Genomic DNA, 82,437 nt, shown 5'->3' with positions numbered 1-82,437 from the left:
CCGATGGTAGTGTGGGGTTTCCCCATGTGAGAGTAGGTCATCGTCAAGATTAAATTCCGAAACCCCAATTGCGAAAGCAGTTGGGGTTTTGTTTTGCCTGCGGGAAAGTTTTCAGCCTGCCACCGGGGAAATTCATTCTGAAGTGGACGGCCAGTTTTGATATGGTGCAGCTCGTTTTTTAACGGACTGATGTCCTGCCCACGGATCGGCACTCATTTATGTCAAAGAGTTGCTGTAGAAATGCCTGAACCAATCCCGATCAAGGATCATGAAAAAGAGACGCGGCTGGTCAACAAGCGATTGATCGCCTGCGCTCTGTTTGTCTTCGCCATCAGCTGCGCTCTGGTGGTGCGCCTGTACATCCTTCAGGTCGTGGAATTCGACTACCACTCGACCATCTCCGAAAACAATCGCGTCCATGTCCTCCCGATACCGCCAACGCGTGGATTGATCTACGACCGCAACGGTGTGTTGCTCGCCGACAATCGCCCCAGCTACAACCTGACCATCACCCGTGAGCGTGCCACCGACGTCAATCAAGAATTGGACGAAGTCATCAACTTGCTGCACTTGCCTGCTGAAGACCGCACGGTATTCGACAAGGCGATGAAGCAATCCCGGCATCCGTTCACACCGGTCACCCTGTTTTATGAGCTGACGGAAGAGCAGATTGCCGTCCTGGCGGTTAACGAGTTTCGCTTGCCGGGCATTGATGTCGAGCCGCAGTTTGTCCGCCACTATCCCCTCGGCGCCCATTTCGCCCATTCGATCGGTTATGTCGGTCGGATCAATGAAAAAGAATCGAAAACTCTCGACTCCGTGGAATACCGAGGTACGCAGTCCATCGGTAAAACCGGTATCGAGCGCTTTTATGAAGCGCAGTTGCACGGCCATGTCGGTTACGAAGAAGTCGAAACCAATGCTCAAGGCCGAGTGCTGCGCGTACTCAGGCACACCGATCCGGTGCCTGGTAAAAACATCGTACTCAGTCTCGATGTGAAGCTGCAGGAAGCCGCTGAAGCTGCTTTGGGCGACCGCCGTGGATCCGTGGTTGCCCTTGATCCGTCCACTGGAGAAGTGCTGGCCATGGTCAGCAACCCGAGCTTCGATCCGAATCTTTTCGTCACCGGGATCAGTTCAAAGGAATATTCAGCGCTGCGCGATTCCATCGACCGTCCGCTGTTCAACCGCGTATTGCGCGGCCTTTATGCCCCAGGCTCGACGATCAAGCCCGAAGTCGCCATCGCGGGTCTGGACGCCGGCGTCGTGACCCCACAGACCCGTGTATTCGATCCCGGCTATTACCAATTACCGGATTTCGACCACAAGTACCGCAACTGGAACCACAGCGGTGACGGCTGGGTGGATATGGACGCGGCGATCATGCGCTCCAACGACACCTACTTCTACGACCTAGCGCACAAGCTCGGCATTGATCGTCTGCACGATTACATGGCGATGTTCGGTCTTGGTGAAAAAGTCTCGCTGGACATGTTTGAAGAGTCGCCCGGCCTGATGCCGTCGCAAGCGTGGAAACGCGCTACTCGGCGACAGGCCTGGTATCCCGGCGAGACGGTTATTCTCGGCATCGGCCAAGGCTACATGCAGGTCACCCCGCTGCAATTGGCCCAGGCCACTGCCCTGATCGCCAATAAGGGTATATGGAATCGGCCGCACTTGGCCAAGTCGGTCGACGGCGTTGCGCCGGTTGACGAGCACCCGATGCCGAACATTCTGCTAAAGGATCCGCGTGATTGGGAGCAGGTCAACCACGGTATGCAGATGGTCATGCACGATGCTCGAGGCATCGCACGAGCGGCCGCTGCGGGTGCGCAATACCGTATCGCCGGCAAGAGTGGTACGGCGCAAGTGGTGGCGATCAAGCAGGGTGAGCGCTACAACCGTGAGAAAACCCTCGAGCGCCACCGTGACAACGCCCTGTTTGTAGGGTTTGCACCGGCCGAACATCCAAAGATCGCCATCTCGGTAATGATCGAGAACGGCGAGGCGGGTGGTCGTGTTGCCGGTCCAGTAGTGCGGCAGATCATGGACGCCTGGTTACTTGATCAGGATGGCCACCTCAAGCCGCAATACGCAGCGCCGAGCAAAGCACCGGGTGATCCGCACGTCTGAGGCATAACGGTTTCACAGCACAGGCTCCCGTAAGTGAGCCTGTGATTACGCACCAGGTACCGGGCAACTCATATCACCTTCCTCACATTTCAAATATTGCTTGAAGGCTTCTATCCGAGCCTTGGTGACGTCCGTGAGACAGCTACTGTAAACCAACGGATAAACGCTCCCGCCCGCCACCCCAGAAGCCGAAAACGTGCACTCGGCATCCCGAAAGCTGACCCACGCCCGCTGCGCGTTGACCAGCAGCTTCTTTCCGTCCGGGTTGTCCTTAAGGCGTCCGGTGATCTGCTGGTAGATCGTATTCAATTCCTTGTCCGCCGCTTTGAACGCTTGCCCAGCGCATTGATTCATCGTCGCCTGATCACTGGCGTTGGCGCAATCAACCGTGGCATGGGCGAAAGGGGCAAACAAAAAAGGCGCAAGGGCCAGAAGCAGACGCACTGACATAAGGTTCTCGCTGTATCGAGTGGAATGAGTGTAGCGATTGTTATGTACGTAGGCGGGAGGCCTCAAGCAAGCGATCCGCAGTGGCGGTGATTTCCTCGCCTTCATGCAACTGCTCCAGCCAGTGTTCGGGAATCGCCCGAGCGCCGTAGTAAGCACCTGCCAACTGACCGACGATAGCAGCCGTCGTATCCGCATCATCACCGAGATTGGCTGCTTTCAACACCGCTTCGGCGAATGTCTGCGTATGGTGAAAGCACCACAAAGCGGCTTCCAGCGATTGGACGCTATAGCCACTGCCTTTTATTTCAGTTTCCGCTTTATGGAGGTACTCACCCTGAGCAATCGCAATCACCTTGGGCTGGGAAAGCTGGAGCAGTGGCGACCGCCGAAGCTGTGTTTTCTCCGCACCCTCAAGCGCTCGTGCGATCAGGTCAGCCAGCAACTGACAGCACTCGATTGCCTCCGGCGCCGCATGGGTTGTGCGCGAACTGTCGGCGGCGTTGATCTGGATCTGTCCAGCGTCGGGAAAATAAAACAGCACGACAGGCGCCAATCGCATCAGCGACCCGTTACCAGCAGTCAATGGATCAGTCGACCCTGCGAAAGGCTCCCCGGTTCGCTGATACTGTTCCAGTGCATGGCTGACGGTCATGCCGATGTCGAAACATTCTCCGGTAGAGCTCAGGTATCCCCATTTCCACCAATTGAGATAGCGGCCCATCTGATCAGCCGCGTCGAAGCCGTTTTTACTCAGCAGGCTTTCGGCCAGGCACAGTGCCATTGAGGTGTCATCGGTCCATTGCCCAGGCTTGAGCTGGAACGGGCCGCCGCCAACCATATCGCTCAGCGGCTGGAATGATCCTCGCGGCTGGAACTCAACCGTTGTGCCGACCGCATCGCCGCAAGCCAGGCCGAGGAGGGCGCCGCGATACCGATCGGCAAGAGAGGGCTGCATGATTCGTCCTTGTTTCTGCGGATTCGCTGGAAAGATAACAGGTCAGGCGGCGCCGATCACAGAGCGCAAACTACCGCAGAATGTGTCCGCTCGAATGGGTGGCTGCAGCGCTTCGATACAACTTCGCATTGGACATGTGGTCATACAAGCCTAGTGTTCAGAACAGGAGGTGACGTATGAAACCAGTACCTAACAGTTTCGAACGCAAGATCACGCTCAAGGCGTCGCGTTCCCACGTCTGGCGTGCATTGGTCGATGCAGAGGCGTTTGGCCAGTGGTTCGGCGTGGCGCTCGAGGGACGGCGTTTCATTGCCGGCGAGTGGACGCAGGGCCAGGTCACGTACCCCGGTTATGAACACGTATTGTGGAATGTGCTGATCGAGCGGGTCGAGCCGCAGCAATTGTTTTCTTTCCGCTGGCACCCGTACGCGGTCAACCCGAAGATCGACTACTCGCAGGAGCCGACCACGCTGGTCAAGTTCGAATTGCAGGACTTCGAAGACGGCACTCTACTCAAGGTCTCGGAATCCGGCTTCGCGCACATCCCTGATATCCGCCAGAAAGAGGCGTATTACATGGACAGCCGCGGCTGGGAGGAGCAGTTGAGCAGGCTTGAACAGTTTCTCGCCGAAAGCGCCAGGGCTCGTGAAAGCGGCGGCGCCTGACACGTCTAAGGGTTTTCGGAAGTGTTTGTATGGCGAATGTCTTACACGCGTTGGTAGCTTTTACGACTATTGCTGATTGGATCCACTGGGTAATCTACACACATCAACTGAGACACAGGGAGTGTTTCAGGATCATGGATGATCGACCATTTGCAAGGATCGCTGCCGACAGGGAGTCGATAATGGTCTTGGGAAAAACCCGCTTCGGCGGGTTTTTTTTCGTCTGTACGTAGGAGCTGCCGAAGGCTGCGATCTTTTGATCTTGCTCTTGAAAACCCAAGTCAAAGAGATCGCAGCCTGCGCGAACGTGTCCCGTTACGAAGCAATCAACTGCCGCAATACATAATGCAGAATCCCCCCGGATTTGAAGTACTCGACCTCATTCAGCGTATCAATCCGGCACAAGACTTCGATTCTTTCCTGACGCCCATCCTCGCGAGTGATAACCAGCGGCAGGTTCATCCGTGGCCTCAGCTCGACGCCGGTCAATCCCAGAATCTCGAACGTCTCTTTGCCGGTCAGATTGAGGCTCTTGCGGTTTTGATCAAGCTTGAACTGCAACGGCAGCACACCCATGCCGACCAGATTCGAGCGGTGAATACGTTCGAAACTCTCCGCAATCACGGCTTTGACGCCCAGCAGATTGGTGCCTTTCGCCGCCCAGTCACGGCTCGACCCGGTGCCGTACTCCTGACCGGCAATCACCACCAGCGGCGTGTCCGACGCCTGATATTTCATCGCTGCATCGTAGATGGCCATTTTTTCCCCGGTGGGGATGTAAACGGTGTTGCCGCCTTCCTCGCCGCCAAGCATTTCGTTGCGAATACGGATGTTGGCAAACGTGCCGCGCATCATCACTTCATGATTGCCGCGACGGGAACCGTAGGAGTTGAAGTCGCGCGGTTCGACGCCTTTTTCCTGCAGATACCGCCCGGCCGGGCTGTCGATCTTGATGTTGCCGGCGGGGGAGATATGGTCGGTGGTCACTGAATCGCCGAGCAAAGCCAAGACTCGCGCACCTTTGACGTCTTTCACTTCCGGCAGAGGGCCGGAAATGTCGTCGAAGAAAGGTGGATGCTGAATGTAGGTCGAATCGTCCTGCCAGACGTAAGTGGCCGCTTGCGGCACCTCGATGGCTTGCCATTGTTCGTCGCCGGCAAACACTTCGGCGTATTCCTTGTGGAACATCGCCGTGTTGACCTGATTCACCGCCTCGGCGATTTCTCGGCTGCTCGGCCAGATATCGCGCAGGTACACCGGATTGCCCTGCTGATCCTCGCCCAGCGGTTCGCTGCTGATATCGGTGCGCACACTGCCAGCCAAAGCGTACGCGACGACCAGAGGAGGCGAGGCCAGCCAGTTGGTTTTCACCAGTGGGTGTACGCGACCTTCGAAGTTGCGGTTGCCGGACAGGACCGACGCGACTGTCAGATCGGCTTTCTGAATGGCTTTTTCGATTGGCTCCGGCAGTGGCCCGGAGTTGCCGATGCAGGTGGTGCAACCGTAGCCGACCAACGAAAACCCGAGCTGATCAAGGTACTGAGTCAGCCCGGCAGCCTTGTAGTAGTCGGTGACCACTTTCGAGCCGGGGGCGAGTGAGCTTTTCACCCAAGGCTTGCGTGTCAGGCCTTTTTCGACGGCTTTTTTCGCCAGTAGTCCAGCGGCCATCATCACGCTCGGGTTGGAAGTGTTGGTGCAGGAAGTGATCGCGGCGATGACCACGGCACCGTTTTTCAGGCGATAGGTCTTGCCCTCGTATTCGTAGTCCGCTTCACCGACCAGATCGGCGTTGCCCACGGCGACGCCGCCACCGCCCTCGCTTTCCAGGCGTCCTTCTTCCTTGCTGGTGGGTTTGAACTGCAGGTCGATGAAATCACTGAAGGCCTGCGCGACGTTCGGCAGCGAGACGCGATCCTGCGGGCGTTTCGGACCGGCCAGACTGGCTTCGACGCTGCCCATGTCCAGCGCCAGGCTGTCGGTGAACACCGGCTCCTGACCCGGCAGACGCCACAGGCCTTGAGCTTTGGTGTAGGCCTCGACCAGTTTCACCACTTCCGGCGGCCGGCCGGACAAGCGCAGGTATTCCAGGGTGACATCGTCGACCGGGAAGAAACCGCACGTCGCACCGTATTCCGGAGCCATGTTGGCGATGGTCGCGCGGTCGGCCAACGGCAGGTCGGCGAGACCGTCGCCATAGAATTCGACGAATTTGCCGACCACGCCTTTCTTGCGCAGCATCTGCGTCACGGTCAGCACCAGATCGGTAGCGGTAATGCCTTCCTTGAGCTTGCCGGTGAGTTTGAAGCCGATCACTTCTGGAATCAGCATCGACACCGGTTGCCCGAGCATCGCAGCTTCCGCTTCGATCCCGCCCACGCCCCAGCCGAGTACGCCGAGGCCGTTGATCATGGTGGTGTGGGAGTCGGTGCCGACCAGTGTGTCGGGGAAGGCGTAGGTGCGGCCATCCTCGTCTTTGGTCCATACGGTGCGGCCGAGGTACTCAAGGTTGACCTGATGGCAGATGCCGGTGCCCGGCGGGACCACGCTGAAGTTGTCGAACGCACTCTGGCCCCAGCGCAGGAAGGCATAGCGCTCGCCGTTGCGTTGCATTTCAATGTCGACGTTCTGTTCGAAGGCACTGGCGCTGGCAAACTTGTCGACCATTACCGAGTGGTCGATGACCAGATCCACCGGCGACAACGGATTGATCCGCTGCGGATCGCCGCCGGCCTTGGCCATTGCCGCGCGCATGGCGGCGAGGTCGACTACGGCGGGGACGCCGGTAAAATCCTGCATCAATACACGGGCAGGGCGGTACTGGATTTCGCGATCGGAGCGGCGCTCCTTAAGCCAGGCGGCAATGGCCTTGAGGTCAGCGCCGGTGACGGTTTTTTCGTCTTCCCAGCGCAGCAGATTTTCCAGCAGGACCTTCAATGACATCGGCAGCTTGTCGAGATCGCCCAGGCTTTTGGCGGCTTCCGGCAGGCTGAAATAGTGGTAGGTCGTGGCGTCGATTTGTAGGGTTTTCAGTGACTTCAGACTATCGAGGGACGGCATTACGATCACTCCTTTGAGTCCGCACGGCTACGGACTGAGGGGACGGGCAGAGCATTAAACCTAGCCCTGTTTTGAGTAGCTGGCTAATAACTGGACTCTATCGGCGTAACCATGGTTCCGACTTCAGCTATCATGCGCCGGTTTTCGTGACAGGCATTGCGGCAACGCAAGGCTTGAGCATCGCGCAGAGGCCGAATGATCGACCGCTGCCCAGGAGTAAAAATGAACACCCTATTCATGCATTGCCGGCCCGGCTTCGAAGGCGAAGTCTGTTCGGAGATTTCCGATCTCGCCGCCCGTCTCAATGTGGCCGGTTACGCCAAAGCCAAAACAGCCGCGGCCTGCGCCGAGTTTGTCTGCACCGAAGCGGACGGTGCCGAACGTCTGATGCGCGGTCAGCGTTTCGCCGAATTGATCTTCCCCCGGCAGTGGGCGCGGGGCTTTTTCATCGATCTGCCGGAAAACGATCGCATCAGCGTAATCCTCGCGCACATGGCCGATTTCCCGGTGTTTGGCAGTCTGTGGCTGGAAGTGGTCGATACCAATGACGGCAAGGAACTGTCGAACTTCTGCAAGAAGTTCGAAGGCCCGCTGCGCAAGGCGCTGACCGCCGCTGGCAAACTGGTAGACGACGCCAGTAAGCCGCGTTTGTTGCTGACCTTCAAAAGCGGACGTGAGGTGTTTCTTGGCATGGCCGATGCCGGCAATTCGGCGATGTGGCCGATGGGCATTCCGCGCCTGAAGTTTCCCCGCGAAGCGCCCAGCCGTTCGACCTTGAAGCTGGAGGAGGCGTGGCACCACTTCATTCCGCGCGACCAGTGGGAAGATCGCCTGCACAGCGACATGACCGGCGTTGACCTCGGCGCCGCACCGGGCGGCTGGACCTGGCAACTGGTCAACCGTGGCATGCTGGTCACCGCCATCGACAACGGCCCGATGGCTGAAAGCCTGATGGAAACCGGACTGGTCCAGCATCTGATGGCGGACGGTTTTACCTTCAAGCCGAAGCAGCCGGTGGACTGGATGGTTTGCGACATCGTCGAGAAACCGGCGCGTAACGCGGCGATGCTGGAAGAGTGGATCGGCGAAGGACATTGCCGCGAAGCAGTGGTCAACCTGAAGCTGCCAATGAAGCAGCGTTATGCCGAAGTGAAACGTCTGCTCGAGCGCATTGCCGACGGTTTCAAGGCGCGTGGGATCAAGGTTGATATCGGTTGCAAGCAGCTGTATCACGACCGCGAGGAAGTGACTTGTCATCTGCGCCGGCACGACACCAGAAAACCCAAATCGCGCTGACACAACACTGAACCTATGGGAGCGAGCCTGCTCGCGAAAGCGGTGGGGCTGACGGATTGCCTTCGCGAGCAGGCTCGCTCCCACATGGGTTGGACGATATCCCAAGCAATGCGCGACAATGCCGACCAGTTTCTGGAGTGAACCATGAGTGAAATGATCGATACCGCGGTCGACGGCACCCTCGACGCCACCGGCCTGAATTGCCCGGAACCGGTGATGATGTTGCACCAGCACATTCGCGATCTGGTACCCGGCGGCCTGCTCAAGGTGATCGCCACCGATCCCTCGACCAAGCGTGATATCCCCAAGTTCTGCGTGTTTCTTGACCATGAACTGGTCAGCCAGCACGAAGAGGCCGGCACCTATCTGTACTGGATTCGCAAGAAAGACGCTTAACAGCGGCTACACATAGAACAACTGTGGGAGCGAGCCTGCTCGCGAAAACGGTATCTCAGTCACTATTGATGGCGACTGATTCACCGCATTCGCGAGCAGGCTCGCTCCCACATTTTTTTGTCTTGCGTAAAGGCTCAACCCGCCGAACGACTGATCCGAATCCGCTTGCGCGCGCTGCGTGTCAGCCGGATCGACAGCATCAGTGCAGCGCAGCTCAAGCCGACGATCAAACCCTGCCACAAGCCGCTCGGCCCACGTGGCTCGCCGAGCCAATCGGTCAGGCCCAGCGCGTAACCCACCGGCAAACCAATCCCCCAGTAGGCGAACAGAGTCAGGATCATCGTCACCCGAGTGTCCTGATAGCCACGCAGTGCGCCGGCGGCAGTCACCTGGATCGCATCGGAAAACTGGAACAGCGCCGAGTAGACAATCAGCATCGCGGCAATGTGAATCACCGTTGGATCAGCGGTATAGATCGCCGCAATCGGCTCGCGCAGCGCCAGCATCAGGCTCGCCGACAGGCAGGCGTAGGCCAGCGCCGTGCCCATGCCGACTCCAGCGGCAAAACGTGCCTCACGCGGTTCCTCTCGGCCCAGCGCCTGGCCGACACGCACGGTGACCGCCATGCCCAGCGAATAGGGAATCATGAACACCAGCGAGCTGACGTTCAGCGCGATCTGATGCCCGGCCACCACCGTCGCGCCGAGGCTGCCGATCAGCAGGGCGATCACGGCGAAGATGCTCGACTCGGCAAACACCGCGATGCCGATCGGCAAACCAATCGACAGCAGACGTTTGATCACCGCCCACTGCGGCAAGTCGAAACGGCTGAACAGTTCGCTTGAGCGATAGGCCGGTGCCCAGCGTTCGTAGACGGCCAGGCCCAGCGCCATCACCCACATCACGATCGCCGTGGCCCAGCCGCAGCCGACGCCGCCCATGGCCGGCACGCCGAAGTGGCCATAAATGAAGATGTAGTTCAGCGGGATGTTCAGCGCCAGACCACAGAGGCCCAGCACCATGGCCGGGCGGGTCCGGCCGATGCCATCACTGGTGCAACGCAGCACGTGATAGAAGGCCACCGCTGGCAAGCCGCTGGCGATGCCGTGCAGATATTGCATGCACGGGCCGATCAGCTCGGGATCGACCTTCATCAGATGCAGGACCGGCTCGGCGGCGACCAGCATCGAGGTGGCGATCAATCCGACTACCAATGCCAGCCATAACGCCTGACGCACGATCGGGCCAATTTCGCTGTGCTTGCCGGCGCCGAAACGCTGCGCGACCTTTGGCGTGGTGGCCAGCAGGGTGCCGGTCATCAACAGAAATACCGGAACCCAGATCGAGTTGCCCAGCGCCACCGCCGCCAGATCCTTGGGCCCGACGCGCCCGGCCATCACCGCATCGACGAAGCCCATGGCCGTGGTCGCCAGTTGCGCGATGATGATCGGCAGGGCCAGGGCGAGCAGGTTTTTCAACTCCAGGCGAATCCGCGCAGGGCGGTTCAGCGAGACGGCGACAGGTTGGTCAGTTACAGGGTTCACAGGCAAAGCGTCCAGAAAGTATTGATGCGCAGAGCGGCGCATTCTACGCCGCTGACGCCTCGGTCAGGAAAAATCCTCTGTTGCGCATTTGTAAGCGCAAACCCTGCTGGCTGATCGACGCGTCAGCACCTAAACTGCCGATCCGCCCAAGGAGCCCGCCATGCTGATTGTTGCCGACGAAAATATCCCGCTGCTCGATGCCTTTTTTGCCGGTTTCGGTGACATCCGCCGAGTGCCGGGCCGCTCCATTGACCGCGCGACGGTCGAGCAGGCCGATGTGTTGCTGGTGCGTTCGGTGACCAACGTCAATCGTGCGCTGCTTGAAGGCAGTAAGGTGCGCTTTGTCGGCACTTGCACCATCGGCACCGATCATCTGGATCTTGACTACTTCAACGAGGCCGGGATCTGCTGGTCGAGCGCGCCGGGTTGCAATGCTCGTGGTGTTGTCGACTACGTGCTGGGCAGTCTGATGACACTGGCCGAGATCGAAGGCGCAGATCTGACTCAGCGCACTTACGGCGTCGTCGGCGCCGGTGAAGTGGGGGGGCGCTTGATCAAGGTCCTGAAGGGCCTGGGCTGGAACGTCAAGGTCTGCGATCCGCCGCGGCAGGCTGCCGAGGGTGGTGATTATGTCAGCCTTGAGCAGATCATCGAGCAGTGCGACGTGATCAGCCTGCATACGCCATTGACCCGCAGCGGCGACTCTGCAACCTGGCACCTGTTCGATCAACAGCGTTTGCAGCAACTCAAGCAGGGTGCCTGGCTGATCAACGCGGCGCGCGGTCCAGTGGTGGACAATGCAGCGCTGCGTGAGGTGCTGCTGGAGCGCGAAGACCTGCAAGCTGTGCTCGATGTCTGGGAAAAGGAGCCGGAAGTCGACCCTGCGCTGGCCGAGCTCTGCGTATTGGCCACGCCCCATATTGCCGGTTACAGCCTCGACGGCAAGCAACGCGGGACCGCGCAGATTTATCAGGCCTACTGCGCTTTCATTGGTCAGCCTGCAACTATCCAGCTTGGTGATCTGTTGCCAGCACCATGGCTGTCGGAAGTTTCCCTGCACGGCGATAGTGATCCGGCGTGGGCGCTGGCGATGTTGTGCCGGGGCGTGTATGACCCGCGCCGCGATGATGCGGATTTCCGCCGCAGTCTCGTGGGAAATGTCGCCGAGCAGCGAGCGGCGTTTGACGTGTTGCGCAAGCAGTATCCGGTGCGCCGCGAGATTGAAGGGCTGAAGGTGCGAATCGAAGGTGATGCGCCGGGGTTGCGGCAGATTGTTGAGGCGCTGGGGGCAACCCGTGTCCTGTAGGAGCTGTCGAGTGAAACGAGGCTGCGATCTCTTGATCTTGCTTTTTGGAGATCAAAAGATCGCAGCCTTCGGCAGCTCCTACACGATTCGCAGCTAAATTACAGATATAAAAAACCCGGCCAATCAGGGCCGGGTCAGGAAGGCGTTGGCTGTATCACTCTTGTTCGACAGGCTTGACCAATCGCTTCTCCAGTTCGCGGCAAGCGTCCTGGATCATGTCTTCAGTGATCGGTACTTCGCGGCCCTGCTCATCGATAATCGAGCAACCCAGAGACTGGTCGGGTTTGGTGCGGATCACTTCAATCTTGTCTTCGCTGCTGTGTTGCAAGGACATGGCCTGTCTCCTCATCAGGTTGTGTGCCTAAGTTAAAACCGCCACGTGACCAGGCTGTGACAACTCCCTGCGGTCTGTCGGCGGGCGGCATCTCTACTCAAACAGAAATGACCGCTCGTCTCAACCGCAACCTTAGACCAATCGTTTCTAGCATCCGGACATCCCGGGCATATTTAACCTGACTCATTGTGATTTACAGAGTTCCACCCCATCTGAGTCTGTAGGCTGGCCCGATCCATCTGCACAGACGTGAACTCCATGATCTCCATGCTTTCTGCCCGACACCGGCGCGCCCTGCGCCTGACCAGTCATTTTCTCCTGCCGTACCGCTGGCATGCCTTCGGCGCATTGCTCGCGCTGATCGTCACCGCTGGCATCACCTTGTCGATGGGGCAGGGCATCAAACTGTTGGTCGATCAGGGCTTCATGACCCGATCGCCGCATCTGCTCAATCAGTCCATCGGCATTTTCATGCTGCTGGTGCTCGGGCTGGCCCTTGGCACCGTTGCCCGTTTTTATCTGGTGTCGTGGATCGGCGAGCGCGTGGTCGCCGACATTCGCCGCCAGGTGTTCAATCACTTGGTGTATCTGCATCCGGGCTTTTATGAGGACAACCGCAGCTCGGAAATCCAGTCGCGCCTGACCGCTGACACGACCTTGCTGCAATCGGTGATCGGTTCGTCGCTCTCGCTGTTCCTGCGCAATCTGCTGATGGTGATCGGTGGTGTAGTGCTGCTGTTCATTACCAATCCGAAGTTGACCAGCATTGTCGTGATTGCACTGCCGCTGGTGATCGCGCCGATCCTGATTTTCGGCCGCCGCGTGCGCAATCTGTCGCGCCAGAGCCAGGATCGCATCGCCGATATCGGCAGTTACGTGTCGGAAACCCTCGGCCAGATCAAAACCGTGCAGGCCTACAACCACCAGGTGCAGGACGAGCAGCGTTTCGCCTCGACCGTCGAGCAGGCGTTCGAAACCGCGCGCAAACGGATCTTCCAACGGGCGTGGCTGATCACGCTGGTGATCGTGCTGGTGCTTGGCGCGGTGGCGGTGATGTTGTGGGTCGGCGGCATGGACGTTATGGCCGGGCGTATCTCGGCCGGGGAATTGGCGGCATTCGTTTTCTACAGCCTGATTGTCGGCAGTGCGTTCGGTACGCTGAGCGAAGTGATCGGAGAGCTGCAACGCGCTGCGGGTGCTGCTGAACGCATCGCGGAATTGCTGCGCTCGGAAAACATCATCCAGCCACCGTCGACCGGACTGGTCACTTTGCCAGCGCGAGTCAAAGGAGAACTTGAACTGCGCGACGTGCGTTTTTCCTACCCGTCGCGTCCGCAAAGCTACGCCGTCGATGGCTTGAATCTGACGGTGAGGGCAGGCGAAACACTGGCATTGGTGGGGCCGTCCGGCGCCGGCAAGTCCACGGTTTACGACTTGTTGCTGCGCTTCTACGATCCACGCGAGGGGCAGGTTCTCCTCGATGGCGTGCCGCTGACCAGCCTTGACCCGCTGGATCTGCGCCGCTGTTTCGCCCTGGTCTCGCAAACCCCTGCTTTGTTCTTCGGCAGTGTGGAGGACAACATCCGCTACGGCTGCCCGACGGCCACGCTTGAACAGGTCAAGGAAGCTGCGCGAATTGCCCACGCCCACGACTTCATCGAACAAATGCCGGACGGCTATCAGACTCATCTCGGCGACGGCGGCCTCGGGTTGTCCGGCGGTCAGCGCCAACGTCTGGCCATCGTCCGCGCCTTGCTGGTAGACGCGCCGATCCTGCTCCTGGACGAAGCCACCAGCGCCCTCGATGCACAGAGCGAGCATCTGATCCAGCAGGCCCTGCCAACGCTGATGGAAAACCGCACCACGTTGGTCATAGCGCACCGACTGGCCACGGTGAAGAACGCTGACCGGATTGCAGTGATGGATCAAGGCAAGCTGGTAGCGGTGGGGACGCATCAGCAATTGATCGCCAGCAATCCGCTGTACGCACGGCTGGCGGCGTTGCAGTTTAATGATGGTTATGAGGCGACTAAACAGAACTGATGCATGGCGCCAACATCGGGCATCATTACGAACTGCATGATTCCAGGATGAGGATATGAGTCGTTATCAGCCGCCGCTGACCCTGACTGCACGAATGATTACGCTGATCGCCGAAATCAGCGAACAAATAGGTCAACTCCTGGCTGTGGACGATAGTAGGCAGACGCCTCAGCTGCGTCGAAGCAATCGAATCCGTACGATTCAGGCTTCGCTGGCTATCGAAAACAATACATTGAGTGTTGAACAGGTCACTGCGGTCATTGCCGGGCGGCGTGTCTTGGGGCTGCCCAAAGAGATACAGGAAGTCCATAACGCTTTCGAGGCTTATGAGTCAATGGCCGCTTGGGATCCGGCCAGCAAGGCTGATCTTTTGCGGGCCCACGAGCTATTGATGAAAGGTTTGATCGAGGATTGCGGGCAACTGCGCCGTACGGGCGTTGGCATCTATCGAGGCGATCAGTTGGTGCATATGGCGCCGCCGCCGAGTCGGATTGCGCATTTGATCGATGACCTCTTGGCATGGCTTGGCTCATCCGATTGGCATCCGCTGATCATCAGCTGTGTCTTCCATTACGAATTCGAGTTCATTCATCCTTTCGCGGATGGAAATGGGAGGATGGGGCGTCTCTGGCAAACGCTGATTCTAAGTCAGTGGCGACCGGTGCTTGCCTACTTGCCAGTTGAGGCGGTTATCCGGGATCAGCAGGATGCCTATTACGCTGCGCTCTCGACAGCGGAGCGGATGGCAGAATCGACGCCGTTTGTTGAATACATGCTCCATGCGTTGAGCCTTGCACTGCGCGAGGCCGTTGAAAGTGAGCAAGCGGCCGACCCAGTAACCGACCCAGTAACCGACCCAGTAAGGAGGCTGTTGCAAACGTTGGATAACCGGGCGCTGAAAACCAGCGAGTTAATGGGCGAGTTGGGCCTTAGACATAAAGCGACATTCAGGTCCAACTACCTTAAACCCGCGCTGGCAGCGGGATTTGTACAAATGACGGACCCTCAGAGTCCGAACAGTCCTGTTCAGAAATACCTGCTCACCGAGGCAGGCAAGCTCAAGGTCGCGCAGGAGAAGAGATAGATCTGCTGCACTTAAAAAATGCCCGCATTCCAGTGCGGGCATTTTTGTTAAGCCAGATCAAAAGATCGCAGCCTTCGGCAGCTCCTACGTAACCGGCATTACCGGTTACTGATCATCAAAATATCGCTCATGCCAATCCACCAGCGGCTGCGGCGAGTTGAGCTTCTGGCCGTAGATTACCGAGTACGACAGCACGTTCTGCACGTATTGCCGGGTTTCGTCGAAGGGGATGCTTTCCACCCAGACGTCGAAACTCAGGTGATCAGCGCCGCGCAGCCACTGGCGCACGCGGCCGGGGCCGGCGTTGTAGGCGGCGGAGGCGAGCACGCGGTTGCCGTTGAACTGGCTGTGTACCTGGCTGAGGTAAGCGGCGCCGAGCTGGATGTTCTTGTCCGGATCGAGTACTTGCTGGGGCGAGGCCAGTGGGATGCTGAACTTGCGCGCGGTTTCCTTGGCCGTGCCGGGCATCAATTGCATCAGACCGCTGGCGCCGACGCCGGAGCGGGCGTCGTCCATGAAGGCGCTTTCCTGCCGGGTGATGGCGAACACCCAGCTCGAATGCAGGCCGCGAACCTTGGCTTCACGCACGAGGGTATCGCGGTGCGCCATCGGGAAGCGGATGTCCAGATCGTCCCAGTACTGTGCCTGACTGATGGTGCGAATCGCCGGAAAGTACCATTTCAGGTCGTAGGCCAGTTTGGCTTGGGCGACCATTTCATCGCGGTTGAAATGCCGGCTGACGTGATACCACTCGCGGCGCCCGTCGACGATCTGCCCGCGTGCATGGAACTCCAGCGCGCGGCGAACCCCGGGGGTATTTCGCACTTTGTTGATCAGCGCCTGGCTGAGCACCAGCGGTTTGTTGTTCAGCGAGTAAGGCGATTGTGAACGGTCTGCGGCGAGGAAGCCGTAGAAGTCGCGTTCCCGCGCCAGATTCTTGTACAAGGTCAGCGCTTGCGGGTTTTGTGGCTCGGCCAGTTCCAGGCTGCGCGCCTGCCAGTAGCGCCAACGGTTGGTGGTGGCCAGGTCTTGCGGCAGACGTTTGGTCAGCTCGTAGGCATCGTTCCAGCGTGCCAGACGCAAGAGCAGGCGCAGGCGCCATTCCGAGACGGTGTTGTCGCGCAGCTCCGGATCGTATTTGGTCATGACGTCCAGCGCGCGGCTGTCGAAGCGGCGCGCCAGGGTCAGGCCGATCTCGCGGGCGATCGCGACCTTTTCATCGCGTGAGAAATGCATGCTGCTGGCGTAACCGTCGAGGAGGGCCATGGCCTTGTCCGGATCCTGCCGAGCGAGGCGGCGCAGGCCGAGGCTGACGACGTCGGACATCGGCTCGTCGGCCGGGGTGAAGCGCGACGGCTGGTTGAGCAGTTCGGGTTTCTGCGCCACGTCGACCAGCAAGCGACCGCGCGGGGCGAGGGTGGTCAGGCCGTTGATCAGGCTGTTGGCCAGCGGATAGTTGCGCGCCTGCGCGGCAAGTTTGGTGCGCTCCCAGCGTTTCTGCTCGGTGAGCTGGCCATCGGCGGCCCAGATGCCGAACAACGCGTCACACGCAGCCGGTTGCGATTTGCCGGTCAGCCAGAGTTTTTCCGCGTTGGCATAGCCTTCGGCTTTCTTGTCGTGGCTGATCTGGTACTGCGCGTTGAGGCAGTCGAGTTCAGTGAAATTCAGTTTCGGGTCGTAATACTTGACGAAGATCGCCCAGTCGCCACGGTCGGCCAGCCAGCGCAACCAGCGCAGTTTCATCCAGTTAGCTTGCGGCAGGTCACCGTGTTCGGCGAGGAATTTCTCGATTTCTGCGTTGCTCGCCGTCTTCAGGCGCGCGGTCAGTTCGTCGTAGGCCAGATACGGTTCCAGCGGATAATCGGCCAGCGCCTGGCTGTAACGGAAATACGGGCCGGTATCACCCTTGGCCAAGGCGCGCTTGGCTTCATCGTAATACTGGCGTTGGGTGGACAAGTCCACCGCCTGGACGGATTGAGCGGCAGCGGCGGTAAGAAACAAGCAGGACAAAACACTGAAAAGGCGACTGCGCATGAGACATCCGGGCAGAGAAATCATGACAAGTGCAGACCGAAATCCGCACTGAATTGCCTGTAGCTTAGCCTTTTGCCAGCAAGCGGCGAAAGCTTTGCGCGCCTCGCTGCACAAGTTCGCAACAAATGTTGTGCAGAGTGCTTCGACAGACAAATTGCCGGCCTGCTGAAGCCTCAAGTCAGGTAGAATGCGCCCCCGGTTTTTGGAGAAGCTCATGACCCTGCTCAAATTCAGCGATGTGTCCCTTGCGTTCGGCGCTATGCCGTTGTTGGACAAGGTGTCCTGGCAGATCGCCCGTGGTGAGCGGGTGTGCATCATCGGCCGCAATGGCACTGGCAAGTCCAGCATGATGAAACTGGTCAAGGGCGACCAGAAGCCCGATGACGGCTCGGTGTGGCGTGCCCCCGGTCTGAAAATCGGCGAATTGCCGCAAGAATTGCCGGTTGCCGACGACCGGACGGTATTCGACGTGGTGGCTGAAGGCCTCGACGGTGTTGGCGCCTTGCTCGCCGAATACCATCACCTGAGCCAGAACATCGTCACCGATGCCGATCTGGACAAGCTGATGCATGTTCAGCACGACCTCGAAGCCCGTGACGGCTGGCGCTTGCAGACGCTGGTCGACAGCACCCTGAGCCGCCTGCAACTGCCGGCCGACAAGACCCTCGCCGAGCTGTCCGGCGGCTGGCGTCGCCGCGTGCTGCTGGCGCAGGCGCTGGTCTCCGAACCGGACCTGCTGCTGCTCGACGAACCGACCAACCACCTGGACATCGGTGCGATTGCCTGGCTCGAAGAGGCGCTGAAAGATTTCCAGGGCGCCGTGCTGTTCATCACGCACGACCGTTCCTTCCTGCAAAACCTCGCCACGCGCATTCTCGAACTGGATCGCGGCGGCCTGATTGACTGGAACGGCGACTACGCCAGTTTCCTCGTGCACAAAGAAGCTGCGCTGGCTGCTGAAGAAACCGCCAACGCGCTGTTCGACAAGCGACTTGCTCAGGAAGAAGTGTGGATCCGTCAGGGTATCAAGGCCCGGCGTACCCGTAACGAAGGTCGCGTGCGCGCGCTGAAAGCCCTGCGCGTTGAGCGCAGTGAGCGTCGCGAGCGTACCGGCAAGGCCAACATCCAGCTGGAAACCGCCGACAAATCCGGCAAACAGGTGATGGTCCTCGAGAACGTGAGCTTCGCGCATCCGGGCGGGCCGTTCCTGATCAAGGATTTCTCCATGGTCCTGCAGCGCGGCGACCGTATCGGTCTGCTCGGCGCCAACGGTACCGGCAAGACCACACTATTGAAACTGATGCTCAGCGGCCTGCAACCGACCAGCGGTAAAGTGGAAGAGGGCACGCGCATCGACGTGGCGTACTTCGACCAGTTGCGCCATCAGCTGGATCTGGAAAAAACCGTGATCGACAACGTCGCCGAAGGTCGCGACTTTATCGATATCGACGGTCAGAGCCGCCATGTGCTGAGCTATCTCGGTGATTTCCTGTTCAGCCCGCAGCGTGCGCGTACGCCGGTCAAGGCGTTGTCCGGTGGCGAGCGTGCGCGTCTGTTGCTGGCGAAGCTGTTCAGCAAGCCGGCCAACCTGCTGGTACTCGACGAACCGACCAACGACCTCGATGTGGAAACCCTCGAGCTGCTCGAAGAAGTGCTGCTGACTTTCAACGGCACCGTGTTGATGGTCAGCCACGACCGGGCATTCCTCGATAACGTGGTGACCAGCACCCTGGTCTTCGAAGGCGAAGGCAAGGTTCGTGAATATGTCGGCGGCTATCAGGACTGGATCCGTCAGGGCGGCTCGCCGCGTCTGTTGGGTGTGACTGAAAGCAAGTCGGGCAAGGCTGACCTGAATTCGGCGGTGGTTACCGCTGAGCCGGCTCCGGTGGCTGCGCCTGCCGCTGCCGCTCCGGTTGCCAAGAAGAAACTGAGCTACAAGCTGCAGCGTGAGCTGGAAGCCTTGCCGGGCGACATTGACGCCAAGGAGCAGCAGATCGCCGCGGTTGAGGCGGAAATGGCTGAAGCCGGTTTCTACCAGCGTCCGCCGGCGGAAACGGCCAAAGTGATTGCTTCGCTGGAGCAATTGCAGGCCGAGCTGGATGCGTTGGTGGAGCGTTGGGCCGAGCTGGATGCCTGATTGATCCTGATGTGAAAAAGCCCGGCGCTCAGTAATGAGCGCCGGGCTTTTCATATGTAACGCGATCTACAGGCTGGAACAGGTAACTGTGTGAGCGAGCCTGCTCGCGAAAGCGGTGTGTCAGGCAGCACTCATATTGAATGTGCCGACGTATTCGCGAGCAGGCTCGCTCCCACAAAGAGCAAGGCAGATCAACGTTTGACCAGGTGCACCGCCAGTACATCGCATGGCGCACCGTGCAGCACGTCATTCGCGGTCGAGCCGAGCAGCAGTGCCAGGCCATGACGGCCATGACTTCCGACCACGATCAGATCGCACGCTTGTTCCTTGGCGAAATGATGGATTTCCTGGCGTGGCTGGCCGTAGGTGAGATGGCAATTGGCGCCTTCGAGCTCGGGGTATTTCGATTTGAGTTTTTCAAGACGCTCCTTGGCCTGATCAAACTGTTGTTGTTGCAGTTGTGACAGGTCCATTGGCACGTCGCCACCGAAGGCCATGGCCATAGGTTCAACGATATGCACCAGCGACAACTTGGCAGCGTTGCTCACCGACAGCTCGCGGGCGCGGTGGATCACAGGGTCGCACTCTTCGGTCAGATCTACGGCGACCAGTATGTGGTGGTAGGGCATGAGGTGCTCCTCCTGAGGGTTCGATATTGGTAAGTATGGCTGGTTTCAAGCGCATTGGTTCGCTAGTGACACAATGGGCTCATCAAAAATCGGGAGTACAGATATGACGGTCTGGCTGGTGGTGTCAATCCTGCTGGTAGTTTTAAGTCCACTGGCATGGTTGCGCCCATCGCGCACGCAGAGCGGGCGCATGGCACTGCGCATGGAGGCGCGACGCATCGGCCTGGCCATGCAGCTGGCGCCGCAGGAATGGCCGCACTGGCTGTTGCCGGAGCCGCCAAATCCCTGCGCCCAGTACCACCGGCCCCGGCGGGGCAGTCAGCCGGCGTGTTGGACTTACTGGCAGAAAACTCCGGGTGTCTGGGTCAATCAATGGCAGGAAGTCTGCGATGACCGGAGGTTGCTCGATTATTTCGAAAAATTGCCGGGCAATGTTTTCAAGATCGAAGCGGACAAGCAGATGATCGCCTTGTACTGGAGCGAGAAGGGCGAGGCGACGGTTTTGCAGGATATCGATGCGACGCTGAAAGCGCTGGCGTAATGCGCGGACTTTTCTCACTGCAACGGTGGGGAACGTCCGGCAGACGCGCAATAAAAAGCCCGACATGATTCGTCGGGCGGGTTGGCCAGGCAGGCCGGTAATCTTTTTTGCGGCAGGCGCTGTGATCGCCCCGGCAAATTTCCTTGCAGCCTCCCCAGCGTAGCCTTCTGTACAGGGCTCGGCGGAAATTAGGGCGACTTTTCTAACTATTGATTCTATGAATGGCTCAACATCGAGACGGGTGTTGCTGCTCATCATGGTGCAGAAATGACTGCAAAGTCGCATTTCAGCCCGAATTTAGGGCGATTGACAATTGTCAGAAATTCCGTGAAGGTGACGTACCCGAATCAAACGGGCGTATGAATTGAGCGTTTGTCTTACAGACTGCTCCTACAGAATCCCGACTATCGCGTTGGCGGGTGTGCCAGGCAGACGGTGTCAGTATCGACGAGCAAAGCGTCCTTCTGAGCCATATGCCTGCGTCCGACGTGTACTGTTCAGCTTCCATATCGTGGAGATCAGTTGATGATTTACGAAGGTAAAGCCATCACGGTTAAAGCTCTTGAAAGTGGCATCGTCGAATTGAAATTCGACCTCAAGGGTGAGTCCGTCAACAAGTTCAACCGTCTAACCCTGAACGAACTGCGTCAGGCCGTAGACACCATCAAGGCAGATGCTTCGATCAAGGGCGTGATCGTCAGCAGCGGCAAGGACGTATTCATCGTCGGCGCCGACATCACCGAATTTGTCGACAACTTCAAGCTGCCGGATGCCGAGCTGGTTGCTGGCAATCTCGAAGCCAACAAGATCTTCAGCGATTTCGAAGACCTCAACGTGCCAACCGTCGCAGCCATCAACGGCATCGCCCTCGGTGGCGGTCTGGAAATGTGCCTGGCGGCTGACTATCGCGTCATGTCCACCAAGGCCAAGATCGGTCTGCCGGAAGTCAAACTGGGCATCTACCCAGGCTTCGGCGGCACTGTGCGTCTGCCACGCCTGATCGGTGTCGACAACGCCATCGAGTGGATTGCCGCTGGCAAGGAAAACCGCCCTGAAGACGCCCTGAAAGTCAGCGCCGTCGACGCCGTGGTTGCTCCAGAGAAGCTGCAGGAAGCTGCCCTTGAACTGATCAAGCGCGCCATCTCCGGCGAGTTCGATTACAAGGCCAAGCGTCAGCCAAAACTTGAAAAACTCAAGTTGAACGCCATTGAGCAAATGATGGCTTTCGAAACCGCCAAAGGTTTCGTGGCGGGCCAGGCCGGCCCGAACTACCCTGCGCCGGTTGAAGCGATCAAGACCATCCAGAAAGCCGCGAACTTCGGTCGCGACAAAGCGCTGGAAGTGGAAGCTGCAGGCTTCGTCAAACTGGCGAAAACCTCTGCCGCACAGAGCCTGATCGGCCTGTTCCTGAACGATCAGGAGCTGAAGAAAAAGGCCAAGGCCTACGACGAAATCGCCAAAGACGTGAAGCAGGCTGCCGTACTGGGCGCCGGCATCATGGGTGGCGGTATCGCCTATCAGTCGGCCTCCAAAGGCACGCCGATCCTGATGAAGGACATTAACGAGCACGGTATCGAGCAGGGTCTGGCCGAAGCCGCCAAGCTGCTGGTCGGCCGCGTTGACAAGGGTCGCATGACCGCTGCGAAGATGGCTGAAGTGCTCAACGGCATTCGTCCGACGCTGTCGTATGGTGACTTCGGTCACGTCGATCTGGTTGTCGAAGCTGTGGTCGAGAACCCGAAGGTCAAGCAAGCGGTGCTGGCTGAAGTCGAAGACAAGGTCAAAGAGGACACCATCCTCGCCTCCAACACCTCGACCATTTCCATCAGCCTGCTGGCCAAGGCCCTCAAGCGTCCGGAAAACTTCGTCGGCATGCACTTCTTCAACCCGGTGCACATGATGCCGCTGGTGGAAGTGATCCGTGGCGAGAAGTCCAGCGAACTGGCCATCGCCACCACCGTTGCCTACGCGAAGAAAATGGGCAAGAACCCGATCGTGGTCAATGACTGCCCGGGCTTCTTGGTCAACCGCGTATTGTTCCCGTATTTCGGCGGTTTCGCCAAGCTGGTCAGCGCCGGTGTCGACTTCGTCCGCATCGACAAGGTCATGGAAAAATTCGGCTGGCCGATGGGCCCGGCATACCTGATGGACGTAGTTGGCATCGACACCGGTCACCACGGTCGTGACGTGATGGCTGAAGGTTTCCCGGACCGCATGAAGGATGACCGTCGTTCGGCCATCGACGTACTGTACGAAGCCAAACGCCTGGGCCAGAAGAACGGCAAGGGCTTCTACGCCTACGAGGCCGACAAGAAAGGCAAGCAGAAGAAAGTCGCCGATCCGTCGGTACTCGAAGTGCTCAAGCCGATCGTTTACGAGCAGCGCGAAGTCACCGACGAAGACATCATCAACTGGATGATGATCCCGCTGTGCCTGGAAACCGTGCGTTGCCTGGAAGACGGCATCGTTGAAACCGCCGCCGAAGCCGACATGGGTCTGGTTTACGGTATCGGTTTCCCTCCATTCCGTGGCGGTGCGCTGCGCTACATCGATTCGATCGGTGTCGCCGAGTTCGTTGCCCTGGCTGACCAGTACGCTGATTTGGGCGCGCTGTACCACCCGACCGCGAAGCTGCGCGAAATGGCCAAAAACGGCCAGAGCTTCTTCGGTTAAGCGCCCCCAACTAGAGTGAGAGTGAACTTATGAGCTTGAATCCTAGAGACGTCGTGATTGTCGACTTCGGTCGTACTCCGATGGGCCGCTCCAAGGGCGGCATGCACCGCAACACCCGCGCTGAAGACATGTCGGCGCACCTAATCAGCAAACTGCTGGAACGCAACAGCAAGGTCGACCCGGCGGAAGTCGAGGACGTGATCTGGGGCTGCGTCAACCAGACCCTGGAGCAGGGCTGGAACATCGCGCGCATGGCGTCGCTGATGACCCAGATTCCGCACACCTCGGCCGGCCAGACCGTCAGCCGTCTGTGCGGTTCGTCGATGAGTGCACTGCACACTGCTGCGCAAGCGATCATGACCGGCAACGGTGACGTGTTCGTGGTCGGCGGCGTCGAGCACATGGGCCATGTGAGCATGATGCACGGTGTCGATCCGAACCCGCACATGTCGCTGTACGCGGCGAAAGCCTCGGGCATGATGGGCCTGACCGCTGAAATGCTTGGCAAGATGCACGGCATCACTCGTGAGCAGCAGGATGCCTTTGGCGTGCGTTCCCACCAGTTGGCCCACAAGGCAACCGTGGAAGGCAAGTTCAAGGACGAAATCATCCCGATGCAGGGTTACGACGAGAACGGTTTCCTGAAGCTGTACGACTACGACGAAACCATTCGTCCGGAAACCACCCTGGAAAGTCTGGCGGCGCTCAAGCCGGCATTCAATCCGAAGGGCGGCACCGTGACTGCCGGTACTTCGTCGCAGATCACTGACGGTGCTTCGTGCATGATCGTGATGTCGGCGCAGCGTGCCCAGGACCTGGGTATCCAGCCGATGGCGGTGATCCGTTCGATGGCAGTAGCGGGTGTGGACCCGGCGATCATGGGCTATGGTCCAGTGCCGGCGACACAAAAAGCCCTGAAGCGTGCGGGCCTTGGCATCAACGATATCGACTTCTTCGAGCTCAACGAAGCTTTCGCCGCACAGGCCTTGCCAGTGCTGAAAGATCTGAAAGTGCTCGACAAGATGAACGAGAAGGTTAACCTGCACGGCGGCGCTATCGCCCTGGGTCACCCGTTCGGTTGCTCCGGTGCACGTATTTCCGGCACCCTGTTGAACGTGATGAAGCAGAATAGCGGCACCTTCGGGGTGGCCACTATGTGCATTGGTCTCGGCCAAGGCATCTCCACCGTCTTCGAACGCGTTTAAGCGTCTCGTCGATGGAAGCCGGGGCCCAGTGCCCCGGTTTTTGTTTTTGGGTTTTTTATTTATTTTTGAAAAGATTTCAGTGAGGGCCGAAGCATGCCGATACAACCTGGGCTCTACCAACATTACAAAGGTCCGCAATACCGTGTATTCAGTGTTGCGCGGCATTCCGAAACCGAAGAAGAAGTGGTCTTCTACCAAGCCCTGTATGGCGATTACGGCTTTTGGGTGCGCCCGTTGAGCATGTTCGTCGAGTCGGTCGAGGTTGACGGCGAGCAGGTGCCGCGCTTTGCTTTGGTGCAAGCCGAACCGAGCCTTTTTGACAAGGTTTGAGGCGACTGCGCAGACAACCCTGCGCTTGACCTCACCTTGTATCAACTATATATAGCGGTGCCGCGTCAGGCGCCAACCGCCTTTCACTTCTAGAATTCAGGAATTTTCTGATCCATGGGCAAATCGCTGGTCATTGTGGAATCCCCGGCTAAGGCCAAGACCATCAACAAGTATCTGGGTAACCAATACGTGGTGAAGTCGAGTATCGGCCATATCCGAGACCTGCCCACCAGCGGTTCGGCTAGCGCCAGCAAAGAGCCAGCCGCCAAGCGCGGCAAGGCGGCTGCGGGCGAAGGTCCGGTGCTCTCGCCGAAAGAGAAAGCGCGCAAGCAGCTGGTCTCGCGCATGGGCGTTGATCCCGAGCACGGCTGGAAAGCCCAGTACGAGATCCTTCCCGGCAAAGAGAAGGTCATCGAAGAGCTGCGACGGCTCGCCAAGGATGCTGACACCATCTATCTCGCAACCGACTTGGATCGCGAGGGGGAAGCCATTGCCTGGCACCTGCGCGAAGCCATCGGTGGTGACGACAGCCGCTACAAGCGCGTGGTGTTCAACGAGATCACCAAGAAGGCGATTCAGGAAGCCTTCTCCGAGCCGGGCGAGCTGGACATTGATCGTGTCAACGCCCAGCAGGCGCGTCGTTTCCTCGACCGCGTCGTCGGCTACATGGTCTCGCCGCTGCTGTGGGCCAAGATCGCCCGTGGCCTGTCCGCCGGTCGCGTGCAATCGGTTGCCGTGAAACTGGTGGTCGAGCGTGAGCGCGAAATCCGTGCGTTCAATCCCGAAGAATACTGGGAAGTGCATGCTGATCTCGGCACTGCCAAAGGCTCGACCGTGCGTTTCGAAGTGGCTCGCGAAAAAGGCGAAGCCTTCAAGCCGCTGAACGAAGCCCAGGCCATGGCTGCGCTGGAGAAGCTCAAGTCCTCCAGCTACAGCATCGTCAAGCGCGAAGACAAACCGACCAGCAGCAAGCCATCGGCGCCGTTCATCACGTCGACCTTGCAGCAGGCTGCGAGCAACCGCCTCGGTTTCGGCGTGAAGAAAACCATGATGATGGCCCAGCGTCTGTACGAAGCCGGCTACATCACTTACATGCGTACCGACTCGACCAATCTCTCGGCCGACGCCGTGGCGATGGCGCGCACTTACATCGAAGACGAGTTCGGCAAGAAGTACCTGCCGGAAACGCCGAACGTCTACAGCAGCAAGGAAGGCGCGCAAGAGGCTCACGAAGCGATTCGTCCGTCCGACGCCAACACTACGCCAAGCAAGCTGGCGGGCATGGAGCGTGATGCCGAGCGTCTGTACGAACTGATCTGGCGCCAGTTCCTCGCCTGCCAGATGCTGCCGGCGCAGTACCTGTCGACCACCGTCAGCGTCGGCGCTGGCGACTTCGAGCTGCGCGCCAAGGGCCGTATCCTCAAGTTCGACGGTTACACCCGGGTGATGCCGCAGATTGCCAAGCCTGGCGATGATGACGTGCTGCCGGACATGGCCCAGGGCGATGTGATGAAGCTGATCAAGCTCGATCCGTCGCAGCATTTCACCAAGCCACCGGCGCGTTACTCCGAGGCCAGTCTGGTCAAGGAAATGGAAAAGCGCGGCATCGGTCGTCCTTCGACTTACGCTGCGATCATTTCGACCATTCAGGATCGCGGTTATGTGACCCTGCACAACCGTCGTTTCTACTCGGAAAAGATGGGCGACATCGTCACCGAGCGTCTGTCCGAGAGCTTCTCCAATCTCATGGACTACGGCTTCACCGCCGGCATGGAAGAGAACCTCGATGACGTGGCGCAGGGCGAGCGCGACTGGAAAAATGTGCTGGACGAGTTTTACGGCGACTTCAAGAAGAAACTCGAAGTAGCGGAAAACCCGGAAAGCGGCATGCGTGCCAACCAGCCGGTGATGACCGATATTCCGTGCACCACGTGCGGTCGTCCGATGCAGATTCGTACTGCCTCGACTGGCGTGTTCCTCGGCTGCTCGGGCTACAGCCTGCCGCCGAAAGAGCGCTGCAAGGCTACCGTCAACCTGGTGCCGGGCGATGAAATCGCAGCGGACGACGAGGGCGAATCGGAATCGCTGGTATTGCGTGGCAAGCATCGCTGCCCGATCTGCAGCACGGCGATGGACGCCTATCTGCTGGACGAAAAGCGCAAGTTGCACATCTGCGGCAACAACCCGGATTGCGCCGGTTACGAAATCGAAGAAGGCAGCTATCGCATCAAGGGCTATGAAGGTCCGAGTCTGGAATGCGATAAGTGCGGCAGCGAGATGCAGCTCAAGACCGGCCGTTTTGGCAAGTTCTTCGGTTGCACCAACCCGGAGTGCAAGAACACCCGCAAACTGCTGAAGAGCGGTGATGCGGCGCCGCCGAAGATGGATCCGGTGAAGATGCCTGAGCTGAAATGCGAAAAGGTCAACGACACCTACATCCTGCGCGATGGTGCGTCCGGTCTGTTCCTGGCCGCCAGTCAGTTCCCGAAAAACCGCGAGACTCGCGCTCCGCTGGTGATCGAGATTCTGCCGCACAAGGACGAGATCGATCCGAAGTACCACTTCCTGTGCGAGGCTCCGCAAAAGGATCCTGACGGTCTGCCAGCGGTCATTCGCTACAGCCGCAAGACCAAGGAGCAATACGTACAGACCGAAGTCGATGGCAAACCGACAGGCTGGAAGGCGTATTACGACGGTGGCAAGTGGACTGTTGAAGACAAGCGCAGCGCAAAGGCCAAGGCTGAGTAAGCGTTAGTCTGAACGGCGAAAAGGCCGCATGAAACCTTGAGGGTTTCATGCGGCCTTTTTGTTTTGTGCTTGCGGTGGCATCGGCTGATCCACGACACTGTCCGACCTGTGTGAAGCAATTATTTCGTTGTGGAGGCTGCCGTCATGGCCCACGAACTCTATACCCGCACCAACCAGAAGATCTATTTCGCCGGCCTGTCACTCGAGGCTCTGGCTCGTGCTGAAGAGGGGCGGGCGATGAATTCCCTGGCGCTGATCCAGGCCGGGCGCGAGTCGGCGCTGTTTCACCTCTACGGCGCACTGCTGGGTTTGTGTCATGAGATCGCCGGCTTTTATCGTCTGCCGCAGGCCAATTCGCCGAGGGCGGAGGAGTTGCTTAAGCGCGAAGTGCTGGAGTCCATCGCGATCCCGGAGCTGGCGGAAATGGTCGAGCTGGCCGGTAATCCGGAAACCTGGCTGGCGAAACTGCTGGCGGCGCACGCAGCACTGTTTCAGCCACCGAGGGCGCCACGCAAACCGAAAGGCGACGTGACGCAGCCGCTGATTCAAGCGGTAAATCTTGATGAAGAAGAGGCGCCAGAAGAGTTGAGTCGAGATGAGCTGGAGAGCTGGCGGCAGCACCTGAAAGGTCTGGCCCTGCGTTTCCGCGAAGGCTTGAACGAGTGCTGAGGTAGTTTGGCGCAGTGGCAATCTGAAACATGCTGCTGGTCAAGATCCTGAGCGAAGCTCGAATGATGTCTATATAATCGCTGCCTTTCGTGGAGAACAGACCTATATGCCAACGTCCTTTCTAGAAATTGTCGAGTTACCAGACGGCCGAATCGAACTGCGCAGGGCTGAGGACGAAGGTTCTCTGGTGACGCTGGATTTCTCCGAGGATGCCAAGGCGTTCCTGCAAGGCCAGCACGTTGAAATCGCCAAAGCGATGTTGAGCGTTGGCGTGCAGATGGCGGGTCGTATGGTTGAAGGCGAGTTTGATAAGGAAGAGGGGCCGCGGGTTCTTCATTGATTCACGCTTTGGCCTTTTCTCGGTCGCTTGCGCTTCAGATCGGCTTCTCTGTCCCTGGAGAAGCCCTGCGCTTCACACAACGCGCATTACCATCAATCAACCCAAACGAATGTTCAGACTCTGAGCTTCGCCCGTACGCGCGGCGCTGATCAGTTGTTGCCGCGAATTGGCATTCAACGGGTTTAGCCATGTCACCACGGTGTGGCTGCGACCCAGTCGCAACGCTTCGTACGCCAGTTGCTGAGCACTTTGAGTGCCGCGCGGTTGCAGCAGTAGAATGCGTTCGCGATTCAGGCCGGCATCGCGCAGCCAGGTTTGCGTCAGGCTGGCGGGTGGGGCGATCAGCGTCAGCCAGCGAGCATCCTGATTTTCGCTGAGCTCACGCAGGATCGGGGCGAGCAGGTTCAGGCAGTTCCCGGCCGCACCGCGCAGTGATAGCTCACTGAAGGCGTCAGGTTTGGCATTCCAGTCACGCTCGACCACGTCTTTGAGGATCGGCGCTATCGGCTGCGCCAGAAACGCTTCAAACAAAGGCAGTTGTGTTTGCTGAGGTGTGTGTGGGAACTGCATGGAGCCTCCTTTAGCGGCGAATGACGCCGACACTCAAGCCTTCGATCACCAGTTCCTGATCTTTCAGGTCGACTTCGATAGGGGCGAACTCGGGGTTTTCGGCGATCAGCCAGACTTTGCTGCCTTCACGCTTGAAGCGTTTGACCGTCACCTCGTCGCCGATACGGGCAACCACAACCTGACCGTTACGCGCTTCGCGGGTGGTGTGCACTGCCAGCAGGTCACCGTCGAAGATGCCGATGTCCTTCATGCTCATGCCGTGCACACGCAACAGGTAGTCGGCGCGAGGATGGAAGAAGGTCGGGTTGATGTTGCAGGATTCTTCGATGTGCTGCTGGGCGAGGATCGGCGCGCCGGCAGCCACTCGGCCGATGATCGGCAGGGTGGAATCGTCGGCCTTGGCTTCGAAGCCGGGAATGCGGATGCCGCGAGAAGCGCCGGGCGTCATTTCGATCGCGCCCTTGCGGGCCAGGGCTTTAAGATGCTCTTCCGCCGCATTCGGCGATTTGAAACCCAGTTCCTGAGCGATTTCCGCGCGGGTGGGCGGATAGCCGTTGTCTTCGAGGCAACGTTTGATAAAGGCCAGTATCTCGGCTTGGCGTGGCGTCAGCTTTAGCATATTGATCGCTCTGTCTTTTTATACAGTGACTGGGATTATATACAGTGAAGCGGTCTTGGCAATGGGCGTTTTTTTGCCGCCCGCCGAGCGGTCGCGAAGGGCGCTTATTAATGCTGGCGCCTTGTGTGGTTAAATAGCTGACCGACCATTCCCAAAACGAACCGGCAGGCTTGACAAGGCACAGGCTGAAACGTATGTTTCAAACAAGTGTTTGTCAGGCGGAGTAGCCATGGCCCAGTCGGAAACCGTTGAACGCATTCTTGATGCTGCCGAGCAGTTGTTCGCGGAGAAAGGATTCGCTGAAACCTCATTGCGTTTGATCACCAGCAAGGCTGGCGTCAATCTGGCTGCGGTGAATTATCACTTCGGCTCGAAAAAGGCGCTGATCCAGGCGGTGTTCTCGCGCTTCCTCGGTCCGTTCTGCGCCAGTCTCGATAAAGAGCTGGAGCGCCGGCAGGCCAAGCCGGACAACAAGCCGACCCTCGAGGAGCTGCTGGAGATTCTCGTCGAGCAAGCGCTCGTCGTGCAGCCTCGCAGCGGTAATGACCTGTCGATCTTCATGCGCTTGCTCGGCCTCGCGTTCAGTCAAAGCCAGGGCCACTTGCGGCGTTATCTGGAAGACATGTACGGCAAGGTGTTCCGCCGCTACATGCTGCTGGTCAATGAAGCGGCGCCACGCATTCCACCGATCGAACTGTTCTGGCGCGTGCACTTCATGCTTGGCGCCGCTGCGTTCAGCATGTCCGGGATCAAGGCCTTGCGCGCGATCGCCGAGACCGATTTCGGCGTCAATACCTCCATCGAACAAGTGATGCGCTTGATGGTGCCGTTTCTCGCTGCCGGCATGCGCGCCGAAACCGGCGTCACCGATACAGCCATGGCCAGTGCGCAATTGCGTCCGCGCAGCAAATCCATGCCGGTCGCCGCCAAGGTTTGACCGCGCACGGGTGGGCGCGGCAGCTGGTATCCGCTAAGCTAGCCGGCCATGCCGACTCTCGTACTGAACCCGATCTGCATGAATTGTGCTGACCGTCCGGGCAATGCCCACGGTAGCGAATGCAAGCAGATCGGGTTTTTCGTTTTCAAGGAATCTCTATGACTGCTGGCCTGCAAGGCTCGTTGATGGTGGACGTCGCCGGTACCTGGCTGACGGCCGAAGATCGCCAATTGTTGCGTCAGCCCGAAGTGGGCGGCCTGATCATTTTCGCCCGCAATATCGAGCATCCACGCCAGGTGCGCGAACTCAGCGCCGCGATCCGCGCGATTCGTCCGGATCTGCTGCTGGCGGTGGATCAGGAAGGTGGGCGCGTGCAGCGCCTGCGTCAGGGATTCGTCCGTCTGCCAGCGATGCGCGCCATCGCTGATAACCCGAATGCAGAGTATCTCGCCAAGCAATGCGGCTGGATCATGGCCACCGAAGTGCTGGCGGTCGGGCTCGATCTGAGTTTCGCCCCTGTATTGGACTTGGACTATCAGCGCAGCGCTGTGGTCGGTACCCGTTCATTCGAAGGCGATCCCGAGCGCGCAGCCTTGCTCGCCGGTGCATTCATTCGCGGCATGAACAGCGCCGGCATGGCCGCCACTGGCAAACATTTCCCGGGCCACGGCTGGGCCGAAGCAGACTCCCACGTGGCGATTCCGAACGACGAGCGCAGTCTCGACGAAATCCGCGCCAATGATCTGGTGCCCTTCGCCCGTTTGAGCAAGCAGTTGGCCGCCGTCATGCCGGCCCACGTCATCTATCCGCAAATCGACTCGCAGCCCGCCGGTTTCTCCCGACGCTGGCTGCAGGAGATCCTGCGCGGCGAGTTGCAGTTCGACGGCGTGATCTTCAGCGATGATCTGTCGATGGCCGGCGCCCACGTGGTCGGCGACGCTGCCAGCCGCATCGAAGCCGCGCTGAGTGCCGGTTGCGACATGGGTCTGGTATGCAACGACCGCGCGGCAGCCGAGCTGGCGTTGAGTGCCGCCCAGCGCATGAAGGTCAAGCCTTCCGCGCGCATCGCGAAGATGCGCGGGCAGGCCTTCGCCAGCACCGATTATCGTCAGGACCCGCGTTGGCTCACCGCCCTCGGCGCGCTCAAAGACGCTCAACTGATCGATTAAGGATTTTTCGTTATGACCGTTTACGCAATCATCGGTGGCACTGGCCTGACTCAGCTCGAAGGCCTGATCATTCGCCAGTCGCTGGCAGTCGACACCCCGTACGGCGCGCCTTCGGCCGAGGTGCAGATTGGTGAATACGCTGGCAAGGAAGTGCTGTTCCTCGCCCGTCACGGTCACCCGCATCGCTTCCCTCCGCACAAGGTTAACTACCGCGCCAACCTCTGGGCGCTGAAGCAGGCCGGTGCCGAAGCGATCATCGCCGTCAATGCGGTGGGCGGGATTCATCCGGCCATGGGCACCGGGCATTTCTGTGTGCCGCACCAGATCGTCGACTACACCAGCGGGCGCGAGCACACCTATTTCGCTGATGATCTGGAGCACGTCACCCACATCGATTTCAGCTTTCCCTACAGCGAGCCGTTGCGTCAGCAATTGATTGCCGCAGTCGCCGCCGAAGGCTGCGAATACAGCGATCAAGGTGTGTACGCCTGCACCCAGGGTCCGCGTCTGGAAACGGTTGCCGAGATCGTGCGACTGGAACGTGACGGCTGCGACATCGTCGGCATGACCGGCATGCCGGAAGCTGCGCTGGCCCGTGAGCTGGATCTGGATTACGCCTGTCTGGCGCTGGTGGTGAATCCGGCAGCCGGCAAGACCACCGAAGTCATCACCATGGCCGAAATCGAGCAGGCCCTGCACGACGGCATGGGCAAGGTGAAATCAACGTTGGCCCGGGTGCTGGCCAGCTAAGGACTGTCCATGAGCATTTTCATCGAGCGGCTCAAAGGGCTGACATGGACCCATCCATTCAGTAGCAAGGCGTTGGCCAAGGCCCGGGCTTATGCCGCCGATGACCGGGTCGAGATCCTCGAGATCGATGACAGGAAGATAGAGGCGTTCTGCGTCGGCTCGCAACTTCAGGCGTATGAGCAAAGCATTTACCTGTCCGAAGATCGGCTGGGGTCGGTAAACCTGCGTTGCCTGTGCAGCTGTCCTGTTGCAATCGACTGCAAGCACAGCGCAGCGGTGCTCTATCACCTGCTGGGCACTGGCGAGGATGCGTCTGGAAGTGACGCGCAGACCCCGTTGGGACGAGCGCTGGAGCATTGGCTTTCGACAATTCCCGTGCCGGCCAAGCCCGCTGAAGAAAATGCGCAAACCGCAGGCACGCGTCTGTTTTACAAGCTCAAGCCGACGTCTGCGAACGGCAAGTGGCTGCTGGATATTTTCAAGGTCTACCAGCTCAAGAGCGGCGAGTTACGCGAAGTCAAACCGATGTACTCGCTCGCGGAAATGCTCATGCGCCAGCCCGGCTACCTGTCCGAGCTGGATCTGCGCATCGCCCGGCTGTTGGTCGCCATGCATTCCCATCACGCCTATTACAGCGGCTATCCGCTGGAAGGCAGCAGTGGCGCCGAACTGCTGGAAATGCTCCTGCGCACTTCGCGGCTGTTCCTCGACTTCGAAGACCTGCGAGCGCTGACACCGGGGGCGAAACGCGTGGGTCAGTTCTCTTGGGCCGAGCAGGCTGACGGCGGATTCCGCGCGCAATGGAGCAGTGCCGAAGCCGCGCAAGAAGCCGTGCTGGCGCTGGAGCCGCTTTATTATCTTGATCGCGAGCAGCGCCAGGTTGGCCCGCTGTTCACTGAGCTGGAAGAAAAGCTCGCCTGCCATTTGACCCTGGCGCCAGACGTTCCGGCGCGTCAGGCCATGCAGTTCAGCCATCGCATGAGCGCGGCGACCCAAATTGCGCCACCACACAAGCTCACCGAACGGATCATCGATGACGTGCTGCCGCAGCCGCAACTGACCCTGGTCAGCGGTCGAGAGCGCTCGCGCTGGGAATATGTGCTGGAACACCGCGCCGCTCTGCTGTTTACCTACAACGGTCATCCAGCGGTGGACCGCAACCCGGAAGTGATGATCCTCAACGGCAGCGAAACCCAGCGCATTCAGCGTCAACCTGCGCTGGAAAAGAAGCTGCGCCAGAACCTGCAAAAACATGGCTTCAAGAAAGCCACGCGCAAGAGTGCAATGGATCGTCCTGGCGAGATGTTTACCCTGCCGGATGATTCCGCCTGGCTCGGGTTCATGCACGAAGGGCTGGCCACGCTGCGCGCTGCAGATTGGAAAATCGAGATCAGTCCCGGTTTCCATTTCGATGTACAACCGGTTGAACAGTGGTACGCCGAGGTCGAAGAAGAGGCCACGCATCAGTGGTTTGATCTGCAGTTGGGTATCGTCGTCAACGGCGAGCGCTACAGCTTGCTGCCGATCCTTCTGCACCTGTTGCGAACCCAGCCGCGCTTGCTCGACCCGGTCAATCTGGCGCAGCGCAGCGATGATGAAAAACTCCTGATCGAGCTCAAGCCCAGCGCTTTTGGCGAGCCGGCGGGCGCCAAAGTCGCGTTGCCGCTGAGTCGGGTCAAACCGCTGATGGCGACGCTGGGCGAGCTGTACCTGGGCGGCCATCAGGGTGATGCGCTGCGCTTGACCGCTCCAGACGCCGCGCGTCTGAGTATGCTCGATGGCGTGCCGCTGGATTGGCAGGGCGGCGAACGTCTGCGCACTTTTGCCAAGCGTCTGCAGAATTCCAGTCACGCCCAGGTTGCTGCGCCGGCCGGCCTCAATGCGCAACTGCGCCCGTATCAGCTCGAAGGCCTGAACTGGATGCAGACCCTGCGCGAGCTGGAGGTCGGCGGCATTCTGGGCGATGACATGGGCCTGGGCAAAACCTTGCAGACCCTGGCGCATCTGCTCACGGAAAAACACGCCGGGCGTCTGGACTGTCCGGCACTGGCGGTGATGCCGACCAGCCTGATTCCCAACTGGCTCGACGAAGCCGAGCGCTTCACGCCGCAGTTGAAAGTGCTGGCGCTGCACGGTACCGGGCGGCAAAAGGACTTTGCCAATCTGGGCGAATACGACTTGGTGCTGACCACTTATGCATTGCTGCCCAGGGATCTGGAAATCTTGCAGCCGCAGTCGTGGAGCGTGCTGATTCTCGACGAAGCGCAGAACATCAAGACCCCCCTGAGCAAAGCTGCGCAGGCGGCCCGTGACCTGCAGGCTCGCCAGCGCTTGTGTCTGAGCGGAACGCCACTGGAAAACCACCTCGGCGAGCTGTGGTCGCAGTTCCATTTCCTCATGCCCGGCTGGCTCGGCGACAGCAAATCCTTTAACCGCGATTACCGCACGCCGATCGAGAAGCACGGCAATGTGCAGCGCATGCAGCACCTGACCGCACGCATCAAGCCGTTTTTGCTGCGGCGCAAGAAAGATCAGGTCGCTACCGAGTTGCCACCGAAAACCGAGATCATTCATTGGGTCGAACTCAGCGATGGTCAGCGCGACGTCTATGAGACGGTGCGTGTGGCGATGGACAAAAAGGTCCGCGACGAAATCGCCCGCAGCGGTGTGGCGCGCAGTCAGATCATCATCCTCGATGCGCTGCTCAAGCTGCGCCAGGTCTGCTGCGATCTACGCCTGGTCAATATGCCGCTCACGGCGAAAGCGTTGCGCTCGGGCAGCGGCAAGCTGATCAGCCTGATGGAGATGCTTGAAGAATTGCTCGGCGAAGGGCGGCGCATTCTGCTGTTCTCGCAGTTCACCTCGATGCTCGCGCTGATCGAGCAGGAGTTGCAGCAGCGCGGGCTCGGCTATTCGCTGCTGACCGGCGACACCACCGACCGGCGCACGCCGGTCAAGAACTTCCAGGGCGGCAAGGTGCCGTTGTTCCTGATCAGCCTCAAGGCTGGCGGTACCGGTCTGAACCTGACGGCGGCGGACACGGTGATTCACTTCGATCCTTGGTGGAACCCGGCGGTGGAGAATCAGGCGACTGATCGGGCGTATCGCATCGGCCAGAACAATCCGGTGTTCGTCTACAAGTTGATTGCCAAAGGCACCGTCGAAGAAAAGATCCAGGCGTTGCAGCAGGAGAAAGCGGCGCTGGCCGGGGCGGTGCTTGAGGGTGGCACGACGGGTGGATTCAAACTGGAGCAGAGTGATATCGAGGCGTTGTTTGCGCCTTTGCCGGTTACCAGGGATTGAGGGGTTTGAATCGCAGTGGGGCCATTCGCGAGCGGGCTCGCTCCCACATTTGATCTTCAGTGAATCTGGATCGTGTGGGAGCGAGCCTGCTCGCGAAAAGCTATCTGGCCAGCGACGCCGCTTTCAGCGCTTGTCGATCTTGTCCGGCAACGGCGCAAACAGCGCTTCGATATCATCGCTCTGCAACTTCCAGTCCCCGGCCTTGCGCCCATCGAGCACGCCCGCGGCCAGGTCAGACTTTTCCTTCTGCAGGTGCTGAATCTTCTCTTCCACCGTGCCCCGGGCAATCATCTTGTAGACGAACACCGGTTTTTCCTGGCCGATTCGATAGGCCCGGTCAGTCGCCTGATTCTCGGTTGCCGGGTTCCACCACGGGTCGTAGTGAATCACCGTATCGGCTTCGGTGAGGTTCAAACCTACGCCACCGGCCTTCAGGCTGATCAGAAAAATCTGACGCGTGCCGCTCTGGAATTCCTTCACCGGTGTACGCCGGTCACGGGTCTGGCCAGTGAGAAGCGCGTAAGCGATCTTGCGTTTTTTCAATTCCTCTTCGATCAATGTCAGCATCGAAGTGAATTGCGAGAACAGCAGAATCCGCCGACCTTCCTCGAACAATTCTTCAAGCATTTCCATCAGGCTGTCGAGCTTGCCCGAAGTGCTGCCGCGCGCGGGCAGGGTGGCGTCGTTGACCAGGCGCAGATCGCAGCAGACCTGGCGCAGCTTGAGCAATGCTTCGAGAATGATGATCTGGCTGCGTGCCACGCCTTTGCGAGTGATCTCGTCACGGACTTTCTTGTCCATCGCCAGGCGCATGGTCTCGTACACGTCGCGCTGCGCTTCGTTGAGTTCGACCCAATGGATGATTTCGGTTTTCGGCGGCAGCTCCGTGGCGACCTGCTCTTTGGTGCGGCGCAGCAGAAACGGTTTTATCCGACCGTTAAGGTGTTGCAGTCTGACTTCACTGCCGCGCTTTTCGATCGGCACACGGTAATCGGCATTGAAGCTTTTCACGTCGCCGAGCCAGCCCGGCAACAGGAAGTGGAATAGCGACCAGAGTTCGCCCAAGTGGTTCTCCAGCGGCGTGCCGCTGAGGCACAGGCGCTGGCGCGCATTCAGCTCGCGCGCGGCCTGGGCGGCTTTGCTGTTGGGGTTCTTGATGTATTGCGCTTCGTCCAGCACCAAAACATGCAGCGGCTGTTTGGCGAGACGCTCAGCGTCCTTGGGCAGCAGGGCGTAAGTGGTGAGGATCAGGTCGAAGTCGGCCAGATTGTCGAAGTGCTTTTTTCGCGTCGCGCCGTACAGTGCGAGGACTTTCAGTTGCGGGGTGAAGTGCGCCGCCTCATCGAGCCAGTTCGGAATCAGGCTGGTCGGCATTACCACCATGCACGGACGATCAAGGCGTCCGGCGTTCTTCTCGCTGAGAATATGCGCCAGGGTCTGTAGGGTTTTGCCCAGGCCCATGTCATCCGCAAGAATCCCGCCGACTTCCAGTTGCCGCAGCGATTGCATCCAGCTCAAGCCTTCAAGCTGATACGGGCGCAGCGTCGCGTTCAAGCCTTGCGGCGCTTCGGCGCTGAAATCGCGGATGTCGCGCAGGCGCTGGGCGAAGGTGCGCATTTGCTCGCCGCCTTCCCACAACAGCGGCAGGCCTTCCAGCGAATTGAGCCTGGTCGCGTCAGCCTTGCTCAGGCGCAGGGTGGTTTCGCCCGGCTCCTGCAAATAGAACTCGCCCAGCGTCATCAATACCGGCTTCAAGCGACCGAGCGGCAGCGCCACTTGCAACGGCCCATGCTCGCTGGTGCGTTGCGGAATGTTGACCAGAATCAGCTCGTCATCGCGACGACGGGCGAGGCGTTCCGGGTTGAGGATCTCGGTGTGCGAGCGCATCAGATTCAGCAGAATCGGCAGCAGGCTCAGGCGCTCGCCGTTGACGATGATGCCCAGTTCCAGATCGAACCAGTCGCGCTCCGGCGCCTGTTCGACGGTGGCGTACCAGTCGTCGACGGCGGTCAGGTCGAAGCCGAATTCCTCATCGATCTGCAACTCCCAGCCTTGGCTGCGCAATTTCGGCAAGTCATTCAGCGTGAAGGTCAGCCAGGCGCTGTCGTTGACCATCTCGTAGAGTTCGCCGGCGCTTTCCGGCAGCGCTTTGCTCTGCCTTGTGGCGATGCGGAAACCGAGGATGCGTAACTGTTCGCGGTAGGACTGTTCGACGTCCGGGTGACGTTTTATTCGCAGGGTCTGGGCTTCCTGACGGATCAGGATATCGCTGTGTTTTTGCCCGCTGACGTATTCGTCCAGATAGCTGAACGACAGTGCCGCGCGATGCTGAATGTAGCGCTGCATCTTGCCGTTGCGCGGCTCGAAGGCGCTGAACTCGACACTGGCCAGCCACAGGCGTGGCACCGGTTGCACGTTGTCCACCAGCACTTGCGGCGGCGCTTTCGGGCTACGGTTTTCCAGCACGGCCTGGAGCTTCTCCAGCAGCTCGGCATCTTTAGCGGCGGCGGGGTAGTCGAGGGTTTCCTGGATTTTCAGCAGCACCGCCGCGCAATGTTTGCAATTGCTGCGCACCGGGCAGGTGCAGGTGGCGTCGACCAGCAACAGCGTCGCTTTGGCTGACTCACGCAGATGGATGGTTTGCCGGTAAACACTGCCGCCGGAGCCTTCGCAACTGGCGGTGATGGTCGCATCGCCGACCTGGGCGATGCGCACTCGATTCTCCAAAGCGTAGCGGCGGCCGCGCTCCAGACTCTGTTCTTTGAATCGGCTGACCCACGACGGGGCCAGCGGTTTGCTCAGGGGCGGCGGCATAAGGACTTCGATCAGTCCGGCACGACTTCAGGCGCTTCGCGAGGCGCTGGCGCGGTCAGGGAAGTGATCTTGATCAGCAGGGCCAGATGACCGTTGTCGAGGTAATTGAGCTGGCCGTTCTTGGTGTGGCTGTCCTGACGCAGGCGCTCACTGGCAGTGACCAAGCCATTGGCGTCGATCTGATTGACCCAGAAATCGGCGGTCACGTCGGTGAAGCGGCCGAGTTTCATTTCCAGCGTGCCCTCGATGGGGAACTGGCCGAACTGCTCCTGACCTTCGCTGACTGCGACTTTCGCCGGCGCTTCGCCGAGGCTCTGCTGCCAGGCTTTGTGCATCAGCACGGTGTACTCGCCGCTGGCGGTGAGTTTGCTCACTACATCATTCAACGCCGGGGTGCGCTGGCTGTCGCTACCCAGACGCTGGGCGCCTGCGGCCCAGTCTTCCGGGGCGGCGCGGCTGACGATGGCCGGGACGGCATTCTGGCGCACCAGGATCATTTCGACCTGATACGTGTCATCGGCAAACGCCGTCGGTGCTGCAAGTGCAAGCAACAAAGTCAGAGAGCGGAACAGGCGCATCGGGCGTCCTTCAAGCGGATTTCGGGATGAGACGCTCAAACAGCGCCTCGACAGTATTGAAACGTTCTTCCGGGCGCTCCATCGGCACCTGGAATTTAAACATCGTCGCGCCTTCGAACTTGTAGCGCTTGGGCTGCGTCTGGATCAGCTTGATCAGGGTCATCGGGTCAACCGGTGTCTGCGCTTCGAACTCGATGCGTCCGCCTTGCGGCCCGCCGTCGACTTTCTTGATGCCGAGCTTTTCCGCCTGCAATTTCAAAGCGGTGATCCGCACCAGGTTCTTGGTCGGCTCCGGCAACAGGCCGAAGCGGTCGATCATCTCCACCTGCAGATCCTTGAGGCCTTCCTCGTCGGTGGCCGAGGCGATGCGTTTATACAGAATCAACCGCGCATGCACATCCGGCAGATAATCTTCCGGAATCAGCGCCGGCACCCGCAGATTGACTTCCGGGCCGCCGCCCAGCGGTTGATCGAGGTTTGGCTGCTCGCCCTTGCGGATCGACTTCACTGCGCGCTCGAGCATTTCCATGTACAGGGTGAAGCCGACGGCCTGTATCTGCCCGCTCTGACCATCGCCGAGCAGTTCGCCGGCGCCACGGATTTCCAGGTCGTTGGTCGCCAGCACGAAACCGGCGCCGAGGTCCTGGGTATTGGCGATCGCTTCCAGACGTTTTTCCGCGTCGGAAGTGATCTGCTGGCGCGGCGGCGTCAGCAGGTAGGCGTAAGCCTGGTGGTGACTGCGGCCGACACGACCGCGCAACTGGTGCAGTTGGGCCAGGCCGAACTTGTCAGCGCGTTCGATGATGATGGTGTTGGCGCTCGGCACGTCGATGCCGGTCTCGATGATGGTCGAGGCGATCAGCACGTTGAAGCGCTTGTGGTAGAAGTCGCTCATCACCTGTTCGAGTTCACGTTCGCGCATCTGCCCGTGGCCGATACCGATGCGCGCTTCCGGCACCAGTTCGGCGAGGTCGGCGGCGCATTTCTCGATGGTCTTCACATCGTTGTGCAGGTAGTAAACCTGACCGCCACGCAGCAGTTCACGCAGCAGGGCCTCTTTGACCGTGCTCTTGTTCTGTTCCATGACGAAGGTGCGCACCGACAGGCGTCGCGCTGGTGGCGTGGCGATGATCGACAGGTCGCGCATGCCCGACACCGCCATGTTCAGCGTGCGCGGAATCGGCGTCGCAGTCAGGGTGAGGATGTCGACTTCGCTGCGCAGGGCCTTGAGCTGTTCTTTCTGGCGCACGCCAAAGCGGTGCTCTTCGTCGATGATCACTAGCCCGAGGTTTTTGATCTTCACATCGTCGGACAGCAGCTTGTGCGTGCCGATGACGATGTCGATCTTGCCTTCCGCCAGATCGGCGATCGCCGCGTTGACTTCCTTGGCCGACTTGAAACGGCTCATCACTTCGACGGTCACCGGCCAGTCGGCGAAGCGGTCGCGGAAACTGTTGTAGTGCTGCTGGGCGAGCAGGGTGGTCGGCACCAGAATCGCTACCTGCCGACCGCCGTGCACGGCGATGAACGCTGCGCGCATGGCCACTTCGGTCTTGCCGAAGCCAACGTCGCCGCAGACCAGACGATCCATCGGTTTCGGCGCGAGCATGTCTTCGCGTACCGCCTCGATGGTCGCTTGCTGATCGGGTGTTTCTTCGAACGGGAAACCGGCACTGAAGGTGGCGTAATCGGCCTTCGGGTCGGCGAAGGCGTAACCTTCGCGGGCGGCGCGACGGGCGTAAATGTCGAGCAATTCGGCGGCGACGTCACGCACCTGCTCGGCGGCCTTGCGCTTGGCTTTCTGCCAGGTCTCCGAACCGAGGCGATGCAGCGGCGCGAGCGAATCGTCGCTGCCGGTGTAACGTGCGATCAGATGCAGGTTGGCCACCGGCACGTAGAGCTTGGCGTTCTCGGCGTATTCGAGGGTGAGGAATTCGGCGGCCTGATTGTCGATTTCCAGAATCGTCAGGCCCAGATAGCGGCCGACACCGTGGTCGATATGTACCACCGGCGCGCCTTCACGCAGTTCGGTGAGGTTCTTGATCACCGCATCGTTGCTGACGTCGCTGCGCTTCTCGCGGCGGCGACGTTGCATGACTCGTTGGCCGAACAGCGGACTTTCCGCTACCAGCGCCAGCGCCGGGTCGTCGAGCAGCAGACCTTCGTCGAGCGGGGCGATGGTGATCGCCAGACGATCCTTGCTGGCGACGAAGTCCGGCCAGCTGTCGACGGTTTTCGGCCGCAGCTTCAGACGTTCCAGCAGCTCCAGCAGGACTTCGCGACGACCCGCCGATTCGGCGGTGAACAGCACGCGACCGGGGAATTCTTCGAGGAAGCCGGCCAGCGCCGCCAGCGGTTGCGTGGCCTTGGCTTCGATGGCCAGATCCGGCAGCGCATGGGCCGGGAAGCGTTCACGGCCGACACCGCTTTCGACGTCCTGCTGACTGGCGACGACGCGTGGCCAGTTCTTCAGGCGCGCGAAGCAGTCTTCCACCGGCAGGAACAGTTCGGCCGGTGGCAATAAAGGACGCGAAGGATCGACACGGCGTTCTTCGTAACGATTGCGCACGTCGTTCCAGAAGTTTTCCGCCGCTTGCTCGATGCCCGGCAGCGAGAACACTTGGGTGTCCTGAGGCAGGTAGTCGAACAGCGTCGAGGTTTCGTCGAAGAACAGCGGCAGGTAGTACTCAATGCCGGCCGGGGTGATACCACTGCTCAAATCCTGAAAGATCGGGCAGCGGCGGAAGTCGACGTCGAAGCGCTCACGGAAACGCGCCTTGAAGCGGGTGACTGCGTCTTTCTGCAACGGAAACTCGCGGGCCGGCAGCAGCTTGACCGACTCGACCTTGTCGATCGAGCGCTGGGTTTCCGGATCGAACGTGCGCAGGGTTTCGATTTCGTCATCGAACAGGTCGATGCGATACGGCAGTTTGCTTCCCATCGGGAACAGGTCGATCAGCGCGCCGCGTACGGTGAACTCGCCGTGCTCGTACACCGTGTCGACATAGCGATAGCCGCTGGCTTCGAGTCGCGCGCGCATCTGTTCGACGTCGAGCTTCTGGCCGATGTCCAGCACCAGGCTGCTGCCGAGCAAGAACTTGGTCGGCGCCAAGCGATGCAAAGCGGTGGTGATCGGTACCACCAGCACGCCGTGGGCCAGTTCCGGGAGGCGATACAGACTGGCGATGCGCTGGGAGATGATGTCCTGGTGCGGCGAGAACAGGTCGTAGGGCAGGGTTTCCCAGTCTGGGAAATGCAGTACGGGCAAATCCGGGGCGAAGAAACTCAGCTCCTGTTCCAGCCGTTCGGCACTTTGGCTGTCGGCGGTCAGCAGCAGGGTAAAGCGCTTGGCAGCGCTGGCAGCCTCGGCAATCGCCAGGCTGAGGGCGGCACCGGGCAGATTGCCCCAGTGCTGTTTACCTGCTTCGGCAGGGAGTAGCGGTAGACGCAGAACAGGCACGGAAGGTTGAGCTCCAGGCGTTGCGACAAAGTCGGTAATTGTAGCGGCCTCCGGTGCCGCCTGTCAGTTGCAGACTGCGTCTATCTTCATGGTTTGGACGAAATGTAGTGGTAACCATAAAAACGAGCACTTTTTTCATGGTTATGTAGTGCCGAAACCGGGTGGTGTTACGGAGGGTTACAGACATCGTCTAACAGTCGTCGAAAAATTGACTGCGCTGAAAGCCCCGGTTTTATTGGGCTGGAGAAGGGCGTAAATTTTTTGAACGGGAATTTGTTACCGATTGCGCGACAAGCGCGCATTGCTGAAAGGGCTTGTCGGCGGCATAATGTAGCCCCTTTTTTCTGCCCCTACATGTGGAAGGTTACCGTGACTCAGAAGCCCGACCAGTGTCTTGGTGAATGGATCGACCGTGAAGCACTCGCAGAAGCGATGATCCCGCTTATCGGTCAGCTCTACCGCAATAACAACGTGGTTAGCTCGATCTATGGCCGCAGCCTGATCAACCAGTCTGTCATCGCGATTCTCAAAGCTCACCGCTTTGCTCGCCACCGTTCTTCGGACGACAGCGAACTCTCCGTCCACGAAACATTCCCACTGCTCAAGGCCATGAGCGAGCTCAAGCTCGGCGCGGCGTCGGTGGATCTGGGCAAGCTGGCGTTCAAATTCCGCAATGAAGGCAACGGCCGCAGCGCCGAGCAGTTCGTGCGTGAAGAGATGGCTGATGTGGTTGGCCAGCAGAACGCCTCGGCCCGCAAAGGCACCGACGTTGTTCTTTACGGCTTCGGTCGTATCGGCCGTCTGCTGGCGCGCATCCTGATCGAGAAAACCGGTGGTGGCGACGGCCTGCGTCTGCGGGCCATCGTCGTGCGCAAAGGCGCCGAGAACGACCTGACCAAACGCGCCAGCCTGCTGCGTCGCGATTCGGTACACGGTTCGTTCAACGGCACCATTACCATCGATGAAGAAAACAACACCATCACCGCCAACGGTAACCTGATCCAGGTGATCTACGCGAAGAACCCGACCGAGGTGGATTACACCCAGTACGGCATCAAAGACGCGCTGCTGGTGGACAACACCGGTGTCTGGCGTGACGCCGATGGCCTGGGTCAGCACCTGGCCTGCCCGGGTATCGACCGCGTTGTTCTGACCGCGCCTGGCAAGGGCAAGCTGAAGAACATCGTTCACGGCATCAACCACGGTGAAATCACCGCTGACGACAAGATCGTCTCGGCTGCTTCCTGCACCACCAACGCCATCGTGCCGGTGCTCAAAGCGGTCAACGACAAGTTTGGCATCATCAACGGTCACGTCGAAACCGTTCACTCGTACACCAACGACCAGAACCTGATCGACAACTTCCACAAGGGCGATCGCCGTGGCCGCAGCGCCGCACTGAACATGGTGATCACCGAGACCGGCGCCGCCACCGCTGCTGCCAAGGCTCTGCCTGAGCTGGCCGGCAAGCTGACCGGCAACGCGATTCGTGTTCCGACGCCTAACGTGTCGATGGCCATTCTCAACCTCAACCTTGAGAAAGCCGCCACCCGTGAAGAGATGAACGAGTACCTGCGCTACATGGCGCTGCACTCCGAGCTGCACAAGCAGATCGACTTCGTCAATTCGCAGGAAGTCGTGTCGACCGACTTCGTTGGCTCGCGTCACGCTGGTGTGGTCGACGCTGAAGCGACCATCGTGCAGGACAACCGCGTCGTTCTGTACGTTTGGTACGACAACGAGTTCGGCTACAGCTGCCAGGTGGTTCGCGTGATGGAAGACATGGCTGATGTGAATCCGCCAGCGTTCCCGCGCTAAGCCTCAGGCTTGAATGAAAACGCCCCGGCATTTTGTCGGGGCGTTTTTGTTTATGGGCCTGTTGGATCTTCTGTGTCCTTGCCGGCCTCTTCGCGAGCAGGCTCGCTCCCACACTGGATCAGTGTCGTTCACAATCTTCTGTGGGAGCGAGCCTGCTCGCGAAAGCATTCTGTCAGGCGCCGCTGGCTACCGAAGCCTGCGCCGTGCGCAACTCATGCCGGTTGCCACGGAACAGCACCAACGTCGCAATCAACCCCAACACCGCCGCGCCGCTGAGCCATATCCCCGGTGCTGCCTTGTTGTCCAGCACATGAATCAGGTAAGTGCACGCCGCCGGCGTAAACCCGCCGAACGTCGCCGTCGCCAGGCTGTACGCCAGCGAGAACCCGGTCGTGCGCACTTCCACCGGCATGATTTCGGTCAGCGCCACCACCATCGCGCCGTTGTACGAGCCATAAAGGAACGACAGCCACAGTTCGACAATCAGCAAATGGCTGAAGCTCGGGTTCGCCACCAGCCACGACAGCGCCGGATATGCGGTGAGGATCGCCAGAATCGTCGCCGCCAGCAGCAGGGGTTTTCGGCCGATCTTGTCGGACACAGCGCCCATCACCGGTAGCCAAAAGAAATTCGACAAGCCGATGCATACGGTCACCAATAGCGCATCGAGATCAGACAGGTGCAGCTCGGCCTTGCCGAACGTCGGGGTGTACGCGGTGATCAGGTAGAACGACACCGTGGTCATCACCACCAGCGCCATGCCGGCAATGACGATGCCGAAGTTCTGCCCGATCGAGCGGACGATTTCGCCGAGGGTAGGGCGGTGGGTTCGCGCTTGGAATTCCGGAGTTTCTTCCAGCGAGCGACGGATGAAGAAAATCACCGGCACGATCATGCAGCCAATCAGAAACGGCACGCGCCAGCCCCATTCGCCCATTTGCTCCGGACTCAGCCAGTGGTTGAGGCCAACGCCGAGCAGACCGGCGAACACCACGGCTGCCTGTTGGCTGGCCGACTGCCAACTGACGAAGAAGCCTTTGCGCCCCGGCGTTGAAATTTCCGCCAAATACACCGACACACCGCCCAGTTCCACGCCCGCTGAGAAGCCTTGCAGCAGGCGGCCGAACAACACCAGCAGCGGCGCGGCGACGCCGAGCGTCGCGTAACCGGGCACGCAGGCAATCAGCACCGTACCGGCGGCCATCATCGCCAAGGTGATGATCAGCCCTTTGCGCCGTCCGTGACGGTCGATATAGGCGCCGAGGAAAATGGCCCCCAGCGGGCGCATCAGGAAGCCGGCGCCGAAGGTCGCCAGCGACAGCATCAGCGAAGCGAACGCGCTGTCGGTGGGGAAGAAGGTTTTGGCGATGGCCGTGGCATAGAAGCCGTAGACCATGAAGTCGAACATTTCGAGGAAGTTGCCGCTGACAACGCGAAAGATCGCTTTGCCTTTGCCCGTGGTGGAGGACATGGGAGGTACTCACTGTTCAATTTGTATAAAGGCGTTGCAGCCATGGGGAAGCGAGCGGGCGCTTGTAGTTCATAATGGCCGCCGTGGTTTTGCGGGGAGATGAAGAATTGTTAACTGGACGCTGGTTGGGGCCTGTGGTGTTGGCGGTGGCAATCGGCGGCTGCGGCAGCGGCGATTCCCTGGAACAGGTTGGCGGTTCGACCATGGGCAGCACCTGGTCGGTCAAGTACGTGCGCCACGCCGGGGTCGCCGATCCTTCAATGGTGCGCGGCGAAGTGCAGGCCATCCTCGGTGAAGTCGATCAACAGCTGTCGACTTACCGAAGTGACTCCGCCATCGAACGTTTCAACGCCTTGCCCGCCGATAGCTGCCAAGCCATGCCGGCAGCAGTGCTCGAATTGGTCCGCATCGGCGAACAGCTTTCAACGCAAAGCGAAGGCTCCTACGACCTGACCGTGGAACCGCTGCTGGACCTCTGGGGATTCGGCCCGCAAGGACGCGAAGAAAAGGTCCCTGATGCGGCCGCTGTGGCCGAGGTCATGCAGCGGGTCGGTCATCAGCATCTGCGCATCGACGGCGAGCGGTTGTGCAAGGACGCCGCCGTCGAAGTCGACTTCAACAGTATTGCCGCCGGTTACGCCGTGGATGCCATCTCCGCCAGATTGCTGGGCATGGGCATTGACAATTATCTGGTCGAAGCCACGGGCGAACTCAAAGCCCGGGGCAAGAAGCCGGATGGTTCCGCGTGGCGCATCGCTCTCGTAGAGCCTCGCGATGACCAGCAAGTGGCCGAGCGGATTATCGATGTTGATGGCTACGGCGTGTCCACCTCCGGCGACTACCGCCACTATTTTCTGCAGGACGGTCGGCGTTATTCCCACACCTTCGATGCCCGCAGCGGGCGACCGGTCCTACACGACCTGGCGTCAGTCACGGTGATTCATCCTTCAGCGCTGATGGCCGATGGACTATCGACGCTGTTGCTGATTCTCGGGCCGGAAAGGGCGCAGGACTATGCCCAAAAGCATGACATTGCTGCATTCTTTGTCCTGCGTGCCGATACAGGTTTCGTCAGCCGCAGCAGTCAGGCATTTACGCAGCTTGTCGGTGAAAAAAACTGACCGAAGACAAGACGAAAGCTGGCGTTGTAGTGCAGGCAAAAGTAGCCTACGACGCGACCAAGGGTTAATGTGCGCGGCGTTGACGCTTCTATAGACTGTGTCCGGGTTCTTCACTGGCCCCCAATTGTTCCTTCGCGCCGCCGTTCGGCGTGATTTAGCCGCCGGTGCTGCTGGCACTGCGGCCTGTTCTGAGGAGTACGCATGGCTGTCTACAACTACGACGTGGTGGTACTGGGTTCCGGCCCGGCGGGAGAAGGCGCGGCAATGAACGCCGCCAAAGCGGGGCGCAAGGTCGCGATGGTCGACAGCCGTCGCCAGGTCGGCGGCAACTGCACCCACCTCGGCACCATTCCGTCCAAGGCACTGCGTCACTCGGTGCGGCAGATCATGCAGTTCAACACCAACCCGATGTTCCGCGCGATCGGCGAGCCACGCTGGTTCTCCTTCCCGGACGTGTTGAAAAGCGCCGAAAAAGTCATTTCCAAACAAGTCGCATCGCGCACCGGCTACTACGCCCGTAACCGTGTCGACGTGTTCTTCGGCACCGGCAGCTTCGCCGACGAGCAAACCATAGAAGTGGTCTGCGGCAACGGCGTGGTCGAGAAGCTGGTGGCCAAGCACATCATCATCGCCACCGGTTCGCGTCCGTATCGCCCGGCGGACATCGATTTCCACCACCCGCGCATCTACGATAGCGACACCATCCTCAGCCTCGGCCACACCCCGCGCAAACTGATCGTTTACGGCGCCGGCGTGATCGGCTGCGAATACGCGTCGATCTTCAGTGGTCTGGGTGTGCTGGTCGAGCTGGTCGACAACCGTGGCCAGTTGCTGAGCTTCCTCGACTCGGAAATTTCCCAGGCGCTGAGCTACCACTTCAGCAACAACAACATCACCGTGCGTCACAACGAAGAGTACGACCGCGTCGAAGGCGTGGACAACGGCGTGATCCTGCACCTGAAATCCGGCAAGAAGATCAAGGCCGACGCCTTGCTCTGGTGCAACGGCCGTACCGGCAACACCGACACCCTGGGTCTGGAAAACATCGGCGTCAAGGTCAACAGCCGTGGCCAGATCGAAGTCGACCAGAACTACCGCACCTGCATAGAAAACATCTACGGCGCCGGTGACGTGATCGGCTGGCCAAGCCTGGCCAGTGCCGCCCACGACCAGGGGCGTTCGGCTGCTGGCAGCATCGTCGACAATGGCAGCTGGCGTTTCGTCAATGACGTGCCGACCGGCATCTACACCATTCCGGAGATCAGCTCGATCGGCAAGAACGAGCAGGAGCTGACCCAGGCGAAAGTGCCGTACGAAGTCGGCAAGGCATTTTTCAAGAGCATGGCGCGGGCGCAGATTGCCGGTGAGCCGCAGGGCATGCTGAAGATCCTCTTCCACCGCGAAACGCTGGAAGTGCTTGGCGTGCACTGCTTCGGTTATCAGGCGTCGGAGATCGTCCACATCGGTCAGGCGATCATGAACCAGCCGGGCGAGCTGAATACGCTGAAGTATTTCGTCAACACCACGTTCAACTACCCGACCATGGCCGAAGCCTATCGGGTCGCGGCGTACGACGGCCTCAACCGGCTTTTTTGACGGGCTCCGGCCGGTGGCCTGAGCCGGCCGGGGAGACCGATTTCAGCAATTCTCAAGGGTGGCAGTGGCCAAACCGGGAAAGTCTGTAATCAGGCTGTCAACGCCGAAGTCGGCGAGTCTGCGCATCAGTGCAGGCTCGTTGACGGTCCACACCGACACATGCAGGCCCTGACGCTGCGCCTTCTGCAGGCGTTCCGGCGTACACAGCGTCCAGTTCAGCGCGAGAATTTCGCAGCCGTAGCTGGCCGCCACCTTCAACGGATCGAGCCAGGCGTATTCGGCCACCAGGCCACGGGATACGTCCGGTACCAGATCCAGCGCTGCCTTCAAGACTTCCCGCGAACTCGAGGTGATCGTCACCTTGTCGAGCAGGCCGTGGCGCTGAGCCATTTCCCGAATCGCCAGCACGGTAGTCGCCGCGCGGGTGCGTGAAGCGCTTTTGACTTCCAGCTGCCAGTGCTCGAAATCACATTGCTCGAACAGCTCTTCCAGCGTCGGAATCGGGCACGGCTTGATCCAGCCCGGGCCGCCCTTGCGTGCGTCGTAGGTCACCAGTTCGGCGGCGGTGTGCTCGACGACTTTGCCGCGGCGGTCGGTGGTGCGCTTGAGGGTCGGGTCATGAATGACCATCAGCTCGCCGTCCTTGGACAGGTGCAGATCCAGTTCGCAGCGGCGTACGCCGTGCTTGAGGCATTCCTGAAAGCTGCTCAGGGTGTTTTCCGGTGCTTCGCCCTTGGCGCCGCGGTGGCCGTAGATGAGGGTCACGGTGCTTCCTTAAGTTAAATGCCAGATTCGTTCTGTTCGCGGGCCAGACGGCGTTCCTGAGCCTGCTTTTGCAAGATGTAGCGCGCGAGCAATTGGCGTTGGGCATCGGTCGGGCGCTCGAACTCGGTGCCGACGTCATAGCCATCACCCTTGGGATCGCAATGGGTGACCCGGGCGCGCAGCAGCAGGCCAAGCGCCTGCGGCATCAGTACCAGTTTCACCGACAGGTGCGCGCCGGTGGCAATCGGGGTCGGGTACTGAAAGTCGATCCCGCCCTCGGAGATGATCACCGGCTGCGGCTCGCCGATGTGGCCGAGCACGGTCAGGGCGATGACCTGGCTGAGCAGGTCGATGCGTTTGTTCTGCGATTTGAGGAAAGCGGCGATGGCGCGGTCGCGCTCGCTGATCTGCCGCAACAGGTGCTGCGACTCGAATTCGCTCAGGTGCAGTTCGCTGAGCAGGTTGAAGAGTGGGGAAGCATCCTGCAACACTTCCTGGCCTGCGGCTTCGGGAGCGGACAGGGGCCGAATTTCCAGTGCGATCGTGTCCTCGATACGGTAGTATTCGCGGCGATCTTCTTCATCTAATGTCGACATGGCGAACCCATGGTAGCGGCGGTGGTCTGAGTGTAAAGCTGGTTTTCGACCCCCGCCACAAGGACGTTCCTTTTCCCTCCGAACAAGCCCCGACATGTTCAGACCTCTCTTCGTATTTATCGGCACGCGTTATACCCGTGCAAAGCGTCGCAATCATTTTGTGTCATTCATTTCCCTGACTTCGATGATCGGGCTCGCCCTTGGCGTGGTCGTGATGATCGTCGTGCTGTCGGTGATGAATGGCTTCGACCATGAGATGCGCACCCGCGTGCTGGGCATGGTGCCCCACGCCACTCTCGAGACCGGCGAGCCGATCAACGACTGGCAAAGCCTGGCCGACAAGGTCAAGCAGAACCGGCAGGTGACGGCGGTGGCGCCGTTCACCCAGATGCAGGGCCTGCTGACCAACAACGGTCAGGTTTCCAAGGTGTTGCTCAATGCCATTGATCCTGCGCTCGAGCGCAATGTGTCGATCATCGACAACTTCATGAAGCAGGGCAGACTCGACGACCTGACACCGGGCAGCTTCGGCATCGTCATCGGCGACAAGGCGGCGACCAAGCTCGGCGTCGGCATCGGCGACAAGGTCACTTTTGTTGCGCCCGAGGTCAGCGTGACCCCGGCCGGCATGTTCCCGCGTATGAAGCGCTTCACCGTAGTCGGGATTTTCCATGTCGGCGCCGGTGAGCTCGACGGTTACCTCGGCGTGACCAACCTGCAGGATCTGGCGAAAATGCACCGCTGGAAAGCCGATCAGGTGCAGGGCCTGCGACTGAAGTTCGACGACCTGTTCCAGGCCCCGCGCGAGGCGTGGAACATCGCCCAGCAGCTCGGCGAAGACCGTTACTACGCCCGCGACTGGACCCGTACCCACGGCAACCTGTATCAGGCGATCCGCATGGAAAAAGCCATGATCGGGCTGCTGTTGCTGCTGATCGTCGCCGTCGCCGCGTTCAATATTATTTCCACGCTGGTGATGGTGGTGAACGACAAGAAGGGCGACATCGCCATTCTGCGTACCCTAGGCGCCACTCCGGGAACGATCATGCGCACGTTCATGGTTCAGGGCACGGTGATCGGCGTGGTCGGCACGGCCATCGGCGCGATGGTCGGGATCCTTGCGGCGCTGAATGTCAGTGCGGCCATTTCGGCGCTTGAAGGGCTGATCGGCCACAAGTTCCTTAATGCTGACGTGTATTTCATTGATTATCTTCCTTCGCAGGTCCAGAGCCAGGACGTCGTCATGGTCTGCGCCGCTGCGTTGGTCCTGAGTTTCCTCGCCACCCTGTATCCCGCCTGGCGTGCCGCGCGCACCCAGCCGGCGGAGGCGTTACGTTATGAGTGAGTCGGGCATGAGTGAACAAGCAATTCTGAGCTGCCGTAACCTGGGCAAATCCTACGAGGAGGGTCCGGAGTCGGTACAAGTGCTGGCCGGCCTGCAACTGGAGCTGCACCCGGGCGAACGTGTAGCGATCGTGGGCAAATCCGGTTCCGGCAAGAGTACCTTGCTCAACCTGCTCGGCGGCCTCGATACGCCGAGCAAGGGCAGTGTCTGGCTCGACGGCGAAGAGCTGTCGGCCTTGAGCGAGAAAAAGCGGGGCCTGCTGCGCAATCGCGCGCTTGGTTTCGTTTACCAGTTTCACCACCTGCTGCCTGAATTCACCGCGCTGGAAAACGTCTGCATGCCGCTGCTGATCGGCAAGACCGCCATCCCGGAGGCGCGCCAGCGTGCCACGGCATTGCTGGAGCGCGTCGGTCTCGGCCATCGTCTGGAACACAAGCCGGCGGAATTGTCCGGCGGCGAACGTCAGCGCGTGGCCATCGCTCGTGCCCTGGTCAACAACCCGGGGCTGGTGATGCTCGATGAGCCAACCGGCAACCTTGACCTGCACACCGCCGAAGGCATCCAGGACCTGATGCTGGAGCTGAGCACTTCGATGCGCACGGCGTTCCTGGTGGTGACGCACGACATGAACCTGGCTCGCCAGATGGACCGCGTCCTGCAGTTGCAGGAAGGTTGCCTCACTCCCATCTGACTGGCTGAAACCCGGCGCCCGTAACGGCGCCGGGTCTTTTATTTCTATACGGTGCCCCAGCGAATGTTCAGACCGTTATCGATCTTTATCGGCACGCGCTATACCCGCGCCAAGCGCCGCAATCGCTTTGTTTCGTTCATTTCGATGACCTCGATGATCGGCCTCGCCCTCGGCGTGCTGGCGATGATCGTGGTGCTGTCGGTGATGAACGGCTTTCAGCGCGAGATGAGCTCGCGCATCCTCGGCATGGTGCCCCATGCCACCATCGTTGGCGTCAAGCCGATCGATGACTGGCAGCCGGTGGCCGCCGCCGCGATGAAAAATCCTGAAGTGACTGCCGCCGTGCCGTTCACCGAGATGGAAGGCATGCTGTCCTACAAGGGTTCGATGCAGCCGATCCAGATCAGCGGCGTTGATCCGGCCCAGGAAGGCAAGGTGTCGATCGTTGCCCAGCACATCGTCCAGGGGCGTCTTGATGCATTGAAGCCGGGCGAATTCGGTGTGGTGATCGGTGAGATCACCGCGCGGCGTTTCCGCCTCAATGTCGGCGACAAGATCACCCTGATCGTCCCGGAAGTCAGCACCGCGCCGGGCGGTATCACCCCGCGCATGCAGCGCCTGAATGTGGTGGGCGTGTTCAAGGTCGGCGCCGAGCTGGACGGCTCGATGGGCCTGATCCACGTCGCCGATGCCGCGACCATGCAGCACTGGCAACCGAATCAGGTGCAGAGCGTGCGTCTGGCGGTCAAGGATCTGTACGCGGCGCCGAAGGTGTCTGCGGACATCGCCGGTGGCCTCGGCGCTGACTTCAAGGCTGACGACTGGACCCACACCCAGGGCAGCCTGTTCAGCGCGATGAAGATGGAAAAAACCATGATCGGCCTGCTGTTGCTGATGATCGTCGCGGTGGCGGCGTTCAACATCATCGCGACGCTGATCATGGTGGTGAACGACAAGGGCGCCGACATCGCCATCCTGCGCACGATCGGCGCTACGCCCCGGCAGATCATGGCGATCTTCATGGTCCAGGGCACGGTGATCGGTATTGTCGGCACCATCATTGGCGGCGTGCTGGGCGTGATTGCGGCGCTCAATGTCAGCGAACTGGTCGGCTGGGTCGAGCGCGTGACCGGCCAGCATATCTTCAGTTCGGACGTGTATTTCGTCAGCAACCTGCCTTCGGAACTGCAGGGCGGCGATGTGCTGTTGATCTGCTCGGCGGGGTTCATTCTGAGCTTCCTGGCCACGGTGTATCCGGCGTGGCGGGCGGCGAAGATCGAACCGGCGCATGCCTTGAGATATTCGTAACCTTTAGACCGCCTTCGCGAGCAGGCTCGCTCCCACGGTTGGAATGCATTTCCCTGTGGGAGCGAGCCTGCTCGCGAAGGGGCCGGACCTGCTGGCCTCAGTTCTGCTTCGGTAACTGGATCACAAACCGCGTAAACCCCACCTCCGATTCGCAATGAATCGTCCCGCCATGTGCCCGCACGATCGACTGGGTAATCGCCAGCCCCAACCCCGCATGCTCACTGCTGCCTTCCTGCCGCGCCGGATCCGCTCGATAGAAGCGGTCGAACAGACGTGGCAGTAATTGCGCGGAAATACCCTCGCCACTGTTCTCGACGCAGACGCGCACGATCTCCCCCTCGTCGACGATGCTCAAGCGCACATAACCCTCGGCCGGGGTAAACCGCAGTGCGTTATCCAGCAGGTTCGACAAGGCCCGGCGCAACATGCCGCGATCACCTTCGATTTGCGCCTCACCTTCACGGCTCAAACTCACGCCAGCGTCTTCCGCCAATGGCGCAAAAAACTCGAGCAACATGTCAGCTTCATCCGCCAGCTCCAGCGGTTCGCGCTTGGGCATCAGCAAGCCGTGGTCAGCCTTGGCCAGATAGAGCATGTCGTTGACCAGTTGCGCCATCCATTGCAGTTCTTCGAGGTTGCTGTGCAGCGCTTCGCGGTAGTCCTCCAGTGCGCGAGGGCGGGTGAGGGTGACCTGGGTGTGGGTCAGCAGATTCGACAAGGGTGTGCGCAGCTCATGGGCGATGTCGGCGGAGAATGCTGAGAGGCGCTGAAACGAATCGTCGAGGCGTGCGAGCATGGCGTTGAAGTTGTAGGCCATTTCTGCAAGCTCTGGTGGCATCTTCTCTTCAGGCAGGCGGGCATTCAGCGATTGCGCGGAAATCCCACGGGCCACCGCGCTCATGCGGCGCAACGGGCGCAGACCGCTGCGCGCGGCCCAGGCCCCGAGCAGGGCAGTGGCCAACGCCGACAGGCCGACGGTCAGCCAGATCAGATGCTGCATGCGCGTAAGAAAATGCTGGTGATGGGTGATGTCCAGCAGCAGCGTCAGTTGTGGCGAATCCGCTGCGTCCGGGTAGAGCGGGGCGCGCAGCACACGGTAATCGGTGCCGTCATGACTGATGGTCGACAGGCCGGTTTGCAGTGGCAGATTCTTCGGAATTTGCACCGAGCTGTCATACCAGTGCTGGCCATCGCCACTGGTGATGCGCAGCGACAGATCGGCCTGACGGCTGAGTTCATCGGCCAGCCGCGCTTCACGCTGGGCAGGTTGGAGATCCTGCAAGGCGCGGCGCAGGCCGATCAGTTTCGTCTCCAGTTGTTGCTGGTCAAGCTCGATGAAGTGCGCCTCGCTGGCACGGTCGAACAGCACCCCGGCGAACAGCGAGACGACCGCAGTGCAAGCGGCAAACAACAGCGCCAGGCGCGTGCTCAAGGACCAACGACGCATCACAGCGAACGCTCTTCGAGCACGTAACCCATGCCGCGCACGGTGTGGATCAACTTGTTGGGAAAGTCATCGTCGATCTTCAGGCGCAATCGGCGGATCGCCACTTCGATGACGTTGGTGTCGCTGTCGAAATTCATGTCCCAGACCTGCGAGGCGATCAGCGATTTGGGCAAGACTTCACCCTGACGGCGCAGGAGCATTTCCAGCAGGGCGAATTCCTTGGCGGTCAGGTCGATGCGCTGGCCGCTGCGTTCGACCCGACGGCGGATCAGATCCAGGCGCAGATCGGCCAGTTGCAGACTGGTTTCCTGGGCGATCGCGCTGCCACGCCGCAACAGGCTGCGCACCCGCGCGAGCAGCTCGGAAAAGGCGAACGGCTTGACCAGATAATCGTCGGCGCCCAGTTCGAGGCCGTGAACCCTGTCCTCCACGGCGTCTTTGGCGGTGAGAAAAAGTACCGGCGTGTCGAGGCCGGCGCTACGCACCGCTTGGAGAATCTGCCAGCCACTGCGCCCGGGCAGCATTACATCGAGGATCAACAGCGCGTAGTCGCCGCTCAAGGCCAATTGCTGGCCGCTGATGCCGTCAGCCACCAGCTCGGTATTGAATCCGGCCTCGGTCAGGCCCTGACGCAGGTATTGGCCGGTTTTCGCTTGGTCTTCGACGATCAACAGTTTCATGGGCGACTCGGGCGGGGTTGGTATTTGGAAGGGCGAAGGCGTTATACCGTGAGATCCGGCGATGAGCGCCAAGCTGACAAAGTTGTAATGTGCCTGTCAGGTCGATGCCAGTCCTGGGTGGTTAGAGTTTCCCACAGGCTGAACCTTCTCTTGTTGGAGTACGACCATGTTTTTGCGCACCTCGCTGAAAATAGCCGCCTGTCTGCTGGGATTGAGTACGCCAGCCTGGGCGACACCGGTGCACACCTTCGCCTTCGGCCAGCCGGCAGCGGCGAGCCAGGCCACGCGGACTATCGAAGTCGTCATGGGCGACATGAACTTCGACCCGAAAGCCATACAGGTCAAGGCCGGTGAGACGATTCGCTTTGTGCTGGTGAATAAAGGCCAGTTGCTGCACGAATTCAACCTCGGTGATGCGGCGATGCATGCCAGTCACCAGCAGGAAATGTTGCAGATGCAGCAAAGCGGCATGCTCACGCCTACCGGCATGAAAGAAATGTCCCACGACATGGCAGGCATGGATCACGCGGCGATGGGCCATGGCATGCAGCATGACGACCTCAACAGCGTGCTGGTCGAGCCGGGCAAAACCGCCGAGTTGACCTGGACTTTCAGCAAGGCCACGGCGCTCGAGTTTGCCTGCAATATCCCCGGGCATTATCAGGCCGGCATGGTTGGCAAACTGACAGTCAGTCAGTAAGCACTCAAAGGCGCGGGCAAAGGCTGGTAGAATCCGCTGATTCTTCAGTCAGGTTTCCGCCATGCATCCCGCAGCCGAACATTCGCCGCTGGGCAAATCCAGCGAATACATCGCCACTTACACCCCGTCCCTGCTGTTCCCGATTCCGCGCAGCGCGAAATGGGCCGAGCTGGGCCTGACCGCCGAAACCCTGCCGTATAGAGGCGTGGATTTCTGGAACTGCTTCGAGCTGTCGTGGCTGCTGCCCTCGGGCAAGCCGGTGGTGGCGATCGCTGAATTCAGCATCCCGGCGGATTCGCCGAACATCATCGAATCGAAGTCGTTCAAGCTCTACCTCAACTCGCTGAACCAGACGCCGTTCGCCGACGTTGCCACATTGCAAGCGACACTGGTCAAGGATCTGTCCGCCGCTGCCGGCAAACCGGTGGGCGTGCGGGTGCGCAGTCTGAAAGACGTGGAAGCTGAAGGCGTGGTGGCGTTGCCGGGCGTGTGCATCGATGATCTGGATATCAGCGTGAGCAATTATGAGCATCCGCGTCCGGAGCTGCTGCGTTGCGATAATTCGCGCGTGGTCGAGGAGAGCGTGCACAGCCATCTGCTCAAATCCAACTGCCCGGTGACCAGCCAGCCGGACTGGGGCAGCGTCGTGGTGGAATATCGCGGCGCGGCGCTGGATCACGCCAGCCTGCTGGAGTACATCGTCAGCTTCCGCCAGCATTCGGACTTCCATGAGCAATGCGTTGAGCGGATTTTTCTTGATCTGCAGCGGTTGTTGAAGCCGGAGAAACTCACGGTGTTTGCGCGCTATGTGCGCCGGGGTGGGCTGGATATCAACCCGTATCGCAGCACTGAAGAGGTGCAGCTGCCGAATCATCGGCTCGTACGTCAATAAAAATCCTGAATGTGCGATATCCCTTGTGGGAGCGAGCCTGCTCGCGAATGCGGTGTTTCATTCAACGATGATGTCGACTGACACGACGCCTTCGCGAGCAGGCTCGCTCCCACAGGGGCTTGCATGCACATTTTGCAAATGAAAAAGCCCTGCCATCGCTGGCAGGGCTTTTTTGTGCGGCGGGGCGTCAGATGCCCATGCTGCCCAGCGTATTCATGATATTGCGCAGGGTGCCGGCGATCGCCGGGTGTTCGACTTCGAAGCGCTCGACCGCCAGGTTCACGCCGTCGGCGATGCTCGCGTCCTGGGTGGCAGTTTCCAGCTGGATTTCCGATTCGATCTGCGCCATCAGCGCATGCAGATCCTCACGCTCGGCTTCCGACAGCGGTGGATTGTGTTCCAGCTGCTCGCGCAGGGTATCGAGCTGTTTTTGCAGTTCTTGGGCGGGCATGGTGGTTTCCTTTTATCAATAGGCACTGGCATTGACCGCAGCCACGCGCCAAAGGTCTGTGGCTGACCTTTAGATTAATCCACTCTCGGTAAACCTGCATGACGCCGATCAGGGCTTTTCGCCTTTGGCGCGGCGCAAGCTGATGTCGGCGAGGCAGGCGTCCAGTTCGCCGAGATGATCGATCACCGAATGCACACCCAGGCCGAACAACTGTACGGTCGCCTTGCCGCGCAACTTTTCGCGTTCCTTTTGTGACAAAGCCTGCCACTCGCTCGGGCTCAGGCCGCATAGCGAGCCGCAGGACGCCAGGCCAATCGTCCAGAGTCCGGCATTCAGGCCGGCCTGTAACAGGCGCGGCTCACCACTGACCAGCACGCAGCCGTCGAGGCGGTCGATGTTCAGAGCCATCAACGCTTGCCAGCAGGCATTGGGGGCGGGCCACGGATTCATTGTTGCTGAATGTTGCGTCGGTTTGATCCAGTCTGGCAGCGAGGCGGCCAGTGGCTGAGCGAGGGCAGGGGGCAATTCGTCGAGCCACGCGCAGGGAATTCCCTTGCGCTGCAAACTTTTCAGGCTATCGAGTGCGCCGGGTGTAGTTTTGGCATGTTCCGGCTGGGCGTTGAGCTGTTGCGCGGCACGGGCACCGAAATCCACCAGGCAACCGCTAAGGCCGAACAGCACGGCAGTCAGGCCGGGCGCGGCGACGGGCAAGGTTTCGGCGTGAGTCATGGCAACGTCCCTGAAATAACGCTCAAGACTAGGGCGCTGGGGTGACAGTTGCATGACAGGCGGGTGAAAGCCTGCGTAGGAAACTTCCTGCATATCCTTGCAGCGGCGCACTGCCCAAATCGCCGTTTACGCTTATACTAGCGGCCTTAATGCTTGGGCCGAGAGGTCCGCGCCAGTATCAAATCCAAGGAGTTTTTCTATGCGCTGGAGCCCTTCGCTCACTCAGCTAAGTGTATGTGCCAGCCTGTTGCTGGCGCCGTTCGCCACCCAGGCGGCCACCGAAGAAGACCCTTGGGAAAGCGTCAACCGGCCGATTTTCCAGTTCAACGACTTCGTTGACACCTACGCGCTGAAGCCACTGGCGCAGGGTTATGAGTTCATCACCCCGCAGTTCGTTGAAGACGGCATTCACAATATGTTCCGCAACGTCGGTGACGTCACCAACCTGGCGAACAACATCCTCCAGGCCAAACCCGCTGCAGCGGGCGTTGATACCGCCCGACTGATTTTCAACACCACCTTCGGTCTGCTCGGCTTCTTTGATGTCGGCACTAAGATGGGCTTGAACCGCAGCGACGAAGACTTCGGTCAGACCCTCGGTTACTGGGGCGTAGGCAGCGGCCCGTACGTGATGCTGCCGCTGATGGGCCCGAGCACCCTGCGTGACGCACCGTCGAAATACGTCGACAGCTTCACCGGCGCGTACCGCTACATCGACCACGTGCCGACGCGTAACTCGATCTTCGGCCTGAACATCGTCGACACCCGCGCCAGCCTGCTGTCGAGCGAGAAGCTGATCAGCGGCGACAAATACACCTTCATCCGCAACGCTTACCTGCAGAACCGCGAGTTCAAGGTGAAGGACGGTCAGGTCGAAGACGATTTCTGATTTCGACCGGCGACAGGAAGGCGACCCTCGGGTCGCCTTTTTTGTCCGCGCCAGAGCGTCGCCTGCGACTGCCGCTACCTTCCATCGGGTTACCGTGGGAGCCGTTCTTATAACTCCCGGTGATTTGACAAACAAAGTCGTCAAGCGACAATCGGCGCATGCTTGAAACGCTCTGCGGATGGGAGTACCGTCTGCGCCTTAGAAGGGCACCTCTGTTTAAAACCGCGCGCCAGGCGAATGCTTGAAAGCGCTGCAACAGAGAGGCTAGAAAGCGAATCCAGTAGTCTGCGCAGGGCCGTTGCCCCGCTCACTACGCCAACCTAATTCTGGCGCCGTTTGCCCACATGCCAAAAACCAGTGCCACGCTGCTGATAATCGATGATGACGAGGTAGTGCGCGCGAGCCTCGCGGCCTATCTGGAAGACAGTGGTTTCAGCGTCCTGCAGGCCGGCAACGGTCAACAGGGTCTTCAGGTATTCGAGCAAGACGAGCCCGATCTGGTCATCTGCGATCTGCGCATGCCGCAGATGGGCGGTCTCGAACTGATCCGTCAGGTCACCGAGCGCTCACCCGATACGCCGGTGATCGTGGTCTCGGGTGCCGGGGTGATGAATGACGCGGTCGAGGCCCTGCGCCTGGGCGCGGCGGATTACCTGATCAAGCCTCTCGAAGATCTGGCTGTGCTCGAGCACTCCGTGCGCCGGGCCCTGGATCGTGCGCGGCTGCTGCTGGAAAACCAGCGCTACAGCGAGAAGCTGGAAAAGGCCAACCGCGAGCTCGAAGCCAGCCTGAACCTGCTCCAGGAAGACCAGAACGCCGGTCGTCAGGTGCAGATGAACATGCTGCCGGAAAGCCCGTGGAGCATCGACGAATTCAATTTTGCCCACCAGATCATCCCGTCGCTGTACCTGTCGGGTGATTTTGTCGACTATTTCCGCGTTGACGAACGCCGGGTCGCGTTTTATCTGGCGGATGTTTCCGGGCATGGCGCGTCATCGGCCTTCGTCACCGTGCTGTTGAAGTTCATGACCACGCGTTTGCTCTTCGAGTCGAAACGCAGCGGTACCTTGCCGGAGTTCAAGCCTTCGGAAGTGCTCGGTCATATCAACCGGGGGCTGATCAGTTGTAAGCTGGGTAAACACGTCACAATGGTCGGTGGAGTCATCGACGAGGAGACCGGTTTGTTGACCTATAGCATCGGCGGCCATCTGCCTTTGCCTGTGTTGTACACGCCTGACAGTGTTCGTTATCTCGAAGGCCGTGGCCTGCCGGTGGGGCTTTTCAATGAAGCCACCTACGAAGACCACGTGCTTGAGCTGCCGCCGACGTTCAGCCTGACGCTGATGTCTGATGGCATTCTGGACCTTTTGCCGGAAGCAACGCTCAAAGAAAAAGAGGCTGCTTTGCCCGAACGGGTGAAGTCAGCGGGCGGCAGCCTGGATGGCCTGCGGCAAGTGTTTGGTTTGGCCACGCTGGGGGAGATGCCGGATGATATCGCCCTGTTGGTGTTGAGCAGGAATCTTCAATGAGTACCGGTAGAATCCAGTTCGCCGAGCAGGACGGCACCTTCGTCCTGAAGTTCGTCGGTGAAGTTCGCCTGACCCTGTGTTCGGCGTTGGATGCGACTATTGAGAAAATCTTCACCGCGCTGAATTTCAACGCGATCGTGATCGATTTGACCGAAACCCGCAGCATCGACAGCACGACGTTGGGCCTGCTGGCCAAACTGTCGATCCTGTCGCGGCAGAAGGTCGGCCTGTTGCCGACGGTTGTCACCACCCACGAAGACATCACTCGGCTTTTGCAGTCGATGGGCTTCGAGCAGGTGTTCAACATCGTCAACCACCCGGTGCCGTGCCCGGAGTGCCTGGACGACCTGCCGGATCAGGACCAATCCGAAGAAGTTGTGCGAATCAAGGTGCTGGAAGCGCACAAGATTCTCATGGGCCTGAACGATTCCAATCGTGAAGCGTTTCATGATCTGGTGAATGCGCTGGAGCGGCATTGATTCAGTGAATTGAGGATGCTTAGGCCAGCCTCTTCGCGAGCAGGCTCGCTCCCACAGAATCTTTATTCGACACACAATCGAGATCACTCACAAATCCCTTGTGGGAGCGAGCCTGCTCGCGAAGGCGGGCACTACCGATTTCCAACAGCCACAAAAAAGGGCGAACCCTCACAGGTTCGCCCTTTTTGCATTCTACAAACTCAAATCACAGCTTGGCCTGGAGCAATGCTTCCAGTTTTTCCTGGTCGCGGGCGAACTGACGGATGCCTTCAGCCAGTTTCTCGGTGGCCATCGCGTCCTCGTTGGACAACCAGCGGAATTGCGCTTCGTTGAGGCTCAGACGCGCTTCACCGGCATTGCCCGGCGCCAGTTTGCGTTCCAGCTTGCCGGTGTCGGCGGCGAGCTTCTCCAGCAGTTCCGGGCTGATGGTCAGGCGATCACAGCCGGCCAGTTGCTCGATCTGGTTGATGTTACGGAAGCTGGCACCCATGACCACGGTCTTGTAGTCATTGGCCTTGTAGTAGTTGTAGATGCGCGTCACCGACTGCACGCCAGGATCATCGGCGCCGGTGTAGTCGTTGCCGTTGGCCTTCTTGTACCAGTCGTAGATACGGCCCACGAACGGCGAAATCAGGAACACCCCGGCGTCAGCGCAGGCGGCGGCCTGGGCGAAAGAGAACAGCAGGGTCAGGTTGGTCTGGATGCCTTCCTTTTCGAGGATTTCGGCAGCGCGGATGCCTTCCCAGGTCGAGGCGATCTTGATCAGCACGCGGTCGCGGCCCACGCCGGCCTTGTCGTACAGCTCGATCAGGCGATGCGCACGCTTGAGGATCGCATCCTGGTCAAAGGACAGACGCGCATCCACTTCGGTGGAAATGCGGCCCGGAACCACGTTGAGGATTTCCTTGCCCACTGCGACGCCGAAACGGTCGCTGGCCAGGCCGACGTCGCCCTTGCAGTCGCGAACGCAATCGTTCAGCAGTTCGGCGTAACCGTGAATGGCCGAAGCCTTGAGCAGCAGGGAAGGGTTGGTGGTGGCATCGGTCGGTTTGACTCGGGCGATCGCTTCGAAGTCGCCGGTGTCGGCAACCACGGTGGTGAACTGTTTGAGTTGTTCCAGCTTGGAAGTCATGGGCGTGCTCTATCCTATGGGTCTGAAGACATTACCCGAGCGCTGACGGGCACTCAAGGGTGCATTCGTGGATCGATGGCCCCTGTGGCAACAACCTGAAAACGATTGTTTGAAAGGCGGGGCGCGGTGTCGCTGAATACGATGCCAAAACAGCCCACAGGTTCAAAGCAACCGACCTGTGAACAGGCCGGTTGCCCGAGTCCTACCCAGCGTTCAACACACCTTCCACGGACAACCGTGCCGGTTTTGGCTGACCGTCAGAGGTGAGAAAGCCGAAGTTCTTCTCGCGATCGTTGCTGCCCGAATCACTGTTCCGCCATTCATAGATAGAGGTCAGGGGAATATTCAGGCGTTTAACGTCGGTAATAAACGCGTTGATCTTGGTTGCTTGCCCCTCAGGACCACCGTTGGAGGCGAGGGCCGAAACCCCCCATTCACTGATGACCCCCGGCAGATTGAAGTTCTGTTGGATGAAGGTCTGTGCGTTGCTGATCTGCGTCGCGGTCATCCCATAAGGATGATAGGAAACCGCGTTGAGGCATTTCGGGTAATCGCTGACGATACTTTTCATCGCCACCGTCGACGCCGAGCCCGCGCTTGGCGGCCGGGCGAAGCCGAAGCCGACCCGTGGCGTCGTCTGCGGCTGAGCTTCGAAGGCCTTGCACATGCCGGCCATGAACGGCACGAAGGTGGTATCGAAATTGCGCGTCGGCCAATAGGTTTCCAGGTCCGGCTCGTTCCAGATTTCGATCGCCACCAATTGCGAACTCCAGGTTTTTTCCAGCCCGGTCACGGTGTTGGCGAACTTAGCGCCGGCGGCGTTCAGCTCCTCGGGCGAAGTGGCCGGCAGTGCCTTGATTGCGCGCACCGTCAGCAGCACCGGCAGGCCGGCGGAAGCGGCGGCGGCGAAGGCGTCGCTGACCTGTTTCTGATACGTCTTGGCGGTGAGGCTGTCGCTCCACACACCGAAGCGCACAAAGCTGAAGCCTGCTGCCTTGATTTGCGCGGCATCGGCGGCGGTGAAGCTCTGGATTTTCACCTGCACGCCGATGGTTTTTGCTGGAAGGTTGGGGAACAGCTCACTGGCGTGAACCTGGCTGGTGGCACCGAGCGCCATCAGGGCGAGGGCGGCGAGTGTATTGCGCTGTGCTGTTTTCATGTCTGCTCTCCTGAAGAGAATGACAACTACGAATGTTTATCCCGTTACTCAATTTCCGATAACGGTGATGGCACTAAGTGCGCGAATGTTATTTTTTGTCAGGAAAACAGCAACTGAAAATCACAGTTATTTTTAGTCCGCTAATTGTGGTTGGGGCGGCTTAAAACGCTGTGGTACTTAATGTTCCTGTACTAACAGGGCGAAGCTATTTCTGAGTGCAGGAAAGTCGTGAGGGTTCATTAACTTTCACGGCATGTTGGCTGTTTGATATTACACAGGAAAGCAAGACTTGTTCAAAAAGATCCTCGTTGTCTGCGTGGGCAATATATGCCGAAGTCCGACGGCTGAACTGCTGCTGCGCAACGCGCTGGGCCCGTCCGCCATCACTGTGTCCTCTGCCGGCTTGTCTGCCCGCGTGGGCGAGGGCGTGGAAGCCTCGGCGCGGCAGGTTCTCGAAGAGCACGGGCATTGCGCCGAGGCCTTCAAGGCGCGGCAACTGACTTCGGACATCGTCAATGACTCGGACCTGATCCTGGTCATGGAAAAAGCCCACGTCAATCAAGTGCTGAAGATTGCCTCGCACGCCAGAGGCAAAGTGTTTCTGCTCGGTAAATGGCAGAGCGAGCGCGAAATACATGATCCGTATCGTCAAGGCAAAGCCGCGTTTATTCATGCCCACGCATTGATTGAAGATGCTGTTAGTTCATGGGCGAAGCGTCTCGGGCATTGATGAATATTCTTCAGAACAGTAAATGGTAAGAACAGACTTATGCAGTTACCGTCCGTAATCGGCACCCGCGACAATGATCAAGACAGTATTGATCTGCTCGGCATCTTCGGCAGCCTGATCGACCAGAAGTGGCTGATCGGCGCGCTGACCGGTGCCTTCATGGTCACCGGCGTCGCCAATGCGGTGCTGGCAACGCCGGTGTACCTGGCGAACGCGCTGGTGCAGGTCGAACCGAAAAAGAACGACATGCTCGGTTTCTCCGACCTCAACAGCATGCTCGGCGGGCAATCGCCGTCGGTGACCGAAATCGGCATCATCAAATCCCGCGCGGTGATCGGCAAAACCGTTGACGACCTGCGCCTGGATATCGACGTCACCCCCAACACGTTCCCGTTGATCGGCGGCTTCCTTTCGCGGCGCTATCGCGGTGACAGCGAGACCAGCGTCGCGCCGCCGCGTTTCGGTTTGAACAGTTATGCCTGGGGCGGCGAACGTCTGGAATTCACTCGGCTGCAATTGCCGAAAGACCTGCTCGGCAAGAAACTCACCCTGGTCGCCGGCGAACAGCAGCGTTTTCAACTGTTCGATGAAAACGACAATCTGCTCGCCGAAGGCGTGGCCGGCGAAGCGTTTGCCAACGACGGCGTGGAAGGGCAGATCGCGCAACTGGCGGCCAACCCCGGCACGCGCTTTCAGGTGGTGCGCAATCCACGCATCGTGACCATCCAGGGCTATCAGGACGCGCTGGATATCTCCGAACAAGGCAAGGAGTCGGGGATCATTCGTCTGGCGCTGGCCAGCTCCGACGCGGCCGAGGCGGTGAAGATCCTCAACAAGATCGCCTCGCTCTACGTCGAGCAAAACGTACGGCGCACTTCGGCGGAAGCCGCGCAGAGCCTCGCTTTTCTGCAAAGCCAGTTGCCCCAGGTCAAGCGTGATCTGGCCAAGGCCAGCGACGCCTTGAATGCCTACCAGACCCACGGCAAGACCGTGAACATCTCGCTGGAAACCCAGTCGGTGCTGGGCCAGTCGGTGGCGCTGGAAACGCGCATCTCCGAGCTGAAAATGCAGCAGGCCGAACTCGATCGCAAGTTCACCAAACAGCACCCGGCCTACCGCGCCTTGATGACGCAGATCGGCGAGCTGACCCAGCAGCAGAAATCTCTCGAGGGCAAGGTTCAGGACTTGCCGGCCACTCAGCAGGAATTGCTCAACCTGACCCGCGACGTCGAGGTGGCTTCGCAGATCTACACGCAGTTGCTGAACAAATCCCAGGAGCTCGACATCGTCCGCGCCGGGGCCGTCGGCAACGTGCGCTTGATCGACACTGCCGATGTCGACCTGACCAATCCGATCAAACCGAAGAAACCACTGATCGTGCTGATCGCGACATTGCTCGGCGCGTTTGTCGGCGTGGCGCTGGTGCTGCTGCGCAAATCCCTTAGCCGAGGCCTTGAAGGTCCAGAAGGCATCGAGCAGTTGGGCCTGCCGGTTTACGCGTCGATTCCCTACAGCGCCTTGCAGGAAGAAGAGGACAACAAAAAGGGCCGCGCCCGCGATGGCGTCGACAAGCCTGCGTACCTGCTGGCGCTGCGCAACCCGACTGATCTGTCGATCGAATCGATCCGCAGCCTGCGCACCTGCCTGCACTTTGCCGGGCTCGATTCGACCAACAACCGCATCATGATTTCCGGGCCGAGCCCGCAGGTCGGCAAGACCTTCGTTTCGTCCAACCTTGCGGCGGTCATGGCCCTGAGCGGCCAGCGCGTGGTGCTGATCGATGCCGACATGCGCAAAGGGCACCTGCACAAAACCCTCAACACGCCGATCAGCAACGGTCTGTCCGACCTGCTGGTCAAGCGCTGCACCCTCGAACAGGCGATCAACAAGGTCGAAGTCGACAACCTGCATTTCATCAGCCGGGGGCAAGTGCCGCCCAATCCTTCCGAATTGCTTATGCACGCCAACTTCCGCGAACTGCTGGCAGAACTCAGCGAGCGCTACGACCTGGTGATCATCGACACGCCGCCACTGCTGGCAGTGACCGATGCCGCCATCGTCGGTCGCGAGGCCGGCATCAGCCTGATCGTCACCCGCTTCGGGGTGAACCCGGCCAAAGAGATCGAACTGACCATTCGCCGCTTCGCCCAGAACGGCATCGAGTTGAAAGGCGCGGTGTTCAACGGCGTCGAGAAGCGTGCGGCCAGCTATTACGGCGGCACTGGCTATTACAACTACGAATACGCGTCCGACAAATCCTGATGGTTGCCGATTGTTCTTTCCTGTTTGAAGTGGGTGAGTTGTGAAAAAAATACTGCACGTGGCAGAGACGATCAAAGGTGGCGTGGCGACGGTGATCCGCACGATCTCGGCATCGCCCGAAGACGACGCAGCGGATTATCAACTGGTCTATCTGGTGCCCGAGGATCAGGCCAAGGAGCTGCACGGCATCGCCCCGCAGCAGGTGCGCACCTTCCCGCGCAGTGGCCGCAACGTGCCGTCGCTGCTGCGTTTCGCCTGGCGTCTGAGCCAGGTGCTGCTCAAGGAAAAGCCCGACGTGGTGCATTTGCACAGCACCTTTTCCGGGGTGATCGGCCGTGTTGTGTGCGTGCTGTTGCGACCATGGCGCAAGCCGAAAATCGTCTACTGCCCGCACGCGTTTTCGTTCCTGATGGAAAGCTCGCCGACCAAGCAGAAAGTCTATGCGTGGATCGAGCGCGTGCTGCAGAAAGTCTCCGACGTGATCATCTGCGTCAGCCAGTACGAGCTGGATAAAGCCGCGCGTTTCGGCATCGAGCGCAAGCGCATGAAGCTGATCTACAACGGCATTCACCACAAGGACGACGCACCGAAGAGCGTTGGCGCCGAGCCGATTCATCTGCTTTTCGTCGGGCGCCTGGATTACCAGAAAGGCTTCGACGTGCTGCTCAAGGCCTACGCCAAGGTCAATCGCAACGACCTCAAACTGACGGTGGTTGGTAGTGCGGTCAACGAAGACTCGGTCGAGTGCCCGCCGATGGATTCGGTCGAGTACCTGCCGTGGGTGACGCCGAGTGAAGTGCAGGCGCTGTATCAGAAAGCCGATGCGCTGATCGTGCCGAGTCGCTGGGAAGGCTTTGCCATGGTGCCGCTGGAAGGCATGGCCATGGGGCTGCCGGTGATTGCCAGCAACTGCACCTCACTGCCGGAACTGGTCACCAACGAAGTGTCTGGCTACGTCTTCCCGTCCGGTGATCACCAGGCGCTGGCCGACGTGTTGACGATCATCCAGAAGCCGCGCCTGCTCGACCTCGGCAACGAAGGTCGGAGCATTGTCCGCGAACGTTTCAGCGCCGCGTTGATGATCCGCCAGACCTACGACCTGTATCACGCTCCCACTTATTAAGTAGAACTCAAGCTTATGAACGTAACGATTTTGCATGGCTACAGTGCGTCCAACTCCGGTGACGGTCTGCTCGTCGATCTGGCCATTGCTCTGGTGCAGCGTAACTTCGGTGACGACACCGCGATCAGTGTCGTGGCGTCCGACCCTGAGTCGTTCAATTACTTGCCGCACCCACGTTTCGATGCGCCGGTAATGGCGGCCAAGGGGCTGGGCCGGGTCAAGCAAGCGGTGTTTCTCAATCAGTCCTACGCCGGGCTCGCCGATCTGCTGAAGAAAACCGATCTGATCGTCGGTGTCGGCGGCGGCTACATGCGTTCGAAAAGCGCCTTCGAGCACATCAAGCTGAAGCTCGGACATGCCAAGCAACTGGAAACCGCGATTCTCAGCAAAGTGCCGTCGGTGTACCTGCCACAGAGCATCGGCCCGTTCCACGGCGAGAGCAGCAAGATCGTTGAACACTACGCCAGCGCTGATGCGGTGTTCGTGCGTGACAACCGTTCCTCGGCGATTTTTGATGCTTGCGAAAACGTCTACCGCGCGCCGGATCTGGCGGTGCAGTCGCTGGCGAGCAAGATTCTTCAGCAACCGAAATTCACTCGCTGCGCCGCTTCGCCGGCGACGGTGTGCGTGGTGCTGCGCAAGCCACCGGAGTGGAGCAAGGAGAAGAAGGTCGCTTACGTGGCCAATCTGAAACTGCTGCTGCAGCGTCTGAAGAACAAAAGCAAAGTGGTCTGCGCTGTGCAAAGCGCCGTACGTGGCAACGATGACGGCGCGTTCTACCGCGAGCTGGGCATCAACGAAGATCTGCTGTCGCTGAAGGCAACCATCGCCAAATACCAACCGGACCTGGTGATCTCGGTGCGTCTGCACGGCGCCATCGAATCGCTGCTCTCCGGCGTGCCGGCGTATCACATCAGCTACGAGCGCAAAGGCTTTGGCGCCTATCAGGACATGGGCGTCGAGGACTGGGTGATCAACGGCGGCGATATCGACGTCGACACCATCATCAACACCGTTTACGCGCCCAATGCCTTGGCGGATTTCGGCAAGCGCCTGACCGACACTTGCCGCGAGATCGAGGCGAAAACCGTGGCCATGGACGAAATCATCAAGGGTGTCGTTCGATGATATTTCGGCTGTTGCTTCGCGGCGGAGCCTTGGGCGCGAAGTTCTTGCTGGTGTTGGTCATCACCCATTACCTCGGTTACGAGGCGCTGGGTTTTTACGGTGTGGTGGTCGCGGCTTCGCTGATCGCATCGAAGTTCTACAGCGTCGGCTTCAGTTCCGAAATCAACCGGCTGATCAGCGTCGGCGGCAGTTCGCGGCGGGTGGTCGACAAGGTTCTGCTGCTGTATCTGGCGGTGGGGCTGTTGTTGTCGGTGCTGACGGTACTGATCTATTCGCTGTTCCAGTCGGTGGAAGCGACCGCCACGTTGATCCTTTGCGTAACCTTGGTGCTGCTCACCGAACACCTGTCGTTCGAAATCAATTCCTTCGTGTTTTCTGCGCAGAAAGCCACCGCCGGTGCTCTGCTGTTCTTCATCAAGACCGGCCTGTGGGCGGTGTTGGCGGTGGGCGGCATGGTGCTCGGCTGGGTCGCGGGCATCGCCAGTGTGTTGTGGCTGTGGGTCGTCGCCAACGTGCTGGTAATCATCGCCGGTTATTTGATCGTGGTGAACGTGCACAAGGGCCGCGAAGCCGCGCCGCTGGACACCGCGACGGTGTGGAAGGCCGGGTTGCCGTTCTATCTCGGCACCGGTCTGATCGCCCTGAGTCAGTACGCCGAGCGCTTTCTGATCATCGACCTCGAGCCCTACGCCAGCCTCGGTAAATATGTGTACGCGTGGTCCGCGGCCAACACTTTGCAGGCGTTGTCGTATGCGGTGGTGGCAGTGGTCGGCATTCCGGTGTTGGCCAAGCGTTTCCAGGCCGATCAACAGGCGTTCACGGTCAGGCAACTGTTCGTCAACAAATGGGTGGTGCGCTCGCTGGTGGTCTCCGCCGTTGTAGCCGTGGCGATCTATGTGTTTTTCAATGTGCTGCTCGATTACGTCGCCGCCAGCGTGCCGCGTCCGGATAACGCGCTACTCGCGGTGCTGATTTTTTCCTTCGCCTTGCGGGCGATTGGCGACATTGTCTGGGGCGGTTTGATTGCTTCGAAAAACAGCCGGGTGTCGCTGGCCAGCGCGGCGCTCTGCCTGCTGATTTCAGTGCCGGTCAGCTATGTGCTGATCAAGCATTACTCGATCTACGGCGCGGCGTGGGGCAACGTTTTCGCCATCGTCGTGCAGCTCAGTGTGATTGCAGTGTTGACCCGTGTCACCGGCGCGAAAAAGGTTGCGCTGTCATGGGCCTGAAATTGCCGCGCATCGAGTTTCGTGGGCGCAAATTCGATTCGTCGATTTCCTTTCTGATCCTGTTCACCGGGCTGTTTCTGTCAGTGGCGATGCCGCTGTTGGTGCCGCGTGATCCGGGGCCGGATGCGATGACCTTGTGGTCGTCGTATGCGCGTGCCGACAACTGCAATTTCTGGAACCCGTTCTCGCCGGATCGCTCGTCCTACGAGTGTTCGGCGTTCCTGCTGCGGCCCACCGGGATCAACCTGACCAATGCCTGGGCCTACGGCATGTTCTGCAATTTCTTCCTCACCGCAATTCCGGTAGTGGTGTTCCGGCGCATGCCGTTGACCATTTTCGGCACCCTGTGCCTATGGGGCATCGTGCGTTCGTTTTTCCTTGAGAACCTGACCAAGGAAATCATCGTGTCGGTGGCGGTGTTGAGCATTCTGCTCAGCGCATTGACGCGCAAATATCGCGGCGGTTTTTTCCTCTCGGCGGTGATTTACGGCGTTTTGATCCGGCCGTACTGGATCCTGTTTTCGCTGTCGTGGGTCGGCGTCTGCGTGATGAAAAAGTACGTCTCGCGCTTCACCTTCTTTCTGATGCTGTTCCTGTTTTATCTGGCGGTGGCCATGGCCATTCAGCTGGCGCTGGGCTTTCCGGTGTCGTCGATCCGCGCGAGCAACAACGAGCTGCGCACGGCGGGCGAGGAGGGCTCGAAGTCGCTGATCGTTTCGTGGCTCAGCGGCAGTGACTTCGTCTCCCAGGCACTGGATTCGATGATCATTTTCTTCCGCCTGTCGTTCCCGGTTGAGCTGATTCTGCTGTCCGGGCCGGGGCAGGTGATCTTCGTTGCGCTGATGATCATGACTGCACTGCTGCTGTTCAAAGTCATCACTTCGACCGACTACAAGGGCGCGCCGATCCAGACCAAACCCAAGGAACTGATCGCGATTCCGCTGGCGTTTCTGTTGGTGCAAGGCTTGTTCGAGCCGGACTTCGGCTCCTTCGCCCGCCATTTCTCGATGGTGGTGCCGGTGTTGTTCGTCGGCCTGGGCTTGATGCTGCGCGCGAACAAACCGGCGCAGGTCGAATCAAGAATTCTCACTTAAGGCAGGTGCTCTATGTCGAGCAAGAAAAAATCCCTGGAAATCGAAACCCTGCGCGGCCTGGCGTGCCTGCTGCTGGTGCTCTATCACGTCATCGGCCCGCTGGGCGGCGGCTTGAAGATCGACATCGGCTCGCCGTTCCGGATCATCGCCGACTCGATGGTGTACGTGCGCATGCCGCTGTTCACGTTCATCTCCGGCTACATCTATTCGATCTACAAGATTCGCGGCAATGACTTTTCCGCGTTCTTTGCCGGCAAGGTGCGCCGGCTGATCGTGCCGCTGTTCTGCGTTGGTGTGCCGTTCTCGGTGCTGCAAGCGGTGGGGCCGGGGGTGAACAAGGACGTCGGCGTGATCGATGCGTTGTTGTCGTTCTGGGTACCGATCAACCACTTCTGGTTTCTGCAGGCGGTGTTCAGCATTTTCATCTTCGTCGGCTTGCTGGAATGGCGCGGCCTGCTGCGTTCGGCGACGCGGCTGTATGGCTTGTTTGCGTTTGCGGCGGTGTTGTTCCTGCTGCCGCCGTTGCCGCTGGATGCGTTCGGTATCAACGGTGCGATTTACCTGCTGCCGTTTTTTGTTGCAGGGATGATCGGTCAGGAAAATGTCGATGTTTTGAAGCAGCGTTTCAAAGTGATCGGACCGCTGTTGTTTGTGCTGATCTCGCTGACGCTGTTGTATGTCGCGGCGATTGATCGTGAGCTGATTGTCGATCGCCGCAGCCTGATTGGTTTGACCGTGGGTTGCGTGTCTTGTATCGCATTGCTGTCGAGTGACATGCGCTCGAAAGCGCTGACCTGGCTCGGTGGATATTCCTATGCGATTTTCTTGTTTCATGTGCTGTTCGCAGCGACCTCGCGGGTGGTGCTGGGGCGCTTGGGTGTGAAGGATGAGAGCTTGCTGGTGCTCGGTGGTCTGAGTTGTGGATTGCTCGGGCCGGTGCTGTTGGCGATGGTGTTCAGCCGGTTCAATTTCACCTCGGTGTTGTTCCTTGGCGAGCGCGCGGCGAAGAAGAAAGCGCCGGTGATTGTCGCTCCGGTGGTGCAGACGCAATCATCCCTGTAGGAGCTGACGAGTAAAACGAGGCTGCGATCTTTTGATCTTTTGTCGTGGCTTGCGAAGATCAAAAGATCGCAGCCTCGTTTTACTCGTCAGCTCCTACAGTGGATTCGTGCAAGTCACACCATCCTTGTGGGAGCGAGCCTGCTCGCGAAGGGGCCATCCCGGACAAAGGAAATATTCAATGATGCCAGTAGACGCCCCTCAACCAGTCGCCCCCTCGGCCATCACGATAGACGATGCCCGCCAGCGCTTTACGCAGTGGCGCGAGGGCAAGGCCGGCAAGGTGCTGGCGGTTTCGGTGATCGGCGATAGCTACACCGCCGGGCAGGATTTCTACCTGAACAAACTGGTGCAGCGAGTGGCCGCCGAGGTGGGTTTCGCTGGCCCCGGTTACGTCGGTTTCAACCACGGCGCGGCGCTGGGCGGCACGCATTTCAAATACACCCGCAGCGGCGACAAATACTTCGGCGGCGGCTGGAAGGTTTCCGAACTGGGCCAGGCCAGCCCGGACAGTCGCACGATCAGCGGCAACCCCGGCGCCTGGTTGCAAGTCGATGCCGGCCCTTCGCCGCGCATCGATACCACGGTCACTCAGGCGAAACTGTTGTATCTGGGCAGCGGCGAAGCCGACGAGCTGCGCTATCGCTGGTCGCCCGCGCAAGCCTGGCAACCGTTGAAACTCGCAGGCTCAGGCGTTCAGGAAGTCGCGCTAGCGGGCGTTCCATCAGCCGCAGACTGGTCATTCAGACTGGAAGTGGTGAAGGGCGCGCCCACGTTGTTCGGCCTTTGGATGACGAATGATGAGAAGGGCATTCGGGTGTCGAAACTGGCGGCCTCCGGCGCGGCCTCGGCGGATTTCTATCACGCCGATCCTCAGTGGCAGACGCAGTGGAAAGCCGTGGTGTCGAAGATCCCGACCGACGTTTACCTGATCATGCTCGGCGGCAACGATCAGGGCTTCGGCGTCAAACCTGCGCAGTACCTGCAAAACGTTCAGGGCCTGGTGAGCATGCTGCGCGAGATTCAGCCGGCGGCGAGCATCAACCTGATCATGCGTCAGGACACCACGCGCTCCAGCGCTTATCCGATGTCGGCCTATGCGCAGGTGCTCGAACCGTGGGCGCGGGAGCAGCAGCTCGGTTTTGCCAACCTGCAATGCGCATTCGGCCCCGACGTCAAACGCTACGCCAGCGCGATGATCGGCTCGGACAAGATTCATCCGTTGCCGGCCACGGGCGGGAAGGTGATTGCCGATTATTTTTATGGCTGGATCATGGGGCACGAGACTGGGTGCGGCAGCGCTGCAAAAATTTGAATGTGGGAGCGAGCCTGCTCGCGAAGGCGCCGTGTCAGATACCGAAATGCTGACTGTGCCGCCGCTTTCGCGAGCAGGCTCGCTCCCACAATGGATCGGCGTGACGCCCGGGTGATCAGGCGTCGTGCTTGAAGGCGTCGATGAGCCCCAGCAGTTCGTCAAGCTTGCGCGGCATCAACCGCGCATCACAACGGGTTTCCACGTTGATGATGATCGCCGGGTCGTTGCAACAGATGCGCACGCGAAAACGCCAGTCGCTGAAGATCACCTTCAGGCCATCGCGGTCATCCATTTCCAGCGCCTGTTCGCCATACAACGCCTTCAGGTGCGCGAGCAGCGGATAAGGATCGCGCATCGGCCGGCGAATATCGCCGGACGCAGGAAACACACCGATTCGCTCCACCAGCAGAATCGTGCCCAGCCAGGTTTCGTTGGCGCTGGGCAGCGGTTGATGGCGCGACAACCAGCTCATCACCCCGAGGTTGCCCACCTCACGTTCAATCTCTGTCGAATGTTGTGCAATGTTCATGGTTGCCTGCCTCTGGTGGTGGGGAGCCGTCTCAGCGGCCCTTGAGGTACACGTTGTCGTAGCAGAAATTGGTCGCCTGCAGATAACCCTCGGCATCGCCGCAATCGAAGCGCAGGCCTTTGAATTTGTAGGCCAGCACGCAGCCGTTCTGCGCCTGTTTCATCAGTGCGTCGGTGATCTGGATTTCGCCGCCCTTGCCTGGTTCGGTGTCGGCGATCAGGTCGAAGATGTCCGGGGTGAGGATGTAGCGCCCGATGATCGCCAGGTTCGACGGCGCGTCCTGCGGCGCCGGTTTTTCCACCATGTTGTTGACTCGGTAGATGCCCTCGGAAATCAGCTCACCGGCAATCACCCCGTACTTGTGGGTCTGGTCGGCCGGGACTTCCTGGATGGCGACGATCGAGCAGCGAAATTTCCTGTACAGCTGGATCATCTGCGACAGCACGCCGTCGCCTTCGAGGTTCAGGCACAGGTCGTCGGCCAGCACCACGGCAAACGGCTCGTCGCCGATCAATGGGCGGCCGCTGAGAATGGCGTGGCCCAGGCCTTTCATTTCCACCTGACGGGTGTAGGAGAAGGTGCAGGTGTCGATCAGCTCGCGGGTGCCGGCGAGGAATTTCTCTTTCTCGGTGCCACGGATCTGGTGCTCGAGTTCGTAGCTGATGTCGAAGTGGTCTTCCAGCGCGCGCTTGCCCCGGCCGGTGACGATGGCCATGTGTTGCAGGCCAGCGTCCCGTGCTTCTTCAACGGCATATTCGATCAACGGCTTGTTGACGATCGGCAGCATCTCCTTCGGCATGGCTTTGGTCGCCGGCAAGAAACGCGTGCCGTAGCCGGCAGCGGGGAACAAACATTTACGAATCATAAAAGTATCCTGGACAGTCATGGAACACAGGCGACGGTTGCGCACCACAAAGTGGCGGCAAGTTTCAATGATTATTGAAGGCTTACTTTAATACCCGAGTCAGGTTGTTGCTGGCAATTAGTTGCGCTGTTAAAAAGCGCTAATGTTATGAGATGTCGACTACTTGGTTATTAGTTATTTTTAGTCGGTATCTGTCGATAGTGATAAGTGTCCAGGGAGTGCTAATAAGTATCCGTCAAACAGTTTGACCGGCAAAAATAATTATTGCCAGTGGTTGAACTGAATTTGTTTGAGGTTGTTGTCGCCCTGTTTGTGTGAATTGCTCCGCATATCCACCAGGCATGGCTTGACACGCTACCGGGTATTTATTCAATGACGGACCGCGCTATGAAGATTCTGGTAACGGGTGGTGCCGGCTATATCGGCTCGCATACCACACTTGCATTGCTTGAGGCAGGTTATGAAGTTGTCGTTCTGGATAATCTTTGTAACAGCAGCGATGCAGCACTCAACGCTGTTGAAGCCATTTGCGGCAAAAGTGCATGGATGGTTCGCGGCGATGTCTGCGATCGGCCGCTGCTCGACCGGATTTTCCGCGAGCATCAGATCGACGCCGTGCTGCATTTCGCCGGGCTCAAAGCCGTGGGCGAGAGTGTGCGCAAGCCGCTCGAATACTACGAAACCAACGTCGGCGGCAGCATCACCCTGTGTCAGGCGATGGCAGCGGCGGGGGTGTTCCGGCTGGTGTTCAGTTCCTCGGCGACGGTGTACGGCGAGCCTGAAGAAATGCCGATTCGCGAGGATTTTCCGACGGGCAATCCGACCAATCCCTACGGCCAGTCCAAGCTGATCGTCGAGAACGTGCTGCGCGACCTGAGCCTCGCCGAGCCGCGCTGGAGCATTGCGCTGCTGCGCTATTTCAACCCGATCGGCGCTCACGCCAGCGGGCACATGGGCGAAGACCCCAACGGCATCCCGAACAATCTGGTGCCGTATATCAGCCAGGTCGCGGTCGGCAGCCTGCGCGAGCTGTCGATCTTCGGTAACGATTACCCGACCGCCGATGGCACCGGCGTGCGCGATTACATTCATGTCGTCGATCTGGCGGATGGGCATTTGAAAGCGTTGCAGTCGATCAGCGAGCGCACCGGCATTCACACCTGGAACCTCGGCACCGGCGATGGCTACAGCGTGCTGCAAGTGCTGCATGCCTTCGAACAGGCCTGCGGGCGGCCAGTGCCGTACCGGATGATGCCGCGCCGCGCCGGTGATATCGCCGAGAGTTTTGCCGACGCGTCGAAAGCGGCGAAAGAACTCGGCTGGAAGGCCACGCGCAACTTGCAGGACATGGTCGCCGACACTTGGCGCTGGCAATCGAATCATCCCAACGGTTATTCGCGATGATGGCCATTTAGTCCGATGTTAGTTTCAGTCAGCTTGTTAGATAACGTCGGGAAATTACACTGGCAATGCCTTTTGCAAATCCGTAGATATAAACCTGCCGTTCGACTTTTAGCAGTTGCACAGGACTGTGGAAGAACAACGGATCTTGTTCGCGCTCTTTGCGGACTTGAAAGCTACCAGCTCTGACACAGATCTGTTTTTTAACAGTTCGAATGTTAGAAAGGAGTTGTTATGAAAAAAGTGATGGCAGTTGCCCTGTTGACGATGTTGAGCAACTGGGCTGCCGCAGCTGAAGCGCCGTTGACAGCGGTAACCAATGTAGGTGGCAGTGTGGCGGCTTCGCAAGCGCCAGCGGCCAGTACTGCAATGGTTGCCAGTGCTGTAGCGGCGTCCAACAGCGGCGGTAGTGCCAACGGTGGTACCACCGGTACGACGGGTACCACCGGTACAACCGGCACGCATAACTAACAGGAACATTTGTTAGTGCAGTACAGAGTCGCCCGACGCAAGTCGGGTGACTTTGTTTTTTGGATTCGCCCTTGAATAGCGTAGTGCCATTATGACTCGTAGTGTTTATCTTTTAATGTTGGCAAGTTTCGCTTTGCAAGGTTGCATGTTTTCCCCCGGCCAGTACCTGAGCACCAGCGATATCACCCGCCAGGGCGCCAGCGAAAGCAGTCGGGTCGAGCTGATTCCGATCACCCCCAAGCTGATCGCCATGAACCGCGCCATCCAGAAGCGTGAGTCGCTGCCGGCGGAGCTGCTGGTGACGCCAGCGGAATATCGCATCGGCAACAACGACGTGCTGTACATCACCGTCTGGGATCACCCGGAGCTGACTGCCCCCTCCGGCGCGCAACAACAGATCGATGCCAACGGCCGTCTGGTGCGCTCCGATGGCACGCTGTATTACCCGTTCATCAAGGAAGTCCAGGCCGCCGGCCGGACCATCCAGCAACTGCGCGCCGACATCGAACAACGCTTGTCGGCATTCATCGCCGAGCCGCAGGTCGACGTCGCGGTGTTGCGCTTCGCCAGCCAGAAAGTCGTGGTCACCGGCGCCGTCACGAAGGCCGGCCCGCAAGCGATTTCGACCAATCCGCTGAGCGTGGTCGAGGCCCTCGGTTCCGCCGGCATCGACACCAACAATGCTGACTTGTCCGGGCTGTTGCTGACGCGCAACGGGCGGGTGTATCCGCTCAATCTCGACTCGCTCAATCAGCAGGATTCCGAACTGCAGAACGTCTACCTCAAGGGCGGCGATCAGCTGTATCTGCCGTACAACGACAACAAGCGCATCTACGTCATGGGCGAAGTCAACCAGCCGCGCGCGCTGAGCTTCAAGACCGCAACCATGAACCTGTCCGACGTGCTCGGTTCGGTCGGTGGCCTGAGTCAGACCAGTTCCAACGGCAATGCGGTGTACGTGATTCGCGGCGTGGAAAATCTCGACGTCGAGCCGGCCAAGATCTATCAGCTCGAAGCCGAATCGCCGACCGCCATGGCGCTGGCCTCGCACTTTCAGGTGCGGCCGCAGGATGTCGTCTACGTCGGCCCGGCCAACGTTACGCGCTGGAACCGTTTCATCAGCCAGTTGGTGCCGTCGGCGTCGATTGTCGGCACCGGGGCTTCGGCAGCGAAGAACTGGAGCGAATACAGCAACAACAGCAAATAAGGCCGCCCGACTGTGAACCTATTGAAAGTGGGCGTCTGCCTGATGGCGGCCTCGTTGCTGTGCGGCTGTAACCCGCTGATGAGCGCATCGCTGAACAACCTCAAGGCCGCCGTCGTCGGCCCCGACGAGGTTGATGTGACAGCGGCCGAGGTCGCCGGGGTCAACTACCCGCAACTGAAACTGACCACGCCATCCGGCTCAGGTGTACTGGCGCTGGTGCGCGAGCGCGAAGACCTGCAATTCTGGGTCGCTTCCGGCAAGCAGGTGTTGCTGCTGCGCGATGGCCTCGCCGTGCGCAGTATCGGCCTCGGCCTGCAAGGCGACCTGGATGGCACGCGGCTGGCCGATGACTCGCCGTTCAAGCACGGTCTGCATCACGTCGCCGACGGTTTCACCACACGGCGCTGGATCGATCTGTACAAAGGCCAGGAAGTCGGCGTGATCGTCAACAGCCGCTTCTCGCGCCGCGCCACCGAAACCCTGGAAATTCTCGACAAGCCTTACTCGGTGCTGCGCGTCGATGAACAGATTGACGCGCCAGCCATCGGCCTCAGTGCGACCAACCGTTACTGGGTCGACCCGCGGGACGGTTTCATTCTGCAGAGCGAGCAGCAACTGACCTCGCAATTGCGCGTGAAGCTGGTGCAATTGACTCCTGACCGCAGGCATCTGCCGTGAGGCGCTTAAGCCTAATCGCGGCGGGCCTTTTGCTGATCGCTGGGGCGAGTCAGGCCGCCGTCACTGTGTCCGGCGACGTCGCCAATCCCGGTCCGATCGCATTGCCGCCGGGTGGACGCCTGTTCGATGTGATCAGCGAAGCCGTGCCCAATGCCGAAGGCTATTGGCTGGCGGGCGGCTTGTTGCGCCAGTCGCTGGTCGAGGAACAGACGCGGCTCAAGGTTGGTGTGCTGTTCGATCTCGAGGTGCTGCAGCGCATGGCGACGCTGTTTGATCGGCCAAGCCGCGCGGCACTGGCACAGCGCGTTGCTGAAGAAGTTCGACAGATGCCAGTGACCGGGCGGCAGATCGCTGACCTCGATCCGGTGGCGGTGGAAGTCGGCTTCGCGCGCAACATTCGTCTGGATGACGGCGATCGGCTGATCTATCCGAAACGGGTTGATGAAGTGCAGGTGTTGGGCGCGGTCACCGAGCCATGTCACTTGCCCTATCAGCCGCTGCAGGAGGCTCGTGAATACCTGGAAGGCTGCTCGATTCTCGACGATGCCGAGGCCGATTACCTGTGGCTGATCCAGCCCAACGGCGTGTCGCGGCGCGTCGGCATCGCGCACTGGAATCGCGAGAGCGGGCAGTTTCCGGTGGCCGGCAGCAGGATTCTGGTGCCGATAAAAAATGATGATCTAGATCCGCCTCTTCCTGAATTGAATCAGCAGTTGGCCGAATTCATTGCCACGCAGCTGGCCGAGGTGGTTCGTTGAAGTTACGTTTTGCAGCTGTGTTGTTATTGCCCTGCGGTCTGGCTCACGCCGAGCCGCGCATCACCCAGAGTGACTTCGGTGGCGCCGGTCTGTTGCAGACGCCGACGGCGCGCATGGCCCCGGCCGGCGAGCTGAGCGTCAATGCCAACCGCACCGATCCCTACAGCCGCTACAGCGTGTCGTTGCAACCGCTGGACTGGCTCGAAGGTTCGTTTCGCTACACCGCGATCACCAACCGGCCGTACGGCTCGGAGGCCCTCAGCGGCAGTCAAAGCTACAAGGACAAGGCGGTCGACGCCAAGGTACGCCTGTGGCAGGAAAGCCACTGGGCGCCGGAAGTGGCGCTGGGCTTTCGAGATATCGGTGGTACCGGTTTGTTCTCCAGCGAATTCTTCGTCGCCAACAAGCGCTTCGACAATTTCGACTTCAGCGCCGGCATTGCCTGGGGCTACATCGGTAATCGCGGCGACTTCGACAACCCGCTGGGCTACGTCAGCAGTCGTTTCGATACGCGCCCGGCGCTGGAAGGCACCGGTGACGTCAACTCCGGCTCGTACTTTCGCGGCAAGCCTTCGCTGTTTGGTGGCGTGAGCTACCAGACGCCCTGGGATCGGCTGAGTCTGAAGCTGGAGTTCGAAGGCAACGATTACAAGAACGAGCCGAAGGACAACGAGATCAAACAGGACTCGCCGATCAACCTTGGCGCGGTGTTCAAGGTGACCGATTCGATCGACCTGAGCGCCGCGTGGGAGCGGGGCAATACGGCGATGTTCGGCGTGACGTTTCACACCAATTTCGTCAGCCGCAAGGCGCCGGCCAAGACCTACGATCCGACCCCCGAACCGCTGCCGGCGAAGGCGCCGACGACCTCGATGGAACAGGTCAACTGGGCCGATGTGTCGCGGCGTTTGCAGCAGAATGCCGGGTACAAGGTCGAGCGCATCAGCCAGCGCGATTCCGAACTGATCGTCTATGGCGAGCAGCAGCGTTATTTCCATTCGTCCAAAGCCGTTGGCCGCGCGAGTCGGATTCTCGACAACAGCGTCAACGACGACATCGACTGGTTCACCGTGGTCAACAAGCGCTATGACTTGCCGCTCGAAGAAACCAGCCTGCCGCGCCAGACCTTTCGCGAAGTGATCAACAATGAAGAACCGTTGGAGTCGCTGCACCGTACTACCGAAATCAACCCGGCGATGCCGCACAACGAGAAAACCCTCTACACCGAAGCGCCGCAGCATTTCAGCTATGGCGCGGGGCTGGGCTTCAAGCAGAACGTCGGCGGCCCGGACGGTTTGCTCTATCAATTCAGTGCTGATGCGGACGCTGAATATCGCTTCAACCGCAACACCTGGTGGAGCGGTTTGCTCAGCGCCAACCTGGTCAACAACTTCGACAAATTCGTCTACGACGCGCCGAGCGGATTGCCCCGCGTGCGTACGGATCTGCGCCAGTACCTGACCACGTCAAACACGACCATGCCGTTGTTCCAGGTCAGTCATGCCGAGCAGTTGGACAAGGATTTGTACGGCATGGTGTACGGCGGCTATCTGGAGTCGATGTTTGCCGGCGTCGGCGCGGAAGTGTTGTTCCGCCCGACCGGCGAGCGCTGGTCGCTGGGCGCGGACCTGAACTGGGTGCGCCAGCGTGATTTCGATCAGGGCTTTGCCTTGCGCGATTACTCGGTCGTGACCGGGCATATCACCGGCTATACCGACCTGCCATTCGATACGCTGGCGGCGGTCAGTGTCGGTCGTTATCTGGCCGGGGATTGGGGCACCACCGTGGATATCTCCCGTGAGTTCTTCAACGGCGTGCGCGTCGGTGCCTGGGCAACCATCACCACGGCCAGCAGCGCGGAATATGGCGAAGGTAGTTTCGACAAGGGGCTGTACCTGTCGATCCCGTTCGACGAAATGATGAGCATGTCGACCATGCGCCGCGCCAACCTGGTCTGGGCGCCACTGACCCGAGATGGCGGCGCCAGACTGAGCCGCAGCTATCAACTGCACTCGATGACGGATAGCCGGGAAGGTGACATGTTCTACCGCAACTTCGAGAAGATTACCGAGTAAGCGCTGGTCTCTGGGAGCGAGCCTGCTCGCGAATGGTCCGGCACATCCAACATCTGCATCGCCTGACACAACGCTTTCGCGAGCAGGCTCACTCCCACAGGGGGTTGTGTTACAGCACAGTTTTCGACCCGAACCCTGATCCCTGTGGGAGCGAGCCTGCTCGCGAAGGCGCCGACACATTCAACATCGCCATCGCCTGACACACCGCTTTCGCGAGCAGGCTCACTCCCACAATTGGACGGCGTCACGCCACACATCCCGGCCATAACCCAAACCCCTGTGGGAGCGAGCCTGCTCGCGAAGGCGCCGGCACATCCACCATCTTCATCATCTGACCCAGCGCTTTCGCGAGCAGGCTCGCTCCCACAATTGGACGGCATCACGCCACACATCCTGGTCATCACCCAAACCCCTGTGGGAGCGAGCCTGCTCGCGATAGCGTCGTGTCAGCCGACATCATCATTGACTGACCCACCGCCATCGCGAGCAGGCTCGCTCCCACAGAGGCGCACCTGTAGTTGATACGAGTTACCCAAATCCCGGCCACAAAAAAGGGGACTTTCGTCCCCTTGCGATCTGAAGCGCTGAACCTCAGTAAATATCCTTCGACAACAACGTAAACGGCGTTTTCACCAGGATCTTCAGATCCAGCCACAACGACCAACTGTTGATGTACTGCAGGTCAATCTCGACACGCTTTTGCATCTTGTCGATGGTGTCGGTCTCGCCGCGGCAGCCGCTTATCTGTGCCAGGCCAGTGATTCCCGGTTTGATTCGGTGACGCGCCATGTAAGCGAGAATCTTGCCCGAGTAATAGTTGTTGTGCGCCACCGCATGCGGCCGCGGCCCCACCAGCGCCATATGCCCCTGCAACACGTTGAACAGTTGCGGCAACTCATCCAGCGAAGTGCGGCGGATAAAACGACCTACTGCGGTAATGCGCGAG

At 59.7% G+C, this 82,437-nt stretch carries 68 protein-coding genes and 2 pseudogenes (1 of these 70 only partly in view); 45 read left to right on the top strand and 25 right to left on the bottom strand.

Translation table 11 applies throughout. From position 1 onward, the window contains the following. Positions 1-240: 240 nt before the first annotated feature. Positions 241-2,133, top strand: coding sequence for a penicillin-binding protein 2 (mrdA, locus tag PS14A_RS16830; RefSeq protein WP_212616794.1), 1,893 nt, complete (start codon positions 241-243; stop codon positions 2,131-2,133). A 45-nt stretch (positions 2,134-2,178) separates the two neighbouring features. Here the strand turns inward: mrdA and PS14A_RS16825 are convergent, their stop codons facing one another. Then, positions 2,179-2,583 carry a lysozyme inhibitor LprI family protein gene (locus PS14A_RS16825; RefSeq protein ID WP_130909904.1) on the bottom strand — a complete coding sequence of 135 codons (405 nt, stop codon included), beginning with the start codon at positions 2,581-2,583 and terminating at the stop codon, positions 2,179-2,181. Positions 2,584-2,623: 40 nt separating this feature from the next. Next, entirely contained in the window at positions 2,624-3,538 is a 915-nt protein-coding gene (locus PS14A_RS16820; RefSeq protein WP_212616793.1) for an ADP-ribosylglycohydrolase family protein, read from the bottom strand. Positions 3,539-3,714: 176 nt separating this feature from the next. Here PS14A_RS16820 and PS14A_RS16815 point away from each other — a divergent pair, with 176 nt between their 5' ends. Then, positions 3,715-4,203 (top strand): SRPBCC family protein, encoded by a 489-nt coding sequence (locus PS14A_RS16815; RefSeq protein ID WP_016775506.1) that lies wholly within the window; start codon positions 3,715-3,717, stop codon positions 4,201-4,203. 315 nt (positions 4,204-4,518) lie between these two features. Here the strand turns inward: PS14A_RS16815 and acnA are convergent, their stop codons facing one another. After that, positions 4,519-7,260 (bottom strand): aconitate hydratase AcnA, encoded by a 2,742-nt coding sequence (gene acnA, locus PS14A_RS16810; protein ID WP_212616792.1) that lies wholly within the window; start codon positions 7,258-7,260, stop codon positions 4,519-4,521. A gap of 222 nt (positions 7,261-7,482) precedes the next feature. Between acnA and rlmM the strand changes: the two genes are divergently transcribed. Together rlmM and tusA are read left to right on the top strand one after the other, a co-directional pair. Continuing rightward, on the top strand, positions 7,483-8,556 hold the full coding sequence (gene rlmM / locus PS14A_RS16805) for a 23S rRNA (cytidine(2498)-2'-O)-methyltransferase RlmM (protein ID WP_212616791.1): 1,074 nt from the start codon (positions 7,483-7,485) through the stop codon (positions 8,554-8,556). 156 nt (positions 8,557-8,712) lie between these two features. After that, the gene (gene tusA / locus PS14A_RS16800; RefSeq protein ID WP_178083627.1) at positions 8,713-8,952 is read left to right on the top strand and encodes a sulfurtransferase TusA; all 240 of its coding nucleotides are present in this window, start codon (positions 8,713-8,715) and stop codon (positions 8,950-8,952) included. 134 nt (positions 8,953-9,086) lie between these two features. Here the strand turns inward: tusA and PS14A_RS16795 are convergent, their stop codons facing one another. Continuing rightward, complete coding sequence (locus PS14A_RS16795) at positions 9,087-10,496, bottom strand: MATE family efflux transporter (protein WP_349251721.1); 1,410 nt, start codon at positions 10,494-10,496, stop codon at positions 9,087-9,089. 160 nt (positions 10,497-10,656) lie between these two features. Between PS14A_RS16795 and pdxB the strand changes: the two genes are divergently transcribed. Beyond that, a complete protein-coding gene (gene pdxB / locus PS14A_RS16790) occupies positions 10,657-11,802 on the top strand; it encodes a 4-phosphoerythronate dehydrogenase PdxB (RefSeq protein WP_212616789.1) in 1,146 nt (381 codons plus the stop codon). 154 nt (positions 11,803-11,956) lie between these two features. Here the strand turns inward: pdxB and PS14A_RS16785 are convergent, their stop codons facing one another. Beyond that, positions 11,957-12,136: a PA1571 family protein gene (locus PS14A_RS16785; protein ID WP_130909900.1), complete on the bottom strand. Its 180-nt coding sequence runs from the start codon at positions 12,134-12,136 to the stop codon at positions 11,957-11,959. A gap of 267 nt (positions 12,137-12,403) precedes the next feature. Between PS14A_RS16785 and PS14A_RS16780 the strand changes: the two genes are divergently transcribed. Both PS14A_RS16780 and PS14A_RS16775 read left to right on the top strand, forming a co-directional pair. Beyond that, positions 12,404-14,179 carry an ABC transporter transmembrane domain-containing protein gene (locus PS14A_RS16780; protein WP_212616788.1) on the top strand — a complete coding sequence of 592 codons (1,776 nt, stop codon included), beginning with the start codon at positions 12,404-12,406 and terminating at the stop codon, positions 14,177-14,179. 55 nt (positions 14,180-14,234) lie between these two features. Then, positions 14,235-15,263 (top strand): Fic family protein, encoded by a 1,029-nt coding sequence (locus PS14A_RS16775; protein WP_212616787.1) that lies wholly within the window; start codon positions 14,235-14,237, stop codon positions 15,261-15,263. A 105-nt stretch (positions 15,264-15,368) separates the two neighbouring features. Here the strand turns inward: PS14A_RS16775 and PS14A_RS16770 are convergent, their stop codons facing one another. Continuing rightward, complete coding sequence (locus PS14A_RS16770; RefSeq protein WP_212616786.1) at positions 15,369-17,297, bottom strand: transglycosylase SLT domain-containing protein; 1,929 nt, start codon at positions 17,295-17,297, stop codon at positions 15,369-15,371. A gap of 214 nt (positions 17,298-17,511) precedes the next feature. On the opposite strand from PS14A_RS16770, the gene PS14A_RS16765 reads away from it, so the two are divergent. Next, the gene (locus tag PS14A_RS16765) at positions 17,512-19,434 is read left to right on the top strand and encodes an ATP-binding cassette domain-containing protein (protein WP_039760799.1); all 1,923 of its coding nucleotides are present in this window, start codon (positions 17,512-17,514) and stop codon (positions 19,432-19,434) included. Between the two features lie 191 nt (positions 19,435-19,625). Here PS14A_RS16765 and PS14A_RS16760 read toward each other — a convergent pair whose 3' ends face one another. Beyond that, positions 19,626-20,063, bottom strand: coding sequence for a universal stress protein (locus tag PS14A_RS16760; RefSeq protein ID WP_016775498.1), 438 nt, complete (start codon positions 20,061-20,063; stop codon positions 19,626-19,628). A 103-nt stretch (positions 20,064-20,166) separates the two neighbouring features. Here PS14A_RS16760 and PS14A_RS16755 point away from each other — a divergent pair, with 103 nt between their 5' ends. From PS14A_RS16755 to PS14A_RS16725, 7 genes are all read left to right on the top strand, one after another. Further along, entirely contained in the window at positions 20,167-20,604 is a 438-nt protein-coding gene (locus PS14A_RS16755; protein WP_212616785.1) for a hypothetical protein, read from the top strand. Between the two features lie 525 nt (positions 20,605-21,129). Next, the gene (fadB, locus tag PS14A_RS16750) at positions 21,130-23,277 is read left to right on the top strand and encodes a fatty acid oxidation complex subunit alpha FadB (protein ID WP_024013640.1); all 2,148 of its coding nucleotides are present in this window, start codon (positions 21,130-21,132) and stop codon (positions 23,275-23,277) included. 29 nt (positions 23,278-23,306) lie between these two features. Next, positions 23,307-24,482, top strand: coding sequence for an acetyl-CoA C-acyltransferase FadA (gene fadA / locus PS14A_RS16745; RefSeq protein ID WP_016775495.1), 1,176 nt, complete (start codon positions 23,307-23,309; stop codon positions 24,480-24,482). A 93-nt stretch (positions 24,483-24,575) separates the two neighbouring features. Then, positions 24,576-24,812, top strand: a complete 237-nt coding sequence (locus PS14A_RS16740; protein ID WP_024013639.1) for a DUF1653 domain-containing protein — start codon at positions 24,576-24,578, stop codon at positions 24,810-24,812. A gap of 114 nt (positions 24,813-24,926) precedes the next feature. Then, positions 24,927-27,560, top strand: coding sequence for a type I DNA topoisomerase (gene topA, locus PS14A_RS16735; RefSeq protein ID WP_137214647.1), 2,634 nt, complete (start codon positions 24,927-24,929; stop codon positions 27,558-27,560). A gap of 144 nt (positions 27,561-27,704) precedes the next feature. Continuing rightward, positions 27,705-28,229: a DUF6586 family protein gene (locus PS14A_RS16730; protein ID WP_137214649.1), complete on the top strand. Its 525-nt coding sequence runs from the start codon at positions 27,705-27,707 to the stop codon at positions 28,227-28,229. A 106-nt stretch (positions 28,230-28,335) separates the two neighbouring features. Continuing rightward, a complete protein-coding gene (locus tag PS14A_RS16725) occupies positions 28,336-28,569 on the top strand; it encodes a hypothetical protein (RefSeq protein WP_003226592.1) in 234 nt (77 codons plus the stop codon). Positions 28,570-28,665: 96 nt separating this feature from the next. Here the strand turns inward: PS14A_RS16725 and sulA are convergent, their stop codons facing one another. Both sulA and lexA read right to left on the bottom strand, forming a co-directional pair. Next, positions 28,666-29,139, bottom strand: coding sequence for an SOS-induced cell division inhibitor SulA (gene sulA, locus PS14A_RS16720; RefSeq protein ID WP_212616784.1), 474 nt, complete (start codon positions 29,137-29,139; stop codon positions 28,666-28,668). A 10-nt stretch (positions 29,140-29,149) separates the two neighbouring features. Further along, entirely contained in the window at positions 29,150-29,758 is a 609-nt protein-coding gene (gene lexA, locus PS14A_RS16715) for a transcriptional repressor LexA (RefSeq protein WP_016775490.1), read from the bottom strand. A 229-nt stretch (positions 29,759-29,987) separates the two neighbouring features. On the opposite strand from lexA, the gene PS14A_RS16710 reads away from it, so the two are divergent. From PS14A_RS16710 to PS14A_RS16695, 4 genes are all read left to right on the top strand, one after another. Next, the gene (locus PS14A_RS16710) at positions 29,988-30,695 is read left to right on the top strand and encodes a TetR/AcrR family transcriptional regulator (RefSeq protein ID WP_130909895.1); all 708 of its coding nucleotides are present in this window, start codon (positions 29,988-29,990) and stop codon (positions 30,693-30,695) included. A gap of 158 nt (positions 30,696-30,853) precedes the next feature. Continuing rightward, the gene (nagZ, locus tag PS14A_RS16705) at positions 30,854-31,864 is read left to right on the top strand and encodes a beta-N-acetylhexosaminidase (RefSeq protein WP_249121317.1); all 1,011 of its coding nucleotides are present in this window, start codon (positions 30,854-30,856) and stop codon (positions 31,862-31,864) included. A 12-nt stretch (positions 31,865-31,876) separates the two neighbouring features. Next, positions 31,877-32,614 carry an S-methyl-5'-thioinosine phosphorylase gene (locus tag PS14A_RS16700; protein WP_056791517.1) on the top strand — a complete coding sequence of 246 codons (738 nt, stop codon included), beginning with the start codon at positions 31,877-31,879 and terminating at the stop codon, positions 32,612-32,614. Between the two features lie 9 nt (positions 32,615-32,623). Continuing rightward, positions 32,624-35,917, top strand: a complete 3,294-nt coding sequence (locus tag PS14A_RS16695) for a DEAD/DEAH box helicase (protein ID WP_212616783.1) — start codon at positions 32,624-32,626, stop codon at positions 35,915-35,917. 123 nt (positions 35,918-36,040) lie between these two features. Here the strand turns inward: PS14A_RS16695 and PS14A_RS16690 are convergent, their stop codons facing one another. Genes PS14A_RS16690 through mfd form a run of 3 tightly spaced genes read right to left on the bottom strand, consistent with a single transcriptional unit; the run spans position 36,041 to position 42,769 of the window. Next, complete coding sequence (locus tag PS14A_RS16690) at positions 36,041-38,731, bottom strand: DEAD/DEAH box helicase (protein ID WP_212616782.1); 2,691 nt, start codon at positions 38,729-38,731, stop codon at positions 36,041-36,043. A gap of 11 nt (positions 38,732-38,742) precedes the next feature. Further along, a complete protein-coding gene (locus PS14A_RS16685; RefSeq protein WP_071173055.1) occupies positions 38,743-39,309 on the bottom strand; it encodes a CsiV family protein in 567 nt (188 codons plus the stop codon). A gap of 10 nt (positions 39,310-39,319) precedes the next feature. Next, the gene (gene mfd / locus PS14A_RS16680; RefSeq protein ID WP_024013632.1) at positions 39,320-42,769 is read right to left on the bottom strand and encodes a transcription-repair coupling factor; all 3,450 of its coding nucleotides are present in this window, start codon (positions 42,767-42,769) and stop codon (positions 39,320-39,322) included. A gap of 354 nt (positions 42,770-43,123) precedes the next feature. On the opposite strand from mfd, the gene PS14A_RS16675 reads away from it, so the two are divergent. Continuing rightward, a complete protein-coding gene (locus PS14A_RS16675; protein ID WP_016775482.1) occupies positions 43,124-44,587 on the top strand; it encodes a glyceraldehyde-3-phosphate dehydrogenase in 1,464 nt (487 codons plus the stop codon). 172 nt (positions 44,588-44,759) lie between these two features. Here PS14A_RS16675 and PS14A_RS16670 read toward each other — a convergent pair whose 3' ends face one another. Next, positions 44,760-46,058, bottom strand: a complete 1,299-nt coding sequence (locus PS14A_RS16670; RefSeq protein ID WP_041477332.1) for an MFS transporter — start codon at positions 46,056-46,058, stop codon at positions 44,760-44,762. A 74-nt stretch (positions 46,059-46,132) separates the two neighbouring features. Between PS14A_RS16670 and PS14A_RS16665 the strand changes: the two genes are divergently transcribed. Continuing rightward, positions 46,133-47,179 (top strand): FAD:protein FMN transferase, encoded by a 1,047-nt coding sequence (locus PS14A_RS16665; protein ID WP_212616781.1) that lies wholly within the window; start codon positions 46,133-46,135, stop codon positions 47,177-47,179. Positions 47,180-47,380: 201 nt separating this feature from the next. Further along, the gene (sthA, locus tag PS14A_RS16660; RefSeq protein ID WP_039760770.1) at positions 47,381-48,775 is read left to right on the top strand and encodes a Si-specific NAD(P)(+) transhydrogenase; all 1,395 of its coding nucleotides are present in this window, start codon (positions 47,381-47,383) and stop codon (positions 48,773-48,775) included. Positions 48,776-48,817: 42 nt separating this feature from the next. Here sthA and PS14A_RS16655 read toward each other — a convergent pair whose 3' ends face one another. Both PS14A_RS16655 and PS14A_RS16650 read right to left on the bottom strand, forming a co-directional pair. Continuing rightward, positions 48,818-49,540: a glycerophosphodiester phosphodiesterase family protein gene (locus PS14A_RS16655; RefSeq protein ID WP_008087738.1), complete on the bottom strand. Its 723-nt coding sequence runs from the start codon at positions 49,538-49,540 to the stop codon at positions 48,818-48,820. Positions 49,541-49,554: 14 nt separating this feature from the next. Further along, entirely contained in the window at positions 49,555-50,136 is a 582-nt protein-coding gene (locus PS14A_RS16650) for a PilZ domain-containing protein (protein ID WP_016775478.1), read from the bottom strand. A 94-nt stretch (positions 50,137-50,230) separates the two neighbouring features. Here PS14A_RS16650 and PS14A_RS16645 point away from each other — a divergent pair, with 94 nt between their 5' ends. The 3 genes from PS14A_RS16645 to PS14A_RS16635 all read left to right on the top strand — a co-directional run bounded on the left by PS14A_RS16645 (position 50,231) and on the right by PS14A_RS16635 (position 53,480). Beyond that, the gene (locus tag PS14A_RS16645) at positions 50,231-51,481 is read left to right on the top strand and encodes a lipoprotein-releasing ABC transporter permease subunit (RefSeq protein WP_212616780.1); all 1,251 of its coding nucleotides are present in this window, start codon (positions 50,231-50,233) and stop codon (positions 51,479-51,481) included. 7 nt (positions 51,482-51,488) lie between these two features. Next, entirely contained in the window at positions 51,489-52,172 is a 684-nt protein-coding gene (gene lolD, locus PS14A_RS16640; protein WP_016775477.1) for a lipoprotein-releasing ABC transporter ATP-binding protein LolD, read from the top strand. Positions 52,173-52,235: 63 nt separating this feature from the next. After that, positions 52,236-53,480 carry a lipoprotein-releasing ABC transporter permease subunit gene (locus PS14A_RS16635; RefSeq protein WP_024013627.1) on the top strand — a complete coding sequence of 415 codons (1,245 nt, stop codon included), beginning with the start codon at positions 52,236-52,238 and terminating at the stop codon, positions 53,478-53,480. 97 nt (positions 53,481-53,577) lie between these two features. Here the strand turns inward: PS14A_RS16635 and PS14A_RS16630 are convergent, their stop codons facing one another. Both PS14A_RS16630 and PS14A_RS16625 read right to left on the bottom strand, forming a co-directional pair. Continuing rightward, positions 53,578-54,927 carry a heavy metal sensor histidine kinase gene (locus PS14A_RS16630; protein ID WP_212616779.1) on the bottom strand — a complete coding sequence of 450 codons (1,350 nt, stop codon included), beginning with the start codon at positions 54,925-54,927 and terminating at the stop codon, positions 53,578-53,580. Then, entirely contained in the window at positions 54,927-55,607 is a 681-nt protein-coding gene (locus PS14A_RS16625) for a heavy metal response regulator transcription factor (RefSeq protein ID WP_071173049.1), read from the bottom strand. The genes PS14A_RS16630 and PS14A_RS16625 overlap by 1 nt, the downstream gene beginning before the upstream one ends. A 166-nt stretch (positions 55,608-55,773) precedes the next feature. Here PS14A_RS16625 and PS14A_RS16620 point away from each other — a divergent pair, with 166 nt between their 5' ends. Continuing rightward, positions 55,774-56,307: a cupredoxin family protein gene (locus PS14A_RS16620; protein ID WP_130887720.1), complete on the top strand. Its 534-nt coding sequence runs from the start codon at positions 55,774-55,776 to the stop codon at positions 56,305-56,307. A gap of 61 nt (positions 56,308-56,368) precedes the next feature. Then, on the top strand, positions 56,369-57,199 hold the full coding sequence (queF, locus tag PS14A_RS16615; protein ID WP_212616778.1) for an NADPH-dependent 7-cyano-7-deazaguanine reductase QueF: 831 nt from the start codon (positions 56,369-56,371) through the stop codon (positions 57,197-57,199). Positions 57,200-57,222: 23 nt separating this feature from the next. Here queF and PS14A_RS26830 read toward each other — a convergent pair. From PS14A_RS26830 to PS14A_RS16605, 3 genes and pseudogenes are all read right to left on the bottom strand, one after another. Continuing rightward, positions 57,223-57,330, bottom strand: a pseudogene (locus PS14A_RS26830) (metal ABC transporter ATP-binding protein); the annotation flags it as partial. A gap of 56 nt (positions 57,331-57,386) precedes the next feature. Continuing rightward, positions 57,387-57,650: a DUF4404 family protein gene (locus PS14A_RS16610; RefSeq protein WP_016775472.1), complete on the bottom strand. Its 264-nt coding sequence runs from the start codon at positions 57,648-57,650 to the stop codon at positions 57,387-57,389. Between the two features lie 108 nt (positions 57,651-57,758). Then, positions 57,759-58,379 carry an HAD family phosphatase gene (locus PS14A_RS16605; RefSeq protein ID WP_212616777.1) on the bottom strand — a complete coding sequence of 207 codons (621 nt, stop codon included), beginning with the start codon at positions 58,377-58,379 and terminating at the stop codon, positions 57,759-57,761. A 199-nt stretch (positions 58,380-58,578) separates the two neighbouring features. On the opposite strand from PS14A_RS16605, the gene PS14A_RS16600 reads away from it, so the two are divergent. From PS14A_RS16600 to rssC, 3 genes are all read left to right on the top strand, one after another. Then, entirely contained in the window at positions 58,579-59,268 is a 690-nt protein-coding gene (locus tag PS14A_RS16600; RefSeq protein WP_016775470.1) for a VacJ family lipoprotein, read from the top strand. A 344-nt stretch (positions 59,269-59,612) separates the two neighbouring features. After that, complete coding sequence (rssB, locus tag PS14A_RS16595) at positions 59,613-60,797, top strand: two-component system response regulator RssB (RefSeq protein WP_212616776.1); 1,185 nt, start codon at positions 59,613-59,615, stop codon at positions 60,795-60,797. After that, positions 60,794-61,276 carry an anti-sigma factor antagonist RssC gene (gene rssC / locus PS14A_RS16590; protein ID WP_003226553.1) on the top strand — a complete coding sequence of 161 codons (483 nt, stop codon included), beginning with the start codon at positions 60,794-60,796 and terminating at the stop codon, positions 61,274-61,276. Before rssB ends, rssC begins: the two co-directional genes overlap by 4 nt. 205 nt (positions 61,277-61,481) lie before the next feature. Here rssC and tal read toward each other — a convergent pair whose 3' ends face one another. Both tal and PS14A_RS16580 read right to left on the bottom strand, forming a co-directional pair. Then, positions 61,482-62,408 (bottom strand): transaldolase, encoded by a 927-nt coding sequence (gene tal / locus PS14A_RS16585; protein ID WP_016775468.1) that lies wholly within the window; start codon positions 62,406-62,408, stop codon positions 61,482-61,484. Positions 62,409-62,610: 202 nt separating this feature from the next. Next, the gene (locus PS14A_RS16580; protein WP_212616775.1) at positions 62,611-63,567 is read right to left on the bottom strand and encodes a cellulase family glycosylhydrolase; all 957 of its coding nucleotides are present in this window, start codon (positions 63,565-63,567) and stop codon (positions 62,611-62,613) included. A 289-nt stretch (positions 63,568-63,856) separates the two neighbouring features. Here PS14A_RS16580 and PS14A_RS16575 point away from each other — a divergent pair, with 289 nt between their 5' ends. The 8 genes from PS14A_RS16575 to PS14A_RS16540 all read left to right on the top strand — a co-directional run bounded on the left by PS14A_RS16575 (position 63,857) and on the right by PS14A_RS16540 (position 73,507). Next, entirely contained in the window at positions 63,857-64,297 is a 441-nt protein-coding gene (locus tag PS14A_RS16575) for a low molecular weight protein-tyrosine-phosphatase (protein ID WP_016775466.1), read from the top strand. Positions 64,298-64,336: 39 nt separating this feature from the next. Next, positions 64,337-66,559, top strand: a complete 2,223-nt coding sequence (locus tag PS14A_RS16570) for a polysaccharide biosynthesis tyrosine autokinase (RefSeq protein ID WP_212616774.1) — start codon at positions 64,337-64,339, stop codon at positions 66,557-66,559. Positions 66,560-66,599: 40 nt separating this feature from the next. Continuing rightward, positions 66,600-67,682, top strand: coding sequence for a glycosyltransferase (locus tag PS14A_RS16565; RefSeq protein WP_212616773.1), 1,083 nt, complete (start codon positions 66,600-66,602; stop codon positions 67,680-67,682). 15 nt (positions 67,683-67,697) lie between these two features. After that, complete coding sequence (locus tag PS14A_RS16560; RefSeq protein WP_041477306.1) at positions 67,698-68,810, top strand: polysaccharide pyruvyl transferase family protein; 1,113 nt, start codon at positions 67,698-67,700, stop codon at positions 68,808-68,810. Then, positions 68,807-70,039 (top strand): oligosaccharide flippase family protein, encoded by a 1,233-nt coding sequence (locus tag PS14A_RS16555; RefSeq protein ID WP_212616772.1) that lies wholly within the window; start codon positions 68,807-68,809, stop codon positions 70,037-70,039. Before PS14A_RS16560 ends, PS14A_RS16555 begins: the two co-directional genes overlap by 4 nt. Continuing rightward, positions 70,030-71,133: a hypothetical protein gene (locus tag PS14A_RS16550; RefSeq protein WP_024013616.1), complete on the top strand. Its 1,104-nt coding sequence runs from the start codon at positions 70,030-70,032 to the stop codon at positions 71,131-71,133. The genes PS14A_RS16555 and PS14A_RS16550 overlap by 10 nt, the downstream gene beginning before the upstream one ends. 12 nt (positions 71,134-71,145) lie before the next feature. Beyond that, positions 71,146-72,195 carry an acyltransferase gene (locus PS14A_RS16545; protein WP_212616771.1) on the top strand — a complete coding sequence of 350 codons (1,050 nt, stop codon included), beginning with the start codon at positions 71,146-71,148 and terminating at the stop codon, positions 72,193-72,195. 178 nt (positions 72,196-72,373) lie between these two features. Continuing rightward, entirely contained in the window at positions 72,374-73,507 is a 1,134-nt protein-coding gene (locus PS14A_RS16540) for a GDSL-type esterase/lipase family protein (protein ID WP_212616770.1), read from the top strand. A 115-nt stretch (positions 73,508-73,622) separates the two neighbouring features. Here the strand turns inward: PS14A_RS16540 and PS14A_RS16535 are convergent, their stop codons facing one another. Both PS14A_RS16535 and galU read right to left on the bottom strand, forming a co-directional pair. Then, on the bottom strand, positions 73,623-74,036 hold the full coding sequence (locus PS14A_RS16535; RefSeq protein ID WP_071173032.1) for a mannose-1-phosphate guanylyltransferase: 414 nt from the start codon (positions 74,034-74,036) through the stop codon (positions 73,623-73,625). Between the two features lie 31 nt (positions 74,037-74,067). Further along, positions 74,068-74,901, bottom strand: coding sequence for a UTP--glucose-1-phosphate uridylyltransferase GalU (galU, locus tag PS14A_RS16530; RefSeq protein WP_041477294.1), 834 nt, complete (start codon positions 74,899-74,901; stop codon positions 74,068-74,070). Positions 74,902-75,288: 387 nt separating this feature from the next. Between galU and galE the strand changes: the two genes are divergently transcribed. The 7 genes and pseudogenes from galE to PS14A_RS26635 form a co-directional block, all read left to right on the top strand. Next, positions 75,289-76,305: a UDP-glucose 4-epimerase GalE gene (gene galE / locus PS14A_RS16525; RefSeq protein ID WP_212616769.1), complete on the top strand. Its 1,017-nt coding sequence runs from the start codon at positions 75,289-75,291 to the stop codon at positions 76,303-76,305. A gap of 231 nt (positions 76,306-76,536) precedes the next feature. Further along, positions 76,537-76,773, top strand: a complete 237-nt coding sequence (locus tag PS14A_RS16520; protein ID WP_016775457.1) for a hypothetical protein — start codon at positions 76,537-76,539, stop codon at positions 76,771-76,773. A 145-nt stretch (positions 76,774-76,918) separates the two neighbouring features. Further along, positions 76,919-77,980 carry a polysaccharide biosynthesis/export family protein gene (locus tag PS14A_RS16515; protein ID WP_249121315.1) on the top strand — a complete coding sequence of 354 codons (1,062 nt, stop codon included), beginning with the start codon at positions 76,919-76,921 and terminating at the stop codon, positions 77,978-77,980. A gap of 12 nt (positions 77,981-77,992) precedes the next feature. Then, positions 77,993-78,658: a YjbF family lipoprotein gene (locus tag PS14A_RS16510; protein ID WP_125927269.1), complete on the top strand. Its 666-nt coding sequence runs from the start codon at positions 77,993-77,995 to the stop codon at positions 78,656-78,658. Further along, complete coding sequence (locus tag PS14A_RS16505) at positions 78,655-79,416, top strand: capsule biosynthesis GfcC family protein (protein WP_212616767.1); 762 nt, start codon at positions 78,655-78,657, stop codon at positions 79,414-79,416. The genes PS14A_RS16510 and PS14A_RS16505 overlap by 4 nt, the downstream gene beginning before the upstream one ends. Further along, positions 79,413-81,491, top strand: coding sequence for a YjbH domain-containing protein (locus tag PS14A_RS16500; RefSeq protein WP_212616766.1), 2,079 nt, complete (start codon positions 79,413-79,415; stop codon positions 81,489-81,491). The genes PS14A_RS16505 and PS14A_RS16500 overlap by 4 nt, the downstream gene beginning before the upstream one ends. Before the next feature lie 135 nt (positions 81,492-81,626). Continuing rightward, positions 81,627-81,740, top strand: a pseudogene (locus PS14A_RS26635) (metal ABC transporter ATP-binding protein); the annotation flags it as partial. A gap of 342 nt (positions 81,741-82,082) precedes the next feature. Here PS14A_RS26635 and PS14A_RS16495 read toward each other — a convergent pair. After that, positions 82,083-82,437: the end of an undecaprenyl-phosphate glucose phosphotransferase gene (locus PS14A_RS16495; protein ID WP_212616765.1), read on the bottom strand. 1,040 nt of this gene lie beyond the right edge of the window; only the last 355 of its 1,395 coding nucleotides appear in the window; its start codon lies beyond the right edge, outside the window — the gene reads right to left on this strand; the stop codon is at positions 82,083-82,085.

The organism is Pseudomonas sp. 14A, from assembly GCF_018132745.1.
In the GTDB taxonomy this organism is placed as follows: Bacteria; Pseudomonadota; Gammaproteobacteria; order Pseudomonadales; family Pseudomonadaceae; genus Aquipseudomonas; species Aquipseudomonas mercuritolerans.
The sequence above is the reverse complement of the archived record's forward strand: the minus strand, read 5'-3'. Positions and strand labels throughout refer to the sequence as shown.

Excerpts from the sequence above, each read along its gene's own strand:
- PS14A_RS16775 (WP_212616787.1), top strand. The coding sequence starts at position 14,235 with ATGAGTCGTTATCAGCCGCCGCTGACCCTGACTGCACGAATGATTACG.
- galU (WP_041477294.1), bottom strand. The coding sequence starts at position 74,901 with ATGATTCGTAAATGTTTGTTCCCCGCTGCCGGCTACGGCACGCGTTTC.
- PS14A_RS16755 (WP_212616785.1), top strand. The coding sequence starts at position 20,167 with ATGACGGTCTGGCTGGTGGTGTCAATCCTGCTGGTAGTTTTAAGTCCA.
- PS14A_RS16760 (WP_016775498.1), bottom strand. The coding sequence starts at position 20,063 with ATGCCCTACCACCACATACTGGTCGCCGTAGATCTGACCGAAGAGTGC.
- galE (WP_212616769.1), top strand. The coding sequence starts at position 75,289 with ATGAAGATTCTGGTAACGGGTGGTGCCGGCTATATCGGCTCGCATACC.
- PS14A_RS16550 (WP_024013616.1), top strand. The coding sequence starts at position 70,030 with ATGGGCCTGAAATTGCCGCGCATCGAGTTTCGTGGGCGCAAATTCGAT.
- PS14A_RS16820 (WP_212616793.1), bottom strand. The coding sequence starts at position 3,538 with ATGCAGCCCTCTCTTGCCGATCGGTATCGCGGCGCCCTCCTCGGCCTG.
- tal (WP_016775468.1), bottom strand. The coding sequence starts at position 62,408 with ATGACTTCCAAGCTGGAACAACTCAAACAGTTCACCACCGTGGTTGCC.
- PS14A_RS16730 (WP_137214649.1), top strand. The coding sequence starts at position 27,705 with ATGGCCCACGAACTCTATACCCGCACCAACCAGAAGATCTATTTCGCC.
- PS14A_RS16825 (WP_130909904.1), bottom strand. The coding sequence starts at position 2,583 with ATGTCAGTGCGTCTGCTTCTGGCCCTTGCGCCTTTTTTGTTTGCCCCT.
- PS14A_RS16555 (WP_212616772.1), top strand. The coding sequence starts at position 68,807 with ATGATATTTCGGCTGTTGCTTCGCGGCGGAGCCTTGGGCGCGAAGTTC.
- PS14A_RS16675 (WP_016775482.1), top strand. The coding sequence starts at position 43,124 with ATGTGGAAGGTTACCGTGACTCAGAAGCCCGACCAGTGTCTTGGTGAA.
- PS14A_RS16620 (WP_130887720.1), top strand. The coding sequence starts at position 55,774 with ATGTTTTTGCGCACCTCGCTGAAAATAGCCGCCTGTCTGCTGGGATTG.
- queF (WP_212616778.1), top strand. The coding sequence starts at position 56,369 with ATGCATCCCGCAGCCGAACATTCGCCGCTGGGCAAATCCAGCGAATAC.
- PS14A_RS16570 (WP_212616774.1), top strand. The coding sequence starts at position 64,337 with ATGCAGTTACCGTCCGTAATCGGCACCCGCGACAATGATCAAGACAGT.
- PS14A_RS16700 (WP_056791517.1), top strand. The coding sequence starts at position 31,877 with ATGACCGTTTACGCAATCATCGGTGGCACTGGCCTGACTCAGCTCGAA.
- PS14A_RS16645 (WP_212616780.1), top strand. The coding sequence starts at position 50,231 with ATGTTCAGACCTCTCTTCGTATTTATCGGCACGCGTTATACCCGTGCA.
- PS14A_RS16600 (WP_016775470.1), top strand. The coding sequence starts at position 58,579 with ATGCGCTGGAGCCCTTCGCTCACTCAGCTAAGTGTATGTGCCAGCCTG.
- fadA (WP_016775495.1), top strand. The coding sequence starts at position 23,307 with ATGAGCTTGAATCCTAGAGACGTCGTGATTGTCGACTTCGGTCGTACT.
- PS14A_RS16765 (WP_039760799.1), top strand. The coding sequence starts at position 17,512 with ATGACCCTGCTCAAATTCAGCGATGTGTCCCTTGCGTTCGGCGCTATG.
- rssC (WP_003226553.1), top strand. The coding sequence starts at position 60,794 with ATGAGTACCGGTAGAATCCAGTTCGCCGAGCAGGACGGCACCTTCGTC.
- sthA (WP_039760770.1), top strand. The coding sequence starts at position 47,381 with ATGGCTGTCTACAACTACGACGTGGTGGTACTGGGTTCCGGCCCGGCG.
- sulA (WP_212616784.1), bottom strand. The coding sequence starts at position 29,139 with ATGCAGTTCCCACACACACCTCAGCAAACACAACTGCCTTTGTTTGAA.
- PS14A_RS16690 (WP_212616782.1), bottom strand. The coding sequence starts at position 38,731 with ATGCCGCCGCCCCTGAGCAAACCGCTGGCCCCGTCGTGGGTCAGCCGA.
- PS14A_RS16630 (WP_212616779.1), bottom strand. The coding sequence starts at position 54,927 with ATGCGTCGTTGGTCCTTGAGCACGCGCCTGGCGCTGTTGTTTGCCGCT.
- PS14A_RS16780 (WP_212616788.1), top strand. The coding sequence starts at position 12,404 with ATGCTTTCTGCCCGACACCGGCGCGCCCTGCGCCTGACCAGTCATTTT.
- rlmM (WP_212616791.1), top strand. The coding sequence starts at position 7,483 with ATGAACACCCTATTCATGCATTGCCGGCCCGGCTTCGAAGGCGAAGTC.
- PS14A_RS16710 (WP_130909895.1), top strand. The coding sequence starts at position 29,988 with ATGGCCCAGTCGGAAACCGTTGAACGCATTCTTGATGCTGCCGAGCAG.
- PS14A_RS16665 (WP_212616781.1), top strand. The coding sequence starts at position 46,133 with ATGGCCGCCGTGGTTTTGCGGGGAGATGAAGAATTGTTAACTGGACGC.
- PS14A_RS16625 (WP_071173049.1), bottom strand. The coding sequence starts at position 55,607 with ATGAAACTGTTGATCGTCGAAGACCAAGCGAAAACCGGCCAATACCTG.
- PS14A_RS16535 (WP_071173032.1), bottom strand. The coding sequence starts at position 74,036 with ATGAACATTGCACAACATTCGACAGAGATTGAACGTGAGGTGGGCAAC.
- PS14A_RS16815 (WP_016775506.1), top strand. The coding sequence starts at position 3,715 with ATGAAACCAGTACCTAACAGTTTCGAACGCAAGATCACGCTCAAGGCG.
- lexA (WP_016775490.1), bottom strand. The coding sequence starts at position 29,758 with ATGCTAAAGCTGACGCCACGCCAAGCCGAGATACTGGCCTTTATCAAA.
- topA (WP_137214647.1), top strand. The coding sequence starts at position 24,927 with ATGGGCAAATCGCTGGTCATTGTGGAATCCCCGGCTAAGGCCAAGACC.
- PS14A_RS16725 (WP_003226592.1), top strand. The coding sequence starts at position 28,336 with ATGCCAACGTCCTTTCTAGAAATTGTCGAGTTACCAGACGGCCGAATC.
- PS14A_RS16605 (WP_212616777.1), bottom strand. The coding sequence starts at position 58,379 with ATGACTCACGCCGAAACCTTGCCCGTCGCCGCGCCCGGCCTGACTGCC.
- PS14A_RS16695 (WP_212616783.1), top strand. The coding sequence starts at position 32,624 with ATGAGCATTTTCATCGAGCGGCTCAAAGGGCTGACATGGACCCATCCA.
- PS14A_RS16740 (WP_024013639.1), top strand. The coding sequence starts at position 24,576 with ATGCCGATACAACCTGGGCTCTACCAACATTACAAAGGTCCGCAATAC.
- lolD (WP_016775477.1), top strand. The coding sequence starts at position 51,489 with ATGAGTGAACAAGCAATTCTGAGCTGCCGTAACCTGGGCAAATCCTAC.
- mrdA (WP_212616794.1), top strand. The coding sequence starts at position 241 with ATGCCTGAACCAATCCCGATCAAGGATCATGAAAAAGAGACGCGGCTG.
- PS14A_RS16685 (WP_071173055.1), bottom strand. The coding sequence starts at position 39,309 with ATGCGCCTGTTCCGCTCTCTGACTTTGTTGCTTGCACTTGCAGCACCG.
- pdxB (WP_212616789.1), top strand. The coding sequence starts at position 10,657 with ATGCTGATTGTTGCCGACGAAAATATCCCGCTGCTCGATGCCTTTTTT.
- acnA (WP_212616792.1), bottom strand. The coding sequence starts at position 7,260 with ATGCCGTCCCTCGATAGTCTGAAGTCACTGAAAACCCTACAAATCGAC.
- PS14A_RS16650 (WP_016775478.1), bottom strand. The coding sequence starts at position 50,136 with ATGTCGACATTAGATGAAGAAGATCGCCGCGAATACTACCGTATCGAG.
- fadB (WP_024013640.1), top strand. The coding sequence starts at position 21,130 with ATGATTTACGAAGGTAAAGCCATCACGGTTAAAGCTCTTGAAAGTGGC.
- PS14A_RS16610 (WP_016775472.1), bottom strand. The coding sequence starts at position 57,650 with ATGCCCGCCCAAGAACTGCAAAAACAGCTCGATACCCTGCGCGAGCAG.
- PS14A_RS16785 (WP_130909900.1), bottom strand. The coding sequence starts at position 12,136 with ATGTCCTTGCAACACAGCAGCGAAGACAAGATTGAAGTGATCCGCACC.
- PS14A_RS16515 (WP_249121315.1), top strand. The coding sequence starts at position 76,919 with ATGTTTTCCCCCGGCCAGTACCTGAGCACCAGCGATATCACCCGCCAG.
- rssB (WP_212616776.1), top strand. The coding sequence starts at position 59,613 with ATGCCAAAAACCAGTGCCACGCTGCTGATAATCGATGATGACGAGGTA.
- PS14A_RS16770 (WP_212616786.1), bottom strand. The coding sequence starts at position 17,297 with ATGCGCAGTCGCCTTTTCAGTGTTTTGTCCTGCTTGTTTCTTACCGCC.
- PS14A_RS16670 (WP_041477332.1), bottom strand. The coding sequence starts at position 46,058 with ATGTCCTCCACCACGGGCAAAGGCAAAGCGATCTTTCGCGTTGTCAGC.
- PS14A_RS16635 (WP_024013627.1), top strand. The coding sequence starts at position 52,236 with ATGTTCAGACCGTTATCGATCTTTATCGGCACGCGCTATACCCGCGCC.
- PS14A_RS16545 (WP_212616771.1), top strand. The coding sequence starts at position 71,146 with ATGTCGAGCAAGAAAAAATCCCTGGAAATCGAAACCCTGCGCGGCCTG.
- nagZ (WP_249121317.1), top strand. The coding sequence starts at position 30,854 with ATGACTGCTGGCCTGCAAGGCTCGTTGATGGTGGACGTCGCCGGTACC.
- PS14A_RS16520 (WP_016775457.1), top strand. The coding sequence starts at position 76,537 with ATGAAAAAAGTGATGGCAGTTGCCCTGTTGACGATGTTGAGCAACTGG.
- PS14A_RS16560 (WP_041477306.1), top strand. The coding sequence starts at position 67,698 with ATGAACGTAACGATTTTGCATGGCTACAGTGCGTCCAACTCCGGTGAC.
- PS14A_RS16580 (WP_212616775.1), bottom strand. The coding sequence starts at position 63,567 with ATGAAAACAGCACAGCGCAATACACTCGCCGCCCTCGCCCTGATGGCG.
- PS14A_RS16540 (WP_212616770.1), top strand. The coding sequence starts at position 72,374 with ATGATGCCAGTAGACGCCCCTCAACCAGTCGCCCCCTCGGCCATCACG.